Origin of the sequence: Streptomyces sp. NPDC004609, assembly GCF_042873655.1 — a bacterium.
In the GTDB taxonomy this organism is placed as follows: domain Bacteria; phylum Actinomycetota; class Actinomycetes; order Streptomycetales; family Streptomycetaceae; genus Streptomyces.
Genome location: NZ_JBIALS010000019.1, coordinates 12,022 through 124,808, shown reverse-complemented (window position 1 = coordinate 124,808; position 112,787 = coordinate 12,022). Strand labels below are relative to the sequence as shown.

Below are 112,787 nucleotides of genomic sequence, written 5' to 3'. Positions count from 1 at the left end.
TGGCCGCATTTGACACGGAGACCACGGGAGTCGATGTCGAGCGGGACCGCATCGTCTCGGCCGCGCTGGTGGTCCAGGACGGTGTGGACGGGCGGCCCCGGATCACGCGCTGGCTGGTCAATCCCGGGGTTCCGGTGCCGCCCGCGGCGACCGAGGTGCACGGTCTGACCGACGACCATGTGCAGCGCAACGGCCGCTGGCCCGCTCCGGTGATGGAGGAGATAGCGCGGGCACTGGCCGAGCAGTGCGCCGCGGCGCGCCCCCTGGTGGTGATGAACGCGCCGTTCGATCTGACGCTCCTCGACCGGGAGCTGCGGCGGCACCGCACGGCCTCCCTGTCGCGCTATCTGGAGAACGTGCCGCTGTGCGTGCTGGATCCGCGGGTGCTGGACAAACAACTGGACCGTTACCGCAAGGGCCGCCGCACGCTGTCGGATCTGTGCCTGCAGTACGAGGTGGAGCTGGACGGCGCGCATGACGCCGCGGCGGACGCGATGGCCGCGCTGGAGGTGACCCGGGCGGTGGGCCGACGGTTCGCCTCCCGGATGGAGCGGCTGTCGGCGGCGGAGCTGCACACGCTCCAGGCGGTCTGGCACGCCTCGCAGGCACGGGGGCTCCAGGCGTGGTTCGCGCGCAGCGGTACGCCGGAGGTGGTGGATCCGGCGTGGCCGCTGCGGCCCGAACTGCCCGCCGCGGCCTGACGCGTACCGCCGGTACGGACTCCGCGGGCACAGGGCCGTGACGGCTGCGCGGGGAGCGGGCCGCGGCAAGAAGAAGGCCGGTCCGTCGACGACGGACCGGCCTTTCCCGGTGGGCGATACTGGGTTCGAACCAGTGACCTCTTCGGTGTGAACGAAGCGCTCTCCCACTGAGCTAATCGCCCGGGAACGGACTGAACCATACAGGTTGGGACGGCCCGCCTTCAAATCTCCTTCCGCTCCTTCCCGTCCCGCAGACGGGCGTCGATACCGCGCAGCCCGGCGCGCATCATGGCCGCGTGGTTGGCGCGGAAGACGGGACGGCAGGGCAGGGCCAGTCGCCGCATGAGGGGTCTGCGGACCTCGACCTCCTGGTCGTAGACGGCCCGGGTGCCGAAGCCGCGGGCGCCGACGGTCCAGCGGGCCCAGCCCTCCAGGTCGCCCTCCATGCCGATTTCGAGGACGCGTGCCTCGGGGTCGCGCCGTACCGCGTGGGCGGTGACCCGCAGCTCGTACGGGAGGAAGGAGCGGAAGCGCACCGCCCCGCTGTCCTCGCCGTGGGCGATGACCGAGCGGACCTGCGGCCACCAGGAGGGGTAGTCCTCGGCGTCTGCGAGGACCTCGTAGACGGCGTCGGGACGGGCGGTCAGATCCCAGACGGTGTGGAAGCGGTAGCGGTACCAGTCCATGACCCAAGTCTGCGCGCCGCGGGGGCGAGGGGGCGGGTACTCACACGCGAACTGAGTATCCGCGCCCATGCCGGGGGGTGTGGCCGGCGCCACACTCCCGGCATGACGAATGTGCCGCCGCTGCCGCCCGCCGAGGAACTGGTGATCCTCGACCGCGAACTGGGCCGACTGGACGCGCGCCGCAGCCAGTTGCTGGCGCGCCGGGCCTGGCTGCTCTCCGTGCTGCATCCGCCCGCCGGGGTCTCCGTGGGCGCCGCGGCGCCCACGGCGCCGCCCGGGGCCCGGCGGCCCCCCGAGGCGTCTTCGCCGAGCGTGCAGAATGTGCTCCTCGTCCTCGGCGGGGTGCTGCTGGCGATTGCGGCGATCGCGTTCACGCTGGTCAGCTGGGGTGCCATGGGGATCAGCGGACGCAGTGCCGTCCTCGGCACGGTGACGGTGGCCGCGCTCGCGGCACCGGTCGCGCTGCTGCGGCGGCGGCTCTCCTCCACGGCTGAGGCGGTGGCGGCGCTCGGTCTGGTGCTGACGGTGCTGGACGCGTACGCGCTGCACCGGGTGGCGCTGCCCGGGACGGACGATGCCGCGTACGCGGCATGGGCCTCGGCGGTGCTGGCGGCGCTGTGGGCGGGCTACGGAACCCTGCTGGGCGGGCTGCGGCTTCCGCTGCCGGTGGCGATGACGGCGGCGCAGCTGCCACTGGTCCTGTGGGCGGCCACGGGAAGGGCCGACTCGATTCCGCTGGAGTGGGCGCTGCTGGCGACGGCGGCGTTCGACGTCGCGGTCGCGGTGCGGGCGGGGCACGCCGGTGTACGGACGATCGCCGCGGCGGGTGCCTCGGTGGCGGGCTCCGGAGCGCTGCTGCTCGGTCTGCTCCAGTCCGCGGTGGCGGAGGCGCCGTCCGGCACCCTGCGGCCTGCGGTGCTGCTCGTGGTGGCCGCCGGTGTGGCCCTGTTCGCGGCCTGGCGCGCGCCGTCGGCCGCCCCGGTCGCCTCGGTGGTGGCGGGCCTCTCGCTGGTCGCGGGGGTCGGCGGGGTGGTCCGTGAGGTGCTTCCGGGCGGCTGGGCGGGCCCGGCGTATCTGCTGTGCGCCCTCGCCCTTCTCCTGGCCGTCCGGTCCCCTTCCGTACGGAAGACGCTGCCGCGCCGGGTGCCGCGGGGTCTGGCTGTGGCGTCGGCCTCGGTCCAGGTCCTGGCGGCCGTGTGGGCGCTGCCGGCCCTCGTGCTCACCCTCGCGGGCCCGCTGACCGTCCTTCCGGAGATCTGGTCGGGACCGCCGCGCGGCGCCCGCGAGGCGCTGGGTCTCCCCGGTGGGCCACTGGCCCCGGCTCCTGTGGTGCTGCTGACGGTGGCGGCCGTCCTGGCGCTGTACGCGCGCCGGGCGGCGGACGGTGCTTCTCCGGCGTCGGCCGCGCGGGACGGCGCCCCGGCGGCGCCCGCGCCGGCCGCCGGCGTCTCGGGAGCCCCCGCGCCGGACAAGGACCGCCCTGTCTCCCCCGCGCCGGACTCCGGGGCTTCCGGGGCGGAGGTCCCGGGTGCCCCGGCGGCCGGCCGCGCGGAGCCTTCCGCTCCGGGAGGCGGGCCCGTGGGCGGCTGGGGCACCTGGGCCCCGCCCGTGAGCCGTCCCGCGCGCCTGTCGGCGGCGGCCGGGCGGAACGCCGCCGGTGCCGTGGCCTTCGGCCTCGGATGGGCCGCGCTGACCGTGCTCCCGATCGCCGCCGGGTTCGGCTACACCGCCTCCGTGGTGTTCCACCTGCTGCTCACCCTGGGGACCCTCGCGCTGATCACGCGCCCCGGGTGGGCAGCCCCGCACGCCCCGGCCGCGGCGGGTGCCGCCCTGGGCTGTGCGCTCACGGGGGCCGTGAGCCTCGGGCTCCTGTCGCTGGGGACGCGCCCGGCGACGTTCACCGTGCTCGCGACCCTGGTCGCGGCGCTGACAGCCGTGGCGGTCGTCTCCCGCGCCGGGAACGCGGTCCGGGGCGTCACCGCCTGCGCGGCCGTCGTCTTCGGGACCTGGCTGGTGATCGCCGTCTGCGGCGCGGCCGGGCTGGAGTCGCACCGGATGGGCCCGGTGCTGCTCGTCGTGCCCGCGGTGGTGGCCGTGGTCGCCGCCCGGCTGGGGCGGAGCCCGCTGGCGGTGCCGCTGGAGGGCACGGCGGCCGTCGTGGGCCTGTCGGCCGTTCCGTTCGCCGTCGAGCACCGGCCGACCCTCGCCCTCGTGCTCGCGCTGGGCGGGGTGATCGCGGCGGGTACGGCGATCCGTCCGGAGCGGCGCCCGGGGGCCGGGTACGCCGCGGCGGGCCTGTTCCTGGCGGCGACCTGGGTGCGGCTCGCCGCTTCGGGGGTGACGGCCCCGGAGGCGTACACGCTGCCGGTGACCGTGCTCGCCCTGGCCGTCGGCGTGCTGCGCCGCCGCCGCGACGCGGAGGTCCCGTCGTGGACGGCGTACGGCCCCGGTCTCGCCGCGACCCTCGTCCCGAGCCTCCACGCGGCCTGGGGCGACGCCCACTGGCTGCGCCCGCTGCTGCTGGGGCTGGCCGCGCTCGCGGTGACACTCGCCGGCGCCCGGCTGCGGCTCCAGGCGCTGCTGGTCCTCGGCGGCGCCGTGCTGGCACTCGACGCGCTGCACGAACTGGCGCCGTACGTGGTCCAGGTCGTGGGGGCGCTCCCCCGCTGGCTGCCGCCGGCGCTGGCCGGACTGCTGCTCCTGGGCGTGGGAGCGACCTACGAGCAGCGGCTGAGGGACGCGCGCAGGCTCCGCGAGAGCGTGGGCCGTATGCGCTGATGCCGTATGCGCTGTTCCGCCCGGCCGCACGGAACACCGGGGCACGGGAAAGGCGGGCCGATTCGCCTGATGAGCGAACCGGCCCGCCGGTTATTCCGTGGGCGATACTGGGATCGAACCAGTGACCTCTTCGGTGTGAACGAAGCGCTCTCCCGCTGAGCTAATCGCCCGGGAACGCATCGCGAACATTACCGCATGTCAGCGGGGGCTCCCGACCCGTTATCGGCTACTGCTCGATCTTCCAGGGCATGGTGAGACCGAACTTCCAGAGGTAGACCGCGGCCAGCACCGCGCAGATCACCACGCCCGTGGTGGTGAGGATGATGTTCCGCCGCCGTACCCGGGGGTCGAGTGCTCGCTGGGCCGCCTCGGTGACCTTGCGCTTGGTCCAGCGCAGCACGAGCTGCGCCCAGACGAACTCGGTCGCCCAGATCGCCATGCCGCCGAAGATCACGAACCAGCCGGGGCCCGGCAGCACCAGCATCGCGACACCCGCGCCGACCACCGCGAGACCGACGAGGAAGACCCCGACCTGCCAGCTCAGGTGCAGCGGCTTGGAGCGCTTGATGAAGTGGGGCGCCCGCGATCCGAGCGGCTTCTCCGGCGCCCCGGACGCGTCGTCCCCGCCGCCGTCGGCCGCCCGCCCTTCGGCGCCCGACCGCTGCTCCCCCGTCATGATGTCCCCTGCCGTCGCGTCCCCCGTCGTGGTCGCCCCCGGCGCGGGGGCGGAGGCCGTCGCCGCGAGGGCCTCCCCCCGCTCACTCTCCGCATTCATGGCGTCAAACCTACCGGATGGAAGCACGTCACCGGAATGGCGGTATAACACAAAGTAATGCACCGCCGTACGAGCGACATGAAGGATCACAAAACGGTCAGAGGGGTTTACAACGGCACCGTAGGTGGCATGTCGATTTCGCCGACGTGCGAATCCCCGAGCGCACACTGAGCGAAAGGCCCTGGCGCTTATGAACACCACGGTCAGCTGCGAGCTGCACCTGCGCCTCGTTGTATCGAGCGAGTCTTCACTGCCTGTACCCGCGGGCCTGCGGTATGACACGGCCGATCCCTATGCCGTGCACGCCACCTTCCACACCGGAGCCGAAGAGACGGTCGAGTGGGTCTTCGCCCGCGACCTTCTCGCCGAGGGGCTGCACCGGCCCACCGGCACGGGCGACGTCAGAGTCTGGCCGTCCCGCAGCCACGGCCAGGGCGTCGTCTGCATCGCGCTGAGCTCCCCGGAGGGCGAAGCCCTGCTCGAGGCCCCGGCGCGGGCCCTGGAGTCGTTCCTGAAGAGGACCGACGCGGCCGTGCCACCCGGCACCGAGCACCGTCACTTCGATCTCGACACGGAACTCTCGCACATCCTGGCCGAAAGCTGAGCCAGGCAGAGAGCTGCACGGCGCCGTCCGACTCGGGGAGACGGCGCCGCGCGGACAATCGCATACGGAGGACATCGGCGCCGTCACCGCCTATTCACGCGGTGACGGCGCCGATCCGTGTCACGGCGAGCCGCTAGAGTCAGCGCAATTCGGCGGGCACCGGCCCGCAGCGGTCCATGGAGTGCATCGTGCTGATCCCCCACGACACCAAATTCGCCCTCGACATGGTCGTCGACCTGGTGAACACGTCACCGGAGCACGATCGGGCCGACGGGCTGGCGGATGTCGCCGCGCTGAACGAATTCGTCGGCACGCACCGGATCAGCGACGTGGGCCGGCTGGGCACCCGGGATCTGCGGGCCGTCCAGGGTGTGCGCACCCGCTTCTCGGAGATCTTCGCGGCGACCGAGACCAGGGTCGCGGCGGAGTTGCTGAACGAGCTGGTGGCCTCGGCGGGCACCACCCCTCAGCTGACCGACCACGACGGCTACGACTGGCATGTGCACTACTTCGCGCCGGGCGCCTCGGTGGGCGACCATCTCGCGGCCGACGGCGGGATGGCACTCGCCTTCATCGTCGTCGCGGGCGAGCAGGAGCGGCTGCGGCGCTGTGAGGCGCCGGGCTGCGGCCGGGCCTTCGTCGATCTCTCGCGCAACCGCTCCCGCCGCTACTGCGACAGCCGTACGTGCGGCAACCGGCTCCATGTGGCGGCGTACCGCGCACGCCGCAAGGAGGCGGCGGGCTGAGTCCGGCCGGGGCGCACGGCCGGACGCGTCCGGGCCGTCCCGCGCCGCACGCCACCACGGGGACGGCACCCCTGACCGCGGGGACAGCGCCCGTCACAACAGGAACAGATCGTGGACGGCGGCCATCAGCAGCAGCATGCCGATCACCGTCAGGAAGATCATCAAAGGCGGCTGGGAGAGCGCGAAGAGGCACCCTCGCGGCTCCTTCGTCGGTGCAGGGGTCTCGCCCCGGGAGGTATCGAGCATCTCGGGAGTGATCATGGCGCAGAGCGGGCCCCGATGATCGTCCAACACACGTGGCGGCAGCGGGAGTTCCCGTCATCACGGCCCCGTCTCACCTGCTGAGAAGGTCAAATGCCGTGCTTCTTGAGGATCGCCTCGATGTCGCTGAAGTCGTCGCCCGCGCCGCTGCCGGACGCCTTGGGGCGCTCGGCGGGCCGGGCCGCCGCCCGGCCGCTCCCGCCGAGCGAGGGCGCGGAGGCCGCGGGGGCCACGGCGTCGCGCTGTGCCGTCTTTGCCGCCTTGCGGTCCTTGCGGCTGGTGATGCCCGAGCGCCGCTCGACGGCGCGGGTGGTCATGAACAGCAGCCACGAGCCGCCCAGCAGCCCGAAGCCGACCCACGCGGTCGGGCTGAACGCGGTGTCGACGGCCCATTCGACGGCGCCGGTGAGGACCAGGCCGATCGGGACCAGCGAGTAGGCGGCGATCCGGGTGGCGGCGAGGAATCGCCGGCGGTACGCCGTGATCGCGGCGATGCCCAGGCCCGCCGCGGACACCGCGGAGCAAATGGTCTCGGCAATCATCCGGTCCTCCAGGCTTCGGCGGGCATGAGCGCTTACGTCCCTTCCATCCTGCACCGGAGGAGGGGGTGGGGGCCACGGTGGTGTACGGCCTCCCGGAGATCTCCGGGAGATCTCGGGGGCGCCCTCATCCCCAGGTCCCGGTCGGCGACGGCCCTCGTGATCCGTCCCGGCCGCCCCCGCGCGGCCGGAGGCTGGGAGACTGGCCCCATGAGCGACTCCACCCCTGCCCGGCCCGCCGCCCCCGTCGTCCTGGACGTCTGGTGCGACCTCCAGTGCCCCGACTGCCACACCGCCCTCGGTGATCTGCGGGCCCTGCGCGAGCACTACGGCGACCGCCTGGAGATCCGGCTGCGGCACTTCCCCCTGGACAAGCACAAGTACGCCTTCGCCGCGGCCCAGGCCGTGGAGGAGGCCGCCGAGCAGGGCCGGGGCCGGCCGTACACGGAGGCCGTCCTCGGGCGGGTCGGGGAGCTCAACCGCGGCGGCGAGAAGGTCCTGCTGGCGGTGGCGAGTGAACTGGGCCTGGACGCCGACGAGTTCGAGACCGCCCTGATCGACGGCCGGCACATCCTGGCCGTCGACGCGGATCACGCCGAGGGCAAGGCGATCGGCGTCACCGGCACCCCGACGTATGTGATCGGCGGTGAGCGCCTCGACGGCGGCAGGAGCCAGGAGGGCCTGCGGGCCCGTATCGAGGAGATCGCCGACCGGCTGCTGGCGGAGTAGAGCCGGTCCCGCGGACTCCACCGGTCTCGTGTGCCCGCCGGGGTCGCGTGCCCGGCCCCGGACCGTACGGCTCCGGAAAGGCGGGCCTCTCAAAGCAGTCGCTTGACCAGGTGGATGTCCGCCGTCCGGTAGCCGAGCGACTCGTAGAACCCGAGGGCCCGGGTGTCGCCCGCGACGACGTGCAGCCCGATGAGCCGTGCCCCGGACTCCCGGGCACGGCTCTCGGCCCGGTGCATCAGGGCGCGGCCGTGGCCCCGGCCGCGGTGCCCCTCGGCGACCTCGATGTCGTACACGTACGCGCCCCGCTCGCCGGGACGGACCTCGTTCGGGCCGACGAGGAGCCGGCCGACGGCCTCGCCCCGGTGGACGAGGACCTCCGGCCGGCCGCCGGGCGGGTCGACGAGGGCGCGGTGGTGGGCCTCGGAGCGGGCCCGCGCCTCTACGTCCGGGAGCCCGCGCTCGGTCCAGCCGCGCGCGTACGCCTCCACGGCCGTCGGCCACCACTCCCGGAACTCCGGTTCGGTCATCGGACGGATCCCGGTGTCCGGCGGCGGCGCGGGCGGCTCCGTGTCGAGGACCTTGAGCAGATCGCGCCCGCGTTCGGTGTATCCGAGGACGGTGGCGAGCCGGACGGCCTCGGCGGCGTCGGCCGGTACGGACACCTCCACCCGTCCGCAGCCCCAGCCGCGCAGCACCTCCTCCGCGGCGAGCGCGGCGACGGTCCCCCTGCCCCGCCGCCGGTCGGCCGGGTCGATCCACAGCGATCGCACGGTGCCGGTCCCCGCGCCGCAGGCGGGCAGGGTGGCGATCTCGATCCCGCCGACGGGACGGCTGTTGACGCAGACCTCGTAGGAGCGGGTCCGCGCGCCGTCCGTCCCGGGCTGAAGCGGCCCCGTCGGCCGCAGGGTGGTGGTCATCAGAGGTGTTCTACCCACTCGCGGGGGCTCGCGTCACCCGCTTGTGCCGCCCTCCTGCCGTCCGTTCCCACGACGGGACCCGGTCACCTGGTACCAGGTCACGGCCTCCCGCGGGACCCGGCACGGGTTGTCCTCCGCGGTTGGTCCTACCGGAACGACGGGTCGGGGTCGGCCGCGGCGCGCTCCTCGAAGACGCGCATCGCCTTGGCGGTCACCGGCCCCGGCACACCCGTGAGCACACGCCCGTCGACCCGGTGCACGGCCTGCACATCGCGGAGGCTGGAGGTCAGGAAGACCTCGTCGGCCCGCTCCAGCACGTCGAACGGCAGCTCCGTCTCCCGGGCCCCGGTCCACCCGACCGTGAGGGCGCGGGTGATGCCCGCGAGGCAGCCGGAGGAGACGGGCGGGGTGTGCAGCTCGCCGTCGAGGACGACGAAGACGTTGGAGCCCGTGCCCTCGCAGAGCTGTCCCACGGTGTTGGCGAAGAGCGCCTCGGACGCGCCCCGGGCGGTGGCACCGGCGAGCGCGACGACGTTCTCCGCGTACGAGGTCGTCTTCAGGCCGGTCAGGACTCCGCGCTCGTTGCGGGTCCAGGGCACGGTGATCACGGCGGTGGTGTCGGGGCGCGGGTCGGTGGGGCCGAGCGCGACGACCAGGGTCGGGCCGTGGGTGCCGCGGTCCGAGCCGAGCGGGGAGAGCCCTCCGGTGTACGTGATCCGCAGCCGTCCCCGTTCCATGGGGTTGGCCTCCAGCACGGCGGCACAGGCACGGCGGACCTCGTCGTGGTCGGGGTCGGGCAGACCGAGACCGCGGGCGGAACGCGTGAGGCGTTCGAGGTGGAGTGTGAGGGCGAATGCCTGTCCGTGCACGGCCTTGAGCGTCTCGAAGACGCCGTCGCCGACCGTGAGGCCGTGGTCGAACACCGACACCCGGGCGTCGTCGGCGTCCCGGAGTCCTCCGTTGACCCAGAGCTTCATCTGGCTGGTCCTTCCGCGCTGATCGCTCGGTACGCCGTGGCACGGGCCCGTTCCCCGCGCCCCGGGTGTGTTCCACCGTCCCCGCCCGACGCTATCGCGAGGAGCCTGGACGCCTTGAGTTCGGTCTCGTCCCACTCACGGCCGGGGTCGGAGCCCCACGTGATCCCGGCGCCGGTGCCGAAGCGCAGGACCGGGCCTGCGGGCTCCGTCCGGTCGATCCAGAAGGTCCGTATCCCGACGGCCAGCTCACCGGTGCGGCGGTCGGCGTCGACCCAGCCGATGCCTCCGCAGTACGGTCCGCGCGGCGCCGTCTCCAGCGCCTCGATGATCTTCAGGGCACTGGACTTGGGCGCTCCGGTGACCGAGCCGGGCGGGAAGGTGGCGTCGAGGAGGTGCCGCCAGCCCTGCTCCGGCCCGAGTTCCCCGCGGACGGTCGAGACCAGGTGCACCAGTCCGGGGTGGGCCTCGACCGCGCACAGCTCCGGGACGGTGACCGTGCCGGCGGCGCAGACGCGTCCCAGGTCGTTGCGGACGAGGTCCACGATCATGACGTTCTCGGCGTGGTCCTTCTCCAGCAGATCGGCCGCGGTGCGGCCGGTCCCCTTGATCGGCCCGGACTCGACGACCGCGCCGGTACGGCGCAGATACAGCTCGGGCGACGCGGTGGCGATCTCCACGCCCCGGCCCGGCAGGCGGATCGTTCCGGCGTACGGGGCGGGGTTGCCGCGCGCGAGCAGGGAGGTGAGCGCGTCGACATCGGCGGAGTCCGGGTCGGGCAGCGGTGCGGTCAGCACCCGGCAGAGGTTGGCCTGGTAGACCTCGCCCGCCGCGATGTGCTCCCGGATCCGGCGTACACCCGCGACGTAGCCGTCCCGGTCCAGCGAGGACCTCCACCGGCCCGCGTCCGGTCCGCGCCACCGGCCCGGTACGGGCGCGGGCACCGGCTCCGTACGCACATCGCCGAAGCGCGCACAGGTCAGACCGCCCTCGAAGTCGGCGGCGACGGCCCAGAAGCCCGTGGAGTCGAGGGCCTCGGGATCACTGGTGACATCCCTGAGGTCGGTGGCGATCAGTCGGCCGAAGCGGGCCAGCGGAGCGAGGCGGTGCACGTCTGCGAGTCTATGACCGGCGGGGATGGGAGGACGATGGGGACCGGCCGGACGGCGGAGGCGCCGGTCAGGGGCTCACCGGGGTGTCCGGCGGGCCACTGCGGCGCGAACACAACCCAGCACGCTGCGGAAACGTGTTTTTGTGCTGGCCCGGTAATCCGCTAGAGTTCAACACGTCGCCGGGACGCTCACGCGGTCCGGAAACGACAAGCGGACGTGGCTCAGTTGGTAGAGCATCACCTTGCCAAGGTGAGGGTCGCGAGTTCGAATCTCGTCGTCCGCTCGAAGTGGGGGATCCTTCCCGAACCCCCGCACTCCGGGTGGAGTGGCCGAGAGGCGAGGCAACGGCCTGCAAAGCCGTCTACACGGGTTCAAATCCCGTCTCCACCTCCAAGGACGATTAGCTCAGCGGGAGAGCGCTTCCCTGACACGGAAGAGGTCACTGGTTCAATCCCAGTATCGTCCACTGGATCCGCGAGGATCCGCCCCCGGCCGCCGGCAGGGGAACCCGGCGCGATTAGCTCAGCGGGAGAGCGCTTCCCTGACACGGAAGAGGTCACTGGTTCAATCCCAGTATCGCGCACGCGTGTGCACCATCCGCAGGACACGGGTCCGCCCGTGGTACTGATCCCGCGCGATTAGCTCAGCGGGAGAGCGCTTCCCTGACACGGAAGAGGTCACTGGTTCAATCCCAGTATCGCGCACCATCGGGAAGCCCCGGCCGTCAAGGCGGCCGGGGCTTTCTGCCGTCCGGATGTCCCGCGTGCCGACGGGGTGGGTCCGGTTCGGGGCCCGCGCGATTCCGGGGCGGCCGGGTCGAGAGGCTGTCCGGGTCGGGGGCCGCGCGGGCGGAATCCTGACAGTCGGATTCCGCCCGGCGGGACGTGCGGTCAGGAGGAGAAGAGCATCCGGCCGAAGCCCTTCTGCCGGTAGTGGCCTCCGTGGTGTCCGCCGTGGTGCTGCGCTCCCCATGCGGGGGCGTGAGCGGCCGGGTACGCCTGGGGGGCGGGCGGGGCGGGCGGGGCCTGCTGGGTCCACTGCGACTCAAGACGGGTCAGGGCCTCCAGCTCGCCGTAGTCGAGGAAGATCCCCCGGCAGCCGCTGCACTGTTCGATCTGGACACCGTTGCGGTTGTACGTGTGCATCGCTGCGTGGCACTTCGGACACTGCATCGTGGGTTCAGCTCCTCGCCGTTCGTCGTTGCCGCCGGGGGGCTCACCCGGCGGACCACAGCAGCCTACGACGGAGGCGGGGACTCCAACTCGGGCGGGAGCCCGGCAATTCGGGCACATGTGTCGAGTACCGCCTGCTCCACCTCGTCCGGTTCGCGATGCTGCGCGGCGGCCTTGGCGAGGGACAGGGCGGCGGTCTGGATCGTCAGGGCCCGCGCGGGAACGTCCAGTTGGGGCCACGGGTCGCCAGGGGCCGCCGAGGGGTCCCCGAGAGCGCGGCCGTTCGCGGCGCGGTAGGCGCCGAGGAACCGGTCCCAGATCTCCGGGGGCAGCAGACCGGCCGCGTACCAGGCGGCCGGACGGGCCAGATCCCACGCCGGGTCGCCGAGTCCGAGGTCGTCGACGTCGATCAGGAGCCAGGGGCCGGCCGGGTCCGGGTGGCGTACGAGCTGGCCCAGGTGCAGATCGCCGTGACAGAGGGCGGCGGCCCCGGGTGAGGGGGCCTCGTCCCGGGCCCACGCGGGGAGGCGGGCCCAGGCCCGCTCGACGGCGGACGCCGCCGGACGGGATCCGGCCAGGGCCCTCATCCGGGCGACGGCACGGGCGGCCTTGGCGGGGCCGCGCATGGGCGGAATCGGGCCCGGCAGGCTGTCCGGCTCGATGGAGTGCAGCCGCGCGAGCAGTGTCGCGGCCTCCTCCCAGGGGGCGGCGTCCGGGTCGCCCGGGTCCACGGGCCTGCCGTACGGCCAGGCGGTGACGGGCCGGCCGGGTGCGTCCGGCACCGGCGCGGCCAGCGGTGCGAGCAGGATTCCGGCGAGGCGGGGGTGGCGGGCGACGGCGAGGCGCGCGCGGTGGCCGTCGTGGTCCGTCGCGGCGTCGTGCGCCTTGGCGACGGCGGATCCATGGCGTACGACGATCCCGTCGTCCTCCGCCGCGAGGACGACGGCGTCCCGGCCGCAGCCGTCGCAGGGGGCACCCGGCGGGCGGTGGTGGTGGGCGGCCCGGCGCGCGACATCGGCGAGCAGGTCTATGACGGTTGCGGTCATGGGTCTCCCGTGGCGGGACGGCTGGCGGGCCCATTGTGCCTCCGGCTCGGAGCGGGGCTCCCGGTGAACGCTCCCCGCACCGTGACCGCACACCGACCCGGCCTCCGTCCTCAAACGCCGGACGGGCTGCATAGGGCCATCCGGCCGCGTGAGGTCGGGCCACCGAGCCCGGCGCGGGCCTGTGATCGGGCCCCCGCCCAGGCCTCGGAGTGGGCCTCCCGGTGAACGCCCCCCGCACCGTGACCGCACACCAACCCGGCCCCCGTCCTCAAACGCCGGACGGGTTGCATGAGGCCATCCGGCCCCCAGGGGCGGGCCCGCAATCAGGTGGCGGGGAAGGGCGGGTGCGGACGCGCAAAGGCCGGTCAGCTCCCCAGCTGACCGGCCGTTGCTGCCGTCCGCCGCACCCCCGTCCCCACGGGGTTATGGCCGGATGTCCCCGACCCGGACCGCTCTTCCGGGCCCGGGGCGCCGCTCAGCGCCCCAGCATCACGCCCACGGACGACGCCTGTGTCACTACTGCGTCCCAGCCTCCGAAGACGAAGAGCAGCAGTGCCGCCAGAGGAAGAACCATCGCCGTCGCCACCAGCGGGTGGCGACGGCCGGACCGGCGGCCGCCGAACGCGGCGGAAGCCCTGCGTCCCTGCGTGCGGATCATGGTCCGCGTTGCCGTGTCCGCCATGGTTCCTCTCCTGTTCGTAGACAGCGGCGGGTGTCTGACCTCGGGGGACGAGTGCTGCACCCGCCGCTTGACCACAACTTTAGATTTCAGGGGGCAGCCGGACGTCATGCCCGCGTACCGATTCCCGGGCCTCCCGGAGGATGAGCCACCGGCTCCGGGCGTACTCCCCTGGGTGGAGAAACGGCCCCGGGACTTGGGGGTTTCCCTGATGCGCGGCCCCGGAGGAGCCGGGAGGTCGGGCCGGGCCCGGCGCGGGCCCCTCCGCAAGGGGGAAAGCCCGGCCCGGTGCGGGCGGGCGCGGCCCTGACGGGTGACTTCCCTCACGTCCGCCGGCCCGACGCCCGCCACGGCCACCGTCCCACCCCCTGCCCGGCTTGCCACGACTTCGTCCGTACGCCTGATCTGGCCGCGGCGCGCCCCGCTCCCGGCACGCTCGCTCCCGCCGATCCAATCCCCCTTGTGCGCCGACCGGTTGGGGGCGCGCGCGAACCCCGCGGAGTGGACCGGGCACGCTCCGGGCGCCCTTCGCCTTCCGCGTACGGCACTGACAATCGATCCGCCCGTGAGGGCGCGGCCTATGAGCGCACCGGGGCGGGTGTACGTAAGCTGTGGCACGTCGAAACGGACGGTCGGCCAGGGGCCGGCCGGGCAAGCGGGGTGGGGCCTCCCCACCGTGAGATATGGGGTGGGGCCTCCCCACCGTAGGCAGGGGACGGACAATGGCGATGATGCGGCTCCGGCGCGAGGATCCGCGTGTCGTCGGCTCGTTCCGAATCCACCGGCGGCTCGGCGCGGGCGGGATGGGCGTCGTCTATCTGGGCTCCGACCGGCGTGGCCAGCGCGTCGCGCTGAAGGTGATCCGGCCGGATCTCGCGGAGGACCAGGAGTTCAGATCCCGTTTCGCGCGCGAGGTGTCGGCCGCGCGGCGCATCCGCGGTGGCTGTACGGCCCGGCTGGTGGCCGCCGATCTGGAGGCCGAAAGGCCCTGGTTCGCGACCCAGTACGTGCCCGGGCCCTCCCTCCACGACAAGGTCGCCGAGGAGGGCGTGCTCCGGGCCGCCGAGGTGGCGGCGATCGGTGCCGCGCTGTCCGAGGGGCTGGTCGCGGTGCACGAGGCCGGTGTGGTCCACCGGGACCTGAAGCCGTCGAACATCCTCCTCTCGCCCAAGGGCCCCCGCATCATCGACTTCGGCATCGCCTGGGCAACCGGCGCGAGCACCCTCACTCATGTGGGTACGGCGGTGGGCTCCCCCGGTTTCCTCGCGCCCGAGCAGGTGCGCGGGGTCGCGGTCACCCCGGCGACGGACGTCTTCGCGCTGGGCGCGACCCTGGCGTACGCGGCGACCGCGGACTCCCCCTTCGGGCACGGCGGTTCGGAGGTCATGCTGTACCGGGTGGTGCACGAGGAACCGCATCTCCACGGCGTACCGGACGCGCTGGCTCCGCTGTTGCGGGCCTGTCTGGCGAAGGACCCCGAGGAGCGTCCCAGCACCCTGCAGCTCTCGATGCGGCTGAAGGAGATCGCCGCGCGCGAGGCGCAGGGGCTGTCCGAGGCCAGACCGCCCGCCCAGCGGGACCGGGTCGAGGCCGACCGGCCGACGTCGCGCTATCCGGAGCGCCAGGAGCGTACCGAGCGGATGGACCGCCCCTCGCGGAGCGGACGTACGGACCGGGCGGAGCGAACCGAGCGCGCCGAGCGGGCGGAACGCGCCGACCGCCGTACGGCCGGCGGCTCCGGCCCCCGTTCTCAGCCCTCGCGCACCGGGTCCTCGCGCCCGCAGCCCTCGCGCGGCTCCTCCCGTACGAACGGACGCCAGGGCACCCGGCCGGGTGTCCGTACGACGTCGACCGGACGGCGGCCCGCCAACCCGAGGCTCCTGCGGCAGCGCATCATCGTCTTCGTCGTGGTGACCCTGATCGTGGCGCTGGGCATCGCCGCGGCCCAGCAGCTGTAGCGCGCCCCTCTCCGCCCGTCCGCTCCCCCTTCGGGCGCCCGTTCTCCAACCACCCTTCCGCCGACGGGCGTTGTGCTCCCTCTGCCGCTTCCCGGGACCTCGGCTTGACGTACACGGCGACGGCGGTAAGTGTATGTTGCACAAAGATCGGCTGCGGTGAAGGAAGCGCTGGGAAACCCATGGGGCGAAGCAAGATCCAGGACGAGGGGGAGGTCATCCGGTGGTTCGGGGAGGGCAGAACGTACGCCTGGATGGTCGAGGAGTACCGGCGCAAGTACAACATCGAGACGGTTCCGTCGATGTGGGGCAACTTCCGCCAGCGCAGGGGGCTGGACCGCCGTATCACGCGTGATGACGACCTCATCCCCTGGTTCGTGAAGGAGGAGCACCGCTGGCTGTATCCGCTGGCGATGCTGCGGGTCGAGGCCAGGCGGCGCGATGGCCGGACGCTCACGGAGAACGACCGGTCGCGGCTGACCTCGTGGCAGGAGATGCTCACGGCGCAGAACGCGGTCGTCCACTACGACCCCGACACCGAAGAGGGCTTCTTCTACGTGCCGCGCCGGAAGGACGACGTCGACCTCATCCGCCGGCCGGAGCGGAAGACCACGCCCCGGCGCAGGGCCGACTGAAGGGGCGGGCCCGGCCGGGCGGCGCCGGGCCTCCGGAGTCGGGTCGGTTCACGGCCCGGCGTGCCGTGTGCTCCGGCTCCCTCAGGTCGTGCCGGGCACATCGGGCAGGTGGTGGACACCGGCGGTACGGGAGCCGCCGGGCGTGCGAGGGCTCGCCGGACGCGCGGTTTCAGCGCTCCGGTACCGGCTCCGGTGCCGGATGCCCGTGCTCGGGGCACGCTCGCGGCTTCGGGCCGGACGTGTGCGTTCAGGGGCGGGTGGCGTAGAACGCGACGGCGGACGCGGCGGCGACGTTCAGGGAGTCCACTCCGGCCGCCATCGGAATGCGGACCCATTCGTCGGCCGCCCGCAGCGCGTCCGTGGACAGCCCCTCGCCCTCGGTGCCGAGCATGAGGGCCAGCTTCTCGATCCGGCGGGCGGCCAGTTCGTCGACGCTGATCGAGTTCTCGGCGAGGCAGAGCGCCGCAGTGGTGAAGCCGTGCTGCCGGAACAGTTCCGCGTCCTTGGGCCAGGACTCCAGCCGCGTCCACGGCACGGAGAAGACCGCGCCCATCGAGACCTTGACCGATCTCCGGTACAGCGGGTCGGCGCAGCGCGGGGTGAGAAAGACGGCGTCGATCCCGAGGGCGGCGGCGTTCCTGAAGGCCGCCCCCAGGTTGGCGTGGTCGACGATGTCCTCGAAGATCACGACGCGGCGGCCCGCGCGGTGCGTGAGCAGCTCTCCCGCGGTCGGCAGCGGCTTGCGCTGCATGGAGGCGAGGGCTCCGCGGTGTACGTGGTAGCCGGTGACGCGCTCGGCGAGTTCGGGGCTCACCGCGTACACCGGCGCGGGGATCTCGTCGATGACGTCCTTCATGACGTCGACCCACTTCGCGGAGAGCAGCATGGACCGCATCTCGTAACCGGCGTCCCGGGCCCGCCTGATGACCTTCTCGCCCTCGGCGATGAACAGCCCCTCGGCGGGTTCCCGCTTGCGGCGCAGCTCGACGTCGGTCAGACCGGTGTAGTCGCTCAGACGGGGGTCGTCGGGGTCTTCGACAGTGATGAGATCAGCCACAGGGTGATACTGCCTCCTCCCGGGTGTGGTGCCAACGCCTGGGCAGAGGTCGGCTACTCATGGTCACGCCGTCCGACGGCGACGACATCGCCGATGACGATGACGGCCGGGGGGCGTACCTCCTCGGCGATGACCGTGTCGGCGACGGTCGCGAGGGTCGCGTCGACTCGGCGCTGGGCCGCCGTGGTGCCCTCCTGGATCAGGGCCACGGGGGTGCCGGGGCCGCGGCCGTTGGCCATCAGCGTCCGGGCGATGGCGCCGATCTTGTCGACGCCCATCAGGACGACGAGGGTCCCGCGGAGGCGTCCGAGCGCCGGCCAGTCGACGAGCGACCGTTCGTCGTCCGGGGCGACATGCCCGCTGACCACCGTGAACTCATGGGCCACGCCGCGGTGGGTGACCGGGATACCGGCCGCGCCCGGCACGCTGATGGAGCTGGAGACACCGGGGACGACCGTGCACGGGATGCCCGCGTCGGCGAGGGCCTCGGCCTCCTCCATGCCCCGGCCGAAGACGAACGGGTCGCCGCCCTTGAGCCGTACGACCGCCTTGCCCGCCTTGGCGTGCTCGATCAGGGCGTTGTTGATGGCCTCCTGTGCCATGTACCGGCCGTACGGGATCTTCGCGGCGTCGATCACCTCGACGTGCGGAGGGAGTTCGTCGAGCAGGTCGCGCGGGCCGAGCCGGTCGGCGATCACGACGTCCGCCTCGGCGAGCAGCCGCCGTCCGCGGACGGTGATCAGGTCGGGATCACCGGGGCCGCCGCCGACGAGGGCGACGCCGGGTGTTCTCGTACGGTGGTGGGGCGCCGCGATCGTGCCGTCGCGCAGGCCCTCGACGATCGCGTCCCGCACGGCGGCGGAGCGGCGGGGGTCCCTGCCGTGTACATCGGTCGTCATGACGGCGACCGTCACCCCCTCGGAGCGGCCGGTCGCCGGGGTCCACGCGGTGGCCGCGTCGGCGTCGTCGGAGCGTACGCACCAGGTGCGGGTGCGCTCGGCCTCGGCGGAGGCGCGAGCGTTGGCCTCGGCGTCGGAGGTGGCGATGAGGACGTACCAGGCGTCGGCGAGGTCGCCCTCCGCGTACGGGCGCCGCTCCCAGCGGATCTCGCCCGCGGTGGCCATGGCCTCGACCGAGGGGGTCGCTGCAGGGGAGACGAGCACGATGTCCGCACCTGCGGCGATGAGCGCGGGCAGCCGGCGCTGGGCGACCTGACCCCCGCCGATGACGACGACCCGCCGCCCGGAGAGCCTGAGCCCCACGGGGTAGGCGGGGTGCGGGTGCGGTGGCTCGGCCATGGTGGTGCGACTCCTTCGGGGTACGGATCCGGGTCCCGGTGCGTGCGGTCCTGTCCGCGGTGTGCGGTGCGGCGGGCTCCGGTGGCGCTGAAGCGGCTGGTGGGGCGGTGTCCCGGCCACTTTACGGGGCGGGGCCATGGATCCGGCCGCACCCCTGTGCGCCTGTCCGTCCTCCGGCACCGGACCGTCGGGGACCGGCTGCCCGGTGCGTGCCCATGCCGGGCGGCGGCACCTCCGCGCGCAGGTCCGTCCTCACAACGCCGGGCGGGCTGGAGAACCGCGCACCGGCTCGTTCTCCGCGGGCCGGGCCGGGGCGGCGAGGGTGCCGCGCGGTCCGGGCACGGGCGGTGGCCGCCCCGGACGCGGGCCGGGGCGGCGGACGGTCGCTACTTCTCCGTGACGCCCGCGGAGTCGAACGTCGCGACCTCGTGCATCGCCCTCGCCGCGCTCTGCACCACCGGCAGCGCCAGCAGCGCGCCCGTGCCCTCGCCCAGGCGGAGGTCGAGGTCGACCAGCGGGCGGAGGCCGAGCTTGTTCAGGGCGGCCACATGGCCGGGCTCGGCACTGCGGTGGCCCGCGATGCACGCGGCGAGGGCCTCGGGAGCGATCGCGCGGGCGACCAGGGCGGCGGCGCCCGCGGAGACACCGTCGAGGACGACCGGTGTACGCAGGGACGCGCCGCCGAGGATGAAGCCGACGAGCGCCGCGTGCTCCAGCCCGCCGACCGCCGCGAGGACTCCGACGGGGTCGGCGGGATCGGGCGCGTGGAGTTCGAGGGCGCGGCGGACGACGTCGACCTTGCGGGCGTGCATCTCGTCGTTGATGCCGGTGCCGCGACCGGTGACCTCGGCCGGGTCGCTGCCGGTGTACACGCAGATCAGCGCGGCCGAGACCGTCGTATTGGCGATGCCCATCTCACCGGTGAGCAGCGCCTTGTTGCCCGCCGCCACCAGATCGCGCGCGGTCTCGATACCGACCTCGATCGCGGCGAGCGCCTCCTCGCGGGTCAGCGCGGGGCCGGTGGTGAAGTCGGCGGTACCGGGCCGGATCTTGCGCGGCAGCAGTCCGGGCGTGGCGGGCAGATCGGACGCGACACCGACATCGATGACGCAGACCTCCGCGCCGACCTGATTGGCGAACGCGTTGCAGACGGCTCCCCCGCCGAGGAAGTTGGCGACCATCTGGCCGGTGACCTCCTGGGGCCAGGCCGTGACTCCCTGCGCGTGGACCCCGTGGTCGCCCGCGAAGACCGCGACCGCCGCGGGCTCGGGGATCGGCGGCGGACACATCCGGGAGAGCCCGCTGAGCTGCGCGGAGATGATCTCCAGCATGCCCAGGGCGCCCGCGGGCTTGGTCATCCGCTTCTGCCGCTCCCACGCCTCGCCGAGCGCCTTCGCGTCGAGCGGGCGGATATTGGTGACGGTCTCCTGGAGCAGGTCGTGCGGGTCCTCGCCGGGCAGGGCGCGGCGGCCGTAGGTCTCCTCGTGGACGACCCAGGACAGCGGACGGCGCTTGGACCAGCCGGACTGCATCAGCTCGGGGTCCTCGGGGAACTCGTCGACGTATCCGACGCAGAGGTACGCCACGACCTCCAGGTGCTCCGGCAGCCCCAGGGCCCGGACCATCTCGCGTTCGTCGAAGAAGCTCACCCAGCCGACGCCGAGGCCCTCGGCGCGCGCGGCGAGCCAGAGGTTCTCGACGGCGAGCGCCGAGGAGTAGGGGGCCATCTGCGGCTGGGTGTGGCGGCCGAGGGTGTGCCGGCCGCCGCGCGTCGGGTCGGCGGTGACGACGATGTTGACCGGGGTTTCGAGGATCGCCTCGATCTTCAGTTCCTTGAACTGCTTGGCCCGGCCCTTCGGCAGCGACTTGGCGTACGCGTCCCGCTGACGCTCCGCCAGTTCGTGCATGGTGCGCCGGGTCTCGGCTGACCGGATGACGACGAAGTCCCAGGGCTGCGAATGGCCGACGCTGGGCGCGGTGTGCGCGGCCTCCAGGACGCGCAGCAGCACCTCGTGCGGGATGGGGTCGTCGCGGAAGCCGTTGCGGATGTCGCGGCGCTCGCGCATCACGCGCAGAACGGCTTCGCGCTCGGCGTCGTCGAAGCCGGGAGCGGGCGGTCCGGACTCGGCGGCGATCGGCTCGAATTCCGACTCGGGCTCGGGGGCCGGTTCCGGCGCGGGTACGGGCAGGGGGATCGGCTCGGCCTTCTCCGCGGCCTCGGCCGGTTCAGCGGCCTCAACGGCTGCCTCGCCTTCGGCGGCTGCCGCGACTTCGGCGACCTCGGCGACTTCGGTCGGCTGAACGGGCGCTGCCCCGGAGGCCGCAGCTTCGGCTTCGGCGGGCTCACCGGCCTGCGGGGGCCCGGCCTCGGCAACGACAGCGGGCTCCGGCGCGGCAGCCAGCTCCGGCGCGGCAGCCAGCTCCGGCGCGGCAGCGGGCTCCGGTTCGGCAGCGGCGACGCCCTCCGCCTGCTGTGCCGGTTCGGCATCCTGCGCGGGCGCCGACTCCGGTACGGACTCGTCCTGCTGTACGGAACCGTTCCCGGCGGGCTCTACGGGAACGGCCGCCGCCTCCTCGTCGGGCGCGGGCGCTTCCGCCTGCGGCGGGGCGGGCTCCTCCGCCTGCTGCGCGGGCGTGGCCTCATCCTCGGTCCGAGCCTCGGGGTGGACCTCGGCCTGGACCTCGGGTCCGGGGGCGGGCGCCTCCTCGGGCGCGGCCGTCCCGACCGCGTCCGGGATCTCCTCCGGGGCCTGCTCCTGCGCGGGTTCGCCGGTCACCGGCGCTTCCTGCGCGGGCTCGGCCGCGGGGCCGGGCTCGGGTGCGGCGACCGCCGCGGGTTCGGCAGCGGGCAGCGGCTCGGCAACCGGCTCCGCCACCTGCTGCAAGCCGGGCGCCTCCTCGGCGGCCGGGGTGGCGGACGCCGCCTCCGGAACGTCCGTTTCCTCCGGCGCGGGGACAGCGGCCTCCGGAGGCCGGGCGTCCCAAGGGGCCCCCGCCTGGGGCGGGATCTGCACGGGCTGCGGGCCGGACTGCGCGGGCGCGGTCTCCTCCTGCGGAACGTCCAGGTATTCGGGCTCCGCCGTGGCCGGACCGGGGTTGTTCTGCACCGTCAGGGGGTGCGGGGGCACACCGGCGGGGCCGCGGTCGGCGAGCGAGCGCACCACACCGCCCGAGGTGTCGGGCAGCGGCGGTCCCATGTGCAGCGGACGCCGGGACGGCGGCGGCGTCGGGGTCGCGGTGGTGGCCACGGCGGGGGCGGGTGCCTGTGCGGGGGCCGGCTGTTCGGCCGCGGAAACCCCGGGCGCGGTCTGCGGGGCTCCCTCGCCGGGATCTCCACCGGTCCGCTGACCGTCGGCGGCCGGATCGGCGACGGCCTGCTCCGGAACCGGCTGCTCGGCGACCGGCTGCTCAGGGAGGGGCTGTGCGGCGCCCTGTCCGGGAACGAGCGGCTCGGCGACCGGCTCGACCTGCTGCTCGCCTGGGTGCTGCTCGGCGGCGGCGGGCTCCGCCACCGGCTGTATCACCGGTACGGGAGTGGCATGCTCCGGCGTCCCGGGCTCGGGAGCGCCCAGATCGGTGGGGGCGGCCAGCTCGGGCGCGACCACCACGTCCGTGGCACCGACGAGTTCCTGTCCGCCGTGCTCCGAACCCATGCCCGCGTCCTGCGCTCCGCCGAGGTCCGGGGAACCGAGATCGGTCGGCGCCGTCAGCTCGGGCCCCGAGGGCAGTCGTACCTGAAGCAGTTCGGAGAGCTCGGCCTGCTGCTGGGGCTCCGGGTGCTGCTGAACGCCCGGGTGCTGCGCGGGAACGACGGATCCGGCCGGCTGCGCCTGTGCCTGCGCGACGGCGGCGGGCGGGGCGCCGACAACGGCCAAGTGCTCGGGGGCGACCGCCACCTGCGTCTGCACCGCACCGCCCTGCTGCCCCGGATGGCCGTGGTGCTGCCCCACGTGCAAGGGCCGGGGCGCGACGGCCGGCTGGACCGGTGGTGGCGCCGCGGCCTGCGGATCGCTCCAGGCGCCCTGCGCCCCCGGCATCAGCAGCAGGTCGTCCTCTTCGGCCGGGTGCTCGGAGGGGCCCAGGAAGGTGTAAGCGTCGGAACCGGGCGCGCCCGGTTGCTGCTCCACCACGCCTGCGTTCTCCGGCAGCCCCTCGCCCGGGATCTGACCGGTGTCAGTCATGCGTACCCCTCGCCCCATCGCTGGTGATCCTTCGCCCATCGCCCGGACGCCCGATCGCGGCACGTCCGACGCCCGTCAACAAGAACGAGCGCGTGTGCCACGCGGCACGACGGCCCACGGACTCCCAAGCATTCTCGCGGCCGATCGCGGCCCTGGCAGGGAGATCCGCCACGGTCCGCTGTGGGCTGCGCCACGTTGCGCGCCCCCCGGTTACGACGTACCACATACCGGAGTCAAAGCGACACTCGTTTTCCGGGTTTCCCGGACATCGGCGAACGAAGCGCTACACATCCAGGTGCGGTACAACGGTCGGTCAGCCTACCTCGCGCCTCTGACAGCGGGGGTCACGGGGCGGTGCGTTCCGGCTGCCTGCCGGAGCACAGGAAGACGACGGAGCGCTCCCGCTCCGACCATCCCGCGGGGTCCAGTTCCACGGACTGGAGCAGGGCGCACTCGACCGTGTAGCCGCCGGCCGAGAGGGCGGCGCAGACCGCCTCGGCCTCGTCGCGGGACGAGGCGTGGGTGACGATGCGTTCGGGCCGCCGGTCGGCGCAGGCGGTGACGACGGGGGCGCCGCCGCCCCCGATGCGTACGACATCGGGTTCGGGCAGGCGTTCCAGTACCTGCGGAGCACGGCCGTTGACGACCTGCACCTGAACACCCGCGCCACGGGCGGCCGCGTCGGTGCGGGCGCAGGCTCCCGGGTCCGCGTCCACGGCGATCACGGCCGCGCCGAAACGCGCGGCCTCGGCGGCGAGCGCCCCTCCGCCGGAGCCGATGTCCCAGACCAGATCGCCGACGCGCGGCCCGAGGCGGGCGAGTTGGGCGGCGCGCAGTGAGGGGGACTCGCCCTCGCCGGGCTGCTCGGCGCCGTATCCGCCCGGCGGGCCGTACGAGGCGGCGGGCAGTGCCCATCCCCGCACCGGGGAGGGGTATCCGGCCTCGCGGCCCGCGATCCAGCCGCCGCCGCGCACGGCGTGGGTGCCGGTGCCGCCGATGACGATCACGACGTTGGGGTCGCGCCAGGCGTGGTCGGCGGCCTTGTCGGAGGTGAGGACGGTGACCTGTTCGCGGTCGGTGCCCAGCTCCTCGCAGATGACGAAGGTGCGGTGGACGCCTTCGAGGAGCAGGGCCAGTTCGGCGGGGCCCGCCCCCGGGGAGGTGAGGACGGCGACCTTGGGGTGCGCCCGGCAGACATTGACGGCGCGGCGGAGCGTACGGGGGTGGGCGACGACGATCTGGGCGTCGTCCCACGGCATCGAGGCCCGCGCGAACGCGGCGGCGACGGAGGAGACCGCGGGGACGACCTCGACCTCCAGGCCGTGTTCCGGGGCGCGCAGGGTGCGGACGACTCCGAAGAAGCCGGGGTCGCCGTCGGCGAGTACGACGGCGCTGCCGCGGTGTCCGGCGATCCTGCGGGCGGCGAGGTCGACGCTGCCGAGGCGGATCCGCTCGGCGCGCCCCGGCACTTCGGGGAGGGCGAGATGGTGCGGCGCCCCGGCCACGAGGGTGGCGGCGGAGAGGGCGGACCTCGCTGCCGCGGTGAGAGGCGAACCGTCCCAGCCGATCACCGTGACGCGGTCGGCCATGGTCGTCAGTCTCCCTGATGTTGTCGCAGGTGGGGGCGGCTTGCGGAGTGCGCGGGAAGGCCGAGACTACCTGGAGTAGGCACTCACTGAATCAGGTCGGGGCGGGGCATGCCACCGGATCGTCCGGTTCCGGCGGGTCCGGCCGGTTCCAGGCGCTCCCGGGAGGTCCGGAGAAGACGGAGAAGCAGAGAAGACGGAGGAAACAGCGAAGGCTGCGGAGGGGTCGTCCGAGGGCCGGGCCGGTGGATCTCACCCGCGGCGGAGAAGCGGTCCCGTCAGCGGTACGACAGTGGTACGGCGGCGGTGTTGTGGCGGCACGGCCGGTGCGCCGGGAGGCGTCAGTTCCAGTCGGTGAAGGAGGCGTAGCCGGACTCCGCCGGTTCGTCCGCGAGCCCCTCCAGATCCTCGGGCAGCAGGCTCCAGACGATGAGGTCGGTGCGGGTGTCGGCCCAGCCGCCGTCGTCCGTGCGGGTACGCACCGTCCAGGCGCTGCGCAGGACACCTTCGCTGATGCAGCCCATTTTCTGGGCGACCTGCTGGGCCGCGGTGTTGTCGGCGGCCGTGCGCAGTTCCAGCCGTTCGAACTTCTGGTCGCGGAAGAGCCATTGGGCGACGGCCAGCACGGATTCGGTGGCGTATCCCTCTCCGCGCGCCCAGGGGGCGGTGACGTAGGTGGCCTCGGTGGCGCGCGTGCGCCAGTTGGTGTTGCGCAGACAGACGGCCCCGACGAGCCGCTGGGTGAGGAATTCGGTCACGGCCAGGGCGATCCCCCGGCCCTCCGTGCGCTGTGAGGGAGCGATTCTGCGCACCCACTCCTCCGCGTCGGCGGTGGTGTACGGGTGGGGTTCCGACGTCCAGGCGATGACGGCTTCGTCGTTCATCATCTCGGTGTACGCGGGGATGTCGGCCTCCTCGAAGGGGCGCAGCACCAATCGCTCCGTACTGATGGACACGTCCGGAAAGGTGGTCGTCATGCGCCGCTCCGTAACCAGGGGCCTGCGGGAACCAGGAACCAGGGGCTCCGCCGAAAAGCCCAGCATGCAGCATTGTCCGGCCGAACCACACCACAGGGTGCCGCACGTGTGGTGCGGCACGAAAGGGACGGGCCCCGCACACCCCCCGAAGGAGTGCGGGGCCCGCCGGCCGGGAAATGTCAGAACGCGGGGACGACGGCGCCGTCGTACTTGTCCTCGATGAACTTCTTCACCTCGGGCGAGGTGAGCAGCTTCACGAGCTTCACGACCCGCGGGTCCTTCTCGTTGCCCTCCTTGACGGCCAGGAAGTTGCCGTACGGGTTGTTCTGGGCGGACTCCAGGACGAGCGCGTCCTTCTTGGGGCTGAGCTTGGCCTCGACGGCGTAGTTGCCGTTGATGACGGCGGCGTCGACGTCGTCGAGCGCGCGCGGCACCTGGGCGGCTTCCAGCTCCTTGAACTGGATCTTCTTGGGGTTCGCCGCGATGTCCTTGGGGGTCGCCTCGTTGCCCGCGCCGGGCTTCAGCTCGATGAGGCCGTTCGCCTCCAGGAGCTTGAGGGCGCGTGCCTCGTTGGTGGTGTCGTTGGGCAGGGCGACGGTGGCGCCGTCCTTGAGGTCGGTGATCTTCCCGGCCTTGTTGGAGTAGAGGCCGAGCGGCTCCAGGTGGACCGTGCCGACGGGGACGATCGTCGTCTTGTTCTTCTTGTTGAAGTCGTCGAGGTACGGCTTGTGCTGGAAGAAGTTGGCACCCACCTCACCGCTCTGGGTCGCCGTGTTGGGCGTCACGTACTCGGTGAACTCCTTGACCTCCAGCTCAAGACCCTCCTTCTCCGCCAGGTTGTCCTTGATGTAGCCGAGGATCTCGGCGTGCGGGACGGGGGTGGCGGCGACGACGAGCGGTCCGTCGGAGCCGGACTTGGCGTCCGATCCGCTGTCGCCGCCGCAGGCGGAGAGTCCGAGGGTGAGGGCTCCGACGGCCAGGACAGCGGTGGTGATCTTGGTGGTGTTACGCACGAAAAGTGCCTTTCTCCATGGGTGGTGCGGGTGGTACGGACCCGGGTGGGGTCGCACGTGGGCGAGACCTCGGGACGGACTGGGGTCTCGGGTATCGGGTATCGGGTATCGGGTCCCTGATACGGCTCAGGGGTGTGGCCGGGAGACGGCCGTCAGGGGGTCTTGACGGGCTCCGGGCCGGCATCGGCGGTGGCCGCCGACGCGGCCAGGGGGACGGGGTCGGCCCGGAGGAAACGCAGGCGCGGCGCGGAGCCGCCGCGTCCCCTCCGGTGCAGACCGCGGGCCGCGTAGTCACCGGCGAACTGGATGACCGAGATGACCACGGCGAGCACGCCGACCGTGACCCACATCAGTCCGGTCTCGAAGCGCTGGTAGCCGTAGCGGATGGCGATGTCGCCGAGCCCGCCGGCGCCGACCGTGCCCGCCATGGCCGAGTAGCCGATCAGCGCGACGACGGTCGTGGTGGCGCTGGAGATCAGCGACGGCAGCGACTCGGGCACCAGGACCTTGCGTACGACGGTCCAGGTGCTGCCGCCCATCGACTGCACGGCCTCGACGAGCCCGTGGTCGACCTCCCGTACGGCGGTCTCCACCAGCCGGGCGAAGAACGGGATCGCGCCGATCGCGAGCGGCACGATCGCGCCCTCGCGGCCGATGGTGGTGCCGGTGACCGCCTTGGTGAAGGGCATCAGGGCGACCATGAGGATGATGAACGGCATCGAGCGCGTGACATTGACGATCTGGCCGATCACCTTGTTCGCGAACGTGTTGCCCAGCAGGCCGCCCCGGTCGGTCAGGACGAGGACGATGCCCAGCGGCAGCCCGGCGACGACCGCGATGACGGTGGACCAGCCGACCATGTAGAACGTGTCCCAGCACGCCTGCTCCAGCAGGGGCCACATCTCGGACCAGGTCACTTGGCACCTTCCTTCACCGGGTTCGGGCCCGTGGTCCCGGCGGCACGGGGTCCCGCGGATCCGGTGGCACCGGGCTCCTCGGGAGCGATGTCGACCTGGAGTCCCTGTTCGCGCAGGAAGCCGATGGGGACGACGTTCTCCTCGAAGCGTCCGGGCAGTTCGATGCGCATCCGGCCGACCTGCCTGCCGCCGACGGTGTCCATCGCGGCACCCAGGATCGAGATGTCGACGTTGTACGTGCGCGAGAGCTGCGAGATCACCGGCCGGGTGGCCGCGTCGCCGTGGAACGTGACGTCCACGACCGTGCGGTCGGCGCCGGAGGCGGTGCCGCTGACCGGGAAGAGCGCTGCGGCCAGTTCGGAGCCCGGGGTGGCGAGCAGTTCGCCCACCGTGCCGGACTCGACGATCCGGCCGTTCTCCATCAGGGCGGCCGAGTCGCAGACGGTCTTGACGACGTCCATCTCGTGGGTGATCAGCAGCACGGTGAGCCCGAGCCTGCGGTTGAGGTCGCGCAGCAGCTGGAGGATCGAGCGGGTGGTCTCGGGGTCGAGCGCGCTGGTCGCCTCGTCCGAGAGGAGGACCTTGGGGTCCCCGGCGAGGGCGCGGGCGATGCCGACGCGCTGCTTCTGTCCGCCGGAGAGCTGTCCGGGATAGGACCTGGCCTTGTCGGAGAGGCCGACCAGGTCGAGGAGTTCACGGGCCTTGCGGGCGCGCTCCCGTCCGGAGAGGCCGAGGATCTCCAGGGGGAGTTCGACATTGTCCTGGACCGAGCGGGAGGACAGCAGATTGAAGTGCTGGAAGACCATGCCGATGCGGCTGCGTGCCTCGCGCAGCCGCCGGCCGGCGCGCGGTCCGGCGCCGGCGAGTGCGGTGAGGTCCTGCCCGGCCACGGTCACGGTGCCGGAGGTGGGGCGTTCGAGGAGGTTGACACAGCGGATGAGGGAGGACTTGCCGGCGCCGCTCTGGCCGATGACGCCGTACACCTCACCCTCCCTGACGTGGAGGTCGACGCCGTCCACGGCGGTGACCTCGCGTCCTCGCGAGCGGTAGACCTTGGTCAGGCCCGATGTGGTGATCACTGGGGTTGTCCGTCACTGTCGAGTGCGCGGCGGCGGTTTCCTCGCCGGGCACGGGGCGTTCGTCTACGGGGCTTTTCAGGGCGTTTGTCGTCGAAACGTCGACACAGCGCGGTCTCGCTCGGGAGCGCCGCCGCGGCTCGGCGCCCAGGGGGCTCCGGCATGCGGGGAAGACGACTCGTGCGCGGGGGCAGCGGCGGTCCGGGTCAGCCGGCCCGGGGTCCGCCCGGTCTCACTTCGGGGCGCGAGGCAACGTCGGGGGCCCTCAGAAGGCGCACATTCGACACAGACAACGAGCACCGGGCGTGGTGATCGCCCCGGTCGCAAGGGTGCGGCTGCTCGTCGTGGTCATGGCGGTAAGTAAAGCAGATGGCCCGAGCAGCCGAATCGGGCAGTCCGCATAGCGGACAGCGGCGAGACGGCAACCGGATTCAGGCTTTCCGGTTTCCCTGTGTCCGCTCCCTCGGCTCTGACCTGCGGAGATGAGGCGAGGCACCGGTCGTATGCCCCGGCGACGACCACTGCGGGAGCGGGATGCGCTGTGGTCAAGGCCACGATCCCGGACCGTGCGGCCGCCGTGCCGCGCTCCCGGACCGGCCCGCGCGGTGCCCGGGAGCGCCCGGGCCGCTCGCACCGCGCCCCCGGGACCGTAATACTCTCGGGACCATGCTCGACGCCCTGACGGTCGCGGTGGCCGTGACCGCGCTCGCTCTCGCCGCCTGGTGCGGTTTTGCCGCCTACCGGAATCAGCCCACCAAGGACTGGCACTTCATCGGCATGGCGGTGGTCTCGGTGCTGGCGCTGGCGCAGCTGGTCATCGGGATCGCGCAGCTCGCGCGGGGAGAGAAGGCGGATCAGGGCTCGACGATCTTCATCGCCTATCTGATCGGATCGTTCGCCGCGGTGCCGGCGGCCGGTTTTCTGTCGCTGGGTGAGCGGACCCGCTGGGGTTCGGCCACGGTCTCGGCCGGCGCGGTCGTGCTCGCGGTACTCGAAGTACGGCTCTACGACATCTGGGGAGGCTGACGATGGCCGGGCCCGTCACCACCGGGAGCACAGGCACCAGCGGGAGCACGGGGCGGGACACCAGGCTGGTCCGGGGGCCCGGACTGCTGCTGGTCTGGCTGTACGGGGTGATGTCGGTCGGCGCGGTCTCGCGCTCGGTCTTCCACATCCTCACCGACTTCGACAGCGCCCCGCTCGCGCACGGGCTCTCCGCCGTCGCGGCCGTGGTGTACGCGTTCATCACGTACACGCTCGTACGCGGCGGGGAGAAGGCCCGCAGGGCGGCGCTGGTGTGCTGCGCCGCCGAGCTCGCCGGCGTGCTGATCGTCGGCACCTGGACGGTGGTGGACCCGTCCGCCTTCCCCGACAGCACGGTCTGGTCCGGGTACGGCATGGGGTACGTCTTCATCCCGGTGCTGCTGCCGGTCACCGGAATGCTGTGGCTGCGCCGCTCGCGCGCGGAGCTGCCGGCCGCGACCGCCTGAGCCCGCCGCGACCGCCGGACTCCGCTCCGCCTTCCGGTCAGGCGCTCGCCGCGTACGCCCGCGCCTCGGCCTCCTTCTCCAGGGTGACGAGGGTGTGCCTCGGGCCGAGCTCCTCACGCGCGACCGGGACATAGCCCCGGCTGCGGTAGAGCCGGAGGTTGCCCTCGCTGCGGTGACCGGTGAAGAGCTGGAAGCGGCGGGCGGAGGGCTCCGCGGCGAAGTGGGCCTCGATCGCGTCGAGCAGCCGGCCGCCGAGACCGTGGCGCTGCATGCGCGGATGCACGATCAGCTTGGCGATCCGCGCGGTGCCGTCCTCGTCGACCGTGCCCCGCACGGACGCGATCACCTCGTCACCGAGCCGGGCCACCAGGGCGTGGCCGCGGCCGATCTCGGCCCGCAGATCGTCGAGCGACTGGGTGAGGGGCTCGATGGCGTAGTCGCCGTATAGCTCCGCCTCGCTCTGGTAGCACAGATACTGGAGCTTGAGGATCTGCTCCGCGTCCTGTGCTCTCGCCGCTGAGATGGTCACGCTCATGCCCATGTGCGCACGCCTCCCGCTCACCTGTCCACGCCGGTTGTCTATCGCTCCATTCCCCGAGGGGCGGGAGCCGCAACCTCTGCCGTGAGCATTCTGCGCAGGCATCCCAGGCAACGGGAACGCATGGGCCCCAGACTTCCTTGTGAGATTCCCAACTCTCCTGCGATTTCGCGGTAGGTGGGGTCTTTCGGGGACAACATCGCAGCCAGAAGCCGTGGGCAGGCTCCCGGGGTACGGGCGACGGCGGCCCGTACCGTACGGCGTCGTTCCGCCCGGAGCACGGCGGGTTCGGGGCCGCCCGCCGGATCGGACGGCGGCTCGGGGCTGCCGAGCGGGTGCTCGCGGGCGGCCGTGCGGCGGGCGCGCCGGGCCTCGGCCCGTACGGCCGCGCGCACCCAGCGTGCGGTGTCGGACGGCGGCCCCGATCCGCCGAGCCGTTCGAACAGTCGCACCCAGACCGCCTGTTCCAGATCGCCCGCGTCCATCGCCGCGCCGGGTGCCTCGGCCATCGCCTCCGCCGTCACCAGCGGGCGCAGGGCGCCGACCAGGTCCATGTCCCCGCCCGGGTGCGTGCCCGCCGTGGGGGCTGTGCGTCGGGCGGGAGCGGCGGGGGCCGTACGGTGGGCGGGCTCTGCGAGGTGCGTCATGCAGGGCGGGACGTGTCCTCGCGCGGCGGCGGTTGCCGTACTGCGGCTCCGTCACCCGTACGGGCGCACGCGCCGCCGCAGGCGCCCGCCCGGCGGCCCGTCGGCGGCCGGGCGGGCGCCGGTGAAGGGGAAGCGGCGGCCGGTGGCCTGCTCAGCGGCCGAAGTCGGCGGCGGCCAGCAGGCCGGTGTCGGGGTGGTCGGTGAAGATGCCGTCGATGCCGGTCTCGAAGTACCGCCGGAAGGCGCCGAAGACATCACCGTACGCGTTCGGGTCGACGCCGGGCGCGCCGTCGCGGGCGCGCCGGAAGTCGGCCGGCAGGAAGGTGTTCTCGTTGCGCATCGTGTAGGGATGGAGGATCAGCCCCTGCCGGTGGGCGTCGCGCACCAGGGTCGTCGGCGCCCCGAGCCGTCCGTCCGGCCCTCGGGGAATGATCAGCTCCAGCGTGGGGCCGATGCCCTGGGCGTACGACGCGATCCACGTCAGGCCCTCCGGCGCGATCAGATCGGCCACCGTGCGCGGGTCGCCCGCCTCCTGGAGGTCGAAGGGCCGGGTGCGCGCCCCGGAGAGCAGGACGACCCGCGGCGACGACACCAGCCGGGCCATGCGCTGCATGCTGCTCGGCTCGAACGACTGCAGGAAGACGGCCGAGTCGCGGCGGTCGCGGCCGTACCGCCGCAGCAGCTTCGCCAGCGGCTCCTCCAGGCCGAGGCCGAGCCGGCGAAAGTAGGTGGGGTGTTTGGTCTCGACATGGAGCCAGACGGGACGGCCCCGGCGGCGGCCCTCCTTCCGGGCCCAGCGCAGCACCTCCTCGAAAGAGGGGATCGTCCAGCGCCCGTCGTAGAGGGTGTTGTCGGGGCGGGTGCCGGGGATGCGTTCCTTCGCGCGGAGCGTTTTCAGTTCGGCGAGTGTGAAGTCCTCGGTGAACCACCCGGTGATGTCGGTGCCGTCGACCTTCTTCGTCGTCCTGCGGGAGGCGAACTCCGGGTGGTCGGCGACGTCCGTGGTCGCCGTGATGTCGTTCTCGTGACGGCAGACGAGATGACCGTCCCCGGTCGGCACCAGATCCTGCTCGACGACATGCGCGCCCATGTCGAGAGCGAGCTGGTAGGCGCCGATGGTGTGCTCGGGCCGGTAGCCGCTGGCGCCCCGGTGGGCGATCACCGTGGGATGGGGCAGCTCCCGGTACGAGCCGCCCCGCTCCCCGTCGTGACGGTCGTCCGCCGCGGCCGGGGCGGCTCCCGCGAGGGTGCCGCCGGCGCCGATCACGGCTGTGGAGAGCATCGCCGCTCCGAGTACCGTGCGCCGTCCGGGGCTTGGTTCCGTGCCCTGTGTCATCGGGGTTCCTCCACGTGAAATTCCTTGTGATGTCCGGCACCTGTCAGGTGACACCGACGCTAGGGAGGGATGCCCTCAGCGGGGAAGAGACGGGGGAAACGGCGTACGAACACCTGTCGACACGGTCTTGATGCCGTGTGAACCCGATGTGCGGCAACGCCCGAGCCGCGAGTATCGTCCTCACCTGCACAGACCTCACCGCATCTGGTCGCCGTCGGAGGCCCCGTTGTCCCGCTTGTCGCTCATCAAGGCCGTTCTAGGACCGATCCTGCGCCTGATGTTCCGTCCTCGGGTGGAGGGCGTCGAGAACATTCCGGGCTCGGGTGCCGTCATTCTCGCCGGGAACCATCTGACCTTCATCGACTCGATGATCCTTCCGCTGGTGTGCTCGCGGCCGGTCTACTTCATCGGCAAGGACGAGTATGTGACGGGCAAGGGCCTCAAGGGCCGGCTGATGGCGTGGTTCTTCACGGGTGTCGGCATGATCCCGGTGGACCGCGACGGCGCCAACGGCGGGGTGGCCGCGCTGATGACGGGCCGGCGGGTGCTGGAGGAGGGGCGGATCTTCGGCATCTACCCCGAGGGCACGCGCTCCCCCGACGGGCGGCTGTACCGCGGGCGGACCGGTATCGCCCGGCTCACCCTGATGACCGGGGCGCCGGTCGTGCCGTTCGCCGTCATCGGCACGGACAAGCTCCAGCCGGGTGGTACGGGTCTGCCGCGGCCGGGACGGGTGACGATCCGCTTCGGCGAGCCGCTGGAGTTCTCGCGGTACGAGGGCATGGACCGGGACCGGTACGTGCTGCGGGCGGTGACGGACTCGGTGATGGCGGAGGTGATGGCGCTGTCGGGGCAGGAGTACGTCGACATGTACGCCACGAAGGTGAAGGAGGCGGCCTGAGCTTGCGGGGTCGGCCGCGGCGTCTTGGGGCCCGGGCCGCCCGGGTGCCGTTTCCGGCTCCGGGGTTTCCGGCTCCGGGGTTTCCGGCTCCCGTGGCCGGGCGGCCCCCCGTGGCGGGGACGCCTTCCCGTGGCCGGGCGGCCCCGTGGCGGGGACGCCTTGCCGGGGCTCCGCCCCGGGCCCGGCTCCTCAAACGCCGGAGGGGCTGGAGCTGCTCACCCTCGCCAGGAGAGTGCCTGAGGGCCCGGGCACAAGGAGCCTGTAGCGGTGCCACCCCCTCTCGGGGCTCCGCCCCGAACCCCGCTCCTCAAACGCCGGAGGGGCTGGATTGTCGCTCCCCCAGCACCCACTCAGCCGGTTCGGATGGCCGCCCAGTACCGCTCAAGCCCATCCGGCGATGGAGGACAGGCCCGAGGCCCGGGAAACCAGCCCGTCCGGCGATTGGGGACAGACTCGCGGCACAACACCCACCGCCCGGCAAGGTCGGCCACCCCGACCGGCACAACCCAGCCCGTCCGGCGATTGAGGACAGACCCGGGGCGCGCGGGAAGGGCGCGGGGCCGGGGCCCCGCCGGGGTGGGCGGTCCGGTAGGGGTCAGGCGTGGTCGGGGGAGGACTCCAGGCGCTGGCCCCGCAGCAGGAACCACGCCGCGATCGCCGTCGCGAAGAGCACCGCGGAGCCCACCGCGCCCGCGACGTGGAAGCCGTCCGCGAAGGCGTCCCGCGCCGAGGCCAGCAGTGCCGCTCCCTGTTCCTGGGGCAGCGCGTGCGCCGCCTCCGCCGCGCCGCCGAGGGAGTCACGGGCCGCGTCCGCCGCACCCGCGGGAACGTCCTCGGGAACCGTGAAGCCCCGGTAGACGCCCGTCACGATCGAGCCGAGCAGCGCGATCCCGAGTGCCGCGCCCAGTTCGTACGCCGTCTCGGAGACGGCCGACGCCGCACCCGCCTGTTCCTTGGGAACACTGGAGAGAATGACGTCCGCGGTCACCGTGAAGGCGAGCCCCGCGCCGAGACCGCCGATGAACAGCGCGAGGCCCAGCGCCAGGACTCCCGTGTCCTCGGTCAGCAGCGTGCACGCCGCGAGGGCGACACCGACCGCGAGCAGGCCGAAGGAGACCGTGCCGCGCACGGACCACCGCCGGGCGAGCAGCCCGGCCAGCAGACCCGCGCCCACCGCGCCGATCGCCGCGGGCAGCTCGATCAGGCCCGCTTCCAGGGGCGACCGCCCCTGGACGAGCTGGAGGAACTGCGAGAGGAAGAAGACCAGCCCGGAGAGTCCGAGAATGGTCAGCAGATCCGCGAGCACCGCGCCGGAGAAGCCCCGGTTGTGGAAGAGCCGTACGTCCAGCAGGGGCGAGGGCAGCGTCAGCTGGCGCCGTACGAACCAGATCAGCGCGCCGATCCCGGCGACCGCCGCCGCGGACGAGCCCGTGCCGATCCCGTGGACCGCCATCTCCTTGACCGCGTAGACGACGGAGACCATGCCGATCAGTGAGAGACCGACGCTGAGGAGGTCCCACGGGCCCGGGTTCGGGTTGCGCGACTCGGGCAGCAGCTTGATGCCGATGACGACGAGGACCGCCATCACGGGCAGATTGATCAGGAAGACCGAGCCCCACCAGAAGTGCTCCAGCAGGAAGCCGCCGACGACGGGCCCGACCGCCGCGCCCGCGGAGGCCGCCGCGCCCCAGATGCCGACGGCGATGCTGCGCTCCTTGGGGTCGTGGAAGATGTTGCGGATCAGGGCGAGCGTGGACGGCATGAGGGTCGCGCCCGCGACGCCGAGCAGCGCCCGTGCGACGATCATCATCTCGGGGCTGGTGGCGTACGCGTTGAGCACGGAGACCGCGCCGAACGCGACCGCACCCGTCAGCAGCAGCTTCTTGCGGCCGATACGGTCACCGAGGCTGCCCATCGAGATCAGCAGACCCGCGATGACGAACGAGTACACGTCGCCGATCCACAGCAGCTGGGTGCCGCTCGGCTTGAGGTCCTCGCTCAGATAGGGTGTGGCCAGGCCGAGGACCGTGGCGTCGACCGCGACGAGGAGCACGGCCAGCACGAGGGCGGCCAGCGCGAGCCACCGGCCCGGTGCGCGGACGGTCTCCTTCGTCAGCTGGGCGGTCCCGGTCATTTCTCCACGCTCCGTCGTGTGACGCCGCCGAGCAGCAGCTCGGCGATCATGTACTGGTAGTCCTGGGCGGCGACCCGGCCGGACTGCACGCTCCAGGCGCCCGAGCTGATGAGCCCGTACAGGGCCTCGGTGATCCAGGCGGCCGTCAGGTCGATTCGGAAGACGCCCTGCTCCTGACCGCGCTGGACGAGCGCGGAGACCCTGTCGTCGATCCTGGCCCAGCCCTCGTTGATCTCCGCGCCCTCGAAGAGCTGGTTCTCGGTGATGAGGAAGGCGAGCAGTCCGGCGCAGGGCTCGGACTCGGCGATGAGCCGGCGCAGGGCGTCGGACGCGCTGCCCTCGTCGAGCCGGGCGGCCGCTATCGCCGCCTCGAACTCGCGGAGCCCGAAGTCCTCCAGCGCCCGCACCAGGGAGTCCCGCCCGGCGAAGTGCCGGTGCAGGGTGGCCCGGCCGATACCCGCGGCCCTGGCGACCTCGTCCATGGTCGCGGTGGCCTTTCGGGAGAGAAGGGCGCCGGCGGCCCGCAGAACCTGCTCACGATCGACTGACATGAGACAACCATAGCCTATATGAGACATCAATGTCTCACGAGATACCGCACCGGCTCACCGACGGCTGGAGAACGCCCTCGGAAGGGACCTCGGAGCGGACCGCCGGAAACCTCGGAGTGAACCCCGGGAAGGGAAGAATGTGCCGATGAAGCCGCTGCTGCTGATCGATGTCGACGGACCGCTGAATCCGTACGGCGCACGGCCCGAGCGCAGGCCGCAGGGCTGTGTGACCTACCGCATGCGCCCCGCCGGCTGGACGGACCGCAGACCGCTGCGGGTCTGGCTCAATCCGGCGCACGGCCGGGAGCTGCTGGCGCTCGCCGACCGCTACGAGCTGGTGTGGGCGACGACCTGGGAGGCGGAGGCGAACATCTGGATCGGTCCTCCGCTGGGACTGCCGGAGCTGCCGTACATCGCCTGGCCGGCGGTGCGCGGCGCGGCGCCGCGGGGCACGTTCTGGAAGACGCGGCACATCCTGCGGTACGCGGCCGGGCGGCCGTTCGCCTGGGTCGACGACGAGATCGCGGAGCCGGACCGCGAGTTCGTGGACCGGGAACACCTCTCCGCCGCCCTGCTCCTGCGCGTCGACCCCCGGATCGGGCTGACCCGGCCGGACTTCGACGCGCTCGCGGAGTGGGCGGCGGCGCTGTAGGACCCGCGTGGACCCGTTACCGCTTGGCGGTGGCCCAGGCGTGCTGGACGGCCAGGTCGGCCTTCACCTCGGCCAGCTGGACGGCCACCGCCGAGGGGGCGGTCCCGCCGCGCCCGTTGCGGGAGGCGAGGGCGCCCGGCACATTGAGGACCGTACGGACCTCCGGGGTCAGATGCCCGGAGATCTTGGCGAACTGCTCGTCGGTGAGCTGGTCCAGCTCGATCCCGTGCGCCTCGCACTCCTTGACGCACTCGCCGGCGACCTCGTGCGCCACCCGGAACGGCACACCCTGCTTGACCAGCCACTCCGCGATGTCCGTCGCCAGCGAGAAGCCCGCCGGGGCCAGCTCCTCCATGCGCTCCCGGTTCACGGTGAGCGTGGCCATCATCCCGGTGAACGCGGGCAGCAGCACCTCAAGGGTGTCGCAGGAGTCGAAGACCGGCTCCTTGTCCTCCTGGAGATCGCGGTTGTACGCCAGGGGCAGCGCCTTCAGCGTGGCCATCAGGCCCGTGAGATTGCCGATGAGCCGGCCCGACTTGCCGCGCGCCAGCTCGGCGATGTCCGGGTTCTTCTTCTGGGGCATGATCGACGAGCCGGTGGAGAACGCGTCGTGGAGGGTCACGAAGGAGAACTCCTTCGTGTTCCAGATGATGACCTCCTCCGCGATGCGGGAGAGGTTCACCCCGGTCATCGCGGTGATGAACGCGAACTCCGCCACGAAGTCGCGCGAGGCCGTGCCGTCGATCGAGTTGCCCGCGGAACCGTGCTCGAAGCCGAGGTCGGCCGCGACCGCCTCCGGGTCGAGCCCGAGGGACGAGCCCGCGAGCGCGCCGGAGCCGTACGGCGAGACGGCGGTGCGCTCGTCCCACTGCCGCAGCCGCTCCGCGTCCCGGGACAGCGACTGCACATGCGCGAGGACATGGTGGGCGAAGAGCACGGGCTGCGCGTGCTGGAGATGCGTACGGCCCGGCATGGCGACGTCCGGGTGGGCCTCGGCGAGACCCACCAGCGCGTCCTGGAGCTCGGCGATCAGGCCGCCGATGATCCGGGCGTGGTCGCGCAGATACATCCGGAAGAGGGTGGCGACCTGGTCGTTGCGGGACCGGCCCGCGCGCAGCTTGCCCCCGAGGTCCGGGCCGAGGATCTCCAGCAGACCCCGCTCCAGCGCGGTGTGCACGTCCTCGTCGGCGACGGTGCCGGTGAAGGAACCGTCCGCCACCACCGCTTCGAGCCGGTCGAGCCCGGCGAGCATCCGGGTCAGCTCGTCCTCGGTGAGCAGGCCCGCCCGGTGGAGCACCCGGGCGTGGGCGCGGGATCCGGCGATGTCGTACGGCGCGAGCCGCCAGTCGAAGTGGACCGACGCGGAGAGTTTCGCCAGCGCCTCGGCCGGACCGTCGGCGAACCGGCCGCCCCAGAGCCGGACGTCACCGTTGTTGCTGCTCACAGCTCGAACTCCTCAGGAGGTGGATGTGCCGCGGCCTCCCCGGCGCGGAGGGACGGGGAGGCCGCTGTCGTACGCGTATCGCATCGGTCCGGCCGGACCGGGTGCGGCCCGGCCGGGTCGACGGGCCCGGTGAGGTCCCGTCGGGCGCGTCCGGGCTCCGCCGGAAGCGGGCCGGCTCAGCCGGCGAGGTCGCGCTTCGCCGCGATCTTCGACGAGAGACCGAAGATCTCGATGAAGCCCTGCGCCTTCGACTGGTCGAAGGTGTCGCCGGAGTCGTACGTCGCCAGGTTGAAGTCGTACAGCGACTCGTCGGACTTCCGGCCGGTGACGACGGCGCGGCCGCCGTGCAGGGTCATCCGGATGTCGCCGCTGACATGCTGGTTGGCCTCGTTGATGAAGCCGTCGAGAGCGCGCTTGAGCGGGGAGAACCACAGGCCGTCGTAGACCATCTCGCCCCAGCGCTGCTCGACCTGCCGCTTGTAGCGGGCCAGCTCGCGCTCGACCGTGACGTTCTCCAGCTCCTGGTGGGCGGTGATCAGCGCGATCGCGCCCGGGGCCTCGTACACCTCACGGGACTTGATGCCGACGAGCCGGTCCTCGACCATGTCGATCCGGCCGATGCCCTGACCGCCCGCGCGCTCGTTGAGCTGCTGGATCGCCTGGAGGACGGAGACGGGCTTGCCGTCGATGGCGACGGGCACGCCCTCCTTGAAGGAGATGACGACCTCGTCGGCCTCGCGCTGCTCGGCGGGGTTGGAGGTGTACTCGTAGATGTCCTCGATCGGCGCGTTCCAGATGTCCTCCAGGAAGCCGGTCTCGACGGCCCGCCCGAAGACGTTCTGGTCGATGGAGTACGGCGACTTCTTGGTGGTCGCGATCGGGAGCTGCTTCTCCTCGCAGAAGGCGATCGCCTTGTCCCGGGTCATCGCGTAGTCGCGGACGGGGGCGATGCACTTCAGGTCGGGGCCGAGGGCGGAGATTCCGGCTTCGAAGCGGACCTGGTCGTTGCCCTTGCCGGTGCAGCCGTGGGCGACGATGCCGGCGTTGTGCTTGCGGGCGGCGGCCACCAGGTGCTTGACGATGGTGGGCCGGGAGAGGGCGGAGACCAGCGGATAGCGGTCCATGTAGAGGGCGTTGGCCTTGATCGCCGGGAGGCAGTACTCGTCGGCGAACTCGTCCTTCGCGTCCGCGACCTCGGCCTCGACGGCACCGCAGGCGAGCGCGCGCTTGCGGATGACGTCCAGGTCCTCGCCGCCCTGGCCGACGTCCACGGCAACGGCGATGACCTCGGCGCCCGTCTCCTCGGCGATCCAGCCGATGGCGACGGAGGTGTCCAGACCGCCCGAGTAGGCGAGTACGACGCGCTCGGTCACGGGATTCTCCTTACGGTGCATTCGGTGATGGCATAAGTATGCATCACTCCGCATGTTTCGTCAACGTGAGCGCACCCAGCACGCGGAGCACGTCGGACGAGGAGTTCGCCGCGTACTGCGCGTACTGCGAGAAGAAGGAGCACGCCGGGTGGGCCCGGACGGCCTCCCGGCACTGCCGCGGCCGCTTCCGGCGCGCACGGACCGACCGGGGCGCGCGGGGTCTGTCAGGGGCTGATACGGGAACGGGCGGGGGGGGGGGGGGGGGGGGGGGGGGGGGGGGGGGGGGGGGGGGGGGGGGGGGGGGCGCCCCCCCCCCCCCCCCCCCCCCCCCCCCCCCCCCCCCCCCCCCCCCCCCCCCCCCCCCCCCCCCCCCCCGTTCGCGCTTCAGCGGTCGTTCTGTGCCAGCCGCAGCAGATGGTCGGCGAGGGCCTGGCCGCCCGTGGGGTCGCGGCTGATCAGCAGCAGGGTGTCGTCACCGGCGATGGTGCCGAGAATGTCGTGCAGTTCGGCCTGGTCGATGGCCGAGGCGAGGAACTGGGCCGCGCCCGGGGGCGTCCGCAGCACCACCAGATTGGCGGACGCCTCCGCGGAGATCAGCAGCTCACCGGAGAGACGGCGCATCCGCTCCTCCTTGGCGGACTCCCCGAGCGGAGCCTGGGGGGTCCGGAAGCCTCCCTCGCTGGGCACCGCGTAGATCAGCTCGCCGCCGGTGTTGCGGATCTTCACCGCGCCCAGCTCGTCGAGGTCCCGCGAGAGCGTGGCCTGGGTGACGCTCAGCCCGCTGTCGGCGAGCAGCCTGGCCAGCTGGCTCTGGGAGCGCACCGGCTTGCGGTTGAGGATGTCCACGATCCGCCGGTGGCGGGCCATCCGGGTCTGGGGGACGGCGGGCCCTCCGTGCTCGGTCTCCTGCGCCTCGGTCATCGTCGTCTCATCCCCCGGTTCGTCCTTCCCCGTTCGTACCGCTGACGTTCCTGCCGCCGGTGTTCCTCACACCGGCGTCCGTGCCACCGGCGTCCGGACCGCCGGCGGCGCGTGTGCCGCCCGCTCCGGCCGCGGTGTCGAGCACGCCGGGCAGGGCCGCGACGAACGCGTCCACGGCCGCCTCGCCGATGATCAGCGGCGGCATCAGCCGTACGACATCGGGAGCCGGGACGTTCACCAGGAACCCGGCGCTCTGAGCCGCCTGCTGCACCTGGGGCGCGAGGGGCTCGTTGAGCACGATACCCAGCAACAGGCCCGCACCACGGACATGGGAGACGAGCGGGTGCCCCAGGGACTCGACGCCGTCGCGGATCTTCTCCCCGAGCCGCTTGACCTCGTCGAGGGTTCCGCCGGCCGCCAGCGTGTCCAGAACGGCGAGTCCGGCGGCGCACGAGACGGGGTTGCCACCGAAGGTGGTGCCGTGCTGCCCGGGCTTCAGCAGCCCGGCCGCCTCGCCGAAGACCAGGGTCGCGCCGAGCGGCAGCCCACCGCCGAGCGCCTTGGCGAGGGTGATGACATCGGCCTCGACGCCCTCGGCCTGGGCCGCGAACCAGTGGCCGGTGCGACCGATGCCGGTCTGGACCTCGTCGAGGACCAGCAGGGTGCCGGTGGCGCGGGTGATCTCCCGTGCGGCCGTCAGATACCCCTTGGGCGGTACGACCACACCGTTCTCGCCCTGGACGGGCTCGATGACGACGAACGCGGTCTCCTCGGTGACGGCCGCGCGCAGCGCCTCGGCGTCTCCGTAGGGCACATGGGTGACATCGCCCGGCAGCGGGAGGAATGGTTCCTGCTTGCCCGGCTGGCCGGTGAGCGCCAGAGCGCCCATGGTCCGGCCGTGGAAGCCGCCCTGCGTGGCCACCATGTGCCGGCGGCCCGTCAGCCGCCCGATCTTGAAGGCGGCTTCATTGGCCTCCGCGCCGGAGTTGCAGAAGAAGACCCGGCCGGGGCGGCCCGCGAGCTGGATCAGCCGCTCGGCGAGCGCGACGGGTGTCTCGGCGATGTAGAGGTTGGAGACATGACCGAGGGACGCGATCTGGCGGGAGACGGCCTCGACGACGGCCGGGTGGGCGTGGCCGAGCGAGTTGACCGCGATACCGCCGACGAAGTCGGTGTAGGCGGTGCCGTCGGCGTCCCAGACCGTGGCGCCTTCCCCGCGCACCAGCGAGAGCCCGGGGGTGCCGTAGTTGTCGGTCATCACGTCCTGCCAGCGCCGGACGAGTTCCTGATTGCCCATCATTCCCCCTGAGTCCCTTCGGGTTCTGCCCGGCCGTCGGGCACGACCATCGTGCCGACGCCGTCGTCGGTGAAGATCTCCAGCAGAATGGAGTGCGGCACCCGTCCGTCGATGACCCGGGCGGTGTTCACACCGTTGCGTACGGCGTACAGACAGCCCTCCATCTTGGGCACCATGCCGCTGGAGAGATCGGGCAGCAGCTTCTCCAGCTGGGTCGCGGTGAGCCTGCTGATCACCTCGTCGCTGTTCGGCCAGTCCTCGTACAGGCCCTCGACGTCGGTGAGGACCATCAGGGTCTCCGCGCCCAGGGCCGCGGCGAGCGCGGCGGCGGCCGTGTCCGCGTTGACGTTGTAGATGTGTCCGTCGTCCTCGGCGCGGGCGATCGAGGAGACGACGGGAATGCGCCCGTCCTCCAGGAGGGCCTCGATGACACCCGTGTCGATCGCGCTGATCTCGCCGACCCGGCCGATGTCGACGCGCTCGCCGTCGATGGTCGGCCGGTGCTGGGTGGCGGCGATGGTGTGGCCGTCCTCACCGGTGAGGCCGACGGCGAGCGGGCCGTGCTGGTTCAGCAGCCCGACCAGCTCGCGCTGCACCTGTCCGGCCAGCACCATCCGTACGACGTCCATCGCCTCGGGTGTGGTGACCCGCAGCCCCGCCTTGAACTCGCTCTCCAGGCCGTGCAGGTCGAGCTGCGCGCTGATCTGGGGGCCGCCGCCGTGGACGACGACCGGCTTGAGGCCGGCGTGCCGCAGGAAGACGACGTCCTGGGCGAACGCGGCCTTGAGGTCCTCGTCGATCATGGCGTTGCCGCCGAACTTGACGACGACGATCCGGCCGTTGTGCCGGGTGAGCCAGGGCAGGGCCTCGATGAGGATCCGGGCCTTGGGCAGAGCGGTGTGCTTCCGGGTCGCGCCCTTGGTGTCGGTCATGAGCTGTACGCGCTGTTCTCGTGGACGTAGTCCGCGGTGAGGTCGTTGGTCCAGATGACGGCGGACTCGGTCCCGGCGGCGAGGTCGGCGGTGATCTTCACCTCGCGGAAGCGCATGTCGACGAGGTTCCGGTCCTCGCCGACGGAGCCGTTCTTGCAGACCCAGACGCCGTTGATGGCGACATTCAGCTGGTCGGGCTCGAAGACGGCACCGGTCGTGCCGATCGCCGAGAGCACGCGGCCCCAGTTGGGGTCCTCGCCGTGGAGGGCGCACTTGAGGAGGTTGTTACGGGCGATGGAGCGCCCCACCTCAACGGCGTCGGCCTCCGTCGCGGCGCCCACGACCTCGATCCGGATGTCCTTGGAGGCGCCCTCGGCGTCCCCGATGAGCTGCCGGGCGAGGTCGTCGCAGACGGCCCGGACCCCGGCGGCGAAGTCGTCGTACGCCGGGGTGGTGCCGGCCGCTCCCGAGGCGAGCAGCAGCACGGTGTCGTTGGTGGACATGCAGCCGTCGGAGTCGACCCGGTCGAAGGTGACCCGGGTGGCGTCGCGCAGGGCCCGGTCGAGGGTGGGTCCGTCGGCGTCGGCGTCGGTGGTGAGGACGACGAGCATGGTGGCGAGGCCGGGTGCGAGCATGCCCGCGCCCTTGGCCATCCCGCCGACGGTCCAGCCGTCGCCCCGGTGCACGGCGGTCTTGTGCACGGAGTCGGTGGTCTTGATGGCGATGGCGGCCTTCTCGCCGCCGTGCTCGGACAGCTCCCCCGCGGCCTTCTCCAGGCCGGGGAGCAACTTGTCCATCGGGAGCGTCAGCCCGATCAGCCCGGTGGAGGCGACGGCGATCTCGCCCGCGCTGTGGCCCGGGAGGACCTCGGCGGCCTTCTCGGCGGTGGCGTGGGTGTCCTGGAAGCCCCGGGGGCCGGTGCAGGCGTTGGCCCCGCCGGAGTTGAGGACGACGGCGGTGACCGCGCCTCCCTTGAGGACCTGCTCGGACCACAGGACGGGGGCGGCCTTGACACGGTTGGAGGTGAAGACGCCCGCGGCGGCGCGGCGCGGACCGGTGTTGACCACGAGGGCCAGGTCCGGGTTGCCGTTCTCCTTGATTCCGGCGGCGATGCCCGCGGCCGTGAATCCCTTCGCTGCGGTGACGCTCACTGATTCTCCTTTGTCGCGGTGGTCTCGTGTGCGTTCACGGGGCCACGCCGATCGTGGAAAGTCCGGTGTCCTCGGGGAGGCCGAGGGCGATGTTCATGCTCTGCAGGGCCCCGCCGGCGGTGCCCTTGGTGAGGTTGTCGATGGCGCTGATGGCGATGACCCGGTCGGCGGTGCCGTCGTACGCGACCTGGATCTGGGCGGCGTTCGATCCGTGGACGGAGGCGGTGGCGGGCCACTGTCCCTCCGGCAGGAGGTGGACGAACGGCTCGTCCGCGAACGCCTTCTCGTACGCGGCCCGGACGTCCTGCGCGGTGGTGCCCCGCCTCGCCCGGGCGGAACAGGTGGCGAGGATGCCGCGGGACATGGGCGCGAGGGTGGGAGTGAAGGAGACGGTGACGGGCTCCCCCGCCGCCGCGCTCAGATTCTGGATCATCTCGGGGGTGTGGCGGTGGGTGCCGCCGACTCCGTACGGGCTCATGGAGCCCATCACCTCGGACCCGAGCAGATGCGGCTTGGGCGCCTTGCCCGCGCCGGAGGTGCCGGACGCGGCGGTGATCACGGCCTCGGGCTCGACGAGCCCCGCCGCGTACGCCGGGAAGAGCGCGAGCGATACGGCGGTGGGGTAGCAGCCGGGTACGGCGATGCGCCGCGCCCCCGCGAGCGCCGCGCGGGCGCCGGGCAGCTCGGGGAGCCCGTAGGGCCAGGTCCCGGCGTGCGGGGAGCCGTAGAACTTCTCCCAGTCCGCGGCGTCCGTGAGGCGGAAGTCGGCACCCATGTCGACGACGAGGACGCCGTCCCCGAGCTGCTCGGCGACGGCCGCGGACTGCCCGTGCGGGAGCGCGAGAAAGACGACGTCGTGCCCGGCGAGGACCTCCGCCGTGGTCGGCTGGAGCACTCGGCCCGCGAGCGGCACCAGGTGCGGCTGGAGGCTGCCGAGCGTCTGTCCCGCGTTGGTGTTGCCCGTGAGCGCGCCGATCTCCACGCCGGGGTGCACGAGGAGCAGACGGAGAAGCTCTCCGCCCGCGTATCCGCTCGCGCCTGCCACTGCTGCCCGTACCGCCATCGAAATCCTCCTCATCGATGGCATGACTATACGCTTCGCCGCACTTTTATGCAATCATCCCGGGCGCGCGCCGGTGTGCCGGTGACGTGGCACGTCACCCGGCGGGTGAGCGGTTCACCTGGCGGTGCTGAGCGATCTGGCCGGCGAGCCGAGTATCGCGGCTGGTGAGCGGGGTGATCTCGGTTGGGCGACGGTGGGTATGCCGGTGCGGAGCGGGCGCATAGGATCGCCGGCATGGCGCTGCGACCTGTCCTGGTGAACATCAAGGCTCTCGATGACTCGGCGGTCGGCCGGTTCTGGGCGGAGGCGCTCGGCTGGCGTGTTGCCGGCGAGGAACCCGGCGCGACCGCCGTGCTACCCGCCGGCTTCGATTGGCTGGACCCGGTCACCGTCTGCGTCGACGTCATTGCCGTTCCGGAACCCAAGGCGACGGCGAAGAACCGTGTACACCTCGATCTCGCCACCACCTCCGCGGCCCATCAGGCGGAGCTGGTCGCGCGCCTCCGGGCTCTCGGTGCGACGCCCGCCCACGTGGGCCAGGGCGACGTCCCGTGGACGGTCCTCGCCGACCCGGAAGGCAACGAGTTCTGCGTGCTGGAGCCTCGGGAGATCTACCGGGACACCGGGCCGATCGCCCGGATGGTGGTCGACTGCGCGGATCCGCGGGCCATGGCCCGGTTCTGGGACGAGGCGATGGACTGGACCCTGCACGAGGTGACCGACGATCACGCGGTGTGGCGCTCCGCCAAGGGAGTCGGCCCGTATCTCGAATTCCTCCGCACCGGCGTGAAGACCGTGCCGGACCGCGTCCATCTCGACCTGGTGCCGGACCCCGGTGACGACAAAGCAGCGGAGGTGGCCCGGCTGCGGGCCCTCGGCGCCACGGACCTCGACCTCGGCCAGGGCGACGTCCCGTGGACGTGCCTGACCGACCCGGAGGGCCACGAGTTCTGCGTCCTCGCCCGGTCCTGACGCGGAGCCCTGACGACACCCCGGACTTCCCGGCGCTGCCGCCCGGGACAGCGGTGCCGATCGACGTGAGGCGCGGCCGTCTGATCAAGGACAGGGACCTGGTGACGTTCGCCGCGGCAGAGCGGGCGGCGGCCGCGGCCGGATGGCGCACGCCGCCCACCCGCCTGCATGCCGGGTAGCGCGCGGCGGGCGGATCGAGCCTCAGCCCTTGACGGCCTCCGCGATCCGCTGGGCGGCCTGGGCGGGCGTGAGGTGCGTGGTGTCGACGACCTCGGCCTCGCCGTGCAGCCAGGTGCGGGCCGCCTCGGCGTAGGGCTCAAGGTACTTGAGACGGAACGGAGAGTTGGGGCCGAGAACGGTGTCGCCCGCGATCCGCCCGCGGAGGCTGTCCTGGTCGGCGTGGAGGACGAAGTGCCGTACCGGAATGCCATGCCGGGCGAGGCCCGAGCTGATCTCGCGCCAGTACTCCTCGACCAGGACGGTCATGGGCATCACCAGGGTGCCGCCGGTGTAGTCGAGTACGCGGCGGGCGGTCTCCACGACCAGCGGCCGCCACGGCGGCCAGTGCTGGAAGTTGTCCGTTCCCGGCAGTCCGGGCGTGATGTCCATGAGCGTCTCGCCGACCTTCTCGGCGTCGAACACCCGTGAATCCGGGAGGAGCGGCTGCAGAAGTGCGCTGGTCGTCGTCTTGCCTGCACCGTGGGTGCCGTTGAGCCATACGATCATGGATCCGACGCTAGTGGCGTGCGGGCCGCGGGCCTGTGCCGGTCCTGTCACAGAACGGGCACGGCAGAAGACCGGTGCGGCTTCGACGTCTCATCGGCGCCGGTCACCGGGTGCTCCCAGGGTGAACCGCTCAGCCCCGCCGAGTCACGCGCTCATCCGCAGGCTCAAAGACTCGGTCTCACGTGCCGTGGCTGAGCGCGCCCGGCCGGACGGGGCCGCGCCGGATCTACGCCCTGCTCGGCTCGGGCACCAGCTCCGCCATCACCGCCGGTGGCAGGGACGGGTCGGCGGCAGCCGCTTCCACCACACGTCCCGGTCGTCGTCGGCGAGCAGGTCGACGACGGCCTGCGGCGGGAGGGCCGGGTGCCCGGCGGCCGCCGGCCGTGCCCGCCTGTCCGCCTGTCCGCCTGTCCGCCTGTCCGCCTGTCCGCCTGTCCGCCTGTCCGCCAAACAGGCGAGCGGTGCCGGGCGACCGCGCGCAGCCCCCAGCCGCGACCGGTGATGCCCGGGGATCCGGGCGTACGCGGAGAAGGCAGCGGCCCCGCGCGAACAGCCGCCCGTGGCACCGGAGCCGTGCGTCCACCGCCGCATGCCGGGTCCTTGCGCACGTCAGCCCCTGCGGGCTCCCGGGGGTCGCGGTCCGGTGGGCCACAGGACGCAGCAGAGTGCCGCGAGGAGTTGGACGGCCGCGGCAGCCAGCAGGGCGCCCGGCAGGGAGCGGGCCGCCAGCGGGCCCGCGACGGCCGCGCCGAGCGCGAAACCCGTGATCTTGAGGCTCGCGCCGGTGGTGAAGATCTGGCCGCGCAGCCGCTCGGGTGCCTCCCGGTGGCGGATCGCGAACAGCGCGGTGAGCTGCGGGCCCTCACCCACCCCGACGAGGACGACGGCGACGGCCAGGGGAACGGGCCGGGCCGTCGCCGCGAGAGCGAGAGCCACGGCGAGGACGACGGTGCTCCCGGCGACGACGGTGTCCGGGCTCAGGAGTCGGGGGCGGCGGGCGAGCACCGCGTTCGCCCCGAGCGCGGTCAGGGCGATGCCCGAGAGCAGGACCGTGCCCCGGTCCGCGCCGCCGAGGGCCCGCTCACCCAGCAGGGGGGCGCAGGCGACGAGCATGCCCTGGCCCGCGCAGGAGACGGCCGAGGCCGCCGTCGCCCGGGCGAGGGGCCGTATTCCCGCGATCGCCCGGAATCCGGCGGCGAGATCGGCGGGGACGGAGGCGCCGGACGCGGGGAGCGGCTCCGGCCCGGACGTCACTGCCGGCTCCGGCCCGCACGCCCCGGGACGTTCCGCGCCTCCGGCGGGAGCCGGCGTGGCCTCGGAGGAGGCCGGCGTGGCTCCGGCAAGCGGGTCCGTGGCTTCGGCGTCGACCGCGAGGGGAACGGCCCGGCCCGGGGCTCCGGAGGCCGGTACGGGCCGGGCCGGGCGGGCACCGGACGCGCGGGGGTCCGCCGCCGACACCCCGGGAATCGCCCCGCGACCGGTCCGGCCCGATGCGCCGGGGCCGGTCCCGGGGACGGCGCGCACCACGCGGCCCCCGCCTCCGGCAGCCCCCGGCAGCGTCAGCGCCGCCGGCAGGGCGAGCCCGATCAGTACGGCCGACATGACCACCCCCGCCGCCGCGCCCGCGAGATGGGCGGCGGTGCCGGCCAGGGCGGGGCCGAGCAGACCGGCGGCGTTGTACGTCATCGCGTCGAAGGCGTTCGCGCGCGGGAGGGCCGGGGGCGGGACGACCCTCGGAAGCTGAGAGGTCCAGCCGCCGGCCAGGGCGGGACCCAGCAGGCCCGCGAGGACCGCGATGGCGACCGTGGGGGCGATCGGGAGCCGGCCCAGGGCGAGCAGGATCACGAGCAGGGCCGTGCCGTATCCGGCGAGTGCCGCCGCCAGCAGTCGGCCGGGGTTCGGGGAGCGGTCGAGGAGCACCCCGAACAGGGGGCCGCCGACCGCCGCCGCGATCGTGATGCCCGCGAGCAGCGAGGAGGCCGCGACCTCCGAACCGGTGACGGCGAGGGCGGCGAGCATCAGGGCGGGGCCCGACATCTCGTCGCCGGTCCGGGCCGCCGCCGCCCCGACGGCGTAACTCCACCATCCGTAACGCTTGTGCATGGTGGTCACGTTACGCAGGTAACTCAAACCTTCACCAGATGCGTTACCTTCGGGGGGTGGTGACAGCAAACGACAGGGCAAACGGCCCGGCGGACGACAGGGCGGACGGCCCGGTGAACGGCGGGGAACCCGGCACCGCCGGCGGGGCGGCGCACGGCGCGGCGGACGGCCGCTGGTCGGCCCGGCACTCGGTGCAGGCCGTCGCCCTGCGGACGGCGGCCCTCGTCAACGCCCTGACCGGCGGGGATCCGGACCCGGACGCCATCGCCGCGGTGCTCCGCGCGCACGGCGAGACCGGACGCCTCCGCGTGTCGCACCGGGATGTCGCCGAGATGCGTACGGCGGCCGGTCAGCTGCGCGAGGTGTTCGCGGCCCGGAGCGTCGACGAAGCGGCCGAGCGGCTCAACGGACTGCTGCCTCGGAGCACCGGACGGCTGCGGCTCAGTTCCCACCGGGGAGCCTCGCCCTGGCACCCGCATCTCGACGGCGACGACGACGCGCCGTGGGGTGAGTGGTTCCTCGCCTCGTCGTGTCTGGCGCTGACCGTCCTCGTCTGGGACCGGCAGCGTCCGCCCGGCGGGGTCTGCTCCTCGCCCTCCTGCCGGAACGTCTTCCTCACCCAGGGCAGCGGGCCGGTGCGCCGCTACTGTTCACGGCGGTGCGCCACCCGCGAACGGGTCGCCGCCCACCGCCGGGCCAGGAGGTCCGCCGGCCCGGAGTGACGGCGGCTCCCCGCCGACGGCCCGGCTCATCGCCCGTCATCGCGCGGCCCCGGACCACCCCGCGCAACCCGCCCCCGGACCACCCGGCGCGCACGGCCCCGGATCAGCCGCCCCGGACTACGCGGCCGTCTGGAGGCACAGATTCCAGTAGCCCGACCTGCCGCTGAGGACCACGGTCGACAAGGGGCGGACGTCCACGTTCCAGTACGACGTCGGCGGCGCCTGGAGCGCGTACACCAACGCCGCCCGTACGACCGCGGGTTCGGCGACGGCGACGACGGAGCCGCCGTCCTGCGTGGGCCGGGTGTCGAGCCAGCCCCCTATGCGCCCGATGAACGCGAGGAGGGACTCGCCTCCGTGCGGCGCCGAGCACGGGTCGGCGAGCCAGACGTCGACCGCGGCCGGCTCCCGTGCGGTGACCTCCGCGAGGGTGGAGCCGCGCCAGCGGCCCATGTCGCAGTCGCGCAGGTCGGGTTGTGCCATCGGGGCGAACCCGAGCGCCTGGGCGGTCGCGCGGCTGCGGACGGTCGGCGAGCAGTACCGCAGTTCGGCGGCGTTGAGCGGTACGAGGGCATGGGCGGCGAGCTGCACCTCGTACCATCCGGCCTGATCGAGCGACCGGTCGTCGTCGAAGCGCTCGGCGAGCAGTGAGGCGCTGCGAGCGGCAGCCACCAGCGTGATCCGAACACTCATGGCGCGATGGTGAGCGGCGGGAGCCGCGCGGGTCAAGGGACAGATCGCCCACCCTGGGCGGGACCGCGTGCCGCCGCCCCGGATGGTCACACCACGGACCGCCCCGGCCCGGGGCCGGACCCCTCCCGGACCAGCACCTCGTCACAGGCCGTGCGCAACCGGCGTACGCCCTCGGCGATCTCGGTGATACCCGCCACTCCGGCGAAGCTGAGCCGGACATGTCCGGCAGGGGGCTCGGCGGAGAAGTACGGCCGGCCCGGGGCGAGCGCCACGCCCGCGCGCAGGGCGGCGGAGAGCAGGGCGCTCTCGTCCGCGCCGTCGGGCAGGCGCAGCCACAGATGGTGGCCGCCGGACGGGACGTACGGCAGGGACAGCTCCGGCAGCCCGCCCAGCAGCGCCCCCGCCAGGGCGTCCCTGCGGTCCTTCAACGCGGCGGCCACCGTGCGGAGATGGCGGTTCCAGGCGGGTGCGCCGACGAGTTCCAGAGCGGCTTCCTGGAGCGGGCGGGCGACGAAGAAGCTGTCGACGACGTGGATGGCGCGCAGCCGCTCCAGTACGGGTCCGCGTGCCGCGAGCATGCCCACCCGCAGGCTGGGCGAGGTGACCTTGGTCAGCGAGGCGACATGGACGACGACACCGTCGTGGTCGTCGGCGGCGAGTGTGCCGGGCAGCGGCCCCGCGTCCGCGTGCACGAGCCGCCGTGCGAAGTCGTCCTCGACGACGAAGGCGCCGGCGGCCCGGGCGATCCGCAGGACCTCGGCGCGGCGGCCGGGGGCGAGGACGGCTCCGGTCGGGTTCTGGAAGAGCGGCTGGCAGATGAAGACCCGGGCGCCGGTGGCCCGGAAGGCGTCGGCGAGCAGTTCCGTGCGCACTCCCCGGGAGTCCACGGGGACGGGGACGGGCCGCAGTCCCGCCGCACGGGCGATGGCGAGCATGCCGGGGTAGGTGGGCGACTCGACGAGGACGGGCGCGCCGGGCGGGGCGAGCGCGCGCAGGGCGGTGGTCAGGGCGGACTGGCCGCCGGCGGTGATCAGCACGTCGGCGGAGGTGACGTGGCCGCCGAGGCCGCGGGCGAACCACTCGCGCAGTTCGGGCAGGCCCTCGGCGGGCGGGCGCCCCCAGGCGCCGGGGCGGCGGCCCGCCCGGGCCAGGGCGCCGGCCATCGCGCGCTCGGGCTGGAGGGACGGGTGCAGATAGCCGCCGTTGAACTCGACGACACCCGGCGGGGGCGCGGCGAGGGTGGCGAGCACGCCGGAGGCGTCGACGCCGCGGGGTACGAGTTCGCCCGCGACGGACGCGCTGAGGGTGACCTCCTGCCAGGAGGTGTCACCGGCGGACGGGGTCCCGGGGCGGGGCCGGGCGCGGAAGGCGCCGGCGCCGGGGCGGGTGACGACGAGCCCTTCGGCGGTGAGGCGGGCGAGCGCGCGGGAGACGGTCACCGGGGAGACGCGGTAGCGCTCGACGAGCGCACGGCTCGACGGCAGCTTTCCTCCTGGCGAGTAGCGGTGAAGCTCACTTTTCAGGGCTTCGGCCAAATCCTGCACACTGCTACGCTCTTGCATGACAGTACAGGATAGCGCTACTCACTCCTCCCCGATAGCGGTCACCGCAGCCGCGTCCGGTCGCGGAACCCTGCTCGCCGCACTGGGTGTGGTCGCCTTCTCGCTGACCTTCCCGTCCACGGTCTGGGGGCTGGAGTCCTTCGGGCCCTGGTCGCTCGTGGCGCTGCGGAGTGTGCTGGCCGCACTGATCGCCGGCGGGTTTCTGCTGGCCCTGCGGGTGCGGCCGCCGGAGCGCCGCCACTGGGGCTCCCTCGCGGTCGTCGGCGGTGGTGTGGTCGTCGGGTTCCCGCTGCTGACGACACTGGCGCTCCAGACCTCCACGACGTCCCACGCGGCGGTGGTGGTGGGGCTGCTGCCCCTGACGACCGCAGTCTTCGCGGCGGTACGCACCGGCCGCAGGCCCTCGCGTACGTTCTGGCTGGCCGCGCTCGCCGGGGCGGCGGTGGTGATCGGGTTCACCGTGTCGCAGAGCGGCGGCGGGCTCCACAGGGCGGATCTGTATCTCTTCGGCGCGCTCCTGGTGTGCGCGGCGGGGTACACCGAGGGCGGGCGGCTGGCCTCGGTGATGCCGGGGTGGCAGGTGATCGGCTGGGCGCTGGTGCTGTGTCTGCCGTTGGCGGTGGCGGGGGCGGCGGCGGGCCTCTCGTACGAGCCGGTGCGGCTGACCGGGCAGGGCGTGGTGGGGCTGGTGTGGGTGGCCGGGGTGTCGACGTTCTTCGGGCTGTACGTGTGGTACCGGGGCATGGCGGAGATCGGGATCGCCCGGGCGAGCCAGCTGCAGCTCGCGCAGCCGCTGCTGACGCTGGTGTGGTCGGTGGGGCTGCTCGGGGAGCGGCTGTCCCCGGCGGCGCCGGTGGCCGCGGTGGGGGTACTGGTGTGCATCGCCGTGACGCAGCGGGCGAGGGCGTGAGAGCGGGTGTGTGCGGGGCGTGAGGGCGGTGCGAGGACGCGGCGCGGGCCCGAAGGGCCTCGCGGTCGTAGACTCGGAAGAACGGAAACCGGCTTCGAGGAGGTCACTCCCGATGCATGCGAACGTGGGCGACAAGCTGCTGGTGCACGGCAGGACCGTGGGGCAGCACGACCGGACCGCCGAGGTCGTCGAGGTGCTGGGGCAGAAGGGCGATCCGCCCTACCGCGTCCGTTTCGACGACGGGCACGAGGCGCTGGTGTCCCCGGGTCCCGACACCGTCGTCAGGCCGCACGAACGCGCCTGATTCCGCTCCGGGTCAGCGCCCGGCCGGGCGACGCTCCGGCCGGGCCGGGGGCCTGCGCGGATCTCACGCGGGCGGCAGGGCCGTCTCGCGGTAGTGATCGGCCACCACCCGCGCCATCGCGCCGATGCGGTCCGTGGCGACCTCCCCGGCGGAGAAGAAGCAGTGGCCGCGGACTCCGCCGTAGCCACGGGCCAGCGTCAGATGGCGGGAGAGCTCCGCCGGGTCCTGCCAGGGCGCGGCCTGGGCGGGGTCGCCCGCCTTGTACAGGGCCTCACCGATGTAGAGATCGACGCCCGTACCGCGTACGAGATCGTTCCACCAGGGCAGCAGCTTGGCGTAGTCGGCGGCGGCGAAGCCGATGTTCCAGTAGATCTGCGGGACGATGTAGTCGATCCAGCCCTTGGTGACCCAGGCGCGGGTGTCGGCGTGGAGATCGTCGTACGTCTGCACACCCGCGCGGGTGTCGGAGCCGAGCGGGTCGGTCGAGGCGTTGCGCCAGACCGCGAAGGGGCTGATGCCGAAGACGGCGTCCTCCCTCGTCTCCCTGATTCCCTCCGACATCTCGCGGACGAGCTTGTCGATGTTGTCGCGCCGCCAGGACGCCCGGTCGGAAAAGCCCGCGCCGTGGCGCGCGTAGGCGTCGGCGTCGTCGAAGGTCTGTCCGGCCGCGGGATAGGGGTAGAAGTAGTCGTCGAAGTGGACGCCGTCGATGTCGTAGCGGCGCACGGCGTCGAGCATCGCCGTCCGGACGAAGGCACGGACCTCCGGCAGGCCGGGGTTGTAGTACAGCTTCCCGTTGTACGGGAGCACCCAGTGCGGGTTCTCCCTGGCCGGATGCCCCTCGGCGAGCCGGGAGGGGTCGGTGTGGGCGGCGACGCGGTACGGGTTGAACCAGGCGTGCAGCGCGAGACCCCGGCGGTGGGCCTCCGTCACGGCCGTGCCGAGCGGGTCCCAGCCGGGGTCCTGGCCCTGGACGCCGGTGAGATACCGCGACCAGGGCTCGTGCGGGGAGGGCCACAGCGCGTCCGCCGACGGCCGTACCTGGAAGACGACCGCGTTCAGCCGGCGGGCGACGGCCGTGTCGAGGCGGGCGAGGAGTTCCGTGCGCTGCCGGGCGGCCGTGAGGCCGGGCTTCGACGGCCAGTCGCGGTTGGCGACCGTGGCGAGCCACATCCCGCGGAACTCCCTGCGCCCGGCACCCCGGCCACTCCCGGGGAGGGCCGCCGCGTCACCGGCGGTCGCCAGCCCGGCCAGGGCACCCACCCCCGCCATCAGCACCTTCCTCCTGCCAACACTCCCCATACGGCCGATATATCCCATATTCCGCTCCGCGCTCTGGTGATACGTCCTCGATGCCGGTCGCTGTATCCGCACAGCGTGCCCACCCCTGGGCGGCTCCTCCCCCGTGCCCGGAGTAACGTCGTGGAGTCGAGGCGGGCGCCGGAACCATACGGGATTCCCGCACGGAAACAGCGAAAGGCACGAGGTGACGGACTCAATGGCCGACATTGCACGCGTCGGAGTGGTGGGCTGTGGCCAGATGGGCGCGGGTATCGCGGAGGTGTGCGCCCGCAGCGGCCTGGAGGTGAAGGTCGCCGAGACCACGGGCGAGGCCCTGGAGATCGGCCGGACCCGGCTCCACAACTCCCTCTCGAAGGCCGCCGAGCGCGGCAAGATCACCGAGGAGGAGCGCGACGCGGCCCTGGAGCGCCTGAGCTTCACCACGGATCTCGGGGAGTTCGCCGACCGTGATCTCGTCATCGAGGCCGTAGTGGAGAACGAGCAGGTCAAGACCGAGATCTTCCAGGTACTCGACCAGGTGGTCACCCGGCCCGACGCGATCCTCGCCTCCAACACCTCCTCCATTCCCCTGGTGAAGCTGGCCGTCGCGACCTCGCGGCCCGATCAGGTGATCGGTATCCACTTCTTCAACCCGGCCCCCGTGCAGAAGCTGGTCGAGTTGATCCCGGCGCTGACGACGTCCGACGAGACGGTCAGGCGCTCCGAGGCCGTGGTCGGGCAGTTGCTCGGCAAGCACGCCATCCGCGCCCAGGACCGCTCCGGCTTTGTCGTGAACGCTCTCCTCATTCCGTATCTCCTCTCGGCCATCCGGATGTTCGAGTCGGGCATCGCCAGCCGCGAGGACATCGACAACGGCATGGAAATGGGCTGCGCCCACCCGATGGGGCCGCTGAAGCTCTCCGACCTGATCGGCCTGGACACCGTGGCCTCGGTCGCCGACTCGATGTACGCGGAGTTCAAGGAGCCCCTGTACGCCGCTCCCCCGCTGCTCCAGCGGATGGTGGACGCGGGGCGCCTCGGCCGCAAGACGGGGTCGGGCTTCTACCCGTACTCCTGACTCCCGAGGCGCCCGCGCTCCCGTCGCGGGCGGCCATCAGCGGCGTCGGCCCTGATCAGCGGCGGCTGTCTGGCCGCGAGGCCGCTACCGCCATGTGGTGAGTCGTCGTTCCGGGAAGACGCCGGTGAACACGGCTGCCCGCGCGCGGGACCCGGGGGCCGAGGGGTTTTCCGATGTGGCCGACGGCGCCGGCGGAGCAGCCGGGGGCGGCGGTTTCGCCGCCACCCACATCAGGCGTCTGGACGTCCATGGTGATGACGGCGGAATCGTCGTGGTCGAGTAGCGCTGTGAGAGCCTCCGGCTCGGAAGGTGCGGTCACCACCTCTTGGGCGCGTGTGGACACCACGTGGGTCATCGCGAGGTCCTCCAGGCGGGTACGACTGTCCCCGAGCCGGACGAGGGTGTCCGGGAACCCTGTCCAGGAGCCGGCCTCGAACACCGGTCCGACAGGTCAGTCTCCGTACTGTCGATGATCTCCGCCCACCTTCGCACCGAGGTACTCGATGACCTCGGCACGCGTCCGTGACCCCATGCCCGGGGACGGCCGGGCACCGCGCGGGGCCGGCGGCGGGTCCGCTTCGGCCATGGCGCGCGTGCCGGTGACGCGGTCGGGACCGAACACGAGGCCGTCAGCCGGTCCGGCCCGGGGGCTCACCTCTTCGCTCGCGTACGAGAGTGCTGGACGCCCATTCGGGGTGCGCGCCGCCGGGCCGTGGCTGACAGACATTCACGGCAGACGGGTGTGCCTGTTCCGTACGGCAGCTCCGCCGTCCGGGCCGACAAGGTGAGGGTGATCCACCAATCGCCCGGACAGTCCAAACGTTGCCTCAAGTGGCCACGGAACAAGCCAACTTGAGGGCGGCCCGAACGCGCTCCGGGCGCCGGGCGACGCCCTGCATGCGTCCAGACGGCCCCCCTGCCACCACCTTCCCCAGTGCCCGATATGACAGATAAGGGGATTATCAGATCGTTCCTACCGGAACCGGCTACTCAGCCGACGTCTCAGAGATAGGGAATGACATGACCACGCGTAACATCGCCATGACCGCCGCCATCGCGGCCGCCGCGGCCCTCGTCGCCACCGGCGTCACCTACGCCTCGGCCGCCGCGGCCCCCGAGGCCGCCCCCGCAGTCGAGCAGGTGGCTCCCGCCGTCGCCCCCATGGGCGGCGACAACGGACGGTCGAAGGGCAACGAAGGAGAAGGCCGCGAGGGCGAGGGCGAGCGCGATCGCGACCACCACGAGGGAAGGATCGACTTCAACGAGCGGACCTACTCCGCCCACGCCCGGGGCTGCATCACCGTGGTGAGCGGCCTGGGCTCCAAGACCTTCAACATCCGCAACGACAGCCGCAAGACCGTCGAGGTCTTCCGCGGTGCCACCTGCGACAACGGCGCGCCCATCGCCACCGTTGGCCCCTGGAGCACCGCCAACGGTGTCCACCCCCACCAGCACCACCACCACGACCACGGGGGCGTCTTCGTCCACGACGGCGTCATCGGCAGCTTCCGCGTAGTCGAAGAGCGCCACCACCACGGCGGCGGCAAGTAGCCGACAGCAGCACCCGCAGAACATGGAGACCCCGGCCCGCCGCAATCGGGCCGGGGTCTCCGGCACCGGATACCACCCCGCGGACGACCACGGCGCAGAGGAGGAACACCTGCGCGGACCTCCGCCCGGAAAGACCCGTTACGCCATCTTAAGTGCTCATCGAACGCCCCGCGTGTCGCTCCGCGCGCACCCGGGCCTCGGCCCTCCCACGACCTGCCCGCGAGGCCCTCGCCTCCGGGGCGCTCCCGCACGTGGACAGGCCGGCGGTACCGCGGAAACCGGCCGGACCATGTCGGCACTGTGCGACGGCGGCCGACCGCCTCCCCCCTCAGCCCCGCCCACTGCCGGGAGAACGACACGGGCTCGGCCGGCGGGCTGGAAGCGAACGCCCCACGGACCCGCTCCGGGCCTTGCGGCCGGTGACGAGAACGGGGACGACCGTACCAACGGCCGCTGCCGTCCCCGCGCACGGATGCAGGTACGGGAAGAAGGCGACCGCGAACGATCCCCGGGAGCGACCCGCTACTCCACACGAGTCACATAAGCCGACTGTATGCGCGTCGATGCCGCGTGCTGCGAGCCGGTGCCATCACTGTCGACGAACCGCCCTTCGATCGTGAGAGTGTCATGAAACTGCTGTCCAGAGTGTTCAGGCAGTCGAAGAACCCGGCTGACGCCGCGATGTCGCGGTTACTTGAGCAGAGCATCGAAAGCGCGGGCTACTGGGCGAAGAGGATGCCGAGGGAAGCTGCCCACCTGGTGCAGAAGGTCCGCCTGTACACCCTCGCGTCAGCAGTGATCAGCCTCACCACAGGGCTCCTCGCCTGGCCCGTCATCGCCGAGTCCTCGCAGCTCAGCGCTCAGGTACTCGTCTCCGCGCTGTCAGGCCTCGCCGTGTTCACCGTCGTCGCCCCCCACGCCAGCGGCCTGAGCGATCGCGCTGACGAATCCATCAAGCTGTGCAGCGCCTACAGCGCCGTCTACCGGGACCTTCTGGACGCGGAGGACCGGCTCGCTGCCGGATCCGCGACAGGCCCCTCTCACGCGGCAGACATCATCCGCCGGTTCCAGCACATCCAGGAACGCAAGGACGCCCTGGCGCTTCGGGCCGGGAAGGGACACACGGTCAGTACGTCCGCCCGTCTGCGGGCCAGGAGGAACGGGCGGCGGGAACGGACCCTTTCGGGCCTGATGCTCGACATCGGACGGCCGTTGACGCCGTACACGACGGTCCGCGCCGCACTCGCGCCCGATTCGACGCCCCGGCATGTCCCGCCACACCGCGACGCGTCGACGTACACCGCCCACGCCCTTCCCTCGCTCCCGGTCCGGCGCCGGGGCCACCGGGCAGGCCGTGACATCAGGGGGGCGAGATCCGGTATCCGGTGTCCATGAGGTGTGGTCCGCCGGTTCGCCGGACGTGGAAGCGGAGCCCCGGCGGAAACCGGGAGTCGAAATCCACCGGCCAGTGGACAGCTCAAGCACCGGACGACCGGCAGCGGGTGGGGCCTTTGCCCTTCCGGCCTCGGAGACAAAGGCCCCTGCGCGCGGTCAGCCCAGGCGCATATGGTGGAGCATCAGCAGCCCGGCCGCCATATTGGCGGCCGGGATCTCGCCTCTCGCGATCATGTCGGGAATCGATGTCAGCGGCACCCACTCACGGCGCGAGGACTCGAAGTCGTCCTCGGGGTGGCCGATGTAGGTGGCGCCCTCGGCCCAGTAGAGATGGTGGCGGGCGTCGGTGAGGCCGTTGGCCGGCTCCACCGTCATCAGATGCCTCAGGGGACCCGGGCGCCAGCCCGTCTCCTCCTCCATCTCGCGGGCCGCCGCGGCCTCGACGTCCTCGCCGTCCTCGACGACTCCCGCGGCCAGCTCCCAGCCCCAGCTGTCGGTGATGAAGCGATGGCGCCAGAGCATCAGCACCTCATTGGACTCGTTGACCGCGGTCGCGACGGCGACGGCCCTCAGCCGGATCAGAAAATGGTCCAGATGCCGGCCGTCCGGAAGTTCGACATCGGCCAGATTCACACTGAACCATCGGTTTTTGTACACAGTTTGTTCATTGAGGTTTGTCCACTGCACTTTTTCTGCCACCTTCCGACCAGTAGGTGGCAACATGGCAGCAGCCGGTCGGCCGGAGGGGAATCGGCGAGGGCCTCGGACAAGCCAGCCCGGCTCACTCCCGACGGTCCGTCACAGGGGCACGCGCAGGGACTCGTCGATCAGTCCCGCTGCCTTCTCCGCATGGGAACTGCCGCTCGCCGCGAGCTGTTCGCGCACCTCCCGCAGCCGGTCGCGCAGCCGCTGCGACTCCATGCCCCTGGCCCGCTCCGTCATCTCCACCGCCGCCTCCGCGGCCCTGTCGGGCTCGCCCTGGCGCAGCTCGATCTGACAGAGCATGGCGAGCCGGTGCACCCGCCCCCGGTCGTGCGCGGGGGTGCCGACGGCGGCCGTCGCCTGCTCGCGCGCCGCCTTGAGATCGCCGAGGCTCAGCAGGGCCTCGGCGGCCTGCACATTGACCAGACCGGGCTGGACGTAGCCGGTCTCGTCGGGCTCGTATCCGGGCTGGATGCGCTCCACCTCCAGCTCCGCGCGCCGGATGCACCGCAGCGCGGACACCCGGTCGCCGAGGTTCGCGTACGCCTTCGCCTGCATCACATACAGATCGGCGGCGAGCGCCGGGGTGATCTGACCGCCGGCGGCCCGCAGCGCCGCCTCCGCGAACGCCACCGCCTGGCGGTGCTCGGCCAGGAACAGCGACTGGTTGACCAGCAGGGCGATCACATACGCGCCCAGCCCCCGGTCGCCGCTGGCCTTCGCGAGCCGCAGCCCCTGGTGGAAGTAGCGCTGGGCGAGTCCGTGGGCGTCGGAGTCGTACGCGCAGATACCGGCGACCGCCACCAGCCCGCCCGTCGCCCGGTGCAGCTGGCGGCCGAGCGCGTCACTGTAGGCGCCCCGCAGCAGCGGCGCCGTCTCGGAGTTGAGGAACCCCACGATCCGGGCCCGCGTCGCGATGCCGCCCGCCCTGCGGTACATCAGCTCGTAGTGGGCCCGGGCGGCGCGCAGCATCCTGATGTCGGCCATCGAGACCCGGGTCTGCCCGCTGCGGGAGACGTCCGCGTCCTCCGGCGGGTTCTCCCACTCCCATACGGGCATCACCGCGGGCGTCCCGGTGACGGCGGGCGCCTCGATGACATGGCGCCGCTGCTGTTCGTCGGAGCGCCACAGCGCGGTGGCCCGCTCGACGAACCCGGAGAGCGGGGAGCCGGAACCGGTGCCCCACTCGCCGCCCACCCCGAGCCCGATGTCGCTGAGCGTCAGGGCGCGGTTCAGCCGGACGGCGAGCACCTCGCAGATCAGGTCGGGCACCTGGCCGCGCGGACGCTGGCCCTTGAGCCACCGTGCCACGGCCGTGTGCTCGTACCGCAGGGACAGTCCCCTGGCGCGGCCCGCCTGGTTCACCCGGGCGGCCAGGCCCGCGTTCGACATGCCCGCCTCGTCGAGGAGGGCGTCGAGCAGGGTATTGGGCTGCATCAGGCCCTCCGGAGGCTCGGTCCGCCCAGCGTAGTGGACGGGCCGTTCACACGTGGTGTGAATGCAGTGCCCGCTCCCGCGCCCGGTGTGCTCTCCCGCCGTACCGTGCGCACCGGTTGACTGAACTGCCTCTCAGGAGGCGGCCGGACCGCCGGCTCCCCCTCGTACAGTGCGGCGGTCCTCGTTCGCGCCGTCTGCCCTGCCGACTGCCCGACACTCCGCGGCAGGGCGGGCGGCGCCGGCCGCGCACGGCGGCCCGCGGCGGGTCCCGCGGTACAGGACGCGACGGGTCATCGACGGGAGGGTTCCGGCCGGGTACGGCGCGGTGCGGACTCCCCGTACCGCGCCGGGACCCGTGAGCGGTCGTTGCGCAGCACCAGCAGCGCCACATCGTCGGTGAGCCGTCCCCCGGTGTGCCGCAGCAGCTCCGAGTGGACGGTGGTGATCACGGCGGCGGGCGACACCGGCGGGTCGAGCGCGGTCCGTTCGAGGACGGCCTCCAGGCCGAAGAACCTCCCCGCCGGGTCCCGGGCGTCCGCCGCCCCGTCCGTGTGCAGGAACAGTGACTCGCCGGGCAGCAGTCCGTCCCACGGGTGCGGCTCCAGCTCCGCGGGCAGCGGGAACAGCCCGAGCGGCGGCAGCGGATCGCCGCCCGTCAGCGGCTGCGCGCCCGCGGTGCCGAGCCGGTAGGGCCAGGGGTGTCCGCAGTTCAGTGCCAGCACGCGGCCGTCGGGCCCGATCTCCAGGAGCAGTACGGTGACGAACTCCTCCGAGGACGGGGAGTGCGGCTCGCCCTCGCAGGCCGCCGGATGCTCGTCTCGGGCGCGTTCCCGCAGATGGCGCTGTACGGCCCGGTCCAGCCGCCGCAGTACGCCGCCGAGTTCGGGTTCGTCGTACGCGGCCTCCCGGAAGCTGCCGAGGACGGCGGCGACCGCTCCGATCGCGGGCAGCCCGTGGCCCCGGACATCGCCGATGACGACGCGCACTCCGTGGGGAGTGGCCAGGGCCTCGTACAGATCGCCTCCGACGCTCGCGCCGGGGCTCGCGGACAGCTGGCTCGCGGCGAGCGCGAACCCGTCGAGGCGCGGGGGCAGCGGGCGCAGCAGCACGCGCTGGGTGGCATGGGCGACGGCGCGGACGTGGTTCAGCTCGCGGACGAACTGCCGCCGCACCCCGAGGACCAGCCCGGTGCCCACGGACAGGAGGACGACCCCGGCGACGATGCGCTCGCCGAGGCTCTCCGGGTGGTCGGGCGGCAGGGCGACCCGCCAGGTGAGGGCGGCGGCGCCGCAGGCGACGGGCAGTCCCAGCGGCAGCAGCCGCCGTACTCCCCGGCGCCCCGCCGGAATCCGCCCGCGCCGGGGGCCCTCGCCCGGTCCCCGCCGTAACCACGAGCCGCCGCCCGGGCCCCGCCGCCACCACGGACCGGCGGGCGGGACCCACCGGAGCCAGGAGGTGCGGCCGCTGTCCCGCCGCGGCCAGGCGTCGCCGCCCGGCGACGGCCGGAGGCGGCCGGCCCGGCCCGGAACCCGTGGCAGCCAGGACCCACGGCCGTCTGGCCCCCGGCGCAGCCAGGACCCACGGCCGCCCGGCCCCCGGCGCGGCCGGGAGCCGCCGGCCGGGTCCGGCTGGGCCCGTGAACCGCCCGACGGGCCGTGCGCCCGGGCATGCTTGGCCCGGTGCACGGCCGGAAAGGGACGTGCAGACCTGATACGGATCATGCCGATGGTCCCCTCGTAGGCCCTGCCCGGCGTGCCGGCCGCCCGAACGGCCGGGTCGATTCTGTCGACCGTGCGGGGACGAAGGGAACAACGTCCCCTGTTCTCACTCAAATGAGTGAGTGGGCCGGGACTCATGAAAAAAGGGGCGCATCCGGCGAACCGGATGCGCCCCTCCCGTGTGCGGTCAGGCTCCGCGCAGCACAGCCCCGAGGCGTTCGGCGGCGAGCGCGACCGCCGTGTCACGCGCCGCGGTCACCTCCTCCACCGTCAGCGTCCGGTCGGCGGCCCGGAACCGCAGGGCGTACGCCAGCGACTTCTTGCCCTCGCCGAGCTGCTCGCCGGTGAAAACGTCGAACAGCCGGATGGACTCCAGCAGTTCGCCCGCGCCGGCGGCGAGCAGATTCTCCACGGCCGCGGCCGGGATCTCCCGGTCGACGACGAGCGCGACGTCCTGCGTGGCGACCGGGAAGGAGGAGATCCGGGGCGCGGTCAGCGTGCCCCGGGAGGCCCGCTCCACCAGGTCCAGGTCCAGCTCCATGGCGCAGGTCCGGTCGGGCAGGCCCAGCGCCTTGACGACGCGGGGGTGCAGTTCGCCGGCGTGTCCGACGGGGGTCTTCACCCGGCCGAGGGTGACGAACAGCGCGGCGCAGCGGCCGGGGTGCCAGGGGCCGTACTGCGCCTGTTCGACGGCGAGTTCGGTTCCGGCCTCGCGGGCGATCAGCCGGGCGGCCTCCACCGCGTCCGCCCAGTCGGCGGGGCGGCCCTTCCCCCACCAGCCGGTCTGCTCGCGGGCCCCGGCGAGCACCACGGCGGCGTGCCGGGGCTGCACGGGCAGGGCCGCGTCGAGCCCGGCCAGTTCCTCGTCGGTGGGCCTGCGGTCGACGGGCGGCGTGGCCGCGACGCGGGGCTCGTCCGCCGGGTGGAAGACCAGCCCGGTCTCGAAGAGCGCGAGGTCGTGGCTGCCGCGGCCGTCGTTGCGGCGGAGCGCGCCGAGCAGTCCGGGCAGCAGCGTGGTGCGCAGCGCGGGCTCCTCGTCGGAGAGCGGGTTGACGAGCCGGACCAGGCGCCGGGCCGGGTCGTCCGCGGGGAGGTCGAGCTGGTCGAGGACCCGCTCGCCGATGAAGGGGTAGTTCGGCGCCTCCACATAGCCCGCTCCGGCGAGCGCGCGGCCCACCCGGCGGTGGAGCCGCTGGCGGGCGGTGAGGCCCCGGCCGGACGGCGGCCTCGGCAGCGAGGAGGGCAGGTTCTCGTACCCCTCCAGCCGGATGACCTCCTCGGCGAGGTCGTTGGGCGCGGCGAGGTCGGGACGCCACGACGGGACGGTGACGACCAGTTCGTCCTGGCCGTAGACGTCGCAGCCGATCTCCTGGAGCCGCCGTACGACGGTCTCGCGGCCGTAGGCGACCCCGGCGACCCGGTCGGGGTGGTCGGCGGGCATGGCGACGGTGCGCGGCGCGGACGGCGCGATCACGTGGGTGACGCCGGCCTCGGCGGTGCCTCCGGCGAGCAGCACCAGCAGATCGACGGTGCGCTGGGCGGCGGCGGCGCCGGCGAGCGGGTCGACACCGCGCTCGAAGCGCCGGGACGCCTCGGAGGAGAGCTTGTGGCGGCGTGCGGTGCGGGCGATGGAGACGGCGTCGAAGTGGGCGGCCTCGATGATCACCTCGGTCGTGCCCCGGACCCGGCCGGTCCCGGGGTCGACGGCCGAGTCGGCGATCTCGGTGTTGGCGCCGCCCATCACGCCCGCGAGGCCGATGGGCCCGCGGTCGTCGGTGATGACGAGGTCGCCGGCGTCCAGCACCCGCTGGACCCCGTCGAGGGTGGTGAGCTTCTCACCGGGCTCGGCGCGGCGGACGCCGACGGGGCCGTCGATGAGCGTCCGGTCGTAGGCGTGCAGCGGCTGCCCGAGTTCCAGCATCACGTAGTTGGTGATGTCGACGGCGAGCGAGATCGGGCGCATGCCCGCCTTCTGGAGGCGGCGCGTCAGCCAGATCGGGGAACGCGCCTCGGGGTCGAGCCCGACGACGGTCCGCGCGGTGAAGCGGTCGCAGCCGACGGGATCGGCGACCTTGACCGGGTAGCCGTACGAGTTCGGCCCGGGCACGTCCAGGAGCGCCGGGTCGCTCAGCGGCAGCCCGTAGGCGGTGGCGGCCTCGCGGGCGACACCGCGCAGGGACAGGGCGTAGCCGCGGTCGGGGGTGACGGCGATGTCGAGGACCTCGTCGTGCAGCTCCAGCAGCTCGATGGCGTCGGTGCCGACCTCGTGCTCGGGCGGCAGGACGATGATGCCGTCGCTGTTGTCGTCGCCCATGCCCAGCTCGGCGGCGGAGCAGATCATGCCGCGGGAGATCCTGCCGTACGTCGTGCGCTCGGCGATCTGGAAGTCGCCGGGGAGCACGGCGCCGGGCAGGACGACGACGACCTTGTCGCCGACGGAGAAGTTCCGGGCGCCGCAGACGATCTCCTGCGGCTCGCCGGTGCCGTTGGCCGCGCCGACGTCCACCGTGCAGAAACGGATCGGCTTCTTGAACCCGGTGAGCTCCTCGATGGTGAGGACCCGGCCGACGACCAGGGGGCCCTTGAGCCCGGCGCCGAGCTGTTCGACGGTCTCGACCTCAAGACCGGCCGCGATGAGCTTCGTCTGTACGTCACGGCCGGTCTCGGACGCCGGCAGGTCGACGTACTCCCGCAGCCATGAAAGCGGGACCCGCATCAGATCTCCATCCCGAACGGCCGGGTGAACCGGACGTCACCCTCGACCATGTCTCGCATGTCCTCGACGTTGTGGCGGAACATCAGCATCCGTTCGATGCCGAACCCGAAGGCGAATCCGCTGTACTTCTGCGGGTCGACACCACAGGCGAGAAGGACCTTGGGGTTGACCATCCCGCAGCCGCCCAGCTCGATCCAGCCCTCGCTGGAGCAGGTGCGGCAGGGCCGGTCCGGGTTGCCGACGGACTCGCCGCGGCAGACGTAGCAGACCATGTCCATCTCGGCGGACGGCTCGGTGAACGGGAAGAAGTTCGGCCGCAGCCGGGTCTTCATGCCCTCGCCGCCGAAGAGCGACTGGACCATGTGGTCCAGGGTGCCCTTGAGGTCGGCCATGGTGAGCCCCTCGTCGACGGCGAGCAGCTCGACCTGGTGGAAGACGGGGGTGTGGGTCGCGTCCAGCTCGTCGGTGCGGTAGACCCGGCCGGGGCAGATGACGTACACGGGCGGCTCGCGGTCCAGCAGCGAGCGGATCTGCACGGGTGAGGTGTGGGTGCGCAGGACGACACCGGAGCCGTGCTCGGCGCCCTCGGGGCCCTGGACGAAGAAGGTGTCGGCCTCGCCGCGCGCGGGGTGGTCGGGGCCGATGTTCAGGGCGTCGAAGTTGAACCACTCGGCCTCGGCCTGGGGCCCCTCGGCGACCTCGTAGCCCATGGCCACGAAGATGTCCTCGATGCGCTCCGAGAGCGTGGTGAGGGGGTGCCGGGCCCCCGGCGGGACCCGGTCGTACGGCAGGGTGACGTCCACCGCCTCCTCGACCAGCACCCGGGCGTCGCGCTCGGCCTCCAGCTCGGCCTGGCGGGCGGCGAGCGCCTTGTTCACGGCGCCGCGTGCCTGGCCGACGCGCTTGCCGGCCTCGGCCTTCGCCTGGGGCGGCAGGGCGCCGATCTCACGGTTGGCGAGCGCGAGCGGCGACGTTCCGCCGGTGTGCGCGACCTTCGCGTGGGAGAGCGCGTCGAGGTCGCCCGCGGCGGCGAAGGCGGCGAGCGCCTCGTCCCGCATGCGCTCGATCTCTTCCGGTTTCAGTGCCTCGACCTCGACCGGGTCGTAGGACTTGTTGGGTGCCGACATCTCTTCCCGTGCTTCCGATTGGCTGATGGGCGCGACCACGCTCGACGACTGAGGACGCGAAGGTGCCAAAGGCCGAGTCTAAAGGTCGCCGGAGGTGTGCGAGCGCGGGGTACGGCGCCGGTGGCCCGGTCGCCGGGCCCGCGGGGTGCTGCCCGTGGGCCGCCCCCGGCCGGTTACGACAGATAGGCCGGGGCGCCGACGGGCAGGATAAATCGGAACTCGGCACCGCCGCCGGGCCCGCGGCCGACGGTGATCGTGCCGCCGTGCGCCTCGACGATGCCCTTGACGATGTACAGGCCGAGGCCGGTTCCGCCGCGTTTGCTGCCGCGCCAGAAGCGGGTGAAGACACGGCCCATCGACTCCTCGGGGATGCCGGGGCCTTCGTCGCTCACGGTGACGGCCGTACCCTTCTCGTCGTCCTTCGCCGATACCGGCGCCACCTCGATGGTGACGGTTCCCTCGCCGTGGCGCACCGCGTTTTCGAGCAGGTTGCCGAGCACCTGGTCGACCTTGTCGGGGTCGGCCCACAGATCGGGCAGTCCGCCGCGGATGCTCACGAGGAACCGGTCGGGGCGCTGGCCGCTCGCTATGAGGGCCTGGACGTGGCGTTCGACGGCCGCGGCGATGTCCACGGGCTGGCGGCGGACCTCCAGGCGTCCGGAGTCGATACGGGAGATGTCGAGCAGCTCCGCGATCAGCCGGGTGACACGGTTGGCGTCGGCGTCGACGGTCTCCAGCATCAGCCGCTTCTGGTCGTCGGTGAAGCGCTCCCACTTGGCGAGCAGCGTCGCCGTGAAGCCCTTCACCGAGGTCAGGGGGGAGCGCAGCTCATGCGCGACGGTGGCTATCAGCTCGGCGTGGCTGCGCTCGTTGCGGCGGCGGGCCTCGGTGCCCCGCAGGCTGACGACGAGCCTGCGTATCGGCCCGGTGGGGCGCTCGCGCACATAGCGGGCGGAGACGAGGACCTCCCGGCCGCCGGGGAGCAGGAGATAGCGCTCGGGCTGGCCGACGCGGGTGGCGAGGCCGCCGTACGGGTCGGTCAGCGCCCACCAGCGGCGGCCCTTGAGGTCCTCCAGCGGGAGGACCCGCTCCAGCGGCAGGCCGATGGCGTCGGTCTTGGCGGTGGTGGTGATCCGGACGGCCGCGTCGTTGAAGCAGATCACCCGGCCCGTCTCGTCGGCGACGACGAGACCGTCGGGAAGCTCGTCCGGGTCGATGGCCAACGCCTCCGGGTTGGACGACGGGCACAACAAGGTGCCGTGTGTCTCCGCGAGCCTGCTCGTCCCGACAACCATCCCCGTACCCCACCTCTCCGCCGGCGCAGTGGGCCCCCCGAGCCCGTCACCCTACTAGCTCAAGGTGACGGCGCGGAGCCCCTGAGCGAGTCCGCCCTCTTCGGCGGGCCCGGCACGGTTGCCGGGCCCGCCGTCCCCGTTCAGCGAGCGCCGCCGGCGCGCTGGGCGCGCGCCGAGGCGTAGAGACATACGGCTGCGGCGGTCGCGAGGTTCAGACTCTCGGCTTTTCCGTGGATGGGTACGCGGACCACGGCATCGGCGAGGGCCCTGGTCTCCTCGGGCAGACCCCATGCCTCGTTGCCGAAGATCCACGCGGTGGGGCCGCCCATGGTGCCCGCGTCGAGTTCGTCGTCGAGGTCGTCCTCGCCCGCGCCGTCGGCGGCCAGCACCCGCACGCCGGCGCCCTTCAGCGCCCGTACGGCCTGGTCGACGGGTACGCCGACGGCGACGGGCAGATGGAAGTGCGAGCCGACCGAGGCGCGGACCGCCTTGGGGTTGTAGAGGTCGACGGAGGCGTCGGTGAGGACGACGGCATCGGCCCCGGCGGCGTCCGCGCACCGCAGCACGGTGCCGGCGTTCCCGGGGTCACGCACATGCGCGAGTACGGCGACCAGCCGGGGCCGGGCCCCGACGATGTCGTCGAAGGGCGAGTCCAGGAACCGGCAGACCCCGACGAGTCCCTGCGGGGTGACGGTGGTGGAGATGTCCGCGATCACGGTCTCGTCCGCGAGATGGATCCGGGCTCCGGCATCACGGGCCGCGCCGATGATGTCCGCGTAGCGCTCGGCGGCCTCGGGCGTCGCGAACAGTTCGGTCAGCGTCGGCACCCCGCCGCTGACGTGCCCGGCCGCCTCCCGTACCGCCTGGGGTCCCTCGGCGAGGAACAGCCGCTCCTTCCCCCGGAAGTTCCGCTTCGCCAGCCGCCGGGCGGCGGCGACGCGGGACGAACGCGGGGAGATCAACTCGGGGGCGGCCATGGACTCGCTTTCGGAGATATCGGTATCGGGACATCGGGACATCGGGGTGGCCGGAACGATCGGGGAACCCCGCCGTACCCACCGGCCGGGCGGCCTCCGGCTCGCGGGCCGCACGCCTCCCCCGGCGCGTCGTCCGTCCGGCCCGGCGGCGACGGACCGCGGCCACCGGACGGAAACCCTCCGGTCGGCGGCGGGTCGGGTCGGCCGTCCGCCCGGGACGGCGCAGGGCACGGAGCCCGGCCGTGGCGCCGGATTCCGGCGGTGCCGCACCGGCCCGATGCCCGGGGGACGGGGCCGGACCGCACGTACCGGACGCCTGCACACCGGTGCGCACCGGGGGAAGCCGTCCGGTACCGCGCACCCGCGGGCACCCCGGGAAACGCGTCCGGGCCTACATCTACGGGGCACCACGGGAAACGCAGTCGAGGCTGTACGTCTGCCGGGCACCACCGGAAACGCAGTCGGACCCGCAGACCACAGGGCCTGCGGGTCCGGAGGCATACACCTCAGCGCACGCTCAGGCCGCGGCCTTGGGCGCGTTGACGTCGGCCGGGAGGGCCTTCTGCGCGACCTCGACCAGCGCGGCGAACGCGTTGGCGTCGTTGACGGCCAGCTCCGCGAGGATCTTGCGGTCCACCTCGATGTTGGCGGCCTTCAGACCCTGGATGAGGCGGTTGTACGTCATGCCGTTCTGGCGGGCGGCGGCGTTGATGCGCTGGATCCACAGCTGACGGAAGTCACCCTTGCGCTTCTTGCGGTCGTTGTAGTTGTAGACCAGCGAGTGGGTGACCTGCTCCTTGGCCTTGCGGTACAGGCGCGAACGCTGACCGCGGTAGCCGCTGGCCTGCTCGAGGATCGCCCGGCGCTTCTTGTGGGCGTTGACTGCCCGCTTGACGCGTGCCACTTGTTAACTCCTTGTAGCGGGGCTGGGGCTCACTTTCCGAGCGGCCCAACCCGAATTCGAATAGGTCCCGGTCCAGGCGTCACATCCCCGTCTCCGTCACCGGAGCCGGGAGCGACATCACTTGCCGAGAAGCTTCTTGATCTTCTTGGCGTCGGCCGGAGCCATCTCCGCGTTGCCCGTGAGGCGACGCGTCAGCGTGGACGGCTTGTGCTCGAGCAGGTGGCGCTTGCCGGCGCGCTCGCGGAGCACCTTGCCGGAGCCGGTGATCTTGAAGCGCTTCTTGGCACCGCTGTGCGTCTTGTTCTTCGGCATCGCGCCGTATCTCCTCGTCAGTGGCGCTCCCCCGGCGCACGGGCACCGGACAGCGGGGAGCGTCAGTCGTCGTTTCTGGGGTCCGGGCGGGACCCGGGGCGCCTTGTACGGGCGGCCCCCGGGGTCACCCCTCGGAGGGCGTCTCCGCGGGCGCGTCGGCCTGGGCCTTCGTCGCGTCGCGGTCGGCCTTGCGTGCGGCCTGGGCCTCACGCGCCTCGGCCATGGCCTCGGTCTTCTTCTTGTGCGGGCCAAGAACCATGATCATGTTCCGGCCGTCCTGCTTCGGATTGGACTCGATGAAGCCGAGGTCCTCGACGTCGGAGGCGAGTCGCTGAAGCAGACGGAAGCCAAGCTCGGGGCGGGACTGCTCACGACCACGGAACATGATCGTGATCTTGACCTTGTCGCCCTGCTTGAGGAACCGGACGACGTGACCCTTTTTGGTGTCGTAGTCGTGCGGGTCGATCTTCGGCCGGAGCTTCATCTCCTTGATGACCGTGTGCGCCTGGTTCTTGCGCGCCTCACGGGCCTTCATGGCCGACTCGTACTTGAACTTCCCGTAGTCCATGAGCTTGCACACGGGCGGCCGGGCGTTCGCCGCGACCTCGACCAGGTCGAGGTCGTACTCCTGGGCGAGCTCAAGGGCCTTGGCGAGCGGGACGATGCCCACCTGCTCGCCGCTCGGACCGACAAGCCGCACTTCGGGAACGCGAATCCGGTCGTTGATGCGGGGCTCGGCGCTGATGGATCCTCCTCGGTAGCACCACGCGGCCGGCTGGAGTGGGCCGCGTAACGTCTGTTTGGTAAGACCAACCGCGCCGGGGAACGAAAAATGCCCCGGACGGGACACAGGCGGCAGCTCCTCGAATACCGGAGCACCGCCGCGGTCTGCCGCGGGGCGCACATCGGGCGGGTCCATCGTCCGTACGGAACGATGGGCACCACCTGACCGGTGACCCGCCGCCCCGGAAGGCGGCCAGGTGGGAGAGCGGAGCCTCCACTTGTGGGCCGGACACACAGATGTCCAGCCGGTCGTCACACAAGGCTAGCAGTTCCGGCTCCGGGGAGCTAACCGGTGGCCCCGGCCGTGTCGGGCGGGCAGGGGCCTATCGTGTCCGTCATGAGTGACGCGACCCCTTCTTCCTCCGACTCCGCTGCCTCCGCCGGCCCCGAGGAGTCCCCCGACTTCGACTCGATGACCCGCGACATCGCCGAGGTCCCCGCCGTCGAGGTGATCGTCACGGTCGCGGTGAATCTGATGAGCGCCGCCGCCGTGAAGCTCGGCCTCACCGAGGACGGCGCGGAGCACCAGGACCTGGACGAGGCGCGGAAGCTGGTGCACGCGCTGGCCGGGCTGATGGACGCGAGCACCACCGAGATCAGCTCCTTCCACGCCGCGCCGCTGCGCGACGGGCTGAAGTCGCTCCAGCTCGCGTTCCGTGAGGCGTCGCTGGTGCCGGACCAGCCGGGCCAGGGGCCGGGCGAGAAGTACACCGGCCCCGTCTACGGCTGACCCGTCACGCCTCCCGCGCCGCGCGTCCGTCCGCCGACGCGCGGCGGCCGACCGGTGCATGGTCCCCTGCGCGTGTCGCGGCCGACGCGGTGGCGCCGGTGGGCCGACCGCGGCGGACGGGCGCAGGAGGCGCGCGCCGCGCCTGCGGACGGACGAACAGCGCCGTTCCTACGAACGCACGAACAAGGGCTCGCCCGGAGGGGTGGCCCCGGCCGGCAGCAGTGCCAGGTCGAGGCCCCGCACCAGGCGGGCCCTCAGCACGTCGTGGCCCGCGATCGCCTCGGCGACCCGGCGCGCGGCCTCGGCGGGGACGGCATCGCCCGAGAGCACCAGGGCGAGCGTGCCCCCCTCGCCGCCGGGCAGCAGATGCGCCCGGAGCACGGCGGGCTCGGCCGCCACGGCATCCCGTACCGCTCCCGTGACGGCGGGGTCGTCGAGCGGATCCGCGCTGGTGCGGCCCTCGGCGAGCGCGAGCAGCGCGGGACCGGTCAGCTGATACGGAACCGGCCCGGCCAGATCCAGTACGAGGGTGTCGGCGCGCTCGTGGGCGACGGCCTGGAGCGCCTGGTGCAGCGGCACGGCGACGGGCCTGGCCGCGGGGTCCCAGCGGTGGAGCGCGTCCAGGGAGGTGAACGCGGGCAGCGCCCTGCGGTCCCCGGCGGTCAGCGTCGGCACGGCCATGTCGCTGGTCTTCTCGCGCCGCAGCCCCTTCTCGTCGGTCTCGACCTCGCCGAGGACGGCGACGACGGGGACGAGCAGGCGCGCGCCGGTGAGGGCCTCCAGCACCGGGCGCTCGGCGGCCCGGTCCTCGGCCCAGGCGGCGAGCGCCGCCGTCAGACGGGGGTCGGCGGCGCCGTCGTCGTCACTGAAGCCGGGGTCGGGAATGTTCTTGAGCTCCACGCGCCGAGCCTAGTTGCCGGGCCGCCGCGCGAGGACGGCGGGTCGGCCCCGTCAGGACCCGCCGGCGGAGCGGGGGCCGCGCCAGAGGACCACCGCGCCCGCGAGGACCAGCGCGCCGATCCCGGCGACCAGCGAGGCGATCCAGCCCGCCGACCCCTCGTCGGGCCGCTGTGCCCGGGGTCCCTTGCCGAAGTACTTCCCGGAGTAGCCCGCCGACAGGGCCTTGGGGTCGCCGGGGCGGAGCTTCGCCGCCGCCTCGACCGCGGCGGCCGGGTCGACCATGCCGTAGCCGCGCGCGTCGTCACGGCCCGCCAGGGGGCTGTCGCCCGCCGTGTCCGCGAGCAGTTTCTTGATCTGCGCCGGGGTCAGGCCGGGGTACGCGGAGCGTACGAGGGCCGCGGCACCCGAGACGAACGCGGCGGCGGCACTGGTGCCCCAGCCCTCGTAGTACTTCCCGTCCGGGTCCGGTATCACGATGTCCACACCGGGCGCGCTGACCGTGGCGTACCAGCGGCGGGTGGAGAACGGGGCGCGGTTGCCGTAGCGGTCGACCGCCGTCACGGCGATCACCCCGGGATAGGCCGCGGGGTAGGAGATGTGGTCGCCCTTCTCGCCGCCGTTCCCGGCCGACGCGACGACGACGGCGCCCTTGGCCAGCGCGTACTGCACGGCCGCGTCCTCGCCTGCTTCCGGGTGCGCGGACTCGCTGTCGTCGCCGAGGGAGAGGTTGATGACGTCCGCGCCCTGGTCGGCGGCCCAGCGGATGCCCTGCGCGAGCGCGTCGCCCCGGGACTTGCGGGCCTTGGCGCGGGCTCCGTCGGTGCTTTCGAGGATGACCCGTACGGGAAGGATCTTCGCCCGGGGCGCTATGCCGATGACCCCGGCCTCGTTGCCGAACCCGTGGCCGTGGGCCGCGATGATCCCGGCCATGGCGGTGCCGTGGCGGGCCCAGGCGCGATCGCCCCGGGACGCCCCGAAGCCGATGAAGTCCTTGCCGGGCAGGACGGCGTCCTTGAGGTCGGGGTGCTGGTCGTCGACGCCCGTGTCGAGGACGGCGACGGTGATGTCCTCGCCCTTGGTGGTACGCCAGACCTCGTCCGTGTTCATGGCGGCGAGGCCCCACTGCTGGGCCCGGATGCCGTCGGCGTGCGCGGGGACGGCGGGGAAGAGGGCGAACGAGGTGGCCGCGAGGAGGGCGACGGTGCGGTGGCGACGGCGGCGCGCCCGGGTCACTGGGGTCATGTCGGGGGCTCCGAGGCCGGGGTCAGGGTCTTCGTCAGCGCGCGTTCGGCACCTGCCGCGAGGCCGTCGGCCTCGTGGCCCAGTCCCGCCTGCGCGGGCGCGGACGTGGCTCCCTTGGCCCTGGCCGCGACGGCGGGCTGCGGGTCGTTCACCGCGCGGCCGTCGGCGAAGCCGGAGACGGCGTAGACGACGACGGGCATCTCGGTGAGGACCGTGATGGCCCAGCTCGCGCGCTGCCGGTCCCCGAAGCGGGCGGCGACCGTGCCCTGGGCGGGGAAGGTGCGGGGCATCAGATCGGGGCGCTCGTCCAGGCTCTGCTTCCTGAACCGCAGGTCGAGGGCGTCCATGGCGGCCTTGTCGCCCTCGGTGAAGACCATGCCGACGGTGGTGACGTGGGTCGAGGTCGCGTCGGTGTACGTGGCCCGCAGCACCCGGGCGCAGCCGACCGGCTTCAGCGTGGTGATCAGCAGGGGGGTGAGGGCGCCCGCGCAGTCGCTGTCCGGGGCGACGGCCACCCGGGTCCAGACGCGGTCGGCCCTGCCGGGGCCCGCGTTCTCGCCGCGGATCGTGCGGGGGAAGAGGGTGTCCACGGGAACGCTGTGCCACAGGGTGCGCCCCTTGGCGTAGGCGGTCCCGCCCGCGGAGTCCGCGCTGGAGTCACCGGTCAGCCATCGGGCGGTGACCGCGCCGCCGATCAGACCGAGGCCGAGGACGGCGCAGGCGACGGCGACGGCGGTCCGCCGCGTGCGTATGGGGCGCGGACGTGCGGGCACCGCGGAGGGCACTTCCGGGGGCTGGAAGGGGTTGCGCCGGACGGGGGCGGGCGGCGGGCCGCCGGGGGCCGGGGCGATGGGCCTCAGCCGGGTGGTGGTCTCCGTCGGAGGGGCGTCCGGCCGGGGCGGTATGCCGTGTCCCGGGGGCGGGACGGCTGCGGTGGGCGTGGGTGGTCCGGGGGCGGCGGCAAGGCCGTCCGGGCGGGGGGCCCCGGAGGCTCCGGGGGCGTGGGGCGCGGGGGTGCCGTGGGTGGCGGTGGCGGTCCGGCCCGCTGTGCCGGCCATGCCGCTTCCGGTGGTGCCGGTGGTGTCGCCGCTCGTGCCGGCCGGACCGGCGCGGAGGCGGCGGGTGTCCTCGTCGGGCTGTACGCCGGACCCGGGGCGGCTCGCTCCCGACCGGGCGGGCGGCAGATCGGGGCGCGGCGGGGCGGCCGGGCGACCGGGGGCCTCCGGTGCCCCGGCAGAGCCGTAGGGCGTGGTGCCGTACGCGCCGGGGCCGCCCGGCGGCGGAGCGGCGGGGCGTGACGGAGGTCCGGCGGGCCGGTCGCCCGTCGTGGCGTTCATGGCGGGCTCGGCGCGGAGGCGGCGGGTTTCCTCGTCGGACCCGGGGACCACGGACGGGCGGGGCTCGGGGCCCGCCGCGCCCGGGTCGGCGGGTGCGGGCCGGAGGGACCCGTTCGGAGGGTTTCCGGGGAGGCCCGGCACGGCCGTGCCGGGGACCGGGGGCGGAAGGTCCGGGCGCGGGGGGACGGCAGGTCGGTCGGCGGTGCTCCGCGAGCCGTACGCCCAGGTCGCGTCGGCGGTCGGCCGGGCGGGGGGCAGTGGTCCGGCGAGGCGGTCTCCCGGCGCGGGCGCCGGGGTGTCCGGGGCCGCTGCCGGAGGCGGGGCGGCCGGGCGGGGCGGGACGGGACGGGACCCGTCGGTCGCCGGGTCCCGGCGGGAGCCGGGAGGGGCCGCCTGCTGCCGCGGTGGGGCGATGTCCGAAAGCCGGGGCGGTTCGGGAGGCAGCAGCGCGTCCGTGATGCGAGACCTTGGAGAGGGCTGAGGAGGCTGGGGAGGCTGGGGTGACGCGTCGGTACGGCCGGGAGGGCGCGGTGCCTCCGTGCTCATGCCGCCCCCGTCTCTCGTACCGGACCGCGGCGAATCGCCTTTCCCAGCAGGCCCGTTCGTCGCCGCGTCTGCGCCACTCTACGGGTTCCGGCCGGGCCTACGGCACCGAGTCCGCGGCTCCGTGGGGATCTGCCCAGAACGTCCCCCTACCCCCGGGTAATCGGGTCTGGCAAGCTCGGTCCATGACACCCCGCGCCACCGACCGGGCCCGGTACGACCGGGCCACCGCCCATCTCGACGCCCCGCTCGCCGTGGTGGACCTGGGCGCTTTCGACGCCAACGCGGACGATCTGGTGCGCAGGGCCGGGGGCAAGCCGATCAGGGTGGCGAGCAAGTCCGTGCGCTGCCGGGCGCTGCTGGAACGGGTGCTGGCACGGGACGGGTTCTCGGGGATCATGTCGTTCACGCTGGCCGAGTCGCTGTGGCTGGCGCGGGCGGGGTTCGGCGACGTCCTGCTGGCGTATCCGTCGGCGGACCGGGCCGGCTTCGCGGAGCTGGCGGGGGATCCCGTGCTCGCCGCCGCCGTGACGGTGATGGTCGACGACATGGCACAGCTGGAGCTGATCGACCGTGCGCGCGGGGGCGGCGGGGAGGAGATCCGGGTCTGTCTGGAACTCGACACCGCGCTGCGTCTGTTCGGTGGGCGGGTACGGATCGGGGCGCGCCGATCGCCGCTGGCGGATCCGGCCCCGCTGGCGGAGCTGGCCCGGTCGGTGGCCCGGCGTCCGGGCTTCCGGCTGGTGGGGCTGATGGCGTACGAGGGACATGTCGCGGGTGTCGGCGACTCGTACGCGGGGAGTCCGGTCACGTCGGCGGCCGTACGGCTGATGCAGCGGGCCGCCCGCCGGGAACTGGCGGAGCGGCGTGCCCGTGCGGTCCGGGCGGTCAGGTCGGTGGCGCCGGACCTGGAGTTCGTGAACGGCGGCGGCACCGGGAGTGTGCAGCACACGGCGGCCGAGGAGGCGGTGACCGAGGTGGCGGCGGGTTCCGGGCTGTATGTGCCGGCGCTGTTCGACCACTTCACCTCGTTCTCCGGGCGTCCGGCCGCGCTCTTCGCGCAGCCGGTGGTGCGGCGGCCCGGGGTGGGTGCGGTGACGGTACTCGGCGGCGGATACCCCGCGTCGGGCGCGTCGGGCAGGGACCGGCTGCCGGTTCCTTATCTGCCCGAGGGGCTGCGCTACGACCGGCTGGAGGGCGCGGGAGAGGTGCAGACCCCGCTGCTCGGCTCGCCCGCCGACGATCTGCTGATCGGCGACAAGGTGTGGTTCCGGCACGCGAAAGCCGGCGAGTTGTGCGAGCGCTTCGACGAACTGCGGCTCATCGAGGGCGACCGGGTGGTCAGAACCGTGCCGACGTACCGCGGTGAGGGCCGGACCTTTCTCTGACGTACCCCCGCCCTTGCGGCCATCTCCCGACTGGCGCGGCCGTCCGTCCCGCCCGCCCCGCCGGGGGATCGCTCCCCCGGCGGGGCGGCATGGCCTCGGGGCCCGGGAGCGGGTCAGGGGCCGATGCTGCTGCCGACTCCACCGCCGGTCGCGTCGCCGATCGGCCGGATGCCGGCCACGATGCGGTCCATCTCGGCGAGGGTGGGCGCGCCGGGGCCCGCGTCGAAGGCGAAGCGGACGATCACCGGTGAGCCGGTGCCCGTGGGCGCGGGGAAGACCAGGGACTGGACGTATCCCCCGGGTCCGGCGCCGGTGACGACGCGCCAGCGCACCAGATGGCCGGCGCGGCCGGCGACCGCGACGGCCTCGGACCTGAGCTCGGTGTGCGAGGTGATCCCGCCGTAGATCCGGCGGCCGAGCGGGTCCTCCAGATACGCCTCGTCCGCCGCGGTCGCGATGTCCTGCCGGGCGAGGACGGCGGGCGAGGTCACGTCGGTGCGGTTCGCGGTGAGGGACGAGACCCGTCCCCGCCGGCAGAGGGAGGATCCTCCGCCCGGGCACTCGTAGGTCGTGTCCGTGTACATCGTGGCGCCCTCGTCGAGGGAGCTGTCCGACTTCTCCCAGCCGTCGGGGACGGCCATGGAGATCCCGTTGAGCTGATCGGTCAGCACGTCGGGGTCGCCGGACGCGGACGGTTCGGCGGAGGGGGTCGGGGCGGGGCTCGTCCCGGGGCCCGTCGGCGCCGTCGTGATGGGCGCGGTCTCGGGCTCCCCGGAGCCGTTGTCGCGAGTCAGCAGCACGACGGTGGTTGCCGCGACGAGTACGACGGCTGCGGCGAACAGGGCGATCCAGCGGCCGCGGTTCTTCCCGGGCGGTCGGGGTAACGCGGGGACGGACGGCGGCCCGAACCCGCCGGGCGGCGTACCCAACCCGGCGGCGGGAGGCCCGAACCCGGCAGGCGGCGTACCCGGCCCCGCGGCGGGAGGCCCGAACCCGGCGGCCGGAGGGCCGAATTGCCCGGTCGGGGGTCCGAATCCGCCGTCGGGGGGCGCCGTCTGTCCGATGGCCTCGGTGGGTCGTGTCCGCGCGCTCCATGCGGTTCCGTCCCACCAGCGTTCGGTGCCGGGCGCGCTCGGGTCCGGATACCAGCCGGCCGGAGTCGTCATGCTCACCCCGGACACCCTAGGGGTCCGGGGTGAGGCCGATCCACAGGATTCGTACGACCGGACGGGGCCGCCGCGCCCGGCCGCGAACCGGACCGCGCGACGCCTGCCTCCGGCCGGGCCGCGGGAACCGGTCTACAGCGGGGTGACGTACGCCCCCGCGATGCCGCCGTCGACCAGGAAGTCCGTCGCGTTGACGAACGACGAGTCGTCGCTGGCGAGGAAGGCCACGGCCGCGGCGATCTCGTCCGCCTCCGCGAACCGTCCGACCGGGATGTGCACGAGCCGTCGCGCGGCCCGCTCGGGGTCCTTGGCGAACAGTTCCCGCAGGAGCGGGGTGTTGACCGGGCCCGGGCAGAGCGCGTTCACCCGGATGCCCTCGCGGGCGAACTGCACCCCGAGTTCGCGGGACATGGCGAGCACACCGCCCTTGGACGCGGTGTACGAGATCTGGGAGGTCGCCGCGCCCATGACCGCCACGAAGGAGGCGGTGTTGATGATGGAGCCGCGGCCCTGGCGCCTCATGTAGGGGATGGCGGCCTTGCAGCACAGATAGACGGAGGTGAGGTTGACGTCCTGGACGCGCCTCCACGCCTCCAGTCCCGTGGTGAGGATCGAATCGTCCTCCGGGGGCGAGATGCCCGCGTTGTTGAAGGCGATGTCGACGGAGCCGTAGGTCGTGTACGCCGCCTCGAAGAGCGCCTCCACCTGGCCGCCCTCGGTGACGTCCGCCCGGACGAAGGTGCCGCCGGCCTCGTCGGCCGCGGCCTTGCCCGCGCGCTCGTCGATGTCCGCGCAGACGACGTTCGCACCCTCGGAGGCGAGCCGGCGCGCGGTGGCCAGGCCGATGCCGCTGCCGGCGCCGGTGATGACGGCGGTACGTCCGACCAGGCGGCGGCAGACGTTCTCGGTCGTGGTCATGGGCTCAGACCTCCGTGCTGAAGTAGACGTTCTTGGTTTCGGTGAAGGCCGCGAGGGCGTCGGGGCCGAGTTCCCGGCCGAGGCCGGACTGTTTGTAGCCGCCGAACGGGGTGCAGTAGCGGACGCTGGAGTGGGAGTTGACGGAGAGGTTGCCCGCCTGGACCGCGCGGGAGACCCGGACGGCGCGGCCGAGGTCACGGGTCCAGACCGAGCCGGAGAGTCCGTACTCGGTGGCGTTGGCCAGACGGATCGCGTCGGCCTCGTCGTCGAAGGGCAGCACGGCGGCGACCGGCCCGAACACCTCCTCGCGAGCGGCCGGGGCGTCGGGCGCGACATCGGTGAGGACGGTGGGCGGGAACCAGAACCCGGGGCCGTCGGGGGCGCTGCCGCGGATGCCGGGCAGCTCGTCGGGGACATAGGAGCGCACCCTCTCCAGCTGGGCCCGGGAGATCAGCGGACCCATCTGGGTCGACGCGTCCGCCGGGTCGCCGACGACGACCGACTCGATCGCGGGCGCGAGCAGTTCGAGGAAGCGGTCGTACACCGGGCGCTGGACGAGGATACGGGTGCGGGCGCAGCAGTCCTGGCCGCTGTTGTCCAGGAAGGACATGGGGGTGGCGGCGACGGCCGCTTCGAGGTCGGAGTCGGCGAAGACGATGTTGGGGCTCTTGCCGCCCAGTTCGAGGGTCACCCGCTTCAGCCGGCGCGCGCACTTCGCCATGATCTGCTTGCCCACCCGGGTGGATCCGGTGAACACGATCTTCGCGACGCCCGGGTGTTCGACCAGCGCGTTGCCGGTGACGTCGCCCGCGCCCGGCAGGACCTGGAGGAGATGTTCCGGCAGCCCCGCCTCCAGGGCGAGCGCGGCCAGACGCAGCGCGGTCAGCGGGGTGGTCTCGGCCGGTTTGAGGAGTACGGCGTTGCCTGCCGCGAGGGCCGGGGCGGTGGCCCAGGCGGCGATCGGCATGGGGAAGTTCCAGGGCGCGATCACCCCGACGACACCGAGCGGTTCGAGGAAGGTGATGTCGAGGCCCCCGGCGACGGGGATCTGACGGCCGCTCAGGCGCTCCACTCCCCCGGCGGCGAAGTCGAGGAGGTCGCGGACGTTGCCGGCCTCCCAGCGGGCGTTGCCGATGAGGTGTCCGGCCTCCCGTACCTCCAGGAGGGCGAGTTCTTCGAGGTGGTCGTCGACGACGGCGGCGAAGCGGCGCAGCAGTCTCGCCCGGTCGGCGGGGGCGGCCGCCGCCCAGCACCGCTGGGCCTCGGCGGCGAGGGCGACGGCGGCGTCGACCTCGGCGGCCGACGTGGCCGCGACCTTCTCGACGAGCGTGCCGGTGGTGGGGTCGAGGACCTCGTGGTGCGTGTACGGCAAGGCGTTCCTCGCAGACGTCGGTGGTGGGGGCGGAGGTGCGGGCCGGCGGCGTACGGGGGCCCGGGTGGGGGGCGGGGTCCGGGGGCGGGAGTACGGGCGGCGGTCCTACAGGGCGTGGGAGTACGGGGCCGGCGTACGGGCCCGTGGGGCGGAGCCGGCCGGGGCCGTGGCCCGTGGCCGGTCCCGGTCAGAGGCGTTCGAAGGAACGGCGCAGCTCCCAGTCGGTCACTGCGGAGTCGAACGCGGCGAGTTCGACCCGGGCCATGTTCAGATAGTGCGCGACGACCTCGTCGCCGAACGCCTCCTTGGCGATGGGACTGGTCTCCCAGAGTTCGGCGGCCTCCCGCAGCGTGGTCGGGACCTGCGCGTACCCCGCCGTATAGGCGTTCCCGGTGCACTCCTCGGGCAGTTCCAGCCCCTGCTCCACACCGTGGAGTCCGGCGGCGATCAGCCCGGCGACGGCCAGATGCGGATTGACGTCCCCGCCGGGGAGCCGGTTCTCGAAACGCGTCGAGCGGCCGTGGCCGACCACGCGCAGGGCGCAGGTGCGGTTGTCGTAGCCCCACGCGACGGCGGTCGGCGCGAACGAGCCGGGCTGGAATCTCTTGTACGAGTTGACGTTGGGGGCGTAGAGGAGGGAGAAGTCGCGCAGTGCGGCCAGCTGCCCGGCGAGGAAGTGCCGCATGAGCGGGGACATCCCGCCCGGACCGTCACCGGCCATGGCCGGAGTGCCGTCCTCGCCGGTGAGCGAGAGATGGATGTGGCAGGAGTTGCCCTCGCGCTCGTTGTACTTGGCCATGAAGGTGAGCGAGACGCCTTCCTGGGCGGCGATCTCCTTGGCGCCGGTCTTGTAGATCGCGTGCTGGTCGCAGGTGACCAGTGCCTCGTCGTAGCGGAACACGATCTCGTGCTGGCCCGGGTTGCACTCGCCCTTGGCGGACTCGACGGTCAGTCCCGCCGCGGTCATCTCGTTGCGGATACGGCGCAGCAGCGGTTCGATGCGCCCGGTGCCGAGGACGGAGTAGTCGATGTTGTACTGATTGGCCGGGGTGAGCCCGCGGTAGTCGCGGTCCCAAGCCTGCTCGTACGTGTCCTTGAAGACGATGAACTCCAGCTCGGTGCCGACATGCGCCGTGAGGCCCAGCCCGGCCAGCCGCTCCAGCTGGCGGCGCAGCACCTGGCGGGGTGCGGCGACGACGGGTGCGCCGTCGCTCCAGGCGAGATCCGCGACGAGGAGGGCGGTGCCCTCGTTCCAGGGCACGCGGCGCAGGGTGGCGGGATCGGGGCGCATGGCGAAGTCGCCGTAACCGCGGTCCCAGGACGACATCTCGTAACCGTCGACGGTGTTCATGTCCGTGTCCACGGCGAGGAGGTAGTTGCAGCCCTCGGTGCCGTGCTCCAGGACCTCGTCCAGGAAGAACGCCGCGGCGAACCGCTTCCCCTGGAGCCGTCCCTGCATGTCGGGGAAGGCGAGTACCACGGTGTCGATCTCTCCGGTCGCGACGAGGGCGCGCAGCTCCTCGACCGCGAGCGGGGGTGTGCGGTCTGCCACGGAATTCCGCCTCCTTGGATCGGCCGGGAGCCATAAGGTATTACTGAAGACCATTGCCTGGGAAGAGGAAACGCGACGTGGCGAAGACGGATGACACGGTGACCGCGGCGGGCGCCGCGGGCGCGGGCGCGGACCGCCTCACTCCCGTGCTGCGTCCCGTGCGCGCGGGCAACGGATTCGAGGAGGCCCTGGAGCAGATCCTCCAGCTGCTGCGCCTGGGTCTGGTGCCCGGCGGGGAGCGGCTGCCGGCGGAGCGCGAACTCGCCGAGCGGATGGGGATCAGCCGGGTCACCCTGCGCGAGGTGCTGAAGGTCCTCACCGATCAGGGGCTGGTGGAGAGCAGGCGCGGACGGTACGGAGGAACGTTCGTGCTGAGCCGCCCCGACACCCCTGGCGAGGACGAGCTGCGCCGCCGGGTGGCCGGGGTGGACGTGGAGGACACGCTCCGGTTCCGCGAGGTACTGGAGGTGGGGGCGGCGGGCCTGTGCGCGGCCCACGGACTCACGGACGAGGAGGCGCGGCGGCTGCGGCTGGCCCTGGCGGCGACGCACGACGCGCCCCTGGGCGCGTACCGGCGCCGGGACACCCTGCTGCATCTGACGCTCGCCGAACTGTCCGGGTCGCCGAGCCTGACGGCGCAGTACGCGGGCGTACGGGCGACGCTCAACGATCTGCTGGACTGCATTCCGCTGCTGGTACGGAACCTGGAGCACTCGCAGCAGCAGCACACGGCGGTGGTGGAGGCGGTGCTGGACGGGGACGCGGAGGGGGCGAGGGCGGTGATGCGGGAGCACTGCGAGGGGACGGCGGCGTTGCTGCGGGGCTTTCTGGCGTGAGGGTTCGGCCCGGGGGCGCGCGGCGGCGGGCTGCGGTGCCCGGGCCGGACCGCGGCGCTCGGGCCGGGGCCCTTGGCGTAACCCCGGGCCGCGGATCCCCCGCCCTTGCCGGGGCTCCGCCCCGGACCCCGCGCCTCAAACGCCGGCGGGGCTGGATTTTCGGCCGCCGCCCAGTGCGGGCGACACCGCGTCAGGCACCGGCCGGCAAGCGCAGGGCGTCGGCACCTCCGCCGAATCCGCCGACGGGGCTGATTCTGTACGGCCCCCGCCCGGTGCGGGCGCGGGCGACGGGGTGTTGAGGGCGCGGGGTGGTGCACGGGGGTTGCGGATTTCCGATCCCTGCCGCAAAGGTGTCCGCACAGACCTTTGAAGCCGGGAGTGACTCATGGCCGAAGGCACCACTCGGAAGACCCCGTACACAGCCGACGCCCCCTCCGACGACGCGTATCTGAAACGCCGCATGCTGCGCAGGGGCAGCGCGGGGTGGCTGTTGCTCACCGGGCTCGGGGTGGCCTATGTCGTGTCGGGGGACTTCTCCGGATGGAACATCGGGCTGTCCAAGGGCGGTTTCGGCGGGCTCGCGATCGCCACGGTGCTGATGGGCGTGATGTACGCCTGCCTGGTGTTCGCCCTCGCCGAACTGTCGGCCATCCTGCCCACCGCGGGCGGGGGTTACGGCTTCGCCCGGCGCGCGCTCGGGACCTGGGGCGGGTTTCTGACCGGTACGGCGATCCTCATCGAGTACATCCTCGCGCCCGCCGCCATCTCGATCTTCATCGGTGACTACGTCGAATCGCTGGGGCTGTTCGGCCTGGAGTCGGGGTGGCCGGTCTATCTCGCGTGCTTCGCCGTCTTCATCGGCATCCACCTGTGGGGCGTGGGCGAGGCGCTGCGGTTCAGCCTGGTCGTGACGGCCGTCGCCGTGGCGGCGCTGCTGATCTTCTCGGTGGGCGCGTTCACGGAGTTCAGCGCGGGCAACCTCGACGACATCCCGGTCGACGGGGACGCGTTCGGATCGGGCTCCTGGCTGCCGTTCGGACTGCTGGGGATATGGGCGGCTTTCCCGTTCGGGATGTGGTTCTTCCTCGGTGTCGAGGGCGTGCCGCTGGCGGCGGAGGAGGCCAAGGACCCGGTGCGGTCCATGCCGAGGGCGCTCGCGATCTCCATGGGGATCCTGGTGCTGCTGGCCGTGCTGACGTTCTTCGCCTCAACGGGCGCCCGCGGCTCCGCCGCCCTTCAGGAGGCGGGAAACCCGCTGGTGGTCGCCCTCCAGGGGGACGGCGAGCCGACCGCGCTGAGCAGATTCGTGAACTACGCGGGGCTGGCGGGCCTGGTCGCGTCGTTCTTCTCGCTGATCTACGCGGGTTCCCGCCAGCTCTTCGCGCTCTCCCGCGCCGGATATCTGCCCCGTTTCCTCTCCCTGACCAGCCGGCGCAAATCGCCGTACCCGGGACTGCTGATCCCCGGTGCGATCGGCTTCGCGCTGGCCGCGTCCACGGGCAACGGCGCCCGGATGCTGAACATCGCGGTCTTCGGAGCGACGATCAGTTACGCCCTCATGGCGCTGTCGCACATCGTGCTGCGCCGCCGTGAGCCGCGGCTCCACCGTCCGTACCGCACCCCGGGCGGCACGCTCACCTCGACCGTGGCCTTTCTGCTCGCGCTGTCCGCGCTGGTCGCGACGTTCCTGGTGGACAAGGACGCGGCGTTCATCGCCCTGGGCGTCTATGTCGTGGCTCTGGCCTACTTCGCGTTCTACAGTCGCCATCGTCTGGTGGCGAAGGCACCGGAGGAGGAGTTCGCGGCACTCGCGGCGGCCGAGGCGGAGCTCGAACGCGACTGAGCCGCACGCCCGACCCGCGCCGCCCCACGCTCATCCCTCATCCGCACAAGCCCCCCATGCTCATCCCTCATCCGCACGACCCGCACGGCAGCCGCGCCGGGCACGACGGGCACGGCACGCACCACACGCACGACAGGCAAGGAACGGAGTCACAGTGACCACGCCCCTCATCGGTGTCACGACCTATCTCAACCAGGCCGCATGGGGGGTGTGGGAGATGCCGGCCGCCCTGCTGCCGGCGGCCTACCCGGCCCTCGTCCAGCGGGCGGGAGGACTCGTGGCGATGCTCCCCCCGGACGCCGGCGCCACGGCCGCCGAGGCGGTCGCGGCCCGGCTGGACGGCCTGGTCGTCGCGGGCGGCGCGGATGTGGAACCCGGGCGCTACGGGGCCGAGCCGCACCCCCGCACAGGCCCTCCCGCCCGCGAGCGGGACGCCTGGGAACTGGCCCTGATCCACGCGGCCCTCGCCTCGGGAACGCCGCTGCTGGGCATCTGCCGGGGCATGCAGCTCCTGAACGTCGCGCTCGGCGGCACCCTGCACCAGCATCTGGAGGGCCACATCAAGGACATCGGTGTCTTCGGCACCCACACCGTGACCCCCGTCCCGGACACCCTCTACGCGTCCATCGTGCCGGAGCCCGCCCGGGTCCCGACCTATCACCACCAGGCCGTGGACCGGCCGGCGCCCGGGCTCACGGTCTCCGCGCACGCGGACGACGGCACCGTGGAGGCGGTGGAGCTGGCGGGCGGGGGCTGGACGCTCGGGGTGCAGTGGCACCCGGAGATGGGCGAGGACACCCGGGTGATGGAGGCGCTGGTCAGGGCCGCGAGGTCCTGACCAGCCGGAGGACACCGCGCCTCGGCCCCCGGCCGGACTCTCCGGCCCGTGCCCGGCTCCCCCGTGTGACCCGGACCCGGCGCCCCTCCCCGTACGACCGCTCAGGCACCGCTGATGTCCGCGAGCCCCAGCAGTTCACGGCCCGGTCCCCGGGGTTTCTGCGAGCGGCGCCAGACCGCCCGGAGCGCGCGGCCGAGAGGGACGCCGGCCACCCGCACCGCCACGAGACGGCGGGAGGAGACCTCCTCGCGCACCGCCAGTTCGCTGAGGACGGCCGGGCCCGCCCCGCTGACCACGGAGGACTTGACCGCGGTCGTGGAGGCGAGTTCGAGCAGGGGCTCGGCCGGGCCGCCGTGACCGGCGAGCGCCGAGTCGAGTACCTGGCGCGTGCCGGAGCCGCGTTCGCGCAGGATCAGGGGGGTCGCCGCCAGTTCGGCGGGACCGAGCGGTGTCCGGCGACGGGCCCAGGGGTGACCGGGCGCGGTGACGACGACCAGCCGGTCATGGCCGATGACCGTGCCGTCCAGACCGTCCGGGACCGCGAGGCCCTCCACGAACCCCAGATCGGCCGCGCCGTCCAGCAGATGGGAGGCGACCGCTGCGGAGTTCCCGGCCAGCAGGGAGACCGCCGTGTCCGGGAGCCGCGTACGGAGCGCGATGAGCCAGCCCGGCAGCAGATACTCCGCGATGGTCATGGACGCGGCGACCCGCAGCCGGGAGTCCCGCTGCCCCCGGAGCGCCTGCGTTCCCGCGTCGAACGCCTCCGCCGCCTCGATCACCCGCCGGGCCCAGTCCGTGACCAGGGCACCCGCCTCGGTGAGCCGCGACCCGCGCGGCGAGCGGTCCACCAGTGCCACGCCGAGCTGCCGCTCCATGGAACGGACACGGCTGCTCGCGGCGGGCTGGGTGATCCCCATCTCCCGGGCGGCGCGGCCCAGGCTCCCGTGCCGGGCGACGGCGAGAAGCAGCTCCAGCGCGCCGAGATCCGGTACCCGGTGCGCGAGCGGCACCCGCCGGTCGTCCTCACTCATCAGCCCAGCTTATGAGGTCATAGCGGATTGCCCCCTGGTGTGCCCCGGGCGCCATGGCGACAGTGGTGTCATGGTCACCGCCGTGCACGCACGTCCCCGCGCCTCGGCGCCCGTCGTACGACCGGTGTCCCTGCGTCACTTCGGCCCCCAGTGGTACGCGCCCGTCATGGGCACCGCCATCGTCGCCGTCGCGGGCGCCGCGCTCCCCGCGCCGGTCCCCGGGCCCGCGCTCATCGCGGTGTGGGCGGTCTCGGCGGTGCTCCTCGTGCTGGTGACGGCCGCGCGCGCCGCACACTGGGCGCTCCACCGCGACCAGGCCCGTGACCATCTCCTCGACCCGGCGGTCGCGCCCTTCTACGGCTGTCTGTCGATGGCGCTGCTGGCCGTGGGCACGGGCACGCTCACCGTCGGCGCGCGGGTGACCGGCGGGACGGCGGCCGTGGCGATCGCGGCCGGACTCTTCGCCGCCGGGACCGTCACCGGGCTCGCGGCGGCCGTCGCCGTGCCGTATCTGATGGTCGTACGCCATCGTCCTGCGCCCGGCACCGCCTCGCCGGTGTGGCTGCTGCCGGTGGTGGCCCCGATGGTCGCCGCGTCCTCCGGTCCGCTGCTCGTGCCCCGGCTGCCGTCCGGCCAGTGGCGCGCGGCGCTGCTGCTGGGGAGCCTCGGGATGTTCGGGCTGAGCCTGCTGGCGACGCTGCTGATCCTGCCGGTGGTGTTCGCCCGGCTGGTCCACCACGGGCCGCTGCCGCTCGCGCTCACCCCCTCGCTCTTCCTGGTGCTGGGTCCGCTGGGCCAGTCGACGGCCGCGGTCGGCAACGCCGCGGACGCGGCGGGGGGCGTGGCGGCGGCCTACACGCACGGGTTCGGCGCGTTCGCCCTGCTCTACGGCGTACCGGTGATGGGCTTCGCCCTGCTGTGGCTGGCGCTGGCCGGTGCGCTGGTGGTGCGGGCCGTGCGCAGGGGGATGCCGTTCTCGATGACGTGGTGGGCGTTCACCTTCCCCGTCGGCACCTGTGTCCTCGGGGCGGCGAGCCTCGCGGACCGCACGGGCCTGACGGCGCTGGCCTGGCTCGCGGTCCTGCTGTACGGGCTGCTGGTGACGGCCTGGGCGGTGGTCGGCTTCCGTACCGTACGCGCCCTGCTCGGCGGAACGCTGCTCGCCCCACCGGCGCGGGTACCGGCGCCGGTGGAGTGAGGGTGTCCGGCCCCGGGCGCACAACGCGGCCCCCTGACCGCGCGGTCAGGGGGCGCGGTCAGCCCCCCGCCCCCGGGGGCGTCTCGATGTGCTCGGCGACCGTGACGACGAGGATGCGGGTCTCGTGGCCGCTCGCCCGCCACCGGTGCCGTACGCCACCGGACAGGAACAGGGTGTCACCGCGCCCCAGCCGGTAGGCGCGGCCCTCGGCCTCGACCTCCACCGTCCCGTCGGCGATGTACATCAGCTCGTCGTTGCGGTGCTGGAACTCGCCCTCGGTGTCGTGCTCCCCGCTGAACTCCAGGGCCTCCAGCTGGTGCCGCCCCCGGACGAGCCTGCGGGCCCTCGGCACGGCCGGGGGCCCGTCCCGGTCGGCGCGTACGACGGCGACGGTCCGGGCGGCGTCGGACGCGGCGATCAGCCGCACGGTCGTCGTCTCCAGGGCGTCGGCGACCTTTTCGAGGGAGCGCACGCTGGGGCGGGCGCGGTCGTTCTCGATCTGGCTGAGGAAGGGCACGGAGAGCCCGCTGCGCTCGGCGACCGAGGCGAGCGTGAGATCGAGTGCCCGCCGTCGCCTGCGCACGGCGGCGCCCACCCGAAGACGCTCGGTCTCCTTCGGGTCCTTGCCGTCCTTGGCGTCAGCGTCCATGCGCCGGGCTCCCCTTCCTGCGTTCTGTACAACCTTACGCAGCTTCCGGCGCGGCTTCCCCCGCGTGGAGGTCACGGGCCGGTACCTCCGGGGCAAACCCGGACGGGGTGGTTCCCGCCACCGGCGGGAACCACCCCGTTCCGCTGCGTGACAGAACCTACTGGGGGACCGGAGCCACCTGGTCCACGAACCCCGGATTCGCCGTGAGCCAGGTGCGTACCGCGTCCTGCTCCCGGCCCTTGCCGGTGCGCTGGATCTCGGCCTCCAGATCGGTGAGCTGCTTCTCGGTCATCCGGAAGTCCTTGAGCCACTTCGCGGCCTCGGGGTGATCGCCGGTGAAGCCCTTCCGGGCCAGGGTGTGCACCCCGTCGCCCTTGCCCCAGGCGCCCTTCGGATCCTTCAGCTTCGTGAGGTCGTAGCCGCTGTAGGCCCAGTGCGGTGACCAGAGCGTGACGACGACGGGCTCCTTCTTCGCGTACGCGCGCTTCAGCTCGGCGAGCATGCCGGGCGTCGAGCCGTCGACGACCTCGTACTCGCCCTCCAGGCCGTACTCGCCGAGCACCTTGTCCTTGAGCAGTCCCATCATTCCGGCGCTCGGCTCGATGCCGATGATCCGGCCCTTGAACTTCGCGGACTGCCCCTTGAGGTCGTCCAGGGAGTCGACGCCCTTGACGTACGAGGGGACCGCCAGCTCCAGCGAGGTGGGGCCGTACCAGGAGCCGAGGTCCTCCAGCCGGTCGCCGTACTTCTCCCAGTACGAGGCGTGGGTGACCGGCAGCCAGGAGTCGGTCTGGAAGTCGATCTGGCCGCCCGCCATGCCCGTGTAGAGAGCGCCGGCCTCCAGCTGTCTGGCGTCGACCTCGAAGCCGCGCTGCTCCAGGACCTCCTTCCACAGGAAGGTGGACGCGATCGCCTCGTCCCAGGGGATGTATCCCACGGTGAGCTTCTCGCCCTTGCCGACGTTCGCGGCACCCGAGGGGCCGGACGCCGGGCCGGAGGCGCCGCCGAAGATGTTCATGCCGCCCGCGACGAGCGCGAGGACGATCACGCCGACGACCGCGACCGAGGGCCGGGGGCGGTGGCTCCACAGCCCCCTGCCGCCGGCCAGCGCCCTGGCCTTGGCGATGGCGCGGCGGCCGAGCGGGGAGACCTGGCGGCCCAGCTCGCCGGTGATCCGGTCCAGGTACATCGCGAGGATCACGATGGAGACGCCCGCCTCGAAGCCGAGGCCGATGTCGACGTTGCCGATCGCGCTGTAGACCTCGCCGCCGAGTCCGCCGCCGCCGACCATGCCGGCGATGACCACCATCGACAGGCCCAGCATGATGACCTGGTTGACCCCGGCCATGATCGTGGGCAGGGCGAGGGGGAGCTGGACGCGCAGCAGGGTGTCGCGCGGGGTGGTGCCGAACGCCTCGGCGGCCTCGACGAGTTCCTTGTCGACCTGGCGGATGCCGAGTTCCGTCATCCGTACGCCCGGAGGCAGCGCGAAGACGATGCAGGCGATGATGCCGGGCACCACTCCGACGCCGAAGAAGATGATGCCGGGGATCAGATAGACCATGGCGGGCATGGTCTGCATGAAGTCCAGCACCGGCCGGGTCACCGAGCTGACCGCGGTGGAGCGCGAGGACCAGATGCCGAGCGGGACGGCCATCACCAGCGTGACGACGGTGGCCACGAGCACCAGCGACAGCGTCGACATCGCCTCGTCCCACAGGGCGACGGAGTCGATCAGAGCGAAGCCCGCGAAACCGAGGACGCCGGCGAGCAGCCCGCGCAGCCACCAGGCGAGGACGGCGAGGACGCCCGCCAGCAGCAGTGGTTCGGGCGCGGTCAGAGCGGCGTCGAGTCCGTCGTACATCCCGGTGACGAGGGAGGTGATGGCCTCGAACAGCCAGGAGAGATGGGACTGGAGCCAGTCGACGCCGCTGTCGATCCAGTCGCCGAGGGGAATCCTAGGCACCGGCCACCGCCTTGGCCGTGCCGACACCGGAGGACCCGGCGCCCGGGGACGCTGCGCCCGGGGATCCCGCGCGCGCGGCTCCCGGGTTCTCCGGTCCGGTACGTACCGGAGAGGCGGTGCCCGGGGATCCGGTGCGCGCCGCACCGGCGCTCCGCGAGCCGCCGTCCGGTGCCGTGCCGCCCACGGGCCCGGCGCCGGGCGCACCGGTGCTGTCGCCCGGTGCCTCGCCGCCCGCCGGAGCCGTACCGGCCGCCGGGGCGGCCGTGCCCGCCGGAGCCGTGGGCCGTGCCGACTCGCCCAGGACGGCGAGCAGCCGGGACCGGGTGACGACCCCGATCAGCCCGCCGTCGTCGTCGGTGACGGCCACCGCGACCCCGCTCGCCGAGCAGGGGGTGAACAGCTCGGTGACGGGGGTGCCGGCCCGGACGACGGCGGGGGTGGCCGCCAGGATGTCCTCCGGGGTCCGCAGCTCGTCGCCGCCGTCGGACCCGGTGCCGTACGCGGTCCGGGGGTCGGACATGATCGCGCCCGCGGTGAGGACCCGGGAGCGGTCCACGTCCTGGGTGAAGGACGCGACGTAGTCGTTGGCCGGGTTGACGAGGATGTCCTCGGCGGTGCCGGTCTGGACGATCCTGCCGTCCCTCATCACCGCGATCCGGTCGCCGAGGCGCATGGCCTCGTTGAGGTCGTGGGTGATGAAGACGATGGTCTTCTTCAGCGTCTTCTGGAGTTCCAGGAGCTGGTCCTGCATATCCCGGCGGATCAGCGGGTCGAGCGCGCTGAACGACTCGTCCATCAGCAGCAGATCGGCGTCGGTGGCGAGCGCGCGGGCGAGACCGACGCGCTGCTGCATCCCGCCGGACAGCTCGTCGGGCCAGGAGTCCTCCCAGCCCGCGAGGCCGGTCAGGGCGAGCGCCTCGGCGGCGCGCCGATCGCGTTCGGGGCGGTCGACGCCCTGCACTTCGAGGCCGTATCCGGCGTTCTCCAGGACGCTCCGGTGGGGGAAGAGCGCGAAGTGCTGGAAGACCATGCTGATCTTGGTGGAGCGTACGGCGCGCAGCTCGCGCGGGCTCAGGGCGGTCAGGTCCCGGCCGTCGTGCAGGACACGGCCCGAGGTGGGTGGCAGCAGCCCGTTGAGCATGCGCAGCAGGGTGGACTTGCCGGACCCGGAGAGACCCATGACGACAAAGGTCCGGCCGGGCTCGACGGTGAACGACGCGTCGATCACCGCCGCCGTGGTGCCGTCGGCGCGCAGTTCGTCGCGGTCGGCGCCGTTTTCGAGTCTGCGGACCGCATCGCCGGGTCGTCTGCCGAACACCTTGTACAGGTGCTCCACCTGGAGCCTTGACACATAAACCTCACGCGTAGCAGCGAAAACGGTCTGCCGACCCCCATCCGGCAGACCGTGGAGCACGGCGGGTTCCGCCCGCTCACCCGGGGCCTGTCCTGCGCCCCGGGTCCGCTCCGGGCTCGCGCCTGCCCCCGGGCTGTCGCGCCAAACGCAACAGTGATTCACATCACGCAACTGCGCTGGTCAGAGGTGGGGGAATCGGCCGGGTTACGGCGGGCAGAGGTCGGCGGGCCTGGTCCACGGGCCGCTGTCGGTGCCGTGGTGCATCATTCGGGATGTGACGCGACGCCTGATGCTCCTCGACACCGCTTCTCTGTACTTCCGGGCCTATTTCGGGGTCCCCGACTCGGTCCGGGCACCCGACGGCACTCCGGTGAACGCCGTGCGCGGGCTGCTCGACTTCATCACCCGGCTGGTGCAGGACCACCACCCGGACGATCTGGTCGCCTGCTGGGACAACGACTGGCGTCCGCACTGGCGGGTCGAGCTGATCCCCTCGTACAAGGCGCACCGGGTGGCCGTCGAGACCGAGCTGGGCCCCGACGAGGAGGAGACCCCGGACACCCTCTCGCCCCAGGTCCCCGTGATCGCCGACGTGCTGGACGCGCTCGGGATCGCCCGCGTCGGCGCCGACGGGTACGAGGCGGACGACGTGATCGGCACCCTCACCGCCCGCGCCACCGGCCCGGTCGACATCGTCACCGGCGACCGCGACCTCTTCCAGCTGGTGGACGACGCGCGGGGGCGGCGGGTGCTGTATCCGCTGAAGGGCGTCGGCACCCTCCAGACGACCGACGAGGCATGGCTGCGCGAGAGGTACGGCGTGGACGGCCCCGGCTATGTGGATCTGGCGCTGCTGCGCGGCGACCCCAGCGACGGCCTGCCGGGCGTGCCCGGAATCGGCGAGAAGACGGCGGCCAAGCTGATCGGCGCGTTCGGTGATCTCGCGGGGATCATGGCCGCCGTCGACGATCCCCGCTCCGGGCTGACCCCCTCGCAGCGCAAGCGGCTGGACGAGGCCCGTGACTATGTGGCGGTGGCGCCGAAGGTCGTACGGGTGGCGTCGGACGTGGGGCTTCCCTCGTTCGACCCCGCACTGCCGTCCGGGCCGCGCGATCCGGCGGCCCTCGACGAGCTGGCGGCGCGCTGGGGGCTGGGCGGCGCGCTCCGGCGGCTGCTGACCACCCTCGCCGCGTGACGGCGGCCGGGCCGGCGGACAGACGTACAGCCGGACCGTCCGTACAGCCGGGGCAGGCGGACAGCACGGCCGTCGGACCTGCGGGCGGGCCGCCCGTCCGACGGCCGGACGGAGCCTGAGACAGACGGGGGCGGACGGGGTGGGGCGGCGGCGCGGGCTTCCGGGGCTGTTGTTTCAGCGGCGAAGTGTTAACTTAGGCAAGCCTAAGAAGTACACCGATTCAGGGAGAGCGCCGTGGCAGAACAACCGGCCCGCAAGTCACCGACGCCCTTCGAGGCCCGTGTGGTCCACACCGAGCGCCTCACTCCGCATATGACACGGATCGTTCTCGGCGGCGAGGGCCTGGCCGGCTTCTCCCTCGACGGCTGTACCGATCACTATGTGAAACTCCTCTTCCCGCCCGCGGGCGTCAGCTATCCGGAGCCGTTCGACATGGACCGGATCCGGGAGGAGTTCCCGCGCGACCAGTGGCCCGCCAACCGCACGTACACCGTACGGACCTGGGACGAGGCCGCCCGTGAGCTGACGATCGACTTCGTCGTCCACGGCGACTCGGGACTCGCCGGGCCGTGGGCGGCGGGCGCGCGCGTCGGCGATCCGATGCGGGTCATCGGCCCCGGCGGGGGTTACGCGCCGAACCCGGACGCCGACTGGCATCTGCTGGTGGGCGACGAGAGCGCGCTCCCCGCGATCGCCGCCGCGCTGGAGCAGATGCCCGAGGGCGCGGTCGTCCACGCCTTCGTGGAGGTCGAGAACGCCGGGGAGGAGCAGAAGCTCGCCGCCCCGGACGGGGTCGAGGTCCGGTGGCTGCACCGCGAGGGCCGTCCCTTCGGCGAGGCGCTGGTGGCCGCCGTGACCGGGCTGGACTTCCCCGGGGGCCGGGTGTGCGCCTTCGTCCACGGCGAGGCGGGAGCCGTGAAGGAGCTGCGGCGTCATCTGCGGCTGGAGCGGCAGGTGCCGCGCGAGGACCTGTCCATCTCGGGGTACTGGCGGCTCGGCAAGGCGGACGAGGCATGGCGCGCGGTCAAGCGCGAGTGGAACGAGCAGGTGGAGCGGGAGCAGGAACAAGCGGCCTGAGGCCCGGAGCCTGCCCGGGGCTGCTCCACGGGGCCCTTGACCGGGCGCGACCACGGTTCGCCCGGCGGATCCCGCAGCGACCCGGCACCTCACCTCATCTCACCCGTACGGACGCGGTCCGGCGGGCGGCACAGACGGCCGCCCGCCGGACCGCTTCTGTATGCCTTCGTGCGTGCTCTCCCCACCGCCGGAATCACTGCACGGACCACCGGCCTCTCCCCCGTGCGACCATCTGCGCACCCCGGACCAATCCGCCGCCCCACCGGCGCCGAATGCCTGATGAGATCTGTCCGGACGCCCTGCCCGCACAGTGGAGGAAAGCCGCGTGAACGACCCCGTATTCATCGGTGGTCCCGCCTCGGCGAGACCGGATCTGCAACAGCTGCTGGGCCTGGTGGCCCGCGGGGACCACGAGGCGTTCTCCCGGTTGTACGACACGGTGTGCGGGCCGGTGCTCGGGCTGGTGCGAGCCGTCCTGCGGGATCCGGCCCAGTCGGAGGAGGTGACCCAGGAAGTACTGATCGAGGTGTGGCGGACGGCAGCCCGCTTCCAGCCGTCCCGAGGATCGGCCATGACCTGGATACTCACACTCGCCCACCGGCGCGCGGTGGACCGGGTCCGGTCGGCGCAGGCGGCGTCCGACCGCGAGCGCAGGGCGGCGCTGCTCGACCGTACGCCCGCGTACGACCAGGTCACCGAGCAGGTCGAGGCCCGGCTGGAACGCGAGCAGGTGCGCCGCTGTCTCCGGGGACTGACGGAGCTTCAGCGGCAGTCGGTGACCCTCGCCTACTACCGGGGGCTGGCCTACCGGGAAGTGGCCGAGCTGCTCTCCGTGCCGCTCGGCACGGTCAAGACGAGACTGCGCGACGGGCTCATCCGGCTGCGTGACTGCCTGGGGGTGAGCGCGTGACCGCTCCGGATCTGCACACGCTGACCGGGGCCTATGTGCTGCACGCGCTGGAGCCCGACGAGACCGCGGCGTTCGAACGCCACCTCCAGGAGTGCGCCTCCTGCGCACAGGAGGTCCGTGAACTGGCCGCCACCGTCGGCCGGCTGGCGCTCGCGGAGGCCGTGACACCACCCCCCGCGCTCAAGGAGCAGGTGATGCGGCGGATATCGGCCGAGCGCCAGCGGCCTCCGCACGTCGACCGGGTGCGGGCGGGGCGCCGTCGCGGCGGCCAGGTGTCGCGTTTTGTCCTGGCCGCCTGTGTCGCGGCCGCCGCGGCCTTCGGCGGGGTGTCCTTCTGGCAGCACCAGGAGGCGAAGGACGCGCGCCGGGCGGCGGAGCGCGCGGAGCGGACGACGGCCGAGCTGGCCGCGGTGCTCGCCGCGCCCGACGCGAAGGCGACCACGGCGCGGCTGCGGAGCGGGGGCAATGGCACGGTCGTGGTCTCCAGGAGCCTCGACCGGGCGGCCTTCCTCGTGACCGGGCTGCCCAGACCCCCGGCGGGCAAGGTCTACCAGCTCTGGTTCGACGACGGCGCCACCATGCGCCCGGCGGGGCTGATGAACCGGGACGCCTCCGACGGCGCCGCGCTCATGGACGGGCCCGTGGGCACGGCGGCGGGCATGGGCCTCACCCTCGAACCGGCGGGCGGCTCGGCCGCGCCGACGACGCCCCCCGTCACCTTGATGACCTTTTCGGTATGACACACCCGATATGACGCACCTGGCGCCTTGGTGGCTGGGATCCCACTATTTGACCGATACGGTCGGTATGCCTGCGGGGCCGCTCCCGACCCGAGCCGCCCGCACACCGCCGGCTTCCGCTGCCTGTGGCGCTTCCCCTCCGAGGAAGGACGGCATATGACTGTTTCCGTCATGCTCTTCACCTCCGACCTGCGTGTCCACGACCAACCGGCCCTGAGCGCCGCGGTGGACGCGGCCGAGACCGTGGTCCCGCTGTTCGTGGTCGACCGGGGGGTGCGGCTGGCGGGCTTCGACGCGCCCAACCGGCGTGCCTTCCTCGCCGACTGTCTGGCCTCGCTGGACACCGGGCTGCGGGAGCGCGGCGGCCGGCTGGTCGTCCGGCTCGGCGATGTCACCGAGCAGGTCTGCCGGGTCGTCACCGAGACCGGCGCTCGATCGGTGCACATCGCGGCGGGCGTCAGCGGGTACGCCCAGCGCAGGGAGGACCGGCTGCGGCGGGCACTGACGGACATCCGGTGCGCTCTGCGTGTCCACGACGGTGTGGTCACCGCGCTGCCGCCCGGGCGGGTGACACCCGCGGACCGCGATCACTTCGCGGTCTTCACCCCGTACTTCCGCAGATGGGAGGAGACGGGGCTGCGCCGGACCCTGGCCGCGCCCCGGAGGGTGGTGGTGCCCGAGCTGGCCGGTCGTCCGCTGCCCCGGCGCGGCGCGGTGACCGGGGTGTCGCCGGGGCTCGCGCGCGGCGGGGAGTACGAGGGACGGCTCCGGCTCACCTCCTGGCTGGCCCGTCCCCGTACCGGGATCCGGTCGTACGAGGACCGACACGACGACCTGCCGGGCGACGCGACCTCCCGGCTGTCCCCGCATCTGCACTTCGGCACGCTGTCGGCGACCGAACTCGTGCAGCGGGCACGGCGCAAGGGCGGTCCGGGGGCGGCGGCCTTCGTACGGCAGCTGGCCTGGCGGGACTTCCACCACCAGGTGCTGTCGGCGCGGCCCGACGCCTCGCACACCGACTACCGGGCCCGCGGTGACCGCTGGCGCGAGGACGAGAAGGAGATCACCGCCTGGAAGGAGGGCCGTACGGGCTGCCCGATCGTGGACGCGGGCATGCGGCAGCTGCTGCACGAGGGCTGGATGCCGAACCGGGCGCGGTTGCTGGCGGCGAGCTATCTCACCAAGACGCTGTACACGAACTGGCGGATCGGCGCCCGCCACTTCCTGGACCTCCTGGTCGACGGGGACATCGCCAACAATCAGCTCAACTGGCAGTGGGCGGCGGGCACGGGCACGGACACCCGCCCCAACCGGATCCTCAACCCACTCGCCCAGGCACGGCGATTCGACCCCCAGGGCGACTACGTACGCCGCTGGGTGCCCGAACTGTCCTCGCTGCCCGGTCCCGGGGTCCACCGCCCGCAGGCGCTGCCCGGACCGCAGCGCTCACGACTCGACTACCCGGAACCGCTGGTGGACCCGGCGGAGGGCCGGGCCCGCCTCGCGCGGGCGCGCGGGCTGGACTGACCCGGCAGGCGCGGGGGCGGGGCGGGGTCCCGGTCGCCTCGTGTGCCCCGGGCCGGCTCCCCGGCCCGGGGCGAGGCGGGCCCGGCCCCGGTCGGCTTCCCGGCCCGGCGCCCACGCGAACCGGTGACGTCCGCGCGCTCCGGTCGCGCCCGCTCACTCCTCCGCCTTGGTGAACAGCAGTTGCTCCAGATCCAGGCATCCCGCACGGAACCCCGCCTCGGCGCAAGCGAGATGGAAGGTCCACATCCGCCGGAACGCCGTGTCGAAGCCGAGCGCCCCGGCCTCGTCCGACCGCGCGGTGAAGCGCTCCCGCCACAGCCGCAGCGTCTCGGCGTAGTGCGGCCCGAAGGTGTCGCGGCCCGCCGGGCGGAGTGCGGTGCACCCCAGGGAGATCTCCTCGATCGCCCTGGCCGACGGCGGCTGGACGCCCGGGGAGATGTACGCCCCGCTCCAGGCGGGGGTGCCGCCCCGGGTGACGAGCCACTCGTGCGGCACGGTGACCGTCTGGAGGGCGGCCCGCCCGCCGGGGACGAGGAGCCGGTCCAGGGTCATGAACCAGTCGGGCCACAGCTCCGCGCCGACGGTCTCGATCGTCTCGACGCTCACGATGGCGTCGAACCGCCCGAGCACCTTGCGGTAGTCGCGCAGCAGCACGGACACCCGGTCCTCCAGACCGGCCTGCAGAACACGCATCCGGGCCAGGTCCCGCCGCTCGCGGGTGAGAGCGATCGCGAGAACACGGGCACCGCGGCGCGCGGCCCGGATCGCCAGTTCCCCCCGGCCCGCGCCGATCTCCAGCAACTGGGTGCCCTCGGCGGCGTTCACCAGGTCGAGCAGCCGGTCGCACGCGCGCCGCTGCGCGGTCGCGAGCAGATGCTCCTCGGCGGGGAATCCGCGGAAGACGGCGCAGGAGTACGACAGGGTCTCGTCCAGGAAGAGCCCGAACAGCTCGCCGGAGCGGGCGGGGTGACCAGCGGCATCGAGGTGCCGGACCGGCGGCCGGTGCGCCGGTCCGGCACCTCGGCGCGGTCGTCGGAGCCGGACGGGTGCGAGAGGGGTGCCGCTCGCGGCGAGGACGGTGAGCACGCCCACCGGATCGGGGGCGTCCCACTCCCCCGCCGCGTAGGACTCGGCGAAGCCGGTGAATCCGCCCGCGCCGATCCGCCGGACGAAGGCGCGCGGCTCATGGACCTCCAGCAGCGGCCCGCCGAACCCGATGAGCTCGCCGCCGCCGAACCGCACCCGCAGGGGCAGCCCGCCGAGGGTGCGCCGTACGAACCGTTCGGCGGCGGCCGTGCGCAGCCGGGACAACGCGGGCGGAGCGGCGACATCCGGCAGGTACCGGGTGTCGGCGGGGCCCGCGCCCGGGAACGGCGCGGACGGCGGATCCGTGAGGAAGGCCGCCATGACCTCACACCCGCCCGGCCCGGTCGGCGGGCACCGGTCCGGCCGCCTCGGGCCGCGCCGCACGACCGTGCTCCCCGCCCGTACCCGGCCTCCGGGGGCGACCCCCTCCCCGGGCCCGGTACCTCGGCACCCGCCACCCGAGGGTGGGGACGTGCCCGACCGGACCGGTGTGCGCGTGCCCTTCGAGCCGGCAGTCCGTCTCGTCCAGGACCACATGACGTGAGCGCCGCGGCGCATACGCGGCGGTCGGTACCGCCGCGCTGCTGCCCACCACGGCCGTGCGCCGCCGATTCCCTGTCATGCCGCTCCCTCCGGGACGGCCGGACGCCGCTCCCGACAGGGAATTCGGTACCGGACGGGCCCCGGATTGGTCGAATCCGGGCCCCGTGCCGCGAAGCCACAGGGCCGCAGCAGCGCGCGCCCGCAGAGAAGCCGGACGGCACGCGGGGGCATGCGCCACCCGCCCGGACGGGCATCGGTGCGCGGCCCCCGCAGAGAAGCCGGACGGCACGCGGGGGCATGCGCCACCCGCCCGGACGGGCATCGGTGCGCGGCCACGGGCAGGACACACGGCGCCGTACGGGCATGTTCATGACCGCCACGGTGGGCCACTCGGCGGCATCCGTCCGTTTCCGCGGACGGCGCGGGCTCCGGTGGCCACCGGGGCCCGGGCACAACCGGCCGGCCCACCGCCGGTCCCGCGCGGACGGCGGTTCACCGGACCGGGCGCACCCGGCCGGTGGCTCCCCGCACCGCGGCCTGCCCGGGTCAGCCCACCGAGCTGTACGCCACCACGCCCCTCAGCAGCGCGTCCACCGCCCTGCGCGCATTCTTCGCGACCGTGCTGTTCTCCCGGGGGGCCGCCGCGGCGATCTGGCCGAGAACGTCGATGACCTGCTTCGACCAGCGCACGAAGTCACCGGCGGGCATCTCGGCCTCGCGCAGCACCTCGTCGAGGCTCTTGTCCGACGCCCACTGGTGGACGGCCCAGGCGAAGCCGAGGTCGGGCTCGCGCTGGCCGACGCCCTCGGCCTGGTTGATCTTGAAGTCCTCCTCCAGGGCGTCGAGGCGGCCCCAGATGCGGACCATCTCACCGAGCGCCGTCTTCGCCCTGCCGCCCGGGACCTTGGGCGCGACCGCGTCGTCGGCCTGACGGGACTCGTAGACCAGGGCCGAGACACAGGCGGCCAGTTCGGCCGGGTCGAGGCCCTCCCAGACACCGTCGCGGAGACACTCGCTCGCCAGGAGGTCCAGCTCGCCGTAGAGACGGGCGAGACGCCTGCCGTGCTCGGTGACCTCGTCGTCGCGGAGGTAGTCCATCTCGGTCAGCAGGGCGACGATACGGTCGAAGGTGCGGGCGATCGTGTTCGTACGGCCCTCGATACGGTGCTCCAGCTGACGGGTGTCCCGCTGGAGGCGGTGGTAGCGCTCGGCCCACCGGGCGTGGTCCTCGCGCTCGGCGCAGCCGTGGCAGGGGTGGGCGCGCAACTCCGCCCGCAGCCGGGCGATCTCGCGGTCGTCGGCGGCGGCCGAGCGCGGTTTGCGGTGCCGCTCGGGGACGATGTGCCCGGCCTTGGTGCGCAGCGCGGACGCCAGATCCCGCCGGGACTGGGGTGAGCGCGGGTTGAAGGACTTGGGGATCCGCATCCGCTCCAGCGCCTCCACCGGCACCGGGAAGTCGATCGACGCCAGCCGCTTGACCTGCCGCTCGGCCGTGAGGACGAGCGGACGCGGGCCGTCGTGGTGCTCGAAGCCCCGGTAGCCGTTGGTGCGGCCCGCGGGGATCCCCGGGTCGAGGACCAGCGCGAGGCCCGCGAACTTGCCCGTGGGAACGTGGATGACGTCGCCGGGCTTGAGCTTCTCCAGCGAGACGGCGGCGGCCGCCCTGCGCTGGGCCGCGCCCTGCTTGGCCAGCTCCGTCTCCCGGTCCTTGAGGTCGCGGCGCAGGCGCGCGTACTCCTCGAAGTCGCCGAGGTGGCAGGTCATGCCCTCGCGGTAGCCTTCGAGACCCGCCTCGTTCTTCTGCACCTGGCGGGAGATGCCGACGACGGAACGGTCCGCCTGGAACTGCGCGAACGAGGTCTCCAGCAGCTCGCGCGAGCGGTGCCGCCCGAACTGGTGCACCAGATTGACCGCCATGTTGTACGAGGGCTTGAAGCTGGAGCGCAGGGGGTATGTGCGGGTGCCGGCGAGGCCCGCGAGCGCCGCCGGGTCCATGGCGCGCTGCCACAGCACGACCGCATGGCCCTCGACGTCGATGCCCCGGCGTCCGGCGCGCCCGGTGAGCTGGGTGTACTCGCCGGGGGTGATGTCGGCGTGCTGCTCGCCGTTCCACTTGACGAGCTTCTCCAGGACCACGGAGCGGGCGGGCATGTTGATGCCGAGGGCGAGGGTCTCGGTCGCGAACACGGCCTTGACCAGCCCGCGGACGAACAGTTCCTCCACGACCTCCTTGAAGGTCGGGAGCATCCCGGCGTGGTGCGCGGCGATGCCCCGTTCGAGACCTTCCAGCCACTCGTAGTACCCCAGGACGTTCAGATCCTCGGTGGGGATGGTGGCGGTCCGCTCCTCGACGATCTCGCGGACCCGGGTGCGGGCGTCCTCGTCGTTGAGCCTCAGTCCCGCGTACAGGCACTGCTGGACGGCGGCCTCGCACCCGGCCCTGCTGAAGATGAAGGTGATCGCGGGCAGCAGCCCCTCCGCGTCGAGGCGCTCGATGACCTCGGGCCGTCCGGGCGTCCAGACCCGGCTGCGCTGGCGGCGCTCGCGCTCGCGGTCGGCCTCGCGGATCATCTTGCCGCGCCGCCGGTCGCGGGGGTTGTACGTGCGCTGGTTCTCCATCCGCGCCAGGCGCACGAGATCGGGGTTGACCTCGCGGCGGGCGGTGCCCCGGCCGCCGTGGTCGCTCTCCTCCTCGAAGAGGTCGTACATCCGGCGTCCGGCCATCACGTGCTGCCACAGCGGCACGGGCCGGTGCTCGGAGACGATGACCTCGGTGTCGCCGCGGACGGTGTCCAGCCAGTCGCCGAACTCCTCCGCGTTCGACACGGTCGCGCTCAGTGACACCAGGGTCACGGACTCGGGGAGGTGGATGATCACTTCCTCCCAGACGGCGCCGCGGAAGCGGTCGGAGAGGTAGTGGACCTCGTCCATGACCACATAGCCGAGGTCGAGCAGCGCCTGCGAGCCCGCGTACAGCATGTTCCGCAGGACCTCGGTGGTCATGACGACGACCGGGGCATCGGCGTTGACACTGTTGTCACCGGTCAGCAGGCCGACCTTGGCGGCGCCGTACCGCTTGGCGAGATCGGTGTACTTCTGGTTGGAGAGCGCCTTGATCGGCGTGGTGTAGAAACACTTCCGGCCCTGCTGGAGGGCGAGATGGACGGCGAACTCGCCGACGATGGTCTTGCCCGAGCCGGTGGGCGCGGCGACGAGCACGCCCTTCCCCGCCTCCAGGGCCTGGCAGGCTTCGAGCTGGAAGGGATCCAGGTCGAATGCGTACATCCGGCGGAAGGGGGCCAGCGCGGTGGCCTCCTCGACGGCGCGGACGCGGGCGGCGGCATAGCGCTCGGCGGGAGAGAGGTCCTCGGTCATCTTGCTCACGAGCCTACCCGCCAGGTACGACAGTCAGCGCGGAGTTAATCGCCCCGAGCATCCATCACCCCCGGGGCCGGTGTCCGGACGGCCGGGCGAGGCGGGAGCCGGGGGCCGGGAAACGCCCCCCGGACACGACCGGACACGGCGGAGGGGCCGTGACGGTGACGTCCGTCCGGCCCCTGTGGTGTGCGAGCGGCGCTTCCCCGACGCGGGGCTACCCGGCCCCGCCCGGACGCGTCCGCGCCCGTCCTGCTCCCACACATCCCGTCCGCGGGGGTTCCCGGCCCGACCGGGGGCACCCGTCCCGGGTGTGGGGCCCGGGCTCGGGTGGTGTTCGTCCTCAGGTGATGTCGTCGTATCCGTTGACCCGGGGGGTCCGCCCGCCGTCCGCGTCGGCGCCGGCCTGCTCGGGCAGGGCGCGGGCCGCGGAGACGGATTCGATCCGGCCGACGGGCTCGGGGGTGAGGTCCAGGTGGGACGCCTCGTCGTCGTCGAGTTCCGCGTCCGGGTTCCGCCGTGCGCGGCGCTTGTCGTTGAGCATCGCGAAGCCCACGGCCCCGAAGAACAGGACGATGATCGGCCCGGAGAGGGCGATCATCCCGATGGGGTCCGTCGTGGGGGTGGCGATCGCGCCGAACACGAAGACGCCCATCACCACGGCCCGCCACCAGTGGATCATCTTGCGCCCGGTGACCAGACCCACCAGATTCAGCATGATCAGCAGCAGGGGCAGTTCGAAGGCGAGTCCGAACACCAGCACCATGCGCACGGTGAAGTCGAGGACGTCGTCCAGTTCGAGGAGGTTGCCCGCCGCGTCGGGTGTGATGCTGATCAGGACCTTGACACTGATCGGCATGACCAGGTAGGCGAGGTAGGCGCCCGCCATGAAGAGCGGCACGGCGGCGGCGACGAAGTAGTACGTGTACTTCTTCTCGCTCCGGTGCAGCCCGGGGGCGACGAACGCCCAGAGCTGGTACAGCCAGACCGGACAGGAGAGGACGACGCCCGCCAGCAGGGTCACCTTCACGGTGGTGGTGAAGGGCGACAGCAGCTTGTTGAAGACGATGTTGGCGCACTTGCCACCGGTGTTGGACTGGCCCTGCTCGCACGCCGGGACGGGCGCGGCGAGGAAGTCCATCAGCTGCTTGTTGTAGAACCCGGCGACGATGCTGGCGACGACGATCGCCAGCAGTCCCTTCGCGAGCCGGTTCCGCAGCTCACGCAGATGGTCCGCGAGCGGCATCCGCCCCTCGGGGTCCTTCTCCTTCTGTTTCGAGCGGGCAGGCTTGAGCAACCCACGTCCTCATCTCGTGCGGCAGACAGCCCAGCGGGGCGGCCTTGCGGTCAGCGCTGGGGGGTGTCGGTGGGCTCGGCCACGGGACGGGCGCTCGTCACATCGCCGGGCGACGCCTGGATCGTGCGGGGAGCGGTGGTCTGCCCCTGGGCCGGCTCCTGCGGCGGGTCCGCGGGGGCGGCGGACGGCTGGCCGCCCTCGGACTTCATCGCCCTGGCCTCGCTCTTCAGGATGCGGGCGGACTTGCCCAGCGAACGGGCCATGTCGGGAAGCTTCTTGGCCCCGAAGAGGAGAAAGATGGCAAGGAGGATGAGGGTGATCTCCAACGGACCGATCTGTCGGAACATAACGGGTGTCTACCTTCTCACCGAGGCGGCATGGGGCTGAGCTGCGGACCGTGGTGACGGTGTCCCGGCCACGACCAGCAGCGATCGTAACTCTCACGGGTGAACGCAGGGCAATCCCCTGACGTACTCCCGTTTGCGGCAGGCGCCTCATTGCCTGGTGCCGCCGCTTCAGCGTACCGTCCACAACGCCCGGAGAGCAGAGTGTGTCCGCCACCATTTGTACGACACAGTCACAAATTCCGGACGCGGTCAGCTGCGGAGGGTCTCGCCGTCGCGGGCGAGATCCGCGGCGGCCCGCTCCAGGTCCTCCGCGGCCCGGTTGATCCGCTCGGCCGTGTGCGCGACCTCGCGCCCGAGCCGCTGGGCCTCGATGAACACCCGGATCCCGAGGACGCCGAGGACGGCGATTCCGGCGAAGCCGAGGACGACGGCGATCATGGGCCAGTACACGGGCGTTCCCTAGGCGTTCGGAGCGGCGGGCTGGAGCCGGAGCGTACGGACGCCGCCGCCGGTGAGGAGTTCGACGATCCGCTCACCCGCCGGCTTGCGCACGGCCGAGCCGCACTCGGGGCAGGTGAAGGAGTAGAACGTCGTACGGCGGCTGCCGCCGATCGCCAGCCGCAGCGCTTCCGCGGCCAGTTCGAAGCGGGCACGGCAGTCGGGGCACGCGGCCCGGAAGTGAACAGGGCCCACCGAGGCCGCAATATCTGACATCAGAGACATACGACGCAAATCTCCCTATTCCTGACCGGCGACTCCCGAACGCCGCTCACTCCGTCACTCATCGCGGACAGCTCATTCCTGCCATTCCCGACCGATGATCCCGCGCCGCCCGGCCTGCTGTCTGCCCCGGCCGGAAATCGATGGCGGCGTTCCGGGCCCCTATCCCCGTCCGTCGTACGCGGCGAGGGCGTCCCGCGCCGCCCGCCTGGCACTTTCCGCCAGCTCCACCGGAGCGACGATCCGCCCGTCCTGCCCGAGCCGCAGCGCGAGCCGGCGCAGGGAGGCAGGGGACGGGGTCCGCAGGGTGATCCGCAGACCTCCGTCGGCCAGATCCTCCGCCCGGTCGTGGGGGTAGTACTCGGCCACCCAGCGCCCGCCGGGCCCGACCTCGACCACCACCTCGGGATCGTCCGCCGAGGGCTGCACCAGCCCCTCCGACAGATCCCGCAGCTCTATCTCGGGCGGCGCGGCCGGGGCGTCCAGCAGCCGGATCTCCGCCACCCGGTCCAGCCGGAAGGTCCGGCGCGCCTCGGAGAGCCGGCACCACGCCTCCATATAGGTGTGTCCGACGGCGAAGAGCCGGATCGGATCGACCTCACGCTCGGTCAGCTCGTCCCGCGCGGGCGAGTAGTAGCGCAGCCACAGCCGCCGCCGCTCCGAGATGGCCCGGTCCACCTCGGCGAAGACCCCGCCCTCGGACTCGAAGGTCACCGACAGCCGGGCGGACGCCCCGGCCGCCTCCCCCGCCGCCGTCTCCAGCTTCGCGGTCGCGCGCACCAGCGCCTCCCGGTCGCTCTCGCGCAGCCCCGGCAGCATCGCCACGGCGCGCGCGGCCACCAGCAGCGCGGTCGCCTCGTCGGCCGCCAGCCGCAGCGGTTCGGCGACGTCGTCCGGGTTGTGCCACCAGATACGGTCGCCGTCGGTGTCGATGTCGAGGAGGTCGCCGCCGCGGAAGCTGGTCCCGCACATCGGCAGCACGTCCAGATCGGAGATCAGCTCGTCCTCGGTGATCCCGAAGGCACGGGCCACATCGGCCACATGCGCGCCGGGGCGCTCCCGCAGATAGGTCACCAGCGAGAGCATCCGCCGGGTCTGGTCGATGGCATTGGTGGCCATGGTCGTACGCCTTCCCCTCAGCCCTTGGCCACGGCACGCAGCCGGTCCACGACATCGGCCCGCAGATCGGCGGGCTCCAGCACGACCACGTCCGGGCCGAACTCCACCAGCCAGGCGTCCAGACCGTGTCCGTACGGAATCTCCAACTCGTCCCAGTCGCCGTCCACTTCCCGCACCGACCCGGCGCGGGCGCGCAGCGGGTAGCCGCAGCCGGAGCGCAGCCTGATCCGGGCGGTGCGGGTCGCCGTCTCGCCCGCCCAGCTCTCCACGGTCTCCCGGACGGTGACCACATCGGGCACGGGCGCGGTGAACGACCCGGCCCGCGACCGGACCCGGCCGGTGATACGGGAGAGCCGGAACACCCGTTCGGCGGCCCGGTCGCGGTCCCAGCCCGCCAGATACCAGTGGCCGCGCCAGCACTCCAGCGTCCACGGCTCGACATGGCGCTGCCCGGGGCGCGCCGCGTTGGCCTTGCGGTAGTCGAAGACGACGGGCCTGCGGTCGCGGCAGGCGAGCATCAGCGGCTCGAACGCGGCCTCGTGGACGGGGATCCGCGGCTCCAGCGCGCTGTGCTGGGCCTCGTACGAGTCCTCCGCCTCGGGCATCCCGGCGGCGCGCAGCTTCTGGAGCGCGCCGCTGGCGGCACCGGCGAGCCTCGCCTGCTGCCACACCTTGGCGGCGAGACCGAGCGCGGCGGCCTCCTCGGCGTCGAAGGTGATCGGGGGCAGCCGGTTGCTGTCGCGGCGGGCGAGATAGCCCACTTCGCCGTCGAGGTTCTCCACCGTCTCGATGACCAGGCCGAGTTCGCGCAGATCGTCCTTGTCGCGCTCGAACATCCGGTTGAAGGAGTCCTCGGACCCCGTCCCGGACTCGGCCGGGCGGAACGCCTCGACATAGGCTTCGATGGACTCGCGCAGTTCGCGCTTGCTGAGCGGGCGCCGTGTCCCCAGCAGGCACAGCGCCAGATTCATCAGCCGCTCGGCCTTGGCAATGGCCATCGACGCCCTGCACCTCTTCTGATCGAGTCGCGTTCCGCCCGATGACCGTACCGCCCCGGGGTGTCACGGGAAAAGCCGAGGGCGGCCTCCAGTAAAACCGCGGCAAAAATGAGGCAAAAGCCGAGGGCCCATGCCTCGGGGGACATGGGCCCTGCACGGCGGCCGCCCGCTCAGACGGACACCAGGTCGCAGACGAAGATCAGCGTCTCGCCCGGCTTGATCCGGCCGCCCGCGCCACGGTCGCCGTAGGCGAGGTGCGCGGGGATGATCAGCTGGCGGCGCCCGCCGACCTTCATGCCCTGCACGCCCTGGTCCCAGCCGGAGATGACCTGGCCGACACCGAGCTGGAACTTCAGCGGCTGGCCGCGGTTCCAGGACGCGTCGAACTCCTCACCGGTGGAGAAGGCCACGCCCACATAGTGGACGGAGACGAAGTCGCCCGCCTTGGCCACCGGGCCGTCGCCCTCCCAGATGTCCTTGATCTCCAGGTCGGCCGGCGGCTCGCCGCCCGGGAAATCGATCTCGGGCTTCTCGATGCTCACTGAACTAGCTCCTCACAATGGTGAACGGGCAACCGGGACAGTCTTACACCTTCGCCAGAAGGTCCACGCTGAAGACCAGCGTGGAGTTCTTCGGGATGCCCTGCTGCTCCTTGGCGCCGAAGCCCTGGTCCGGCGGGATGACGAGCAGGACGCGGCTGCCGAGCTTCTTGCCCGCGAGGCCGTCCTTGAGGCCCTTCAGCGTGACCTGGTCCAGCGGGAAGGTCTGGGTGGTCTGCGCCTTGTAGGTGCTGTCGAACTGCTTGCCGCCCTCCCAGAGGTACGCCTCGTACTTGACGACGACGCTGTCCTTGCCGGTGAGCACGGGGCCGGTGCCCTCCAGGACGTAGTTGGAGACGAGCTTCTTGGGCGGGTCCGCCTTCGGGACGGTCAGCGAGGGGGCCTTGCCGTCGTCGTTGGTGCCCACCTTCGGCAGGTCGGTGTTGTCCTGGGCCACCGGGGTGCCCTTGGCGGACACCGGAACGCTGGTGCCCTTGACGATGTCCATGACGAAGACCAGCGTGGCATTGCCCTTGATGTCGCCCTGGCCCTTGTCGCCGTAGGCGAGGTCCGGCGGGATGGCCACCTCCAGGCGGCTGCCGATCTTCTGGCCGTCGAGGGCGCGCTGCCAGCCCTCGATGACGCCCTGGCCGCCGATGGAGACGCCGAAGGGCTCACCGCGCTTGAAGCTGTCGTCGAAGGGCTTGCTCTCGTCCCACTCCTGGCCGAGGTAGTTCACCGAGGCCTGGTCGCCCTTCTTGAGGACGGCGCCCTTGCCCTCGCTGAGGACCTCGACCTTCAGCTGCTTCGGCGGGTCGCCCTCGCCCTTCGCCAGAGTCGGTTTCTTCCCGAACTCGGCACCGGCGGTGATGGCGGGCAGCCCGCCCTTGGACGAGATGGAGTCGGAGCCCTTGTCCTCGCTGCCGCACGCCGCTGTCGACAACAGCAGCAGGGGGACGACAAGAAGGCCGGCGATTCGGCGCACGTGTTCCTCAGATCTCAGACGGCACGGTTACAGTCCCCCGACACTCTAGGCCGTGCCGAGGGCCCCGCACGAGGAACGTACGGGGCCCGAGTGGCGTTCCGCCTGCTTCCGGGTAGACGTGGCGCGCGAATGAGTGCTACATGCCCGCGATGAGCTTTTCGACCCGGTCGTCGACGGAGCGGAACGGGTCCTTGCACAGCACCGTCCGCTGCGCCTGGTCGTTGAGCTTGAGGTGCACCCAGTCGACGGTGAAGTCCCGCCGCTGTTCCTGGGCGCGGCGGATGAAGTCGCCGCGCAGCCGTGCCCGGGTGGTCTGCGGGGGCACGGACTTGCCCTCGAAGATCTTCAGGTCGTTGCAGATCCGGGCGGCCTGGCCCTTGCGCTCCAGGAGGTAGTACAGCCCGCGCCTGCGGTGGATGTCGTGGTAGGCGAGGTCTATCTGGGCGACCCGCGGATGCGACATGGTCATGTTGTGCTTGGCCCGGTAGCGCTCGATGAGCTTGTACTTCATGACCCAGTCGATCTCGGTGCCGATGCGGTCGAGGTCCTCCGCGTCGATCGCGTCCAGCGTGCGGCCCCACAGCTCCAGCACCTGTTCGACGACGCCCGTGCGGATGCCCCGCCGGTCGACGAAGTCGACCGCCTTCTCGTAGTACTCCCGCTGGACCTCCAGGGCGGACGCCTCGCGTCCACTGGCGAGGCGCACCTTGCGCTGCCCGGTGATGTCGTGGCTGACCTCGCGGATCGCCCGGATCGGGTTCTCCAGGGTGAGATCGCGCATCACGGTGCCCGCCTCGATCATGCGCAGGACGAGGTCGGTCGCGCCGACCTTGAGGAGCATGGTCGTCTCGGACATGTTGGAGTCGCCGACGATGACGTGGAGGCGGCGGTAGCGCTCGGCGTCGGCGTGCGGTTCGTCCCGGGTGTTGATGATCGGGCGCGAACGCGTGGTCGCGGAGCTGACCCCCTCCCAGATGTGTTCGGCGCGCTGGCTGACGCAGTAGACCGCGCCACGCGGGGTCTGGAGCACCTTGCCCGCGCCGCAGAGCAGCTGACGGGTGACCAGGAAGGGGATGAGGATGTCCGCGAGCCGGGAGAACTCGCCGTGGCGGGCGACGAGATAGTTCTCGTGGCAGCCGTAGGAGTTTCCCGCCGAGTCGGTGTTGTTCTTGAAGAGGTAGACGTCGCCCGCGATTCCCTCCTCGTGCAGACGGCGTTCGGCGTCGACGAGCAGTCCTTCGAGAATGCGCTCGCCCGCCTTGTCGTGGGTGACCAGCTCGGTCACGTTGTCGCATTCGGGTGTGGCGTATTCCGGATGCGAACCCACGTCGAGGTAGAGGCGGGCGCCGTTCCGCAGGAAGACATTGCTGCTGCGGCCCCATGAGACGACACGGCGGAAGAGGTAGCGCGCCACTTCGTCAGGTGACAGTCGGCGCTGTCCCCTGAACGTGCACGTGACGCCGTACTCGTTCTCCAGCCCGAAAATGCGGCGGTCCATGTCTGAACATTACGCCTCAAGCCCTGAGCTGAAACCGGGTTCGGTGACACCGTTCCGATCATTTTCCGCCGGGGCGGCCTGCGGATCGGTCACGGAACCCTCGATGCCCGTGGTGCGTACGGGAACGGACAGCGCCCGCCGGGTCGCCGTCAGCACCAGCAGCGCGGCGATTCCGCCGGCCCCCGCGACGGCAAAACCGCGGGCCGTGCCGCCCAGCTCGACCACGGGACCCGCGACGGCGGTCCCGGCCGCCGCGCCGACTCCGAACGTGGTCACCAGCCAGGAGAACGCCTCGGTGACCGTGCCCCTCGGCGCGTGCCGGTCCACGACGATGAAGGCGCAGGCGATCGCGGGGGCGAGGAACACCCCGGCGACGGCGCAGAGCGCGGCCATGGCGGCGGTACCGGGCGTGAGCGCGAGCGGCAGATAGCCGAGCGCGAGCAGGGCGACGAGGACGCGGAGCCTGCGCTCGGGGGCGCCGGTCCACACGCGCGCGCCGTAGAAGACACCGCCGACGAGCGCCCCGAGGCCGAGGGCGGCCATCAGCCAGCCGTACACGGCCTCGCCGCCCCTCCCGTCGGCGTAGGCGACCGCGGCGACGGTGATAGAGCCGAGCGCCAACCCAACGAAGAAGAACGCCCCGAGCAGGGCGAGCAGGCCCGGTGAGCGCAGGGCGCCGAGCCAGTGGGCCTCGCGGGGCGCGGAGCGCCAGACCCTGGACGGCTCGGACACGACGACGCTCAGCGCGCCCAGCACGCCGAGGACATTGATCACCAGCAGCGCGGCGCCCGCGGACCAGAGCGAGACGAGCAGGGTCACCAGGAGCGGCCCGAGGGTGAACATGATCTCCTGGGCGACCGCGTCCATGGCGTACGCGCGGTGCACCCGGTCCTGGCGGCCCAGCACGCTCGGCCACAGGGCGCGCAGCCCGCCCTCCAGGGGCGGGGTGAAGAGCCCGGCGACGGCGACGGCCGCGTAGGCGAGGAGGAGCGAGCCGGTTCCGGCGTAGGCGAGCAGCACCATGCCGAGCGCGGAGACGACGGCGGCGGGCAGTTGGACGCGGGGCTGCCCGCGCAGGTCGACGGCCCGGCCGAGGAGGGGCTGCCCGACGGCGTTCGCGATCCCGTACGCCGCGGCGAGCCCGCCGGCGAGGCTGTAGCTTCCGCCCTCCGCACGGGTGAACAGCACGATGGCCACGGGCGCGGTGGCGTTGGGCAGCCGCCCCACGAGCGTCCCGGCGAGCAGCCGTGCGGCGTGGGGGGCCTTGAGGATGTCCGCGTAGCCGCCGGCTCCTGTGGCCATCTCCGGCCCCTCTCTCCCGGCCCGGGCCGGAGTTTTACGTATAACGTGGCGACGTTATACGTACCATGTCCGTAGTCCGCCGGTCTACAGCGCCGCCCCCGGAGGACCGCGTACCGGTTGGGCGGCCACCCGCCCGAGGACGGCATCCATGGCAGAGGGCTCACCCGGACACCGTTCCGGCCCGCGCGTCCCGGCGGCCGGGCGGAACGGGTCGGCCCCGGACGGCGCTGCGGCAGCGGACCGGGGCTCCGGGGCCGCCGTGCCCGCCGGCGGTGGCCGGAACCGGCGGCGGGAGAACCCCGGCGGCACGGCCCCCGGGCCCCCGGGCGGCTCCGGGCCCGCCGCGGGGGACGCCCTTCCCCCGGCGGGCTCCGGCCCGGGCGCCCGGCCCACCAGCCGCGACGTGGCACGGGCCGCGGGCGTCTCGCAGGCGACCGTCTCGCTCGTCATGGGCGGCAAGTGGCGCGGCAGGGTCTCCGTGACCACCGCCGCCGCCGTACGGGACACGGCCACGACGCTCGGGTACCGGCCCAATCTGGCCGCCCGGAATCTGCGCCTCGGGCGGACCAGGACCGCGCTGCTGGTCGTCCCCGCGCTCACCAACGAGTTCTTCGCCCGTGTGTACACCGGCGCCGCCGGCGCCGCCGCCGAGCACGGCTTCGGCGTGGTGGTCTACCCCTCCCCCGACGGCATCGGCCCCGCCAGGGATCCCTTCGCCTCCGCCCGCGCGGCACTGGACGGCGTGATCGCCTCCTCGATGGCCTCCGAGGCCCTGACCGCGTTCCGGGGTACGGACCTCCCCCTCGTCCTGCTGGACAGCGACCCGTCCGACCGGGGAGCCGCCGCCCATGTGAATCTCGACATCGCCGGCGGCATGCGGCAGACGGCGGAACACCTGCTGGCGCTCGGCCATCGGCGGTTCGTGCATCTCGCGTCGGCGGTGCCGTCGTGGACGTTCGACATCCGCGCCCGGTCGCTCACGGCCGCGCTCGACCGGGTCACCGGCACATCCGTACGGTCCGTCCGCGCGCCGTTCGCCGTGGACGCGGCCCGTGAGGCGGCGGAAGCGGCGCTCAGCGGACCGGGCCCCTCGCCCACCGCGATCGTGTGCGACGGGGACATCCTGGCGGCCGGGGCCTGCAAGGCCGTACGCCGTTTCGGGCTGCGCGTTCCCGGGGACGTCTCGGTCACCGGGTTCGACGACCTCACGCTCGCCACCGCGCTGGAGCCGGAGCTGACGACCGTGCGCCTGCCCGCCGAGCGGGTCGGCGAGCGCGGGATGTCGGCGCTGCTCGCGGTTCTGGACGGACGGTGGCCGGAGGAGGGCGATCTCCCGGTCGAACTGGTCGTCCGGGGGTCCTCCGGCCCCGCCGCCCGGCGCCCGGAGCGGCGGACGGCCCCTTGAGACCACGCGTGGGGCCGTGTCACGATCACGATCATGACGAGTCCGGTCCAGACCCCGATCGACGCTGTCCCGATCGGGACGGTCGCCGCGCCGGGCACGGTGACTCCGCTCGGCGGCGGGCGGCTGGCCGTAGTGGACGACGGCCGGCTGGAGATCCATGACGCCGGTGCCTTCCTGACCGGCACCCTCACCCCCGTACGGACACTCTCCCTGCCCGGGCGCGCGGCGGCGACCCCGCTGGAGGACGGGGCCGTCGTCTGCGAGGCCGGGGGAATCCGCCGTATCGGGCCCGACGGAACCACCCGCTGGGCGTTACCGCACACCCCCTGGCACGGCGGGCCCCGGGGGCCGCGCGCACCCGGCCCGCCCGCCGTGAGCGCGGACGGCAGGCTGGTCAGCGTGGTGGTGCCGGCGCCCGCCGGGCCGGGAGCCGGGGGCAGCGGAAGCCGGGCACCGGGCGGGCGGACCCGGCCGCGCGGCGCACGGAACGTGCTGCTGCTGCTCGACGCCCTCACCGGGCGGATCCGCTCCGGCCGCCCGGTCGACAGCAGCGCGGCAGCGGTCACCCAGCGCTGGCACCCCGACGGCTCGCTGCTCGCCCTGTCCTGCTGGACGGCCCGGTACAGCTGGTCGACCTGGTGGATCGAACCGCGCCACGACGGGCTCCACATCAGGGGCGGCACCCGCATGCGCGAGGTGATCGGCTTTCTGCCCGGTGTGTCGCGCGTGCTGACCATGCGGCGCGCCGAGCAGATCGCCCCCAACGACGACCGTGACGAGCTGGCGTCGCACGATGTGGCCGCCGACGAACCGGCGGCCCTGTACGACCTCACCGGTCTCACCGGTGACCGCGGTCACGCCCGTGGGTGGGAGCCCGGCGGCGACGAGTTCGACGACGCCTTCCTCCTCGACGACCGGCACCTGCTGGTCACGGGCCGGCTCCGCGGCCCGGGGCGGCGCGGCACCGGACGCCACTGGCTCTGCGACGCGATCACGCTCCGGCCGCTGGGCCGGATGCGCTATCCGGCCGCGGCCGACCGGGTGACCCCGCTCGGCGACGGCACCTGGCTGACCCGCGGCCCGAGGGGACTCCACCGCTGGGCACTGCCCTGAGCGGAACCGGTGGGCGCGGCCCGGAAACGGGTGTTG

The 112,787-nt window shown here is 72.9% G+C and carries 99 protein-coding genes, 7 tRNA genes and 1 pseudogene (1 of these 107 running past the window's edge); 36 read left to right on the top strand and 71 right to left on the bottom strand.

Annotated features, from left to right (window positions below):
* On the top strand, nt 1-701 hold the 3' portion of the coding sequence (locus ACFYT4_RS20215; RefSeq protein ID WP_389270393.1) for a 3'-5' exonuclease. It extends 25 nt beyond the left edge of the window; only the last 701 of its 726 coding nucleotides appear in the window; its start codon lies off the left edge, out of view; it ends in the stop codon at nt 699-701.
* A 110-nt stretch (nt 702-811) separates the two neighbouring features.
* On the opposite strand, the gene ACFYT4_RS20210 is transcribed toward ACFYT4_RS20215, so the two are convergent.
* Both ACFYT4_RS20210 and ACFYT4_RS20205 read right to left on the bottom strand, forming a co-directional pair.
* A tRNA-Val gene (locus ACFYT4_RS20210) sits at nt 812-883 on the bottom strand.
* Nucleotides 884-922: 39 nt separating this feature from the next.
* Nucleotides 923-1,387, bottom strand: a complete 465-nt coding sequence (locus ACFYT4_RS20205; protein WP_389270390.1) for an SRPBCC family protein — start codon at nt 1,385-1,387, stop codon at nt 923-925.
* A gap of 102 nt (nt 1,388-1,489) precedes the next feature.
* Here ACFYT4_RS20205 and ACFYT4_RS20200 point away from each other — a divergent pair, with 102 nt between their 5' ends.
* Entirely contained in the window at nt 1,490-4,165 is a 2,676-nt protein-coding gene (locus ACFYT4_RS20200; protein ID WP_389270387.1) for an SCO7613 C-terminal domain-containing membrane protein, read from the top strand.
* 98 nt (nt 4,166-4,263) lie between these two features.
* Here ACFYT4_RS20200 and ACFYT4_RS20195 read toward each other — a convergent pair.
* Nucleotides 4,264-4,335: transfer RNA gene (locus ACFYT4_RS20195), tRNA-Val, on the bottom strand.
* Between the two features lie 56 nt (nt 4,336-4,391).
* Nucleotides 4,392-4,841, bottom strand: a complete 450-nt coding sequence (locus tag ACFYT4_RS20190; protein WP_389270513.1) for a TIGR02611 family protein — start codon at nt 4,839-4,841, stop codon at nt 4,392-4,394.
* Nucleotides 4,842-5,130: 289 nt separating this feature from the next.
* On the opposite strand from ACFYT4_RS20190, the gene ACFYT4_RS20185 reads away from it, so the two are divergent.
* Entirely contained in the window at nt 5,131-5,544 is a 414-nt protein-coding gene (locus ACFYT4_RS20185) for an SsgA family sporulation/cell division regulator (protein ID WP_003959770.1), read from the top strand.
* A gap of 188 nt (nt 5,545-5,732) precedes the next feature.
* Nucleotides 5,733-6,290, top strand: coding sequence for a CGNR zinc finger domain-containing protein (locus ACFYT4_RS20180; RefSeq protein WP_389270384.1), 558 nt, complete (start codon nt 5,733-5,735; stop codon nt 6,288-6,290).
* A gap of 93 nt (nt 6,291-6,383) precedes the next feature.
* Here ACFYT4_RS20180 and ACFYT4_RS20175 read toward each other — a convergent pair whose 3' ends face one another.
* Together ACFYT4_RS20175 and ACFYT4_RS20170 are read right to left on the bottom strand one after the other, a co-directional pair.
* Nucleotides 6,384-6,551 carry a hypothetical protein gene (locus ACFYT4_RS20175; protein WP_389270524.1) on the bottom strand — a complete coding sequence of 56 codons (168 nt, stop codon included), beginning with the start codon at nt 6,549-6,551 and terminating at the stop codon, nt 6,384-6,386.
* Nucleotides 6,552-6,640: 89 nt separating this feature from the next.
* Nucleotides 6,641-7,093: a hypothetical protein gene (locus ACFYT4_RS20170; protein WP_389270381.1), complete on the bottom strand. Its 453-nt coding sequence runs from the start codon at nt 7,091-7,093 to the stop codon at nt 6,641-6,643.
* A 207-nt stretch (nt 7,094-7,300) separates the two neighbouring features.
* Between ACFYT4_RS20170 and ACFYT4_RS20165 the strand changes: the two genes are divergently transcribed.
* Nucleotides 7,301-7,819: a DsbA family protein gene (locus ACFYT4_RS20165; RefSeq protein ID WP_389270378.1), complete on the top strand. Its 519-nt coding sequence runs from the start codon at nt 7,301-7,303 to the stop codon at nt 7,817-7,819.
* Nucleotides 7,820-7,908: 89 nt separating this feature from the next.
* Here the strand turns inward: ACFYT4_RS20165 and ACFYT4_RS20160 are convergent, their stop codons facing one another.
* The 3 genes from ACFYT4_RS20160 to ACFYT4_RS20150 form a co-directional block, all read right to left on the bottom strand.
* On the bottom strand, nt 7,909-8,736 hold the full coding sequence (locus ACFYT4_RS20160) for a GNAT family N-acetyltransferase (RefSeq protein ID WP_389270375.1): 828 nt from the start codon (nt 8,734-8,736) through the stop codon (nt 7,909-7,911).
* A gap of 146 nt (nt 8,737-8,882) precedes the next feature.
* Nucleotides 8,883-9,713 (bottom strand): aminotransferase class IV, encoded by an 831-nt coding sequence (locus ACFYT4_RS20155; protein WP_389270372.1) that lies wholly within the window; start codon nt 9,711-9,713, stop codon nt 8,883-8,885.
* Nucleotides 9,710-10,822 (bottom strand): chorismate-binding protein, encoded by a 1,113-nt coding sequence (locus tag ACFYT4_RS20150; RefSeq protein ID WP_389270369.1) that lies wholly within the window; start codon nt 10,820-10,822, stop codon nt 9,710-9,712. The genes ACFYT4_RS20155 and ACFYT4_RS20150 overlap by 4 nt, the downstream gene beginning before the upstream one ends.
* 210 nt (nt 10,823-11,032) lie before the next feature.
* Here ACFYT4_RS20150 and ACFYT4_RS20145 point away from each other — a divergent pair.
* The 5 genes from ACFYT4_RS20145 to ACFYT4_RS20125 all read left to right on the top strand — a co-directional run bounded on the left by ACFYT4_RS20145 (nt 11,033) and on the right by ACFYT4_RS20125 (nt 11,529).
* Nucleotides 11,033-11,105: transfer RNA gene (locus ACFYT4_RS20145), tRNA-Gly, on the top strand.
* Between the two features lie 36 nt (nt 11,106-11,141).
* Nucleotides 11,142-11,215: transfer RNA gene (locus ACFYT4_RS20140), tRNA-Cys, on the top strand.
* Nucleotide 11,216: 1 nt separating this feature from the next.
* Nucleotides 11,217-11,288 (top strand) — tRNA-Val (locus ACFYT4_RS20135).
* Nucleotides 11,289-11,333: 45 nt separating this feature from the next.
* A tRNA-Val gene (locus ACFYT4_RS20130) sits at nt 11,334-11,405 on the top strand.
* Nucleotides 11,406-11,454: 49 nt separating this feature from the next.
* Nucleotides 11,455-11,529: transfer RNA gene (locus ACFYT4_RS20125), tRNA-Val, on the top strand.
* A 183-nt stretch (nt 11,530-11,712) separates the two neighbouring features.
* On the opposite strand, the gene ACFYT4_RS20120 is transcribed toward ACFYT4_RS20125, so the two are convergent.
* From ACFYT4_RS20120 to ACFYT4_RS20110, 3 genes are all read right to left on the bottom strand, one after another.
* Nucleotides 11,713-11,994 (bottom strand): zf-TFIIB domain-containing protein, encoded by a 282-nt coding sequence (locus ACFYT4_RS20120; RefSeq protein ID WP_389270366.1) that lies wholly within the window; start codon nt 11,992-11,994, stop codon nt 11,713-11,715.
* 65 nt (nt 11,995-12,059) lie between these two features.
* The gene (locus ACFYT4_RS20115; RefSeq protein ID WP_389270363.1) at nt 12,060-13,040 is read right to left on the bottom strand and encodes a phosphotransferase family protein; all 981 of its coding nucleotides are present in this window, start codon (nt 13,038-13,040) and stop codon (nt 12,060-12,062) included.
* Nucleotides 13,041-13,515: 475 nt separating this feature from the next.
* A complete protein-coding gene (locus tag ACFYT4_RS20110; RefSeq protein ID WP_389270360.1) occupies nt 13,516-13,722 on the bottom strand; it encodes a hypothetical protein in 207 nt (68 codons plus the stop codon).
* 719 nt (nt 13,723-14,441) lie between these two features.
* Between ACFYT4_RS20110 and ACFYT4_RS20105 the strand changes: the two genes are divergently transcribed.
* Both ACFYT4_RS20105 and ACFYT4_RS20100 read left to right on the top strand, forming a co-directional pair.
* A complete protein-coding gene (locus ACFYT4_RS20105) occupies nt 14,442-15,677 on the top strand; it encodes a protein kinase (RefSeq protein WP_389270357.1) in 1,236 nt (411 codons plus the stop codon).
* A gap of 179 nt (nt 15,678-15,856) precedes the next feature.
* Nucleotides 15,857-16,309: a hypothetical protein gene (locus ACFYT4_RS20100; protein WP_389270354.1), complete on the top strand. Its 453-nt coding sequence runs from the start codon at nt 15,857-15,859 to the stop codon at nt 16,307-16,309.
* 247 nt (nt 16,310-16,556) lie between these two features.
* On the opposite strand, the gene ACFYT4_RS20095 is transcribed toward ACFYT4_RS20100, so the two are convergent.
* The 8 genes from ACFYT4_RS20095 to ACFYT4_RS20060 form a co-directional block, all read right to left on the bottom strand.
* The gene (locus ACFYT4_RS20095) at nt 16,557-17,366 is read right to left on the bottom strand and encodes a TrmH family RNA methyltransferase (RefSeq protein ID WP_389270351.1); all 810 of its coding nucleotides are present in this window, start codon (nt 17,364-17,366) and stop codon (nt 16,557-16,559) included.
* Between the two features lie 53 nt (nt 17,367-17,419).
* Nucleotides 17,420-18,664: a uroporphyrinogen-III C-methyltransferase gene (gene cobA, locus ACFYT4_RS20090; protein WP_389270348.1), complete on the bottom strand. Its 1,245-nt coding sequence runs from the start codon at nt 18,662-18,664 to the stop codon at nt 17,420-17,422.
* Nucleotides 18,665-19,050: 386 nt separating this feature from the next.
* Nucleotides 19,051-22,845, bottom strand: a complete 3,795-nt coding sequence (cobT, locus tag ACFYT4_RS20085; RefSeq protein WP_389270345.1) for a nicotinate-nucleotide--dimethylbenzimidazole phosphoribosyltransferase — start codon at nt 22,843-22,845, stop codon at nt 19,051-19,053.
* A 344-nt stretch (nt 22,846-23,189) separates the two neighbouring features.
* Nucleotides 23,190-24,434 (bottom strand): precorrin-6y C5,15-methyltransferase (decarboxylating) subunit CbiE, encoded by a 1,245-nt coding sequence (gene cbiE / locus ACFYT4_RS20080; protein WP_389270342.1) that lies wholly within the window; start codon nt 24,432-24,434, stop codon nt 23,190-23,192.
* Nucleotides 24,435-24,772: 338 nt separating this feature from the next.
* On the bottom strand, nt 24,773-25,408 hold the full coding sequence (locus tag ACFYT4_RS20075; RefSeq protein ID WP_389270339.1) for a GNAT family N-acetyltransferase: 636 nt from the start codon (nt 25,406-25,408) through the stop codon (nt 24,773-24,775).
* A gap of 179 nt (nt 25,409-25,587) precedes the next feature.
* Nucleotides 25,588-26,421: a MetQ/NlpA family ABC transporter substrate-binding protein gene (locus tag ACFYT4_RS20070; protein ID WP_389270336.1), complete on the bottom strand. Its 834-nt coding sequence runs from the start codon at nt 26,419-26,421 to the stop codon at nt 25,588-25,590.
* Nucleotides 26,422-26,573: 152 nt separating this feature from the next.
* Nucleotides 26,574-27,338 (bottom strand): methionine ABC transporter permease, encoded by a 765-nt coding sequence (locus tag ACFYT4_RS20065; RefSeq protein ID WP_389270333.1) that lies wholly within the window; start codon nt 27,336-27,338, stop codon nt 26,574-26,576.
* Nucleotides 27,335-28,417 carry a methionine ABC transporter ATP-binding protein gene (locus tag ACFYT4_RS20060; RefSeq protein WP_389270330.1) on the bottom strand — a complete coding sequence of 361 codons (1,083 nt, stop codon included), beginning with the start codon at nt 28,415-28,417 and terminating at the stop codon, nt 27,335-27,337. The genes ACFYT4_RS20065 and ACFYT4_RS20060 overlap by 4 nt, the downstream gene beginning before the upstream one ends.
* 663 nt (nt 28,418-29,080) lie before the next feature.
* Here ACFYT4_RS20060 and ACFYT4_RS20055 point away from each other — a divergent pair.
* Nucleotides 29,081-29,440, top strand: coding sequence for a hypothetical protein (locus ACFYT4_RS20055; RefSeq protein ID WP_389270327.1), 360 nt, complete (start codon nt 29,081-29,083; stop codon nt 29,438-29,440).
* Nucleotides 29,441-29,442: 2 nt separating this feature from the next.
* On the top strand, nt 29,443-29,904 hold the full coding sequence (locus ACFYT4_RS20050; protein ID WP_389270324.1) for a hypothetical protein: 462 nt from the start codon (nt 29,443-29,445) through the stop codon (nt 29,902-29,904).
* Between the two features lie 37 nt (nt 29,905-29,941).
* Here the strand turns inward: ACFYT4_RS20050 and ACFYT4_RS20045 are convergent, their stop codons facing one another.
* The 3 genes from ACFYT4_RS20045 to ACFYT4_RS20035 form a co-directional block, all read right to left on the bottom strand.
* Entirely contained in the window at nt 29,942-30,466 is a 525-nt protein-coding gene (locus ACFYT4_RS20045) for a GNAT family N-acetyltransferase (protein WP_389270321.1), read from the bottom strand.
* 17 nt (nt 30,467-30,483) lie between these two features.
* Nucleotides 30,484-30,996 (bottom strand): sigma-70 family RNA polymerase sigma factor, encoded by a 513-nt coding sequence (locus tag ACFYT4_RS20040; RefSeq protein ID WP_389270510.1) that lies wholly within the window; start codon nt 30,994-30,996, stop codon nt 30,484-30,486.
* 244 nt (nt 30,997-31,240) lie between these two features.
* Nucleotides 31,241-32,425 carry a glycerophosphodiester phosphodiesterase gene (locus ACFYT4_RS20035; protein ID WP_389270318.1) on the bottom strand — a complete coding sequence of 395 codons (1,185 nt, stop codon included), beginning with the start codon at nt 32,423-32,425 and terminating at the stop codon, nt 31,241-31,243.
* A gap of 235 nt (nt 32,426-32,660) precedes the next feature.
* On the opposite strand from ACFYT4_RS20035, the gene ACFYT4_RS20030 reads away from it, so the two are divergent.
* Nucleotides 32,661-33,326, top strand: coding sequence for a lysophospholipid acyltransferase family protein (locus tag ACFYT4_RS20030; RefSeq protein ID WP_389270507.1), 666 nt, complete (start codon nt 32,661-32,663; stop codon nt 33,324-33,326).
* Nucleotides 33,327-33,921: 595 nt separating this feature from the next.
* On the opposite strand, the gene ACFYT4_RS20025 is transcribed toward ACFYT4_RS20030, so the two are convergent.
* Together ACFYT4_RS20025 and ACFYT4_RS20020 are read right to left on the bottom strand one after the other, a co-directional pair.
* Nucleotides 33,922-35,460 carry an MFS transporter gene (locus tag ACFYT4_RS20025; RefSeq protein WP_389270315.1) on the bottom strand — a complete coding sequence of 513 codons (1,539 nt, stop codon included), beginning with the start codon at nt 35,458-35,460 and terminating at the stop codon, nt 33,922-33,924.
* Entirely contained in the window at nt 35,457-36,011 is a 555-nt protein-coding gene (locus ACFYT4_RS20020) for a TetR/AcrR family transcriptional regulator (protein WP_389270312.1), read from the bottom strand. The genes ACFYT4_RS20025 and ACFYT4_RS20020 overlap by 4 nt, the downstream gene beginning before the upstream one ends.
* Before the next feature lie 145 nt (nt 36,012-36,156).
* On the opposite strand from ACFYT4_RS20020, the gene ACFYT4_RS20015 reads away from it, so the two are divergent.
* The gene (locus ACFYT4_RS20015; RefSeq protein ID WP_389270309.1) at nt 36,157-36,663 is read left to right on the top strand and encodes an HAD domain-containing protein; all 507 of its coding nucleotides are present in this window, start codon (nt 36,157-36,159) and stop codon (nt 36,661-36,663) included.
* Between the two features lie 16 nt (nt 36,664-36,679).
* On the opposite strand, the gene argH is transcribed toward ACFYT4_RS20015, so the two are convergent.
* The 7 genes from argH to argC all read right to left on the bottom strand — a co-directional run bounded on the left by argH (nt 36,680) and on the right by argC (nt 44,844).
* Nucleotides 36,680-38,107: an argininosuccinate lyase gene (argH, locus tag ACFYT4_RS20010; RefSeq protein WP_389270306.1), complete on the bottom strand. Its 1,428-nt coding sequence runs from the start codon at nt 38,105-38,107 to the stop codon at nt 36,680-36,682.
* 176 nt (nt 38,108-38,283) lie between these two features.
* Entirely contained in the window at nt 38,284-39,480 is a 1,197-nt protein-coding gene (locus tag ACFYT4_RS20005) for an argininosuccinate synthase (protein WP_389270303.1), read from the bottom strand.
* A 384-nt stretch (nt 39,481-39,864) separates the two neighbouring features.
* Nucleotides 39,865-40,401 (bottom strand): arginine repressor, encoded by a 537-nt coding sequence (locus ACFYT4_RS20000; RefSeq protein WP_389270300.1) that lies wholly within the window; start codon nt 40,399-40,401, stop codon nt 39,865-39,867.
* Between the two features lie 7 nt (nt 40,402-40,408).
* Complete coding sequence (locus tag ACFYT4_RS19995) at nt 40,409-41,698, bottom strand: acetylornithine transaminase (protein WP_389270504.1); 1,290 nt, start codon at nt 41,696-41,698, stop codon at nt 40,409-40,411.
* Nucleotides 41,698-42,630 carry an acetylglutamate kinase gene (gene argB, locus ACFYT4_RS19990; RefSeq protein WP_389270297.1) on the bottom strand — a complete coding sequence of 311 codons (933 nt, stop codon included), beginning with the start codon at nt 42,628-42,630 and terminating at the stop codon, nt 41,698-41,700. The genes ACFYT4_RS19995 and argB overlap by 1 nt, the downstream gene beginning before the upstream one ends.
* A complete protein-coding gene (gene argJ / locus ACFYT4_RS19985; RefSeq protein ID WP_389270294.1) occupies nt 42,627-43,781 on the bottom strand; it encodes a bifunctional glutamate N-acetyltransferase/amino-acid acetyltransferase ArgJ in 1,155 nt (384 codons plus the stop codon). Before argJ ends, argB begins: the two co-directional genes overlap by 4 nt.
* A gap of 34 nt (nt 43,782-43,815) precedes the next feature.
* Nucleotides 43,816-44,844 carry an N-acetyl-gamma-glutamyl-phosphate reductase gene (argC, locus tag ACFYT4_RS19980; RefSeq protein WP_389270291.1) on the bottom strand — a complete coding sequence of 343 codons (1,029 nt, stop codon included), beginning with the start codon at nt 44,842-44,844 and terminating at the stop codon, nt 43,816-43,818.
* Between the two features lie 234 nt (nt 44,845-45,078).
* On the opposite strand from argC, the gene ACFYT4_RS19975 reads away from it, so the two are divergent.
* On the top strand, nt 45,079-45,816 hold the full coding sequence (locus ACFYT4_RS19975) for a VOC family protein (protein WP_389270288.1): 738 nt from the start codon (nt 45,079-45,081) through the stop codon (nt 45,814-45,816).
* Nucleotides 45,817-46,017: 201 nt separating this feature from the next.
* Here ACFYT4_RS19975 and ACFYT4_RS19970 read toward each other — a convergent pair whose 3' ends face one another.
* Both ACFYT4_RS19970 and ACFYT4_RS19965 read right to left on the bottom strand, forming a co-directional pair.
* Nucleotides 46,018-46,542, bottom strand: coding sequence for an ATP-binding protein (locus tag ACFYT4_RS19970; protein WP_389270285.1), 525 nt, complete (start codon nt 46,540-46,542; stop codon nt 46,018-46,020).
* Between the two features lie 609 nt (nt 46,543-47,151).
* A complete protein-coding gene (locus ACFYT4_RS19965; RefSeq protein WP_389270282.1) occupies nt 47,152-48,645 on the bottom strand; it encodes an MFS transporter in 1,494 nt (497 codons plus the stop codon).
* A 191-nt stretch (nt 48,646-48,836) separates the two neighbouring features.
* Here ACFYT4_RS19965 and ACFYT4_RS19960 point away from each other — a divergent pair, with 191 nt between their 5' ends.
* The gene (locus tag ACFYT4_RS19960) at nt 48,837-49,367 is read left to right on the top strand and encodes a CGNR zinc finger domain-containing protein (RefSeq protein ID WP_389270501.1); all 531 of its coding nucleotides are present in this window, start codon (nt 48,837-48,839) and stop codon (nt 49,365-49,367) included.
* A gap of 117 nt (nt 49,368-49,484) precedes the next feature.
* Here the strand turns inward: ACFYT4_RS19960 and ACFYT4_RS19955 are convergent, their stop codons facing one another.
* Complete coding sequence (locus ACFYT4_RS19955) at nt 49,485-50,060, bottom strand: histidine phosphatase family protein (RefSeq protein WP_389270279.1); 576 nt, start codon at nt 50,058-50,060, stop codon at nt 49,485-49,487.
* Nucleotides 50,061-50,146: 86 nt separating this feature from the next.
* Entirely contained in the window at nt 50,147-51,622 is a 1,476-nt protein-coding gene (locus ACFYT4_RS19950) for a PLP-dependent aminotransferase family protein (RefSeq protein ID WP_389270276.1), read from the bottom strand.
* Here ACFYT4_RS19950 and ACFYT4_RS19945 point away from each other — a divergent pair.
* Nucleotides 51,621-52,532: a DMT family transporter gene (locus ACFYT4_RS19945; RefSeq protein ID WP_389270273.1), complete on the top strand. Its 912-nt coding sequence runs from the start codon at nt 51,621-51,623 to the stop codon at nt 52,530-52,532. The two genes, ACFYT4_RS19950 and ACFYT4_RS19945, sit on opposite strands and share 2 nt — an antisense overlap.
* A 112-nt stretch (nt 52,533-52,644) precedes the next feature.
* Complete coding sequence (locus ACFYT4_RS19940; RefSeq protein ID WP_389270270.1) at nt 52,645-52,836, top strand: DUF1918 domain-containing protein; 192 nt, start codon at nt 52,645-52,647, stop codon at nt 52,834-52,836.
* 63 nt (nt 52,837-52,899) lie between these two features.
* Here ACFYT4_RS19940 and ACFYT4_RS19935 read toward each other — a convergent pair whose 3' ends face one another.
* Nucleotides 52,900-54,138 carry a glycoside hydrolase family 10 protein gene (locus tag ACFYT4_RS19935; protein ID WP_389270267.1) on the bottom strand — a complete coding sequence of 413 codons (1,239 nt, stop codon included), beginning with the start codon at nt 54,136-54,138 and terminating at the stop codon, nt 52,900-52,902.
* A gap of 196 nt (nt 54,139-54,334) precedes the next feature.
* Here ACFYT4_RS19935 and ACFYT4_RS19930 point away from each other — a divergent pair, with 196 nt between their 5' ends.
* The 3 genes from ACFYT4_RS19930 (at nt 54,335) to ACFYT4_RS19920 (ending at nt 58,141) form a co-directional block, all read left to right on the top strand.
* The gene (locus ACFYT4_RS19930) at nt 54,335-55,195 is read left to right on the top strand and encodes a 3-hydroxybutyryl-CoA dehydrogenase (protein WP_389270264.1); all 861 of its coding nucleotides are present in this window, start codon (nt 54,335-54,337) and stop codon (nt 55,193-55,195) included.
* Nucleotides 55,196-56,215: 1,020 nt separating this feature from the next.
* Nucleotides 56,216-56,746 (top strand): hypothetical protein, encoded by a 531-nt coding sequence (locus ACFYT4_RS19925; RefSeq protein WP_389270261.1) that lies wholly within the window; start codon nt 56,216-56,218, stop codon nt 56,744-56,746.
* 627 nt (nt 56,747-57,373) lie between these two features.
* Nucleotides 57,374-58,141 (top strand): hypothetical protein, encoded by a 768-nt coding sequence (locus tag ACFYT4_RS19920; RefSeq protein ID WP_389270258.1) that lies wholly within the window; start codon nt 57,374-57,376, stop codon nt 58,139-58,141.
* A gap of 156 nt (nt 58,142-58,297) precedes the next feature.
* Here ACFYT4_RS19920 and ACFYT4_RS19915 read toward each other — a convergent pair whose 3' ends face one another.
* The 10 genes from ACFYT4_RS19915 to infC form a co-directional block, all read right to left on the bottom strand.
* Nucleotides 58,298-58,828 (bottom strand): NUDIX hydrolase, encoded by a 531-nt coding sequence (locus ACFYT4_RS19915; RefSeq protein ID WP_389270255.1) that lies wholly within the window; start codon nt 58,826-58,828, stop codon nt 58,298-58,300.
* A gap of 111 nt (nt 58,829-58,939) precedes the next feature.
* Nucleotides 58,940-60,280, bottom strand: a complete 1,341-nt coding sequence (locus tag ACFYT4_RS19910) for a transcriptional regulator (protein WP_389270252.1) — start codon at nt 60,278-60,280, stop codon at nt 58,940-58,942.
* Between the two features lie 290 nt (nt 60,281-60,570).
* Complete coding sequence (locus ACFYT4_RS19905; protein WP_389270498.1) at nt 60,571-61,629, bottom strand: PP2C family protein-serine/threonine phosphatase; 1,059 nt, start codon at nt 61,627-61,629, stop codon at nt 60,571-60,573.
* 556 nt (nt 61,630-62,185) lie between these two features.
* Complete coding sequence (gene pheT / locus ACFYT4_RS19900; RefSeq protein WP_389270250.1) at nt 62,186-64,714, bottom strand: phenylalanine--tRNA ligase subunit beta; 2,529 nt, start codon at nt 64,712-64,714, stop codon at nt 62,186-62,188.
* Complete coding sequence (pheS, locus tag ACFYT4_RS19895; RefSeq protein WP_389270247.1) at nt 64,714-65,841, bottom strand: phenylalanine--tRNA ligase subunit alpha; 1,128 nt, start codon at nt 65,839-65,841, stop codon at nt 64,714-64,716. The genes pheT and pheS overlap by 1 nt, the downstream gene beginning before the upstream one ends.
* Nucleotides 65,842-66,014: 173 nt before the next feature.
* Nucleotides 66,015-67,136, bottom strand: coding sequence for an ATP-binding protein (locus tag ACFYT4_RS19890; protein ID WP_389270244.1), 1,122 nt, complete (start codon nt 67,134-67,136; stop codon nt 66,015-66,017).
* Between the two features lie 140 nt (nt 67,137-67,276).
* Nucleotides 67,277-68,113: a TrmH family RNA methyltransferase gene (locus ACFYT4_RS19885; protein ID WP_389270241.1), complete on the bottom strand. Its 837-nt coding sequence runs from the start codon at nt 68,111-68,113 to the stop codon at nt 67,277-67,279.
* Nucleotides 68,114-68,630: 517 nt separating this feature from the next.
* Nucleotides 68,631-69,017, bottom strand: a complete 387-nt coding sequence (gene rplT / locus ACFYT4_RS19880; protein WP_006350245.1) for a 50S ribosomal protein L20 — start codon at nt 69,015-69,017, stop codon at nt 68,631-68,633.
* Nucleotides 69,018-69,134: 117 nt separating this feature from the next.
* A complete protein-coding gene (gene rpmI / locus ACFYT4_RS19875; protein ID WP_100106297.1) occupies nt 69,135-69,329 on the bottom strand; it encodes a 50S ribosomal protein L35 in 195 nt (64 codons plus the stop codon).
* A gap of 124 nt (nt 69,330-69,453) precedes the next feature.
* The gene (gene infC / locus ACFYT4_RS19870) at nt 69,454-70,074 is read right to left on the bottom strand and encodes a translation initiation factor IF-3 (protein WP_389270495.1); all 621 of its coding nucleotides are present in this window, start codon (nt 70,072-70,074) and stop codon (nt 69,454-69,456) included.
* A 375-nt stretch (nt 70,075-70,449) separates the two neighbouring features.
* Between infC and ACFYT4_RS19865 the strand changes: the two genes are divergently transcribed.
* On the top strand, nt 70,450-70,842 hold the full coding sequence (locus ACFYT4_RS19865) for a DUF1844 domain-containing protein (protein WP_389270237.1): 393 nt from the start codon (nt 70,450-70,452) through the stop codon (nt 70,840-70,842).
* 168 nt (nt 70,843-71,010) lie between these two features.
* Here the strand turns inward: ACFYT4_RS19865 and ACFYT4_RS19860 are convergent, their stop codons facing one another.
* Genes ACFYT4_RS19860 through ACFYT4_RS19850 form a run of 3 tightly spaced genes read right to left on the bottom strand, consistent with a single transcriptional unit; the run spans nt 71,011 to nt 74,321 of the window.
* Nucleotides 71,011-71,742 (bottom strand): SseB family protein, encoded by a 732-nt coding sequence (locus tag ACFYT4_RS19860; protein WP_389270234.1) that lies wholly within the window; start codon nt 71,740-71,742, stop codon nt 71,011-71,013.
* Between the two features lie 51 nt (nt 71,743-71,793).
* Nucleotides 71,794-72,984 (bottom strand): type VII secretion-associated serine protease mycosin, encoded by a 1,191-nt coding sequence (mycP, locus tag ACFYT4_RS19855; protein WP_389270231.1) that lies wholly within the window; start codon nt 72,982-72,984, stop codon nt 71,794-71,796.
* Nucleotides 72,981-74,321, bottom strand: coding sequence for a hypothetical protein (locus tag ACFYT4_RS19850; RefSeq protein ID WP_389270228.1), 1,341 nt, complete (start codon nt 74,319-74,321; stop codon nt 72,981-72,983). Before ACFYT4_RS19850 ends, mycP begins: the two co-directional genes overlap by 4 nt.
* 728 nt (nt 74,322-75,049) lie before the next feature.
* Here ACFYT4_RS19850 and ACFYT4_RS19845 point away from each other — a divergent pair.
* Nucleotides 75,050-76,252 carry an amino acid deaminase/aldolase gene (locus tag ACFYT4_RS19845; protein ID WP_389270225.1) on the top strand — a complete coding sequence of 401 codons (1,203 nt, stop codon included), beginning with the start codon at nt 75,050-75,052 and terminating at the stop codon, nt 76,250-76,252.
* A gap of 113 nt (nt 76,253-76,365) precedes the next feature.
* On the opposite strand, the gene ACFYT4_RS19840 is transcribed toward ACFYT4_RS19845, so the two are convergent.
* The 5 genes and pseudogenes from ACFYT4_RS19840 to ACFYT4_RS19820 form a co-directional block, all read right to left on the bottom strand.
* Nucleotides 76,366-77,181 (bottom strand): hypothetical protein, encoded by an 816-nt coding sequence (locus ACFYT4_RS19840; RefSeq protein ID WP_389270521.1) that lies wholly within the window; start codon nt 77,179-77,181, stop codon nt 76,366-76,368.
* 147 nt (nt 77,182-77,328) lie between these two features.
* Nucleotides 77,329-77,418: pseudogene (locus ACFYT4_RS19835) on the bottom strand (DUF2510 domain-containing protein); the annotation flags it as partial.
* A gap of 132 nt (nt 77,419-77,550) precedes the next feature.
* Nucleotides 77,551-78,336 (bottom strand): 3-oxoacyl-ACP reductase, encoded by a 786-nt coding sequence (locus ACFYT4_RS19830; protein ID WP_389270222.1) that lies wholly within the window; start codon nt 78,334-78,336, stop codon nt 77,551-77,553.
* Between the two features lie 4 nt (nt 78,337-78,340).
* Nucleotides 78,341-79,708 carry an aldehyde dehydrogenase family protein gene (locus ACFYT4_RS19825; protein ID WP_389270218.1) on the bottom strand — a complete coding sequence of 456 codons (1,368 nt, stop codon included), beginning with the start codon at nt 79,706-79,708 and terminating at the stop codon, nt 78,341-78,343.
* Between the two features lie 187 nt (nt 79,709-79,895).
* On the bottom strand, nt 79,896-81,260 hold the full coding sequence (locus ACFYT4_RS19820) for a glutamine synthetase family protein (RefSeq protein WP_389270215.1): 1,365 nt from the start codon (nt 81,258-81,260) through the stop codon (nt 79,896-79,898).
* A 77-nt stretch (nt 81,261-81,337) separates the two neighbouring features.
* On the opposite strand from ACFYT4_RS19820, the gene ACFYT4_RS19815 reads away from it, so the two are divergent.
* From ACFYT4_RS19815 to ACFYT4_RS19805, 3 genes are all read left to right on the top strand, one after another.
* Nucleotides 81,338-82,096 (top strand): FadR/GntR family transcriptional regulator, encoded by a 759-nt coding sequence (locus tag ACFYT4_RS19815; protein ID WP_389270212.1) that lies wholly within the window; start codon nt 81,338-81,340, stop codon nt 82,094-82,096.
* Between the two features lie 385 nt (nt 82,097-82,481).
* The gene (eat, locus tag ACFYT4_RS19810; RefSeq protein ID WP_389270209.1) at nt 82,482-83,939 is read left to right on the top strand and encodes an ethanolamine permease; all 1,458 of its coding nucleotides are present in this window, start codon (nt 82,482-82,484) and stop codon (nt 83,937-83,939) included.
* 154 nt (nt 83,940-84,093) lie between these two features.
* Nucleotides 84,094-84,777, top strand: a complete 684-nt coding sequence (locus ACFYT4_RS19805; protein ID WP_389270205.1) for a gamma-glutamyl-gamma-aminobutyrate hydrolase family protein — start codon at nt 84,094-84,096, stop codon at nt 84,775-84,777.
* 101 nt (nt 84,778-84,878) lie between these two features.
* Here the strand turns inward: ACFYT4_RS19805 and ACFYT4_RS19800 are convergent, their stop codons facing one another.
* Complete coding sequence (locus ACFYT4_RS19800; RefSeq protein WP_389270202.1) at nt 84,879-85,808, bottom strand: LysR family transcriptional regulator; 930 nt, start codon at nt 85,806-85,808, stop codon at nt 84,879-84,881.
* 70 nt (nt 85,809-85,878) lie between these two features.
* On the opposite strand from ACFYT4_RS19800, the gene ACFYT4_RS19795 reads away from it, so the two are divergent.
* Nucleotides 85,879-87,006 (top strand): TDT family transporter, encoded by a 1,128-nt coding sequence (locus ACFYT4_RS19795; RefSeq protein WP_389270199.1) that lies wholly within the window; start codon nt 85,879-85,881, stop codon nt 87,004-87,006.
* Nucleotides 87,007-87,064: 58 nt separating this feature from the next.
* Here the strand turns inward: ACFYT4_RS19795 and ACFYT4_RS19790 are convergent, their stop codons facing one another.
* From ACFYT4_RS19790 to ACFYT4_RS19780, 3 genes are all read right to left on the bottom strand, one after another.
* On the bottom strand, nt 87,065-87,655 hold the full coding sequence (locus ACFYT4_RS19790; RefSeq protein ID WP_389270197.1) for a helix-turn-helix domain-containing protein: 591 nt from the start codon (nt 87,653-87,655) through the stop codon (nt 87,065-87,067).
* A gap of 157 nt (nt 87,656-87,812) precedes the next feature.
* On the bottom strand, nt 87,813-89,621 hold the full coding sequence (locus tag ACFYT4_RS19785) for an ABC transporter permease/substrate binding protein (protein ID WP_389270194.1): 1,809 nt from the start codon (nt 89,619-89,621) through the stop codon (nt 87,813-87,815).
* Nucleotides 89,614-90,972 carry a glycine betaine/L-proline ABC transporter ATP-binding protein gene (locus ACFYT4_RS19780; RefSeq protein WP_389270191.1) on the bottom strand — a complete coding sequence of 453 codons (1,359 nt, stop codon included), beginning with the start codon at nt 90,970-90,972 and terminating at the stop codon, nt 89,614-89,616. The genes ACFYT4_RS19785 and ACFYT4_RS19780 overlap by 8 nt, the downstream gene beginning before the upstream one ends.
* A 292-nt stretch (nt 90,973-91,264) precedes the next feature.
* Between ACFYT4_RS19780 and ACFYT4_RS19775 the strand changes: the two genes are divergently transcribed.
* The 5 genes from ACFYT4_RS19775 (at nt 91,265) to ACFYT4_RS19755 (ending at nt 96,424) form a co-directional block, all read left to right on the top strand.
* Nucleotides 91,265-92,170, top strand: a complete 906-nt coding sequence (locus ACFYT4_RS19775; RefSeq protein WP_389270492.1) for a 5'-3' exonuclease H3TH domain-containing protein — start codon at nt 91,265-91,267, stop codon at nt 92,168-92,170.
* 234 nt (nt 92,171-92,404) lie between these two features.
* Entirely contained in the window at nt 92,405-93,247 is an 843-nt protein-coding gene (locus ACFYT4_RS19770; RefSeq protein ID WP_389270188.1) for a siderophore-interacting protein, read from the top strand.
* A 325-nt stretch (nt 93,248-93,572) separates the two neighbouring features.
* A complete protein-coding gene (locus ACFYT4_RS19765) occupies nt 93,573-94,157 on the top strand; it encodes a sigma-70 family RNA polymerase sigma factor (protein WP_389270185.1) in 585 nt (194 codons plus the stop codon).
* On the top strand, nt 94,154-94,897 hold the full coding sequence (locus ACFYT4_RS19760; RefSeq protein WP_389270183.1) for an anti-sigma factor domain-containing protein: 744 nt from the start codon (nt 94,154-94,156) through the stop codon (nt 94,895-94,897). The genes ACFYT4_RS19765 and ACFYT4_RS19760 overlap by 4 nt, the downstream gene beginning before the upstream one ends.
* A gap of 156 nt (nt 94,898-95,053) precedes the next feature.
* Entirely contained in the window at nt 95,054-96,424 is a 1,371-nt protein-coding gene (locus ACFYT4_RS19755) for a cryptochrome/photolyase family protein (RefSeq protein WP_389270180.1), read from the top strand.
* Nucleotides 96,425-96,577: 153 nt separating this feature from the next.
* On the opposite strand, the gene ACFYT4_RS19750 is transcribed toward ACFYT4_RS19755, so the two are convergent.
* From ACFYT4_RS19750 to ACFYT4_RS19695, 12 genes are all read right to left on the bottom strand, one after another.
* Nucleotides 96,578-97,831 (bottom strand): class I SAM-dependent methyltransferase, encoded by a 1,254-nt coding sequence (locus ACFYT4_RS19750; protein ID WP_389270177.1) that lies wholly within the window; start codon nt 97,829-97,831, stop codon nt 96,578-96,580.
* A 768-nt stretch (nt 97,832-98,599) separates the two neighbouring features.
* On the bottom strand, nt 98,600-101,428 hold the full coding sequence (locus ACFYT4_RS19745; RefSeq protein ID WP_389270489.1) for a DEAD/DEAH box helicase: 2,829 nt from the start codon (nt 101,426-101,428) through the stop codon (nt 98,600-98,602).
* Nucleotides 101,429-101,771: 343 nt separating this feature from the next.
* Nucleotides 101,772-102,674: a twin-arginine translocase subunit TatC gene (tatC, locus tag ACFYT4_RS19740; protein WP_389270486.1), complete on the bottom strand. Its 903-nt coding sequence runs from the start codon at nt 102,672-102,674 to the stop codon at nt 101,772-101,774.
* 101 nt (nt 102,675-102,775) lie between these two features.
* Nucleotides 102,776-103,072, bottom strand: a complete 297-nt coding sequence (gene tatA / locus ACFYT4_RS19735) for a Sec-independent protein translocase subunit TatA (protein WP_389270174.1) — start codon at nt 103,070-103,072, stop codon at nt 102,776-102,778.
* A 249-nt stretch (nt 103,073-103,321) separates the two neighbouring features.
* The gene (locus ACFYT4_RS19730) at nt 103,322-103,522 is read right to left on the bottom strand and encodes a hypothetical protein (protein WP_389270171.1); all 201 of its coding nucleotides are present in this window, start codon (nt 103,520-103,522) and stop codon (nt 103,322-103,324) included.
* A 9-nt stretch (nt 103,523-103,531) separates the two neighbouring features.
* Complete coding sequence (locus ACFYT4_RS19725; protein ID WP_389270168.1) at nt 103,532-103,795, bottom strand: hypothetical protein; 264 nt, start codon at nt 103,793-103,795, stop codon at nt 103,532-103,534.
* A 159-nt stretch (nt 103,796-103,954) separates the two neighbouring features.
* Complete coding sequence (locus tag ACFYT4_RS19720) at nt 103,955-104,911, bottom strand: helix-turn-helix transcriptional regulator (protein ID WP_389270165.1); 957 nt, start codon at nt 104,909-104,911, stop codon at nt 103,955-103,957.
* A gap of 17 nt (nt 104,912-104,928) precedes the next feature.
* Nucleotides 104,929-105,909, bottom strand: a complete 981-nt coding sequence (locus tag ACFYT4_RS19715) for a helix-turn-helix transcriptional regulator (protein WP_389270162.1) — start codon at nt 105,907-105,909, stop codon at nt 104,929-104,931.
* 170 nt (nt 105,910-106,079) lie between these two features.
* Nucleotides 106,080-106,451 (bottom strand): FKBP-type peptidyl-prolyl cis-trans isomerase, encoded by a 372-nt coding sequence (locus tag ACFYT4_RS19710; RefSeq protein WP_389270159.1) that lies wholly within the window; start codon nt 106,449-106,451, stop codon nt 106,080-106,082.
* A 43-nt stretch (nt 106,452-106,494) separates the two neighbouring features.
* Entirely contained in the window at nt 106,495-107,433 is a 939-nt protein-coding gene (locus ACFYT4_RS19705) for an FKBP-type peptidyl-prolyl cis-trans isomerase (RefSeq protein WP_389270156.1), read from the bottom strand.
* Between the two features lie 136 nt (nt 107,434-107,569).
* Complete coding sequence (pafA, locus tag ACFYT4_RS19700) at nt 107,570-108,931, bottom strand: Pup--protein ligase (RefSeq protein ID WP_389270153.1); 1,362 nt, start codon at nt 108,929-108,931, stop codon at nt 107,570-107,572.
* 9 nt (nt 108,932-108,940) lie between these two features.
* Nucleotides 108,941-110,233, bottom strand: coding sequence for an MFS transporter (locus ACFYT4_RS19695; protein WP_389270150.1), 1,293 nt, complete (start codon nt 110,231-110,233; stop codon nt 108,941-108,943).
* Between the two features lie 403 nt (nt 110,234-110,636).
* On the opposite strand from ACFYT4_RS19695, the gene ACFYT4_RS19690 reads away from it, so the two are divergent.
* A complete protein-coding gene (locus tag ACFYT4_RS19690; protein ID WP_389270147.1) occupies nt 110,637-111,638 on the top strand; it encodes a LacI family DNA-binding transcriptional regulator in 1,002 nt (333 codons plus the stop codon).
* A 33-nt stretch (nt 111,639-111,671) separates the two neighbouring features.
* Nucleotides 111,672-112,751, top strand: a complete 1,080-nt coding sequence (locus ACFYT4_RS19685; RefSeq protein WP_389270144.1) for a hypothetical protein — start codon at nt 111,672-111,674, stop codon at nt 112,749-112,751.
* The last annotated feature ends 36 nt before the right edge of the window (nt 112,752-112,787 follow it).

Excerpts from the sequence above, each read along its gene's own strand:
- ACFYT4_RS20155 (WP_389270372.1), bottom strand. The coding sequence starts at position 9,713 with ATGAAGCTCTGGGTCAACGGAGGACTCCGGGACGCCGACGACGCCCGG.
- ACFYT4_RS19955 (WP_389270279.1), bottom strand. The coding sequence starts at position 50,060 with ATGAGTGTTCGGATCACGCTGGTGGCTGCCGCTCGCAGCGCCTCACTG.
- ACFYT4_RS20115 (WP_389270363.1), bottom strand. The coding sequence starts at position 13,040 with ATGACCGCAACCGTCATAGACCTGCTCGCCGATGTCGCGCGCCGGGCC.
- ACFYT4_RS19720 (WP_389270165.1), bottom strand. The coding sequence starts at position 104,911 with ATGGCCACCAATGCCATCGACCAGACCCGGCGGATGCTCTCGCTGGTG.
- ACFYT4_RS20050 (WP_389270324.1), top strand. The coding sequence starts at position 29,443 with ATGGCCGGGCCCGTCACCACCGGGAGCACAGGCACCAGCGGGAGCACG.
- tatA (WP_389270174.1), bottom strand. The coding sequence starts at position 103,072 with ATGTTCCGACAGATCGGTCCGTTGGAGATCACCCTCATCCTCCTTGCC.
- ACFYT4_RS19950 (WP_389270276.1), bottom strand. The coding sequence starts at position 51,622 with ATGCAAGAGCGTAGCAGTGTGCAGGATTTGGCCGAAGCCCTGAAAAGT.
- tatC (WP_389270486.1), bottom strand. The coding sequence starts at position 102,674 with ATGCCGCTCGCGGACCATCTGCGTGAGCTGCGGAACCGGCTCGCGAAG.
- ACFYT4_RS19970 (WP_389270285.1), bottom strand. The coding sequence starts at position 46,542 with ATGATCGTATGGCTCAACGGCACCCACGGTGCAGGCAAGACGACGACC.
- ACFYT4_RS19790 (WP_389270197.1), bottom strand. The coding sequence starts at position 87,655 with ATGGACGCTGACGCCAAGGACGGCAAGGACCCGAAGGAGACCGAGCGT.
- ACFYT4_RS19845 (WP_389270225.1), top strand. The coding sequence starts at position 75,050 with ATGACACCCCGCGCCACCGACCGGGCCCGGTACGACCGGGCCACCGCC.
- ACFYT4_RS19715 (WP_389270162.1), bottom strand. The coding sequence starts at position 105,909 with ATGGCCATTGCCAAGGCCGAGCGGCTGATGAATCTGGCGCTGTGCCTG.
- eat (WP_389270209.1), top strand. The coding sequence starts at position 82,482 with ATGGCCGAAGGCACCACTCGGAAGACCCCGTACACAGCCGACGCCCCC.
- cbiE (WP_389270342.1), bottom strand. The coding sequence starts at position 24,434 with ATGGCCGACCGCGTCACGGTGATCGGCTGGGACGGTTCGCCTCTCACC.
- ACFYT4_RS20075 (WP_389270339.1), bottom strand. The coding sequence starts at position 25,408 with ATGACGACCACCTTTCCGGACGTGTCCATCAGTACGGAGCGATTGGTG.
- ACFYT4_RS20020 (WP_389270312.1), bottom strand. The coding sequence starts at position 36,011 with ATGTCAGTCGATCGTGAGCAGGTTCTGCGGGCCGCCGGCGCCCTTCTC.
- ACFYT4_RS19750 (WP_389270177.1), bottom strand. The coding sequence starts at position 97,831 with ATGGCGGCCTTCCTCACGGATCCGCCGTCCGCGCCGTTCCCGGGCGCG.
- ACFYT4_RS19800 (WP_389270202.1), bottom strand. The coding sequence starts at position 85,808 with ATGAGTGAGGACGACCGGCGGGTGCCGCTCGCGCACCGGGTACCGGAT.
- ACFYT4_RS20205 (WP_389270390.1), bottom strand. The coding sequence starts at position 1,387 with ATGGACTGGTACCGCTACCGCTTCCACACCGTCTGGGATCTGACCGCC.
- ACFYT4_RS20100 (WP_389270354.1), top strand. The coding sequence starts at position 15,857 with ATGGGGCGAAGCAAGATCCAGGACGAGGGGGAGGTCATCCGGTGGTTC.
- ACFYT4_RS19885 (WP_389270241.1), bottom strand. The coding sequence starts at position 68,113 with ATGGCCGCCCCCGAGTTGATCTCCCCGCGTTCGTCCCGCGTCGCCGCC.
- ACFYT4_RS20025 (WP_389270315.1), bottom strand. The coding sequence starts at position 35,460 with ATGACCGGGACCGCCCAGCTGACGAAGGAGACCGTCCGCGCACCGGGC.
- ACFYT4_RS20185 (WP_003959770.1), top strand. The coding sequence starts at position 5,131 with ATGAACACCACGGTCAGCTGCGAGCTGCACCTGCGCCTCGTTGTATCG.
- ACFYT4_RS19745 (WP_389270489.1), bottom strand. The coding sequence starts at position 101,428 with ATGACCGAGGACCTCTCTCCCGCCGAGCGCTATGCCGCCGCCCGCGTC.
- ACFYT4_RS20000 (WP_389270300.1), bottom strand. The coding sequence starts at position 40,401 with ATGACCGAGGCGCAGGAGACCGAGCACGGAGGGCCCGCCGTCCCCCAG.
- ACFYT4_RS19920 (WP_389270258.1), top strand. The coding sequence starts at position 57,374 with ATGAAACTGCTGTCCAGAGTGTTCAGGCAGTCGAAGAACCCGGCTGAC.
- ACFYT4_RS19995 (WP_389270504.1), bottom strand. The coding sequence starts at position 41,698 with ATGGGCAATCAGGAACTCGTCCGGCGCTGGCAGGACGTGATGACCGAC.
- ACFYT4_RS19935 (WP_389270267.1), bottom strand. The coding sequence starts at position 54,138 with ATGGGGAGTGTTGGCAGGAGGAAGGTGCTGATGGCGGGGGTGGGTGCC.
- ACFYT4_RS20175 (WP_389270524.1), bottom strand. The coding sequence starts at position 6,551 with ATGATCACTCCCGAGATGCTCGATACCTCCCGGGGCGAGACCCCTGCA.
- ACFYT4_RS19890 (WP_389270244.1), bottom strand. The coding sequence starts at position 67,136 with ATGGTTGTCGGGACGAGCAGGCTCGCGGAGACACACGGCACCTTGTTG.
- ACFYT4_RS20105 (WP_389270357.1), top strand. The coding sequence starts at position 14,442 with ATGGCGATGATGCGGCTCCGGCGCGAGGATCCGCGTGTCGTCGGCTCG.
- ACFYT4_RS19925 (WP_389270261.1), top strand. The coding sequence starts at position 56,216 with ATGACCACGCGTAACATCGCCATGACCGCCGCCATCGCGGCCGCCGCG.
- ACFYT4_RS20170 (WP_389270381.1), bottom strand. The coding sequence starts at position 7,093 with ATGATTGCCGAGACCATTTGCTCCGCGGTGTCCGCGGCGGGCCTGGGC.
- ACFYT4_RS20200 (WP_389270387.1), top strand. The coding sequence starts at position 1,490 with ATGACGAATGTGCCGCCGCTGCCGCCCGCCGAGGAACTGGTGATCCTC.
- ACFYT4_RS19830 (WP_389270222.1), bottom strand. The coding sequence starts at position 78,336 with ATGACCACGACCGAGAACGTCTGCCGCCGCCTGGTCGGACGTACCGCC.
- ACFYT4_RS20120 (WP_389270366.1), bottom strand. The coding sequence starts at position 11,994 with ATGCAGTGTCCGAAGTGCCACGCAGCGATGCACACGTACAACCGCAAC.
- ACFYT4_RS19940 (WP_389270270.1), top strand. The coding sequence starts at position 52,645 with ATGCATGCGAACGTGGGCGACAAGCTGCTGGTGCACGGCAGGACCGTG.
- argC (WP_389270291.1), bottom strand. The coding sequence starts at position 44,844 with ATGGCGGTACGGGCAGCAGTGGCAGGCGCGAGCGGATACGCGGGCGGA.
- ACFYT4_RS20110 (WP_389270360.1), bottom strand. The coding sequence starts at position 13,722 with ATGGCGGACACGGCAACGCGGACCATGATCCGCACGCAGGGACGCAGG.
- pheS (WP_389270247.1), bottom strand. The coding sequence starts at position 65,841 with ATGTCGGCACCCAACAAGTCCTACGACCCGGTCGAGGTCGAGGCACTG.
- ACFYT4_RS19685 (WP_389270144.1), top strand. The coding sequence starts at position 111,672 with ATGACGAGTCCGGTCCAGACCCCGATCGACGCTGTCCCGATCGGGACG.
- rpmI (WP_100106297.1), bottom strand. The coding sequence starts at position 69,329 with ATGCCGAAGAACAAGACGCACAGCGGTGCCAAGAAGCGCTTCAAGATC.
- ACFYT4_RS19975 (WP_389270288.1), top strand. The coding sequence starts at position 45,079 with ATGGCGCTGCGACCTGTCCTGGTGAACATCAAGGCTCTCGATGACTCG.
- ACFYT4_RS20165 (WP_389270378.1), top strand. The coding sequence starts at position 7,301 with ATGAGCGACTCCACCCCTGCCCGGCCCGCCGCCCCCGTCGTCCTGGAC.
- ACFYT4_RS19850 (WP_389270228.1), bottom strand. The coding sequence starts at position 74,321 with ATGAACGCCACGACGGGCGACCGGCCCGCCGGACCTCCGTCACGCCCC.
- ACFYT4_RS19965 (WP_389270282.1), bottom strand. The coding sequence starts at position 48,645 with ATGCACAAGCGTTACGGATGGTGGAGTTACGCCGTCGGGGCGGCGGCG.
- mycP (WP_389270231.1), bottom strand. The coding sequence starts at position 72,984 with ATGACCCCAGTGACCCGGGCGCGCCGCCGTCGCCACCGCACCGTCGCC.
- ACFYT4_RS20190 (WP_389270513.1), bottom strand. The coding sequence starts at position 4,841 with ATGACGGGGGAGCAGCGGTCGGGCGCCGAAGGGCGGGCGGCCGACGGC.
- ACFYT4_RS19725 (WP_389270168.1), bottom strand. The coding sequence starts at position 103,795 with ATGTCTCTGATGTCAGATATTGCGGCCTCGGTGGGCCCTGTTCACTTC.
- pheT (WP_389270250.1), bottom strand. The coding sequence starts at position 64,714 with ATGCGGGTCCCGCTTTCATGGCTGCGGGAGTACGTCGACCTGCCGGCG.
- ACFYT4_RS19755 (WP_389270180.1), top strand. The coding sequence starts at position 95,054 with ATGACTGTTTCCGTCATGCTCTTCACCTCCGACCTGCGTGTCCACGAC.
- ACFYT4_RS19930 (WP_389270264.1), top strand. The coding sequence starts at position 54,335 with ATGGCCGACATTGCACGCGTCGGAGTGGTGGGCTGTGGCCAGATGGGC.
- ACFYT4_RS19795 (WP_389270199.1), top strand. The coding sequence starts at position 85,879 with ATGGTCACCGCCGTGCACGCACGTCCCCGCGCCTCGGCGCCCGTCGTA.
- cobA (WP_389270348.1), bottom strand. The coding sequence starts at position 18,664 with ATGGCCGAGCCACCGCACCCGCACCCCGCCTACCCCGTGGGGCTCAGG.
- ACFYT4_RS19945 (WP_389270273.1), top strand. The coding sequence starts at position 51,621 with ATGACAGTACAGGATAGCGCTACTCACTCCTCCCCGATAGCGGTCACC.
- ACFYT4_RS20015 (WP_389270309.1), top strand. The coding sequence starts at position 36,157 with ATGAAGCCGCTGCTGCTGATCGATGTCGACGGACCGCTGAATCCGTAC.
- ACFYT4_RS19910 (WP_389270252.1), bottom strand. The coding sequence starts at position 60,280 with ATGCAGCCCAATACCCTGCTCGACGCCCTCCTCGACGAGGCGGGCATG.
- ACFYT4_RS20035 (WP_389270318.1), bottom strand. The coding sequence starts at position 32,425 with ATGACACAGGGCACGGAACCAAGCCCCGGACGGCGCACGGTACTCGGA.
- ACFYT4_RS19695 (WP_389270150.1), bottom strand. The coding sequence starts at position 110,233 with ATGGCCACAGGAGCCGGCGGCTACGCGGACATCCTCAAGGCCCCCCAC.
- ACFYT4_RS20055 (WP_389270327.1), top strand. The coding sequence starts at position 29,081 with ATGCTCGACGCCCTGACGGTCGCGGTGGCCGTGACCGCGCTCGCTCTC.
- ACFYT4_RS19865 (WP_389270237.1), top strand. The coding sequence starts at position 70,450 with ATGAGTGACGCGACCCCTTCTTCCTCCGACTCCGCTGCCTCCGCCGGC.
- pafA (WP_389270153.1), bottom strand. The coding sequence starts at position 108,931 with ATGGACCGCCGCATTTTCGGGCTGGAGAACGAGTACGGCGTCACGTGC.
- ACFYT4_RS20040 (WP_389270510.1), bottom strand. The coding sequence starts at position 30,996 with ATGGACCTGGTCGGCGCCCTGCGCCCGCTGGTGACGGCGGAGGCGATG.
- ACFYT4_RS19775 (WP_389270492.1), top strand. The coding sequence starts at position 91,265 with ATGCTCCTCGACACCGCTTCTCTGTACTTCCGGGCCTATTTCGGGGTC.
- ACFYT4_RS20160 (WP_389270375.1), bottom strand. The coding sequence starts at position 8,736 with ATGACCACCACCCTGCGGCCGACGGGGCCGCTTCAGCCCGGGACGGAC.
- cobT (WP_389270345.1), bottom strand. The coding sequence starts at position 22,845 with ATGACTGACACCGGTCAGATCCCGGGCGAGGGGCTGCCGGAGAACGCA.
- argB (WP_389270297.1), bottom strand. The coding sequence starts at position 42,630 with ATGACCGACACCAAGGGCGCGACCCGGAAGCACACCGCTCTGCCCAAG.